The sequence below is a fragment of the Marinobacter mobilis genome, from assembly GCF_900106945.1.
Taxonomy (GTDB): Bacteria; Pseudomonadota; Gammaproteobacteria; order Pseudomonadales; family Oleiphilaceae; genus Marinobacter; species Marinobacter mobilis.
In genome coordinates, this window is the sequence record NZ_FNNE01000008.1 from 1 (window position 1) to 109,238 (window position 109,238).

General features: G+C 58.8%; 124 protein-coding genes and 1 other RNA gene (1 of these 125 running past the window's edge). 73 read left to right on the forward strand and 52 right to left on the reverse strand.

Annotation, left to right across the window (positions count from 1 at the left end; translation table 11 throughout):
• The 29 genes from BLV11_RS12835 to rplQ form a co-directional block, all read left to right on the forward strand.
• Nucleotides 1–411 (forward strand): EF-Tu C-terminal domain-related protein (locus tag BLV11_RS12835; RefSeq protein WP_342707447.1); only part of this gene is annotated, 411 nt, incomplete at its 5' end.
• 190 nt (nt 412–601) lie between these two features.
• Nucleotides 602–913 carry a 30S ribosomal protein S10 gene (rpsJ, locus tag BLV11_RS12840; protein WP_004580743.1) on the forward strand — a complete coding sequence of 104 codons (312 nt, stop codon included), beginning with the start codon at nt 602–604 and terminating at the stop codon, nt 911–913.
• A 75-nt stretch (nt 914–988) separates the two neighbouring features.
• Nucleotides 989–1,627 carry a 50S ribosomal protein L3 gene (gene rplC, locus BLV11_RS12845; protein WP_091814931.1) on the forward strand — a complete coding sequence of 213 codons (639 nt, stop codon included), beginning with the start codon at nt 989–991 and terminating at the stop codon, nt 1,625–1,627.
• A gap of 11 nt (nt 1,628–1,638) precedes the next feature.
• On the forward strand, nt 1,639–2,244 hold the full coding sequence (gene rplD, locus BLV11_RS12850) for a 50S ribosomal protein L4 (protein WP_091814934.1): 606 nt from the start codon (nt 1,639–1,641) through the stop codon (nt 2,242–2,244).
• Nucleotides 2,241–2,534, forward strand: a complete 294-nt coding sequence (gene rplW / locus BLV11_RS12855) for a 50S ribosomal protein L23 (RefSeq protein ID WP_091814937.1) — start codon at nt 2,241–2,243, stop codon at nt 2,532–2,534. The genes rplD and rplW overlap by 4 nt, the downstream gene beginning before the upstream one ends.
• A gap of 17 nt (nt 2,535–2,551) precedes the next feature.
• A complete protein-coding gene (gene rplB, locus BLV11_RS12860) occupies nt 2,552–3,379 on the forward strand; it encodes a 50S ribosomal protein L2 (protein WP_091814939.1) in 828 nt (275 codons plus the stop codon).
• A gap of 23 nt (nt 3,380–3,402) precedes the next feature.
• Entirely contained in the window at nt 3,403–3,678 is a 276-nt protein-coding gene (gene rpsS, locus BLV11_RS12865) for a 30S ribosomal protein S19 (protein ID WP_058089997.1), read from the forward strand.
• A gap of 17 nt (nt 3,679–3,695) precedes the next feature.
• Nucleotides 3,696–4,028 (forward strand): 50S ribosomal protein L22, encoded by a 333-nt coding sequence (rplV, locus tag BLV11_RS12870; protein WP_091814941.1) that lies wholly within the window; start codon nt 3,696–3,698, stop codon nt 4,026–4,028.
• 11 nt (nt 4,029–4,039) lie between these two features.
• Nucleotides 4,040–4,723 carry a 30S ribosomal protein S3 gene (rpsC, locus tag BLV11_RS12875; RefSeq protein WP_091814944.1) on the forward strand — a complete coding sequence of 228 codons (684 nt, stop codon included), beginning with the start codon at nt 4,040–4,042 and terminating at the stop codon, nt 4,721–4,723.
• A gap of 12 nt (nt 4,724–4,735) precedes the next feature.
• Nucleotides 4,736–5,149 (forward strand): 50S ribosomal protein L16, encoded by a 414-nt coding sequence (gene rplP / locus BLV11_RS12880; RefSeq protein WP_091814947.1) that lies wholly within the window; start codon nt 4,736–4,738, stop codon nt 5,147–5,149.
• Nucleotides 5,149–5,340 carry a 50S ribosomal protein L29 gene (gene rpmC / locus BLV11_RS12885; RefSeq protein ID WP_091814950.1) on the forward strand — a complete coding sequence of 64 codons (192 nt, stop codon included), beginning with the start codon at nt 5,149–5,151 and terminating at the stop codon, nt 5,338–5,340. Before rplP ends, rpmC begins: the two co-directional genes overlap by 1 nt.
• 1 nt (nt 5,341) lies before the next feature.
• On the forward strand, nt 5,342–5,608 hold the full coding sequence (gene rpsQ, locus BLV11_RS12890) for a 30S ribosomal protein S17 (protein ID WP_091814955.1): 267 nt from the start codon (nt 5,342–5,344) through the stop codon (nt 5,606–5,608).
• Nucleotides 5,609–5,626: 18 nt separating this feature from the next.
• Nucleotides 5,627–5,995, forward strand: coding sequence for a 50S ribosomal protein L14 (gene rplN, locus BLV11_RS12895; RefSeq protein ID WP_091814959.1), 369 nt, complete (start codon nt 5,627–5,629; stop codon nt 5,993–5,995).
• Nucleotides 5,996–6,011: 16 nt separating this feature from the next.
• The gene (gene rplX, locus BLV11_RS12900) at nt 6,012–6,332 is read left to right on the forward strand and encodes a 50S ribosomal protein L24 (RefSeq protein ID WP_091814963.1); all 321 of its coding nucleotides are present in this window, start codon (nt 6,012–6,014) and stop codon (nt 6,330–6,332) included.
• A 15-nt stretch (nt 6,333–6,347) separates the two neighbouring features.
• Entirely contained in the window at nt 6,348–6,887 is a 540-nt protein-coding gene (rplE, locus tag BLV11_RS12905) for a 50S ribosomal protein L5 (RefSeq protein WP_091814968.1), read from the forward strand.
• A gap of 12 nt (nt 6,888–6,899) precedes the next feature.
• Nucleotides 6,900–7,205, forward strand: coding sequence for a 30S ribosomal protein S14 (gene rpsN / locus BLV11_RS12910; RefSeq protein WP_091814971.1), 306 nt, complete (start codon nt 6,900–6,902; stop codon nt 7,203–7,205).
• A 90-nt stretch (nt 7,206–7,295) separates the two neighbouring features.
• A complete protein-coding gene (gene rpsH / locus BLV11_RS12915; protein WP_091814975.1) occupies nt 7,296–7,688 on the forward strand; it encodes a 30S ribosomal protein S8 in 393 nt (130 codons plus the stop codon).
• 12 nt (nt 7,689–7,700) lie between these two features.
• Nucleotides 7,701–8,234 carry a 50S ribosomal protein L6 gene (gene rplF, locus BLV11_RS12920; RefSeq protein WP_091814979.1) on the forward strand — a complete coding sequence of 178 codons (534 nt, stop codon included), beginning with the start codon at nt 7,701–7,703 and terminating at the stop codon, nt 8,232–8,234.
• Between the two features lie 9 nt (nt 8,235–8,243).
• The gene (rplR, locus tag BLV11_RS12925) at nt 8,244–8,591 is read left to right on the forward strand and encodes a 50S ribosomal protein L18 (RefSeq protein WP_091814983.1); all 348 of its coding nucleotides are present in this window, start codon (nt 8,244–8,246) and stop codon (nt 8,589–8,591) included.
• Between the two features lie 12 nt (nt 8,592–8,603).
• Entirely contained in the window at nt 8,604–9,104 is a 501-nt protein-coding gene (gene rpsE / locus BLV11_RS12930) for a 30S ribosomal protein S5 (protein WP_091814987.1), read from the forward strand.
• A 4-nt stretch (nt 9,105–9,108) separates the two neighbouring features.
• Nucleotides 9,109–9,297: a 50S ribosomal protein L30 gene (rpmD, locus tag BLV11_RS12935; protein WP_091814991.1), complete on the forward strand. Its 189-nt coding sequence runs from the start codon at nt 9,109–9,111 to the stop codon at nt 9,295–9,297.
• A 1-nt stretch (nt 9,298) separates the two neighbouring features.
• Nucleotides 9,299–9,733, forward strand: coding sequence for a 50S ribosomal protein L15 (gene rplO, locus BLV11_RS12940; RefSeq protein WP_091814995.1), 435 nt, complete (start codon nt 9,299–9,301; stop codon nt 9,731–9,733).
• A 17-nt stretch (nt 9,734–9,750) separates the two neighbouring features.
• Nucleotides 9,751–11,073, forward strand: a complete 1,323-nt coding sequence (secY, locus tag BLV11_RS12945; RefSeq protein ID WP_091814999.1) for a preprotein translocase subunit SecY — start codon at nt 9,751–9,753, stop codon at nt 11,071–11,073.
• 30 nt (nt 11,074–11,103) lie between these two features.
• A complete protein-coding gene (gene rpmJ, locus BLV11_RS12950; RefSeq protein WP_008174902.1) occupies nt 11,104–11,217 on the forward strand; it encodes a 50S ribosomal protein L36 in 114 nt (37 codons plus the stop codon).
• A gap of 139 nt (nt 11,218–11,356) precedes the next feature.
• Nucleotides 11,357–11,713 (forward strand): 30S ribosomal protein S13, encoded by a 357-nt coding sequence (gene rpsM / locus BLV11_RS12955; protein WP_091815005.1) that lies wholly within the window; start codon nt 11,357–11,359, stop codon nt 11,711–11,713.
• A 13-nt stretch (nt 11,714–11,726) separates the two neighbouring features.
• Complete coding sequence (rpsK, locus tag BLV11_RS12960; RefSeq protein WP_007153992.1) at nt 11,727–12,116, forward strand: 30S ribosomal protein S11; 390 nt, start codon at nt 11,727–11,729, stop codon at nt 12,114–12,116.
• 18 nt (nt 12,117–12,134) lie between these two features.
• Nucleotides 12,135–12,755, forward strand: coding sequence for a 30S ribosomal protein S4 (gene rpsD, locus BLV11_RS12965; RefSeq protein ID WP_091815008.1), 621 nt, complete (start codon nt 12,135–12,137; stop codon nt 12,753–12,755).
• A 35-nt stretch (nt 12,756–12,790) separates the two neighbouring features.
• Nucleotides 12,791–13,795 (forward strand): DNA-directed RNA polymerase subunit alpha, encoded by a 1,005-nt coding sequence (locus BLV11_RS12970; RefSeq protein WP_091815012.1) that lies wholly within the window; start codon nt 12,791–12,793, stop codon nt 13,793–13,795.
• Between the two features lie 37 nt (nt 13,796–13,832).
• Complete coding sequence (gene rplQ / locus BLV11_RS12975) at nt 13,833–14,231, forward strand: 50S ribosomal protein L17 (RefSeq protein WP_091815015.1); 399 nt, start codon at nt 13,833–13,835, stop codon at nt 14,229–14,231.
• 105 nt (nt 14,232–14,336) lie between these two features.
• On the opposite strand, the gene ppa is transcribed toward rplQ, so the two are convergent.
• The 3 genes from ppa to rpiA form a co-directional block, all read right to left on the reverse strand.
• Entirely contained in the window at nt 14,337–14,864 is a 528-nt protein-coding gene (gene ppa / locus BLV11_RS12980) for an inorganic diphosphatase (protein WP_091815019.1), read from the reverse strand.
• 121 nt (nt 14,865–14,985) lie between these two features.
• Nucleotides 14,986–16,125, reverse strand: a complete 1,140-nt coding sequence (locus BLV11_RS12985) for an acyl-CoA dehydrogenase family protein (protein WP_091815022.1) — start codon at nt 16,123–16,125, stop codon at nt 14,986–14,988.
• An 84-nt stretch (nt 16,126–16,209) separates the two neighbouring features.
• Nucleotides 16,210–16,890, reverse strand: a complete 681-nt coding sequence (gene rpiA, locus BLV11_RS12990; RefSeq protein WP_091815025.1) for a ribose-5-phosphate isomerase RpiA — start codon at nt 16,888–16,890, stop codon at nt 16,210–16,212.
• A gap of 160 nt (nt 16,891–17,050) precedes the next feature.
• On the opposite strand from rpiA, the gene ilvA reads away from it, so the two are divergent.
• Nucleotides 17,051–18,598, forward strand: a complete 1,548-nt coding sequence (gene ilvA / locus BLV11_RS12995; protein ID WP_281242781.1) for a threonine ammonia-lyase, biosynthetic — start codon at nt 17,051–17,053, stop codon at nt 18,596–18,598.
• Between the two features lie 158 nt (nt 18,599–18,756).
• On the forward strand, nt 18,757–18,900 hold the full coding sequence (locus tag BLV11_RS18335; RefSeq protein WP_175528352.1) for a hypothetical protein: 144 nt from the start codon (nt 18,757–18,759) through the stop codon (nt 18,898–18,900).
• Nucleotides 18,901–18,945: 45 nt separating this feature from the next.
• Here BLV11_RS18335 and BLV11_RS13000 read toward each other — a convergent pair whose 3' ends face one another.
• From BLV11_RS13000 to BLV11_RS13025, 6 genes are all read right to left on the reverse strand, one after another.
• A complete protein-coding gene (locus BLV11_RS13000; RefSeq protein WP_091815031.1) occupies nt 18,946–19,575 on the reverse strand; it encodes a 5-formyltetrahydrofolate cyclo-ligase in 630 nt (209 codons plus the stop codon).
• Nucleotides 19,576–19,583: 8 nt separating this feature from the next.
• A non-coding RNA gene (ssrS, locus tag BLV11_RS13005) (6S RNA) lies at nt 19,584–19,763 on the reverse strand.
• Nucleotides 19,764–19,819: 56 nt separating this feature from the next.
• Nucleotides 19,820–20,110, reverse strand: coding sequence for a cell division protein ZapA (locus BLV11_RS13010; protein ID WP_091815035.1), 291 nt, complete (start codon nt 20,108–20,110; stop codon nt 19,820–19,822).
• Nucleotides 20,110–20,316, reverse strand: a complete 207-nt coding sequence (locus BLV11_RS13015; RefSeq protein WP_091815038.1) for a TIGR02449 family protein — start codon at nt 20,314–20,316, stop codon at nt 20,110–20,112. The genes BLV11_RS13010 and BLV11_RS13015 overlap by 1 nt, the downstream gene beginning before the upstream one ends.
• Before the next feature lie 102 nt (nt 20,317–20,418).
• Nucleotides 20,419–21,693: an ABC transporter permease gene (locus BLV11_RS13020; protein WP_091815040.1), complete on the reverse strand. Its 1,275-nt coding sequence runs from the start codon at nt 21,691–21,693 to the stop codon at nt 20,419–20,421.
• Complete coding sequence (locus BLV11_RS13025) at nt 21,690–22,385, reverse strand: ABC transporter ATP-binding protein (RefSeq protein WP_245726028.1); 696 nt, start codon at nt 22,383–22,385, stop codon at nt 21,690–21,692. The genes BLV11_RS13020 and BLV11_RS13025 overlap by 4 nt, the downstream gene beginning before the upstream one ends.
• Before the next feature lie 134 nt (nt 22,386–22,519).
• On the opposite strand from BLV11_RS13025, the gene BLV11_RS13030 reads away from it, so the two are divergent.
• Nucleotides 22,520–22,999, forward strand: a complete 480-nt coding sequence (locus BLV11_RS13030) for a DUF3299 domain-containing protein (protein WP_245726038.1) — start codon at nt 22,520–22,522, stop codon at nt 22,997–22,999.
• 2 nt (nt 23,000–23,001) lie between these two features.
• Here BLV11_RS13030 and BLV11_RS13035 read toward each other — a convergent pair whose 3' ends face one another.
• Nucleotides 23,002–23,559 (reverse strand): ZrgA family zinc uptake protein, encoded by a 558-nt coding sequence (locus BLV11_RS13035; RefSeq protein WP_091815047.1) that lies wholly within the window; start codon nt 23,557–23,559, stop codon nt 23,002–23,004.
• Between the two features lie 135 nt (nt 23,560–23,694).
• Here BLV11_RS13035 and BLV11_RS13040 point away from each other — a divergent pair, with 135 nt between their 5' ends.
• From BLV11_RS13040 to BLV11_RS13055, 4 genes are read left to right on the forward strand one after another with little or no spacing between them, the layout of a single operon-like run.
• Nucleotides 23,695–24,288, forward strand: a complete 594-nt coding sequence (locus BLV11_RS13040) for a UPF0149 family protein (protein WP_091815050.1) — start codon at nt 23,695–23,697, stop codon at nt 24,286–24,288.
• 29 nt (nt 24,289–24,317) lie between these two features.
• Nucleotides 24,318–25,637 (forward strand): Xaa-Pro aminopeptidase, encoded by a 1,320-nt coding sequence (gene pepP, locus BLV11_RS13045; protein ID WP_091815053.1) that lies wholly within the window; start codon nt 24,318–24,320, stop codon nt 25,635–25,637.
• The gene (ubiH, locus tag BLV11_RS13050; protein WP_091815059.1) at nt 25,637–26,917 is read left to right on the forward strand and encodes a 2-octaprenyl-6-methoxyphenyl hydroxylase; all 1,281 of its coding nucleotides are present in this window, start codon (nt 25,637–25,639) and stop codon (nt 26,915–26,917) included. The genes pepP and ubiH overlap by 1 nt, the downstream gene beginning before the upstream one ends.
• Nucleotides 26,910–28,142: a UbiH/UbiF/VisC/COQ6 family ubiquinone biosynthesis hydroxylase gene (locus BLV11_RS13055; protein ID WP_091815062.1), complete on the forward strand. Its 1,233-nt coding sequence runs from the start codon at nt 26,910–26,912 to the stop codon at nt 28,140–28,142. The genes ubiH and BLV11_RS13055 overlap by 8 nt, the downstream gene beginning before the upstream one ends.
• 12 nt (nt 28,143–28,154) lie before the next feature.
• On the opposite strand, the gene BLV11_RS13060 is transcribed toward BLV11_RS13055, so the two are convergent.
• The 4 genes from BLV11_RS13060 to BLV11_RS13075 form a co-directional block, all read right to left on the reverse strand.
• The gene (locus tag BLV11_RS13060; RefSeq protein ID WP_091815065.1) at nt 28,155–29,108 is read right to left on the reverse strand and encodes an FAD:protein FMN transferase; all 954 of its coding nucleotides are present in this window, start codon (nt 29,106–29,108) and stop codon (nt 28,155–28,157) included.
• Between the two features lie 62 nt (nt 29,109–29,170).
• Nucleotides 29,171–30,514 (reverse strand): DUF3570 domain-containing protein, encoded by a 1,344-nt coding sequence (locus tag BLV11_RS13065; RefSeq protein WP_091815068.1) that lies wholly within the window; start codon nt 30,512–30,514, stop codon nt 29,171–29,173.
• Complete coding sequence (locus BLV11_RS13070) at nt 30,505–30,759, reverse strand: DUF4266 domain-containing protein (protein WP_091815072.1); 255 nt, start codon at nt 30,757–30,759, stop codon at nt 30,505–30,507. The genes BLV11_RS13065 and BLV11_RS13070 overlap by 10 nt, the downstream gene beginning before the upstream one ends.
• Nucleotides 30,760–30,805: 46 nt before the next feature.
• Complete coding sequence (locus BLV11_RS13075) at nt 30,806–31,333, reverse strand: TlpA family protein disulfide reductase (protein ID WP_245726029.1); 528 nt, start codon at nt 31,331–31,333, stop codon at nt 30,806–30,808.
• A gap of 118 nt (nt 31,334–31,451) precedes the next feature.
• Here BLV11_RS13075 and dsbD point away from each other — a divergent pair, with 118 nt between their 5' ends.
• Together dsbD and BLV11_RS13085 are read left to right on the forward strand one after the other, a co-directional pair.
• Nucleotides 31,452–33,308, forward strand: a complete 1,857-nt coding sequence (gene dsbD, locus BLV11_RS13080) for a protein-disulfide reductase DsbD (protein WP_091815075.1) — start codon at nt 31,452–31,454, stop codon at nt 33,306–33,308.
• Between the two features lie 58 nt (nt 33,309–33,366).
• Nucleotides 33,367–34,296, forward strand: a complete 930-nt coding sequence (locus BLV11_RS13085; RefSeq protein WP_091815078.1) for a DUF808 domain-containing protein — start codon at nt 33,367–33,369, stop codon at nt 34,294–34,296.
• 12 nt (nt 34,297–34,308) lie between these two features.
• On the opposite strand, the gene BLV11_RS13090 is transcribed toward BLV11_RS13085, so the two are convergent.
• From BLV11_RS13090 to ubiE, 9 genes are all read right to left on the reverse strand, one after another.
• Nucleotides 34,309–35,031 (reverse strand): 16S rRNA (uracil(1498)-N(3))-methyltransferase, encoded by a 723-nt coding sequence (locus BLV11_RS13090; protein ID WP_091815081.1) that lies wholly within the window; start codon nt 35,029–35,031, stop codon nt 34,309–34,311.
• Entirely contained in the window at nt 35,028–35,831 is an 804-nt protein-coding gene (gene tatC / locus BLV11_RS13095; RefSeq protein WP_091815084.1) for a twin-arginine translocase subunit TatC, read from the reverse strand. Before tatC ends, BLV11_RS13090 begins: the two co-directional genes overlap by 4 nt.
• A complete protein-coding gene (gene tatB / locus BLV11_RS13100) occupies nt 35,828–36,271 on the reverse strand; it encodes a Sec-independent protein translocase protein TatB (protein ID WP_091815087.1) in 444 nt (147 codons plus the stop codon). The genes tatC and tatB overlap by 4 nt, the downstream gene beginning before the upstream one ends.
• Nucleotides 36,272–36,282: 11 nt before the next feature.
• Entirely contained in the window at nt 36,283–36,519 is a 237-nt protein-coding gene (tatA, locus tag BLV11_RS13105) for a Sec-independent protein translocase subunit TatA (protein WP_091815090.1), read from the reverse strand.
• A gap of 87 nt (nt 36,520–36,606) precedes the next feature.
• Entirely contained in the window at nt 36,607–36,936 is a 330-nt protein-coding gene (locus tag BLV11_RS13110; protein ID WP_091815093.1) for a phosphoribosyl-ATP diphosphatase, read from the reverse strand.
• Entirely contained in the window at nt 36,937–37,365 is a 429-nt protein-coding gene (hisI, locus tag BLV11_RS13115) for a phosphoribosyl-AMP cyclohydrolase (protein ID WP_091815096.1), read from the reverse strand.
• A 30-nt stretch (nt 37,366–37,395) separates the two neighbouring features.
• Nucleotides 37,396–39,039, reverse strand: a complete 1,644-nt coding sequence (ubiB, locus tag BLV11_RS13120; protein ID WP_091815100.1) for a ubiquinone biosynthesis regulatory protein kinase UbiB — start codon at nt 39,037–39,039, stop codon at nt 37,396–37,398.
• Entirely contained in the window at nt 39,036–39,686 is a 651-nt protein-coding gene (locus tag BLV11_RS13125) for a ubiquinone biosynthesis accessory factor UbiJ (RefSeq protein ID WP_091815103.1), read from the reverse strand. Before BLV11_RS13125 ends, ubiB begins: the two co-directional genes overlap by 4 nt.
• Complete coding sequence (gene ubiE / locus BLV11_RS13130; protein ID WP_091815106.1) at nt 39,686–40,477, reverse strand: bifunctional demethylmenaquinone methyltransferase/2-methoxy-6-polyprenyl-1,4-benzoquinol methylase UbiE; 792 nt, start codon at nt 40,475–40,477, stop codon at nt 39,686–39,688. Before ubiE ends, BLV11_RS13125 begins: the two co-directional genes overlap by 1 nt.
• 113 nt (nt 40,478–40,590) lie before the next feature.
• Between ubiE and BLV11_RS13135 the strand changes: the two genes are divergently transcribed.
• Nucleotides 40,591–40,872 carry a polyhydroxyalkanoic acid system family protein gene (locus tag BLV11_RS13135; protein WP_091815109.1) on the forward strand — a complete coding sequence of 94 codons (282 nt, stop codon included), beginning with the start codon at nt 40,591–40,593 and terminating at the stop codon, nt 40,870–40,872.
• Here the strand turns inward: BLV11_RS13135 and BLV11_RS13140 are convergent.
• Nucleotides 40,851–41,678 carry a DUF8198 family protein gene (locus BLV11_RS13140; protein ID WP_342707449.1) on the reverse strand — a complete coding sequence of 276 codons (828 nt, stop codon included), beginning with the start codon at nt 41,676–41,678 and terminating at the stop codon, nt 40,851–40,853. The two genes, BLV11_RS13135 and BLV11_RS13140, sit on opposite strands and share 22 nt — an antisense overlap.
• A 15-nt stretch (nt 41,679–41,693) precedes the next feature.
• Entirely contained in the window at nt 41,694–42,617 is a 924-nt protein-coding gene (locus tag BLV11_RS13145) for an alpha/beta hydrolase (RefSeq protein WP_091815117.1), read from the reverse strand.
• A gap of 222 nt (nt 42,618–42,839) precedes the next feature.
• Here BLV11_RS13145 and BLV11_RS13150 point away from each other — a divergent pair, with 222 nt between their 5' ends.
• The 4 genes from BLV11_RS13150 (at nt 42,840) to BLV11_RS13165 (ending at nt 49,630) form a co-directional block, all read left to right on the forward strand.
• Nucleotides 42,840–44,288, forward strand: a complete 1,449-nt coding sequence (locus BLV11_RS13150) for a wax ester/triacylglycerol synthase family O-acyltransferase (protein WP_425433833.1) — start codon at nt 42,840–42,842, stop codon at nt 44,286–44,288.
• Between the two features lie 232 nt (nt 44,289–44,520).
• A complete protein-coding gene (locus tag BLV11_RS13155) occupies nt 44,521–45,621 on the forward strand; it encodes a porin (RefSeq protein WP_091815120.1) in 1,101 nt (366 codons plus the stop codon).
• A 258-nt stretch (nt 45,622–45,879) separates the two neighbouring features.
• Complete coding sequence (nosP, locus tag BLV11_RS13160) at nt 45,880–47,049, forward strand: nitric oxide-sensing protein NosP (RefSeq protein ID WP_425433834.1); 1,170 nt, start codon at nt 45,880–45,882, stop codon at nt 47,047–47,049.
• Complete coding sequence (locus BLV11_RS13165; RefSeq protein WP_091815714.1) at nt 47,033–49,630, forward strand: hybrid sensor histidine kinase/response regulator; 2,598 nt, start codon at nt 47,033–47,035, stop codon at nt 49,628–49,630. Before nosP ends, BLV11_RS13165 begins: the two co-directional genes overlap by 17 nt.
• Before the next feature lie 102 nt (nt 49,631–49,732).
• On the opposite strand, the gene BLV11_RS13170 is transcribed toward BLV11_RS13165, so the two are convergent.
• Together BLV11_RS13170 and BLV11_RS13175 are read right to left on the reverse strand one after the other, a co-directional pair.
• Nucleotides 49,733–50,407 carry a response regulator gene (locus BLV11_RS13170; RefSeq protein ID WP_091815718.1) on the reverse strand — a complete coding sequence of 225 codons (675 nt, stop codon included), beginning with the start codon at nt 50,405–50,407 and terminating at the stop codon, nt 49,733–49,735.
• Between the two features lie 105 nt (nt 50,408–50,512).
• On the reverse strand, nt 50,513–51,106 hold the full coding sequence (locus BLV11_RS13175; protein WP_091815126.1) for a rhodanese-like domain-containing protein: 594 nt from the start codon (nt 51,104–51,106) through the stop codon (nt 50,513–50,515).
• Nucleotides 51,107–51,246: 140 nt separating this feature from the next.
• On the opposite strand from BLV11_RS13175, the gene BLV11_RS13180 reads away from it, so the two are divergent.
• From BLV11_RS13180 to BLV11_RS13190, 3 genes are all read left to right on the forward strand, one after another.
• Nucleotides 51,247–52,242, forward strand: coding sequence for an ABC transporter substrate-binding protein (locus BLV11_RS13180; RefSeq protein ID WP_091815129.1), 996 nt, complete (start codon nt 51,247–51,249; stop codon nt 52,240–52,242).
• 65 nt (nt 52,243–52,307) lie between these two features.
• Nucleotides 52,308–53,012 (forward strand): ABC transporter permease, encoded by a 705-nt coding sequence (locus tag BLV11_RS13185; protein WP_091815723.1) that lies wholly within the window; start codon nt 52,308–52,310, stop codon nt 53,010–53,012.
• The gene (locus tag BLV11_RS13190; protein ID WP_091815132.1) at nt 53,005–53,673 is read left to right on the forward strand and encodes an ABC transporter ATP-binding protein; all 669 of its coding nucleotides are present in this window, start codon (nt 53,005–53,007) and stop codon (nt 53,671–53,673) included. The genes BLV11_RS13185 and BLV11_RS13190 overlap by 8 nt, the downstream gene beginning before the upstream one ends.
• Nucleotides 53,674–53,690: 17 nt before the next feature.
• Here the strand turns inward: BLV11_RS13190 and BLV11_RS13195 are convergent, their stop codons facing one another.
• The 4 genes from BLV11_RS13195 to BLV11_RS13210 are packed head-to-tail and all read right to left on the reverse strand — an operon-like array spanning nt 53,691 to nt 57,428.
• Nucleotides 53,691–54,494 (reverse strand): ABC transporter permease, encoded by an 804-nt coding sequence (locus BLV11_RS13195; RefSeq protein WP_425433836.1) that lies wholly within the window; start codon nt 54,492–54,494, stop codon nt 53,691–53,693.
• Nucleotides 54,495–54,496: 2 nt separating this feature from the next.
• A complete protein-coding gene (locus BLV11_RS13200) occupies nt 54,497–55,225 on the reverse strand; it encodes an ABC transporter ATP-binding protein (protein ID WP_091815139.1) in 729 nt (242 codons plus the stop codon).
• A complete protein-coding gene (locus BLV11_RS13205) occupies nt 55,222–56,196 on the reverse strand; it encodes a YVTN family beta-propeller repeat protein (protein ID WP_091815142.1) in 975 nt (324 codons plus the stop codon). The genes BLV11_RS13200 and BLV11_RS13205 overlap by 4 nt, the downstream gene beginning before the upstream one ends.
• A 44-nt stretch (nt 56,197–56,240) precedes the next feature.
• Nucleotides 56,241–57,428, reverse strand: coding sequence for an ABC transporter substrate-binding protein (locus BLV11_RS13210; RefSeq protein ID WP_091815146.1), 1,188 nt, complete (start codon nt 57,426–57,428; stop codon nt 56,241–56,243).
• A gap of 425 nt (nt 57,429–57,853) precedes the next feature.
• On the opposite strand from BLV11_RS13210, the gene pedF reads away from it, so the two are divergent.
• The 6 genes from pedF (at nt 57,854) to exaC (ending at nt 64,656) form a co-directional block, all read left to right on the forward strand.
• Nucleotides 57,854–58,282 carry a cytochrome c-550 PedF gene (gene pedF, locus BLV11_RS13215; protein ID WP_091815149.1) on the forward strand — a complete coding sequence of 143 codons (429 nt, stop codon included), beginning with the start codon at nt 57,854–57,856 and terminating at the stop codon, nt 58,280–58,282.
• 45 nt (nt 58,283–58,327) lie between these two features.
• Entirely contained in the window at nt 58,328–59,254 is a 927-nt protein-coding gene (locus BLV11_RS13220; protein ID WP_091815152.1) for a substrate-binding periplasmic protein, read from the forward strand.
• A gap of 6 nt (nt 59,255–59,260) precedes the next feature.
• Nucleotides 59,261–60,028 (forward strand): quinoprotein dehydrogenase-associated SoxYZ-like carrier, encoded by a 768-nt coding sequence (locus BLV11_RS13225; RefSeq protein ID WP_091815157.1) that lies wholly within the window; start codon nt 59,261–59,263, stop codon nt 60,026–60,028.
• Nucleotides 60,025–60,966 carry a quinoprotein relay system zinc metallohydrolase 1 gene (locus BLV11_RS13230; protein WP_091815160.1) on the forward strand — a complete coding sequence of 314 codons (942 nt, stop codon included), beginning with the start codon at nt 60,025–60,027 and terminating at the stop codon, nt 60,964–60,966. Before BLV11_RS13225 ends, BLV11_RS13230 begins: the two co-directional genes overlap by 4 nt.
• A 195-nt stretch (nt 60,967–61,161) precedes the next feature.
• A complete protein-coding gene (locus BLV11_RS13235) occupies nt 61,162–62,934 on the forward strand; it encodes a PQQ-dependent methanol/ethanol family dehydrogenase (RefSeq protein WP_091815163.1) in 1,773 nt (590 codons plus the stop codon).
• A 204-nt stretch (nt 62,935–63,138) separates the two neighbouring features.
• Complete coding sequence (gene exaC / locus BLV11_RS13240) at nt 63,139–64,656, forward strand: acetaldehyde dehydrogenase ExaC (RefSeq protein ID WP_091815166.1); 1,518 nt, start codon at nt 63,139–63,141, stop codon at nt 64,654–64,656.
• Nucleotides 64,657–64,857: 201 nt separating this feature from the next.
• On the opposite strand, the gene BLV11_RS13245 is transcribed toward exaC, so the two are convergent.
• The 10 genes from BLV11_RS13245 to BLV11_RS13290 are packed head-to-tail and all read right to left on the reverse strand — an operon-like array spanning nt 64,858 to nt 74,676.
• Nucleotides 64,858–66,960, reverse strand: a complete 2,103-nt coding sequence (locus BLV11_RS13245) for a serine/threonine protein kinase (protein ID WP_175528353.1) — start codon at nt 66,958–66,960, stop codon at nt 64,858–64,860.
• Between the two features lie 22 nt (nt 66,961–66,982).
• A complete protein-coding gene (locus tag BLV11_RS13250) occupies nt 66,983–67,924 on the reverse strand; it encodes a PP2C family protein-serine/threonine phosphatase (RefSeq protein ID WP_139173238.1) in 942 nt (313 codons plus the stop codon).
• Nucleotides 67,921–69,687, reverse strand: coding sequence for a M4 family metallopeptidase (locus tag BLV11_RS13255; RefSeq protein WP_091815176.1), 1,767 nt, complete (start codon nt 69,685–69,687; stop codon nt 67,921–67,923). Before BLV11_RS13255 ends, BLV11_RS13250 begins: the two co-directional genes overlap by 4 nt.
• Nucleotides 69,684–70,430, reverse strand: a complete 747-nt coding sequence (locus BLV11_RS13260; RefSeq protein ID WP_091815180.1) for a hypothetical protein — start codon at nt 70,428–70,430, stop codon at nt 69,684–69,686. Before BLV11_RS13260 ends, BLV11_RS13255 begins: the two co-directional genes overlap by 4 nt.
• Before the next feature lie 5 nt (nt 70,431–70,435).
• Nucleotides 70,436–71,314, reverse strand: a complete 879-nt coding sequence (locus tag BLV11_RS13265) for a PP2C family protein-serine/threonine phosphatase (protein ID WP_091815183.1) — start codon at nt 71,312–71,314, stop codon at nt 70,436–70,438.
• A 12-nt stretch (nt 71,315–71,326) separates the two neighbouring features.
• Nucleotides 71,327–71,926 (reverse strand): FHA domain-containing protein, encoded by a 600-nt coding sequence (locus BLV11_RS18415; RefSeq protein WP_217634574.1) that lies wholly within the window; start codon nt 71,924–71,926, stop codon nt 71,327–71,329.
• Between the two features lie 24 nt (nt 71,927–71,950).
• Nucleotides 71,951–72,799, reverse strand: a complete 849-nt coding sequence (locus BLV11_RS13275) for a MotA/TolQ/ExbB proton channel family protein (RefSeq protein ID WP_091815186.1) — start codon at nt 72,797–72,799, stop codon at nt 71,951–71,953.
• Nucleotides 72,796–73,164, reverse strand: a complete 369-nt coding sequence (locus BLV11_RS13280) for an FHA domain-containing protein (RefSeq protein WP_091815190.1) — start codon at nt 73,162–73,164, stop codon at nt 72,796–72,798. Before BLV11_RS13280 ends, BLV11_RS13275 begins: the two co-directional genes overlap by 4 nt.
• A gap of 43 nt (nt 73,165–73,207) precedes the next feature.
• The gene (locus BLV11_RS13285) at nt 73,208–74,011 is read right to left on the reverse strand and encodes an FHA domain-containing protein (protein WP_091815194.1); all 804 of its coding nucleotides are present in this window, start codon (nt 74,009–74,011) and stop codon (nt 73,208–73,210) included.
• A 20-nt stretch (nt 74,012–74,031) separates the two neighbouring features.
• Nucleotides 74,032–74,676, reverse strand: coding sequence for a hypothetical protein (locus BLV11_RS13290; RefSeq protein WP_091815198.1), 645 nt, complete (start codon nt 74,674–74,676; stop codon nt 74,032–74,034).
• Nucleotides 74,677–75,009: 333 nt separating this feature from the next.
• Here BLV11_RS13290 and pqqA point away from each other — a divergent pair, with 333 nt between their 5' ends.
• From pqqA to BLV11_RS13345, 11 genes are all read left to right on the forward strand, one after another.
• Nucleotides 75,010–75,081, forward strand: a complete 72-nt coding sequence (gene pqqA / locus BLV11_RS13295; protein WP_004580352.1) for a pyrroloquinoline quinone precursor peptide PqqA — start codon at nt 75,010–75,012, stop codon at nt 75,079–75,081.
• Between the two features lie 53 nt (nt 75,082–75,134).
• The gene (gene pqqB / locus BLV11_RS13300) at nt 75,135–76,061 is read left to right on the forward strand and encodes a pyrroloquinoline quinone biosynthesis protein PqqB (protein ID WP_091815202.1); all 927 of its coding nucleotides are present in this window, start codon (nt 75,135–75,137) and stop codon (nt 76,059–76,061) included.
• Nucleotides 76,061–76,822: a pyrroloquinoline-quinone synthase PqqC gene (pqqC, locus tag BLV11_RS13305; RefSeq protein ID WP_091815205.1), complete on the forward strand. Its 762-nt coding sequence runs from the start codon at nt 76,061–76,063 to the stop codon at nt 76,820–76,822. The genes pqqB and pqqC overlap by 1 nt, the downstream gene beginning before the upstream one ends.
• Nucleotides 76,819–77,085 (forward strand): pyrroloquinoline quinone biosynthesis peptide chaperone PqqD, encoded by a 267-nt coding sequence (pqqD, locus tag BLV11_RS13310; RefSeq protein WP_245726031.1) that lies wholly within the window; start codon nt 76,819–76,821, stop codon nt 77,083–77,085. Before pqqC ends, pqqD begins: the two co-directional genes overlap by 4 nt.
• The gene (pqqE, locus tag BLV11_RS13315) at nt 77,082–78,233 is read left to right on the forward strand and encodes a pyrroloquinoline quinone biosynthesis protein PqqE (protein WP_091815213.1); all 1,152 of its coding nucleotides are present in this window, start codon (nt 77,082–77,084) and stop codon (nt 78,231–78,233) included. The genes pqqD and pqqE overlap by 4 nt, the downstream gene beginning before the upstream one ends.
• Before the next feature lie 52 nt (nt 78,234–78,285).
• The gene (locus tag BLV11_RS13320; RefSeq protein ID WP_091815216.1) at nt 78,286–80,130 is read left to right on the forward strand and encodes a S9 family peptidase; all 1,845 of its coding nucleotides are present in this window, start codon (nt 78,286–78,288) and stop codon (nt 80,128–80,130) included.
• Nucleotides 80,131–80,206: 76 nt separating this feature from the next.
• A complete protein-coding gene (ercA, locus tag BLV11_RS13325; RefSeq protein WP_091815219.1) occupies nt 80,207–81,370 on the forward strand; it encodes an alcohol dehydrogenase-like regulatory protein ErcA in 1,164 nt (387 codons plus the stop codon).
• The gene (locus tag BLV11_RS13330; protein ID WP_091815222.1) at nt 81,354–83,117 is read left to right on the forward strand and encodes a hybrid sensor histidine kinase/response regulator; all 1,764 of its coding nucleotides are present in this window, start codon (nt 81,354–81,356) and stop codon (nt 83,115–83,117) included. The genes ercA and BLV11_RS13330 overlap by 17 nt, the downstream gene beginning before the upstream one ends.
• Before the next feature lie 155 nt (nt 83,118–83,272).
• A complete protein-coding gene (locus BLV11_RS13335) occupies nt 83,273–83,554 on the forward strand; it encodes a hypothetical protein (protein WP_091815226.1) in 282 nt (93 codons plus the stop codon).
• A gap of 68 nt (nt 83,555–83,622) precedes the next feature.
• Nucleotides 83,623–85,005, forward strand: a complete 1,383-nt coding sequence (locus BLV11_RS13340; RefSeq protein WP_091815229.1) for a class II fumarate hydratase — start codon at nt 83,623–83,625, stop codon at nt 85,003–85,005.
• A gap of 34 nt (nt 85,006–85,039) precedes the next feature.
• Complete coding sequence (locus tag BLV11_RS13345) at nt 85,040–85,519, forward strand: CDP-archaeol synthase (protein ID WP_245726032.1); 480 nt, start codon at nt 85,040–85,042, stop codon at nt 85,517–85,519.
• Nucleotides 85,520–85,585: 66 nt separating this feature from the next.
• Here the strand turns inward: BLV11_RS13345 and BLV11_RS13350 are convergent, their stop codons facing one another.
• Nucleotides 85,586–86,560: a metallophosphoesterase gene (locus BLV11_RS13350; protein ID WP_091815236.1), complete on the reverse strand. Its 975-nt coding sequence runs from the start codon at nt 86,558–86,560 to the stop codon at nt 85,586–85,588.
• 189 nt (nt 86,561–86,749) lie between these two features.
• On the opposite strand from BLV11_RS13350, the gene msrA reads away from it, so the two are divergent.
• Together msrA and msrB are read left to right on the forward strand one after the other, a co-directional pair.
• Nucleotides 86,750–87,385: a peptide-methionine (S)-S-oxide reductase MsrA gene (gene msrA, locus BLV11_RS13355; RefSeq protein ID WP_091815242.1), complete on the forward strand. Its 636-nt coding sequence runs from the start codon at nt 86,750–86,752 to the stop codon at nt 87,383–87,385.
• Nucleotides 87,386–87,428: 43 nt separating this feature from the next.
• Entirely contained in the window at nt 87,429–87,860 is a 432-nt protein-coding gene (gene msrB / locus BLV11_RS13360) for a peptide-methionine (R)-S-oxide reductase MsrB (RefSeq protein ID WP_091815247.1), read from the forward strand.
• Nucleotides 87,861–88,032: 172 nt separating this feature from the next.
• On the opposite strand, the gene sorU is transcribed toward msrB, so the two are convergent.
• Complete coding sequence (gene sorU / locus BLV11_RS13365) at nt 88,033–88,353, reverse strand: SorU family sulfite dehydrogenase c-type cytochrome subunit (protein WP_091815254.1); 321 nt, start codon at nt 88,351–88,353, stop codon at nt 88,033–88,035.
• A gap of 9 nt (nt 88,354–88,362) precedes the next feature.
• Complete coding sequence (sorT, locus tag BLV11_RS13370; protein ID WP_091815260.1) at nt 88,363–89,589, reverse strand: SorT family sulfite dehydrogenase catalytic subunit; 1,227 nt, start codon at nt 89,587–89,589, stop codon at nt 88,363–88,365.
• Between the two features lie 229 nt (nt 89,590–89,818).
• Here sorT and BLV11_RS13375 point away from each other — a divergent pair, with 229 nt between their 5' ends.
• Entirely contained in the window at nt 89,819–90,583 is a 765-nt protein-coding gene (locus tag BLV11_RS13375; protein ID WP_091815266.1) for a lysophospholipid acyltransferase family protein, read from the forward strand.
• A gap of 16 nt (nt 90,584–90,599) precedes the next feature.
• On the opposite strand, the gene BLV11_RS13380 is transcribed toward BLV11_RS13375, so the two are convergent.
• A complete protein-coding gene (locus BLV11_RS13380) occupies nt 90,600–91,571 on the reverse strand; it encodes a calcium/sodium antiporter (RefSeq protein WP_091815273.1) in 972 nt (323 codons plus the stop codon).
• 12 nt (nt 91,572–91,583) lie between these two features.
• On the reverse strand, nt 91,584–92,846 hold the full coding sequence (gene nhaD / locus BLV11_RS13385; RefSeq protein ID WP_091815277.1) for a sodium:proton antiporter NhaD: 1,263 nt from the start codon (nt 92,844–92,846) through the stop codon (nt 91,584–91,586).
• 282 nt (nt 92,847–93,128) lie between these two features.
• Between nhaD and mqo the strand changes: the two genes are divergently transcribed.
• A complete protein-coding gene (gene mqo, locus BLV11_RS13390) occupies nt 93,129–94,619 on the forward strand; it encodes a malate dehydrogenase (quinone) (protein WP_091815281.1) in 1,491 nt (496 codons plus the stop codon).
• A gap of 65 nt (nt 94,620–94,684) precedes the next feature.
• Here mqo and uvrA read toward each other — a convergent pair whose 3' ends face one another.
• Nucleotides 94,685–97,504 carry an excinuclease ABC subunit UvrA gene (uvrA, locus tag BLV11_RS13395; protein ID WP_091815284.1) on the reverse strand — a complete coding sequence of 940 codons (2,820 nt, stop codon included), beginning with the start codon at nt 97,502–97,504 and terminating at the stop codon, nt 94,685–94,687.
• A gap of 219 nt (nt 97,505–97,723) precedes the next feature.
• Here uvrA and BLV11_RS13400 point away from each other — a divergent pair, with 219 nt between their 5' ends.
• A complete protein-coding gene (locus tag BLV11_RS13400; protein ID WP_091815287.1) occupies nt 97,724–99,091 on the forward strand; it encodes an MFS transporter in 1,368 nt (455 codons plus the stop codon).
• Between the two features lie 82 nt (nt 99,092–99,173).
• Nucleotides 99,174–99,716: a single-stranded DNA-binding protein gene (gene ssb / locus BLV11_RS13405; RefSeq protein WP_091815733.1), complete on the forward strand. Its 543-nt coding sequence runs from the start codon at nt 99,174–99,176 to the stop codon at nt 99,714–99,716.
• A gap of 82 nt (nt 99,717–99,798) precedes the next feature.
• On the opposite strand, the gene BLV11_RS13410 is transcribed toward ssb, so the two are convergent.
• Nucleotides 99,799–100,797 (reverse strand): AraC family transcriptional regulator, encoded by a 999-nt coding sequence (locus tag BLV11_RS13410; protein ID WP_091815291.1) that lies wholly within the window; start codon nt 100,795–100,797, stop codon nt 99,799–99,801.
• Between the two features lie 125 nt (nt 100,798–100,922).
• Between BLV11_RS13410 and BLV11_RS13415 the strand changes: the two genes are divergently transcribed.
• Together BLV11_RS13415 and BLV11_RS13420 are read left to right on the forward strand one after the other, a co-directional pair.
• The gene (locus BLV11_RS13415; RefSeq protein ID WP_091815295.1) at nt 100,923–101,945 is read left to right on the forward strand and encodes an NAD-dependent epimerase/dehydratase family protein; all 1,023 of its coding nucleotides are present in this window, start codon (nt 100,923–100,925) and stop codon (nt 101,943–101,945) included.
• A 33-nt stretch (nt 101,946–101,978) separates the two neighbouring features.
• Complete coding sequence (locus BLV11_RS13420; RefSeq protein WP_091815298.1) at nt 101,979–103,061, forward strand: MBL fold metallo-hydrolase; 1,083 nt, start codon at nt 101,979–101,981, stop codon at nt 103,059–103,061.
• A gap of 135 nt (nt 103,062–103,196) precedes the next feature.
• Here BLV11_RS13420 and ntrC read toward each other — a convergent pair whose 3' ends face one another.
• From ntrC to glnA, 4 genes are all read right to left on the reverse strand, one after another.
• The gene (gene ntrC, locus BLV11_RS13425; protein ID WP_091815301.1) at nt 103,197–104,624 is read right to left on the reverse strand and encodes a nitrogen regulation protein NR(I); all 1,428 of its coding nucleotides are present in this window, start codon (nt 104,622–104,624) and stop codon (nt 103,197–103,199) included.
• Complete coding sequence (glnL, locus tag BLV11_RS13430) at nt 104,621–105,703, reverse strand: nitrogen regulation protein NR(II) (RefSeq protein WP_091815305.1); 1,083 nt, start codon at nt 105,701–105,703, stop codon at nt 104,621–104,623. The genes ntrC and glnL overlap by 4 nt, the downstream gene beginning before the upstream one ends.
• A 253-nt stretch (nt 105,704–105,956) precedes the next feature.
• Nucleotides 105,957–106,481, reverse strand: a complete 525-nt coding sequence (locus BLV11_RS13435; RefSeq protein WP_091815309.1) for a DUF4124 domain-containing protein — start codon at nt 106,479–106,481, stop codon at nt 105,957–105,959.
• 162 nt (nt 106,482–106,643) lie between these two features.
• Nucleotides 106,644–108,047 (reverse strand): glutamate--ammonia ligase, encoded by a 1,404-nt coding sequence (gene glnA, locus BLV11_RS13440; RefSeq protein WP_091815314.1) that lies wholly within the window; start codon nt 108,045–108,047, stop codon nt 106,644–106,646.
• A gap of 41 nt (nt 108,048–108,088) precedes the next feature.
• Here glnA and BLV11_RS18230 point away from each other — a divergent pair, with 41 nt between their 5' ends.
• Together BLV11_RS18230 and typA are read left to right on the forward strand one after the other, a co-directional pair.
• Complete coding sequence (locus BLV11_RS18230) at nt 108,089–108,544, forward strand: hypothetical protein (protein WP_139173239.1); 456 nt, start codon at nt 108,089–108,091, stop codon at nt 108,542–108,544.
• Nucleotides 108,545–108,606: 62 nt separating this feature from the next.
• Nucleotides 108,607–109,238 carry the 5' portion of a translational GTPase TypA gene (gene typA / locus BLV11_RS13445; protein WP_091815317.1) on the forward strand. The gene runs 1,180 nt beyond the window's last position, so 632 of the gene's 1,812 nt are visible here — the first part of the coding sequence; the start codon lies at nt 108,607–108,609; its stop codon lies beyond the right edge, outside the window.

Genomic DNA, 109,238 nt, shown 5'->3' on the forward strand with positions numbered 1-109,238 from the left:
GTTGAGATGTTCCGCAAGCTGCTGGACGAAGGTCGTGCCGGTGAGAACGTTGGTGTTCTGCTGCGTGGTACCAAGCGTGACGACGTTGAGCGTGGTCAGGTTCTGTGTGTACCGGGCTCCATCAAGCCGCACACCCGCTTCGAATGTGAAGTGTACGTTCTGAGCAAGGAAGAAGGCGGTCGTCATACTCCGTTCTTCAAAGGCTACCGTCCCCAGTTCTACTTCCGGACCACTGACGTGACCGGTTCTTGCGAACTGCCGGAAGGTGTTGAAATGGTAATGCCTGGTGATAACGTCAAGATGGACGTTACCCTGATCGCTCCGATCGCGATGGAAGAAGGTCTGCGCTTCGCCATCCGTGAAGGTGGTCGTACTGTGGGTGCCGGCGTTGTCGCCAAGATCGTAGAGTAATTTACTGCTCTTTCGATTTTCGAAGAGGGGGCTGCTCGGCAGCCCCCTTTTTCTATTCCGAGGAAAGCCTGAGCTGTGTTGGGTGCGCATTTGTGCGTAGCTTGACATGGTTGGGTATTCTGCATACAATGCGGCTCCTTTTTTTGAAGGTCGGCTAAAAGTAGCTGCTACGAGTGGAGTTTGGTGCATCATGCAAAGCCAAAAGATTCGAATCCGGTTGAAGGCGTTTGATTATCGCCTTATCGACCAGTCCACGCAGGAGATCGTCGATACCGCTAAGCGTACCGGCGCCCAAGTGCGTGGTCCCATCCCTCTGCCGACGCGGAAGGAAAAGTACACCGTTCTGATTTCACCGCACGTCAACAAAGATGCGCGCGATCAGTACGAGATTCGTACGCATAAGCGTCTGCTCGACATTGTTGAGCCGACGGAGAAGACAGTAGATGCTCTGATGAAGTTGGACCTGGCAGCAGGTGTAGACGTTCAGATCAGCCTCGGCTAATACCGCCCGGTATTAGTCTGTGTAACTGTCATAGGCCATAGAGGGTGCAAGCCCCGTACACTATAGAGGTGAAACATGGCAATTGGTGTTGTCGGTCGTAAGGCCGGTATGACCCGTATTTTTACGGAAGATGGGCAGTCTCTGCCTGTTACGGTAATTGAGGTTGAGCCCAACCGCATTACCCAGCTGAAGACTCTCGAAACTGACGGCTACCGTGCGGTTCAGGTAACTGTGGGTCAGCGTCGTTCCTCTCGCGTAACCAAGGCTGAAGCCGGTCACTTTGCCAAGGCAGGTGTCGAGGCGGGCCGTGGTGTGTGGGAATTCCGCCTGGCGGAAGGTGAGGGCGAAGATCTGGTTGCAGGTGGTGAAATCACTGCGTCCATCTTTGAAGATGGTCAGGTGATTGACGCGACTGGTCAGTCCAAGGGTAAAGGCTTCCAGGGTGGCGTTAAGCGCTGGAACTTTACTATGCAGGACGCCACTCACGGTAACTCCCTGTCTCACCGTGCTCCTGGTTCTATTGGTCAGAACCAGACTCCGGGTCGGGTTTTCAAAGGCAAGAAGATGGCGGGCCAGATGGGTAATGCTCAGGTAACTGTGCAAAACCTGCAGGTCGTCCGTGTCGATGCCGAGCGCAACTTGCTGTTGATCCGTGGTGCCGTTCCAGGTGCTACTGGCGGCAACGTTGTCATCAAGCCTGCAGTTAAAGCCTGAGGAGCGGTGCGATGGAATTGACTATTACAGGTAGCGGCAAGGGAATCTCGGTTTCCGATACCGCATTCGCCAAAGATTTTAACGAGTCGCTGGTTCACCAGGTTGTAACTGCCTACATGGCAGCTGGTCGTCAGGGTACTCGTGCTCAGAAGACTCGTTCAGAAGTAAATGGTGGCGGCAAGAAGCCGTGGCGTCAGAAAGGCACCGGTCGTGCCCGTGCTGGCACCATTCGCAGCCCGCTGTGGCGTTCCGGTGGCGTGACTTTTGCTGCCAAGCCCCAGAACTTCGAGCAGAAAGTTAACCGTAAGATGTATCGTGCGGCTATGTGCTCCATCTTGTCTGAGCTGGTTCGTCAGGAGCGTCTGGTTGTTGTGGATGATCTCTCCATTGAGTCTCCCAAGACCAAAGCCTTCAATGCAAAGCTCAAGGATCTGGGTGTTACCAATGCCCTGATTCTCGCTGAGAACGTTGAGCAGAACCTTCACCTGGCTTCTCGCAACATTCCGCACGTAGACGTGCGTGACGTTGCTGGCCTGGATCCCGTTAGCCTGGTGGCTTTCGATAAGGTTGTGGTTACCGTTCCGGCTCTGAAGAAGATCGAGGAGATGCTGGGATGAATCAGGAACGCATTTACAAGGTCCTGCTTGGGCCGCACGTATCAGAGAAAGCGTCTCTGGCAGCAGAGCGCGGCCAGGTTGTTTTTCGTGTAGCTCCTGATGCTACCAAGCCTGAGATCAAGAAAGCCGTTGAGCAGCTGTTCAACGTAACTGTCGAAGGTGTTCAGGTTCTGAACCGTAAGGGTAAGGTCAAGCGTACTATCCGCGGTTTCGGCAAGCGTAATGACATTCGTAAGGCTTATGTAAAGCTTGCGGAAGGTCAGGACATCGATTTTCTGGATGTGGAATAAGGTAAAGGGGTCGTAATATGCCGATCGTCAAAACCAAACCAACATCTGCTGGCCGCCGTCACGTTGTAAAGATCTACAACCCTGACCTGTACAAAGGGCGCCCTTACGAACCGTTGGTCGAATCTCAGAGCAAATCGGGTGGTCGTAACCATTTTGGTCGCATCACTACCCGTCACATCGGTGGTGGTCATAAGAAGCACTACCGTGTTATCGATTTCAAGCGGACCAAAGATGGTATCCCGGCGACTGTTGAGCGCCTGGAATACGATCCTAACCGCTCTGCGCACATCGCACTCCTCAAGTATGCCGATGGCGAGCGTCGTTACATTATCGCTCCCAAAGGTGTGAGTGTAGGGGATCAAGTGCGTTCCGGCGTCGACGCGCCGATTAAGGTGGGTAGCACTCTGCCAATCCGGAATATTCCGGTTGGTTCCGTGATCCACTGCGTCGAACTCAAGCCTGGCAAAGGTGCTCAGCTGGCTCGCTCTGCGGGCGCATCCGTACAGCTGGTGGCGCGCGAAGGCGCGTACGCGACTCTGCGTCTCCGGTCAGGTGAAATGCGTAAGGTGCTTGTTGACTGTCGTGCAACGTTGGGTGAAGTGTCCAACAGCGAACACAGCCTCAAGCAGCTTGGTAAAGCGGGTGCATCACGTTGGCGCGGCAAACGGCCAACAGTGCGTGGTGTTGCTATGAACCCAGTTGACCATCCGCATGGTGGTGGTGAAGGGCGTACCTCTGGTGGACGTCACCCTGTTACTCCTTGGGGTGTTCCGACCAAAGGGCATAAGACTCGTAAGAACAAGCGTACTGACAGAATGATAGTACGTCGTCGTTCGGCCAAGTAAACGACTACATAGAGGTAAATGCTGTGCCACGTTCTTTAAAGAAAGGTCCTTTTATAGACCTGCATCTGTTGAAGAAGGTCGAGGCAGCTCTGGAAGCTAATGACAAGCGGCCGATCAAAACCTGGTCCCGCCGGTCAACAATCTTCCCGGAGATGGTAGGCCTGACCATTGCAGTCCACAACGGCAAGCAACACGTACCGGTTTATGTCACCGAAGATATGGTTGGTCATAAGCTGGGTGAGTTCGCGGCAACGCGAACCTACCGTGGTCATGCAGCCGACAAGAAAGCTAAACGCTGATTGCGAGGGGAATAGAAATGGAAGTAGCCGCTAAGTACAAGGGCGCTCGCCTCTCTGCTCAGAAAGCTCGTCTTGTCGCTGACCAAGTACGAGGCAAGGCTGTTGAGGACGCCCTGAATATTCTGACTTTCAGCCCGAAGAAGGCTGCCGCGATCATCAAGAAAGCTCTTGAGTCCGCGATTGCCAACGCTGAGCACAATGAAGGTCTGGACGTAGATGATTTGCGGGTTTCCACCATCATGGTGGATGAGGGTCCGACGCTCAAGCGAATCAAGGCTCGAGCTAAGGGGCGCGCTGACCGTATTTTCAAGCGCACCTGTCATATCACCGTCAAGGTCGCCGACAAGTAGGAGATGCTCAGATGGGTCATAAAGTAAATCCAAACGGCATTCGCCTGGGTGTGATCAAAGAGCACAACTCAGTGTGGTATGCCGAGAAGAAGGACTACGCGAAAAACCTGCTGAACGACATCCAGGTTCGCGAATTCCTTGACAAGCGTCTTGAAAAGGCGTCTGTCAGCAAGATTGTGATCGAGCGCCCTGCTCAGAACGCCCGTATCACGATCCATACTGCCCGTCCCGGTATTGTTATCGGTAAGAAGGGTGAAGATGTTGACCGTCTGCGTCGCGAAGTAAGCGACATGATGGGTGTGCCTGTGCACATCAACATCGAAGAGGTCCGCAAGCCGGATCTGGATGCCCGCCTGGTTGCCCAGAATGTCGCTGGTCAGCTCGAGCGTCGCGTAATGTTCCGTCGTGCTATGAAGCGCGCGGTTCAGAACGCTATGCGTCAAGGCGCTAAAGGTATCAAGATCCAGGTTGGTGGTCGTCTTGGGGGTGCTGAAATCGCACGTTCCGAGTGGTATCGCGAAGGTCGCGTTCCTCTGCACACACTGCGTGCAGACATTGATTACGCAACCTATGAAGCGCACACCACTTACGGCGTTATCGGCGTAAAGGTATGGATCTTCAAGGGCGAGATTCTTGGTGGTATGGAGCAAGTCCGTGCTGACAAGAATGCCTCTCGCAAGAAAGGTTCTAAGTAAAGGGGCACTCGTATGCTGCAACCAAAACGAACCAAATTTCGTAAGGTAATGAAAGGCCGTAACACCGGTCTGGCTCAGCGCGGTAACAAGGTGAGCTTCGGTGAATACGGATTGAAAGCGACCAGCCGTGGCCGTATAACTGCACGCCAGATTGAGGCGGCACGTCGGACCATGAACCGTCGCATCAAGCGGGGTGGTAAGATCTGGATCCGTGTTTTCCCGGACAAGCCGATCACTGGCAAGCCGCTTGAAGTACGTATGGGTAAAGGTAAGGGTTCTGTCGAGTACTGGGTGGCTGAGATTCAGCCCGGCAAGATGCTGTACGAGATGGAGGGTGTTGCCGAGGAAGTCGCGCGTGAGGCCTTTGCATTGGCCGCCGCCAAGCTGCCTGTGTCGACCACCTTTGTAACGAGGACGGTGATGTGATGAAAGCTACAGAGCTGCGTGAAAAAACAGTCGAGGAGCTGAACAGCTCGCTGATCGACCTGCTGAAAGAGCAGTTCAACCTTCGCATGCGCAAGGCTACAGGTCAGCTGAATCAGTCTCACCTGCTCCGCAATGTGAAGCGTGACATTGCTCGCGTCAAAACAGTTTTGAACGAAAAGGCAGGACAGTGACATGACCGAAGCTACCAATACTGCCAAAACCCTGACCGGCAAGGTCGTGAGCAACAAGATGGAGAAGTCCATCGTTGTGTTGGTTGAGCGTCGGGTTAAGCACCCGCTGTACGGTAAGTACGTCAAGCGCTCTACCAAGATTCATGCTCACGATGAGAGCAATCAGTGCAATATCGGTGACACCGTTACCATCCAGGAAACCCGTCCGGTCTCCAAGACCAAGAGCTGGGCCCTGGTGGAAGTCACCGAGAAAGCATCCAAGGTGTAAGGCGCCGGGAGATCAACCATGATTCAGACTCAAACAATGCTTGAAGTCGCGGACAACAGCGGTGCACGTCAAGTGCAGTGCATCAAAGTCCTGGGCGGTTCGCACCGGCGTTACGCCAGCGTTGGGGATATCATCAAGGTAACCGTCAAGGAAGCCATCCCCCGCGGTAAAGTGAAGAAAGGCCAGGTCCTGAATGCTGTCGTTGTACGTACCCGTAAAGGTGTACGTCGTCCCGACGGTTCGCTGATCCGTTTTGACGGTAATGCAGCTGTACTTCTGAACAATCAGGACGCGCCCATTGGTACCCGTATCTTCGGACCGGTTACCCGTGAACTGCGTAATGAGAAGTTCATGAAAATTATTTCACTGGCACCCGAAGTACTGTAAGGACTAGAGGCCGGTTATGAAAAAGATCAAACGAGATGACGAAGTAATCGTCACCACGGGCAAAGACAAGGGCAAACGTGGTAAAGTCCTGAAAGTTCAGGACGATGGCCGTCTGGTGGTTTCTGGGATCAATATGATCAAGAAGCACACCAAGCCTAACCCGATGCTTGGCACCCCAGGTGGCATCGTCGAAAAAGAAGCGCCTATCCAGGCTTCCAACGTGGCAATTTTTAATCCGCAGACCGGCAAAGCCGATCGCGTAGGCTTCCAGATCAAGGAAGACGGCGCTAAAGTGCGGATCTTCAAGTCCACGCAAGAAGCTGTCGATAACCAGTAAGCGGTGGTGGTTACGATGCTTAACATGAAAGAGCAGTACACTAAGGAAGTGGTACCCGCCCTGCAGAACGAGTTCGGTTACAAGAACGTCATGCAGGTGCCGCGTATCGAGAAAATCACCCTGAACATGGGTGTTGGCGAAGCGGTAGGTGACAAGAAGCTGATCGAAAACGCAGTGGCGGATCTCGAAGCCCTGACTGGTCAGAAAGTTGTTGTCACCAAGGCTCGCAAATCTGTTGCGGGCTTCAAGATCCGTGAAGGTTGGCCTATCGGTTGTAAAGTGACGCTGCGCGGTGAGCGTATGTGGGACTTCTTTGATCGCCTGGTGCACATCGCGATTCCTCGCGTACGTGATTTCCGCGGTCTGAACCCCAAGTCATTTGACGGTCGCGGTAACTACAGCATGGGTGTGCGTGAGCAGATCATCTTCCCTGAGATCGAGTACGACAAAGTCGACAAGATCCGCGGGCTGGATATCACCATCACCACCACTGCGGGTACCGATGATGAAGGTCGTGAACTGCTGAAAGCCTTTGGCTTTCCGTTCAAGAAATAAGGAATCCGTGTAATGGCTAAGGTTTCCATGAAAAACCGTGAGCTCAAGCGCGAAAAGACCGTAGCGAAATACGCGGTCAAGCGCGCTGAACTCAAGGCGATTATCAAGAACCCGAACACCAGCGATGAAGACCGTTGGAATGCGCAAATGAAGCTGCAACAGCTGCCTCGTGATGCCAGTCCTGCTCGTCTCCGTAACCGCTGCCAGGTTACAGGTCGTCCCCACGGCGTTCTGCGCAAGTTCCAGCTTTCACGCATCAAGCTGCGTGAAGCCGGTATGCGCGGTGACGTACCGGGTCTGACCAAGTCAAGCTGGTAAGGTAGGCGCCTTCCCGCAAGGTGAAGGTGCCCGTTGGTAAGCGGTGCGGCAAGCCGCTGCACAACTAAAAAGATCAGGAGCCTCATACCAATGAGTATGCAAGACACGCTTGCGGATATGATCACTCGTATCCGCAACGCACAGATGGCACAGAAGGCCGACGTGGCCATGCCATCTTCCAAAATCAAGGTCTCCGTAGCCCAGGTCCTCAAGGACGAAGGTTACGTAGAAGACTTTTCCGTCTCAGCTGACGCCAAGCCTGAGCTGACCATCACTCTGAAGTACTTCGGCGGCAAGCCCGTTATCGAAGAAATTCAGCGGGTCAGCCGTCCGAGTCTGCGCCAGTACAAGGGCGCTGGGGAACTGCCGAAAGTAGCCGGCGGTTTGGGAGTCGCCATCGTGTCTACGTCCAAGGGCGTAATGACCGACCGCGCTGCACGTGCTGCTGGCGTGGGTGGCGAAGTCATCTGCACCGTATTCTAAGGGGAGATAACGATGTCCAGGGTTGCCAATAATCCTGTCGTGCTGCCTTCCGGTGTTGAGGTTAAGCTGAACGGACAGGAAATCAATGTGAAGGGCTCCAAGGGAGCGCTTCAATTCACCGTACATCAGGCTGTTGAAGTTTCTCAGGAAGAAAACGTCCTGCGCTTCGCTGCCCGTGATGGCGCCAAGCAGTCCCGCGCTCTCGCAGGAACCACCCGTGCACTCATCAACAACATGGTGACCGGTGTTTCTGCGGGCTTCGAGCGTAAACTCCAGCTTGTGGGCGTTGGTTATCGTGCCCAGGCGCAGGGCAAAAAGCTCAATCTGACACTGGGTTTCTCTCACCCGGTTGAGTACGAGCTGCCCGAGGGGATCACCGCAGAAACTCCGTCCCAGACGGAAGTTGTTATCCGCGGGATCGATAAGCAACAGGTTGGCCAGGTCGCTGCTGAAATTCGCGCTTACCGTCCGCCCGAGCCTTACAAAGGCAAAGGTGTACGTTATGCCGATGAGCATGTACGACGCAAAGAAGCCAAGAAGAAATAAGGCGGGACTATGAGCGCGAATATCGAAAGACTGCGTCGCGCACGTAAAGTGCGCATGAAAATTCGTGAGCTGGGTGCAAACCGTCTGAGTGTACATCGTACACCCCGTCATATGTATGCCCAGGTCACTACCGCGGACGGCAGCAAGGTTCTGGCCTCTGCCTCCACTCTCGACAAGGAACTGCGTCAAGGCGCAACCGGTAACGTCGATGCTGCCAAGAAGGTCGGTCAGCTGATTGCTGAGCGTGCCAAGGCTGCTGGCGTTGAAGCTGTTGCCTTCGATCGTTCCGGTTACCGCTATCACGGACGTGTCCAGGCTCTGGCCGACGCGGCTCGCGAAGCTGGCTTGAAATTCTAAGAGGTGGAGAAGATGAGCGTTAACGAACAGAAGGCGCCTGAGCTCCAGGAGAAGCTGGTCCAGGTAAACCGCGTTGCCAAAGTGGTCAAAGGCGGTCGAATCTTTGCTTTCACTGCTCTGACTGTAGTTGGTGATGGTAAAGGTCGTGTAGGTTTCGGTCGTGGCAAGGCGCGTGAAGTGCCGGTTGCGATCCAGAAAGCCATGGAAGCTGCGCGTAAGAACATGGTTGACGTCGCTCTGGACGGCACCACGCTGCAGTACCCTGTGAAGGCCGTTCACGGCGGTTCCAAGGTATACATGCAGCCGGCCTCTGAAGGTACCGGTATCATTGCCGGCGGTGCTATGCGCGCCGTACTGGAAGTGGCAGGTGTTCAGAACGTACTGTCCAAGTGTTACGGATCGACCAACCCGGTCAACGTGGTCCGTTCCACAATCAAGGGTCTCCAGGCTATGCAAGCGCCTGAAGATATCGCAGCCAAGCGCGGCAAGACCGTGGAAGATATTCTGGGTTGAAGTCATGGCGAATGCTAAAAAGATCAAGGTTACACTGACCCGCAGCCCAATCGGCTGCCAGCCCAAGCACAAGCTGTGCGTTAAGGGCCTGGGTCTGCGCAAAATCGGTCACACCGTAGAAGTGGAAGACACTCCTTCCGTTCGCGGTATGGTCAACAAGGTGAACTACCTGGTTCGGGTGGAGGAGAACTAAGATGCGTTTGAACGAACTTAGTCCAGAACCCGGTTCACGCCCGAACGCCAAGCGCGTCGGTCGCGGTATCGGTAGCGGTCTCGGTAAGACCGCTGGTCGTGGTCACAAAGGTCTGAAAGCCCGTTCCGGTGGCAGTGTTGCCCCTGGTTTCGAGGGTGGCCAGCAGCCTTTGGCTCGTCGTCTGCCGAAATTCGGTTTCACTTCTCGTCAGCAGCGTTACGTTGCTGAGATTCGCCTGAACGAACTGGCGAAGGTAGAAGGTGACATCGTTGACCTGGCGGCGCTGAAAAAGGCCGACATCATTCGTGAAGAAATTCGCGAAGCGAAGGTTATCCTGTCTGGCGAACTCAGCCGTCCGGTGACCGTCAAGGGTCTGAAAGTGACCAAAGGCGCTCGCGAGGCTATTGCTGCCGCGGGCGGTAAAGTCGAAGACTAAGGCGAGTCGAGGACTAAATGGCCAAGACAGCATCATTGCCTGCCGGCGCGGGAAAAGGACTTGCAGAGCTGCGTTCGCGGCTCTGGTTCGTATTTCTGGCACTTCTGGTGTACCGGATCGGTGCCCATATCCCGGTGCCGGGAATCAACCCAGATCGGCTGGCGGCACTGTTTGATCAGAATCAGGGAACCATCCTGAGTCTGTTCAACATGTTTTCCGGTGGTGCGCTTGAGCGAATGAGTATCTTCGCGCTGGGGATCATGCCGTACATCTCCGCCTCGATCATCATGCAGCTCATGACTGCGGTTAGTCCGCAGCTTGAGCAGCTGAAGAAAGAAGGCGAAGCAGGGCGGCGCAAGATCAGCCAATACACCCGTTATGGAACAGTGCTTCTGGCGCTGGTTCAGGGGCTGGGTATTTCTGTCGGTCTGGCATCCCAGGGTGTCACCTTCAACGATAGTTTCAGCTTCCACTTCGTGGCCGTCATCTCCTTTGTGTGTGGTGCGGTGTTCATGATGTGGCTGGGTGAGCAGATCACTGAGCGGGGCGTAGGCAACGGAATTTCCTTGCTGATCTTCGCGGGTATCGTGGCGGGTCTTCCCGGTGCTGTTGGGCAAACGCTTGAGCAGGCCCGGAACGGTGAAATGAGTTTGCTGGTGGTCCTGGCAATCGGTGTGTTTGCGATTGCTGTAGTGGGCTTCGTGGTGTTCATGGAGCGTGGTCAGCGTCGATTGACCATTAACTATGCCAAGCGTCAGCAAGGCCGCCGGGTGTTCGCCCAGCAGTCCAGTCACCTGCCTCTGAAAGTGAACATGGCCGGGGTTATCCCTCCCATCTTCGCGTCCTCTATCCTGCTGTTCCCGGCGTCAATCGGGCAATGGTTTGGCCAGGGTGAAGGCATGGAATGGCTCAGTGATATGTCGCAGGCCTTGGCACCAAGCCAGCCGCTCTATATCATCCTGTTCGCTGCCGCTGTTGTGTTCTTCTGTTTCTTCTACACGGCGTTGATGTATAACCCGAAAGAAGTGGCCGATAACCTCAAGCGTTCCGGCGCCTTTATTCCCGGGATTCGTCCAGGGGACCAGACCGCCAAATATATCGACGGTGTGCTGACTCGTCTCACACTGTTCGGTGCAATGTACATCACAGCGGTGTCGCTGTTCCCTCAGTTCCTGATGGTTTGGGGCAATATTCCCTTCTATCTGGGCGGGACTTCGCTGTTGATTGTTGTAGTCGTTGTGATGGATTTCATGGCTCAGGTTCAGTCGCACCTGATGTCGCATCAGTACGAATCGCTGATGAAGAAGTCCAATCTCAAGGGCTATGGTCGGAACGGCTAACGCCGTTCCCGTTGATATCTGGAGTCGACAATGAAAGTACGCGCTTCGGTAAAGAAAATTTGCCGTAACTGCAAAGTAATTCGTCGCAATGGCTCGGTACGAGTCATTTGCTCGGAGCCTCGCCACAAGCAGCGCCAGGGCTGATTCAAAAGAATCGAAACTGACGACGCAAAGGGTACCGGAATGATAGCGCTTGATCTTTTTATGGTCAGGCGCTATTATTTCGCGCCCTTTTTGTGGCGGATAATTCACACAGCAAAGCTTTGAACGCGGAGTAATTTGGATGGCACGTATAGCCGGTGTCAATATACCCGACAACAAACATGCTGTTATCTCACTGACTTACATTTTTGGAGTCGGTCGGACAGCAGCTCAAAAGCTTTGCGACGCAGCCGGCGTTCAGCCGGACGCCAAGGTCAAAGACCTTAGCGACGATCAGATTGAGTCACTTCGTACCGAAGTGGGCAAACTGACTGTCGAAGGCGATCTGCGTCGTGAAGTTCAGATGAACATTAAGCGTTTGAAGGATCTCGGCTGCTTCCGTGGTCTGCGCCATCGTCATGGACTTCCTGTCCGTGGTCAGCGCACGAAGACCAACGCTCGCACCCGTAAAGGTCCTCGCAAACCGATTCGCAAGTAACAGGTAGGCAATCATGGCAAAGCCAGGTACACGTACCCGTAAAAAGGTGAAAAAGACGGTTGTTGATGGCGTCGCGCACATCCACGCTTCCTTCAACAACACCATCGTGACCATTTCTGATCGTCAGGGCAATGTCCTGTCCTGGGCTACCTCTGGTGGCTCTGGTTTCCGCGGGTCACGTAAGAGTACACCTTTTGCTGCGCAGGTAGCAGCTGAAAGAGCCGGTAACGCGGCTGCTGAATACGGCCTTAAAAACCTGGATGTAGAGGTTAAGGGTCCTGGGCCCGGACGTGAATCTGCAGTTCGTGCGCTGAATGCGTGCGGCTACAAGATCACAAACATCACTGATGTGACGCCGATTCCTCATAACGGCTGTCGTCCGCCCAAGAAGCGCCGCGTCTAAGACAGGAGACAGTGAAATATGGCACGTTACATAGGTCCAAAATGTAAACTGTCTCGTCGTGAAGGGACAGATCTTTTTCTGAAGAGCGGAGCCCGCGCACTTGATTCCAAGTGCAACCTCGAGACTCCTCCAGGCATGCACGGTGCTCGTCGTGGCCGTCTGTCTGAATACGGAGTGCAGCTTCGTGAGAAGCAGAAAGTTCGTCGTATCTACGGCGTTCTGGAAAAGCAGTTCCGTAACTATTACGCCGAGGCAGCTCGCCTGAAAGGTGCAACGGGTGAAAACCTGCTGCAGCTTCTGGAAGCTCGTCTGGATAACGTAGTTTACCGCATGGGTTTTGGTTCTACCCGTGCTGAATCCCGTCAGCTCGTTTCTCACAAAGCGATTCTGGTGAACGACAAGGTAGTGAATATTCCTTCCTACCAGGTCAAGCCGGGTGATGTTGTGAGTGTTCGTGAGAAGGCCAAAAACCAGTTGCGCGTTAAAGGTGCTCTGGATCTGGCTTCTGGACGTGCACCGGTGGGCTGGGTAGAGGTCGACGCCAGCAAGATGTCAGGCGTTTACAAGTCAGTGCCTGAGCGTACTGAGTTGCCGGCCGACATCAATGAGAACCTCATCGTCGAGCTTTACTCTAAGTAAGGCCCAGTTAGCAACGAGAGCAGATAGGGGCGTCTATGCAGCGTTCAGTACATGAGTTATTGACACCTCGTACCATCGACGTAAAGGAATCGAGCAGCACTCGTGCCAAAGTGACTCTGGAGCCGCTGGAAAGGGGTTTTGGTCACACTTTGGGTAGTGCTCTGCGCCGGATACTTTTGTCCTCAATGCCGGGCTGCGCGATCACTGAAGCGCAGATTGACGGTGTTCTGCATGAGTACAGCGCAATCGAAGGTGTCCAGGAAGATGTCATTGAGATTCTTCTGAATCTCAAAGGCGTCGCAGTTAAGATGAGTGACCGTGATGAAGTTGAGCTTACGCTCAGCAAGAAGGGTCCCGGAGTCGTGACTGCTGGCGATATCAAGCTGGATCATAATGTTGAGATCGCGAACCCTGAGCATGTCATTTGCCACCTGAGTGATAACGGCGAAATGAACATGCGTCTCAAGATCGTTCGCGGTCGTGGTTACGAGGCTGCTGATCAGCGCGGTCTGGACGAAGACGAGACACGTGCTATCGGGCGCCTGCAGTTGGATGCTACGTACAGCCCGGTTCGTCGTGTTGCTTACGCGGTCGAAAGTGCCCGTGTTGAGCAGCGTACTGACCTGGACAAGTTGGTTATTGATCTGGAGACCAATGGTACGATCGATCCGGAAGAAGCAATTCGCCGGGCCGCGACCATCCTCCAGCAGCAACTGGCGGTATTCGTTGATTTCGATCACGAAAAAGAGCCGGAGCGCGTAGAGGAAGAGGAAGAAATTGATCCGATTCTGCTGCGTCCGGTGGATGATCTGGAATTGACCGTGCGTTCAGCTAACTGCTTGAAGGCAGAGAACATTTACTACATCGGCGATCTCATTCAGCGGACCGAAGTCGAGCTGCTGAAGACGCCTAACCTGGGTAAAAAGTCGCTGACCGAAATCAAGGACGTGCTCGCTTCGCGCGGTCTGTCCCTGGGGATGCGTCTTGATAACTGGCCGCCGGCGAGCCTTCGTGGCGACGACCGGGTTCTGGGCGGTTAATCGCCGAATTGGTAGTTTAAGGTAAGGAATCAGAGCAATGCGTCATCGTAAGAGTGGTCGTAAGTTCAACAGGACCAGTGCGCATCGCAAAGCCATGTTCCGTAACATGGCCGCGTCACTGGTTGAGCACGAGCTGATCAAAACGACTCTCCCGAAAGCGAAGGAACTTCGCCGGGTGGCTGAGCCGTTGATCACGCTTTCTAAGAATGATTCGGTAGCAAATCGTCGTCTGGCGTTCTCTCGCCTGCGCAACGATGCTGCGGTAGCCAAGCTCTTTGAAGAGCTGGGTCCCCGTTACTCCGAGCGTCCAGGTGGTTACCTGCGCATCCTGAAGTGCGGCTTCCGCGCTGGCGATAATGCCCCTATGGCATTCGTTGAGCTGGTCGGTCGTCCTCTGGATATCGAAGCAGAAGAAGTGGGCGGTGACGAGGAGTAATTTCCTCAACGCAGCCCGAAAAAAAGCCGGTAACGAAAGTTACCGGCTTTTTTTGTGTTTTGATTTTGCCTGGCGCAGAGGGTCTGCGCCAGGCAATCAAGGGCATCAGCCCTTGTAGGCGGCCACGGAGTCTTCGATCGCCTTGCGAGCGGCGGCGGCGTTGTCCCAGCCCTGGACCTTGACCCACTTGCCTGACTCGAGCGTCTTGTAGTTCTCGAAGAAGTGCTGGATCTGGTCGCGCAGCAACTGAGGCAGGTCTTCGATGTCTTTGACGTCAACGTAGGACTTGGTCACCTTCTCGTGAGGTACAGCAACCAGCTTGGCGTCGCCACCGGCCTCGTCTTCCATGTTGAGTACGCCAACTGGGCGGCAGCGGATGACAGAGCCCGCCTGAACCGGATATGGGGTTACAACAAGCACGTCCAGCGGGTCGCCATCGTCGGCCAGGGTATGGGGGATGAAACCATAGTTGGCCGGGTAGAACATCGGGGTGGCCATGAAGCGGTCTACCAGCAGAGCGCCCATTTCTTTGTCCAGCTCGTACTTGACCGGGGAGCTGTTCGCCGGGATCTCAATCGCGACGTAGATGTCTTCGGGGGGGTTCTTGCCAGCGGGAATGTTATCGAAGTTCATAATCGATCCTTGGTTGGATGGCCGTTTAACTGCTATTGAAAAGTGGCGCAATTATACGTGTATCCGGCATATATCGAAACTAAACCATGGTAGGTTGCTGATGCCCGGGACCAACGGGCCCTCACAGCTTCATTTGCTTGGCAATCAGTTCCTTCATGATCTCATCCGTGCCACCGCCGATCGAGAGGATCTTGGCGTCCCGGTACAGGCGTTCAACCACGGACTCCCGCATATAGCCCATGCCTCCGTGCAGCTGGACGGCTTCCCGTGTAACGTATTCACAGACCTCGACGGCAAAGTTCTTGGCCATCGCGACTTCCTTGATAGGATTCTTGCCCGCCTGCATCAGCGCTGCACAGCGGTAAGCATATTCACGGGCCACATCGATCCTTGTGGCCATATCCACCAATTTGTGGCGTGTGACTTGAAAGCGCTCGATCGGTCGGCCAAAGGCTTCCCTTTGATGGGTATAAGCGAGGCTTTCTTCGAGTGCAATTTGCGCCGTCATGTAAGCCATGATGGTCAGCATGAGTCTTTCCTGCAGGAAGTTGCTCATGATGGCGATAAAGCCGGCATTTTCGGCGCCGATCAGGTTTTCGGCGGGGACCCGGCAGTCCTCAAAGAACAGCTCTGCGGTATCGCTGGCCCACCAGCCCATTTTCTTGAGCTTGTTGCCACGGCTGAACCCGGGCGTTTCGCGGGGAATGAGTAGCAGGCTTATGCCGCCATGGCCTTCGCCGCCGGTGCGAACGGCGACGGTGTAATAGTCGGCGCGGCAACCGCTGGTAATGAAGGTCTTGCTGCCGTTCACGATGTAGTGGTCACCGTCGCGAACGGCGCGGGTTTTCAGGTTGGCAACGTCGGAGCCGCCATTCGGCTCGGTAATGGCCAGGGCGGAGATCTTTTCGCCGCGCAGTACCCGTGGAACGACCTGCTCGCGTACCGACGGCTGAGCCCATTTGGCAACCGGGGGAAGGCCGATATCGAGGGAACCGAGGCTCGCGACCAGGCCACCGGAGGTCGAGCGCATCAGTTCTTCGGATACCGCGACCTTGAGAAAGGTGTCACCGGCGCCGGTGCCGCCGAGAGCTTCGTCAAATCCGATGCCAAGAAGGCCTGCTTCACCCGCGAGGCGGTATAGGTCGCGGGGAAACTCACCTGCCTCCTCCCAGTCATCGATATGGGGGCGAACGTGGGTGTTGATGAACTTCCGAACGGTCTGGCGAACCTGTTCGTGGGTTTCGTTAAAATACTGAGTCACGACAAACTGGCCTCTGCTGATGGTCGAGAGGACAGTTTGGCGAATTATCGACGACCAAGCAAGCGCTTGGTACGGTTTGTCGGGTCAGATGCCTGGTCGTGGGATACTCTGCACGCCGTTTGCGGTACCTAGCAGGAGCAGATCGGCGGGGCGGCGGGCGAACAGGCCATTGGTGACAACACCGACAATCTGGTTGAGGCGTTCTTCGGCCTGAATCGGGCGGGACAGGTCCATATTGTGGACGTCGATGATGATGTTGCCGTTGTCCGTCACCACCCCCTCCCGATATACCGGGTCGCCGCCGAGTTTGACGATTTCCCGGCCAACGTGGCTGCGGGCCATCGGAATCACTTCCACCGGAAGCGGAAACTGGCCGAGTACACCGACCATTTTTGACTCGTCCGCGATGCAGATGAAGGTCTTGGCCACGGCGGCCACGATCTTTTCCCGGGTGAGGGCCGCGCCGCCGCCCTTGATCAGCTCGAGGCGTTCGTTGCTTTCGTCGGCGCCATCGATATAGAACTCCAGAGTGCCGGCGCTGTTGAGTTCATACACCGGAATGCCGTGGCCTTTCAGTCGCTCAGCGGTGGCTTCAGAACTGGCGACGGCGCCGTCAAACTCGGTGCGGATCTCGGCGAGCATGTCAATGAAGTGGTTGGCGGTGCTGCCTGTGCCAACGCCAATGATGCTGTCGCTGCTTAGGCGCGGAGTGATGTAGTCCAGCGCTGCGCGAGCGACAGCCTGTTTCAGTTGATCCTGGTTCATGTCTGGCTCCGGATGTGGGCTTGGTCGGCAAAGTGGGAAAGAAAAGTGGCTTTATTATATCCCTCCCGCCTACTGGGTTATAGACGGCACCCCGGCAAACTTTCTACACTGTCCGTTTTTCTCTGCCCGGGCGGTTGCGACTGCTGCGGGGCACTTCGTGATGGAACCCGAGATTATGTTGCAACGCTACATCAAGAAAATCCTGGATGCCCGTGTTTACGACGTGGCTATCGAAACGCCGCTGACCGAAGCCCGCAATCTGTCCAAGCGTTTCGAAAACCAGATTATGCTGAAGCGCGAAGACCTGCAGCCGGTGTTTTCATTCAAGTTACGAGGTGCCTATAACCGCATTGCCCAGCTTTCCGAGGAACAGAAGTCCCGTGGCGTTATCTGTGCGTCAGCTGGAAATCATGCCCAGGGGGTCGCGCTAGCCGCCAAGAAACTCGGGATCAAGGCGGTGATCGTCATGCCCCAGACCACCCCGGAGATCAAGGTGCGCTCGGTGCGCAGTCATGGTGCGAAGGTGGTGCTCAAGGGCGATGCCTACGACGAAGCGGCCGCCCATGCCGCTGAACTGGTTGAAAAACAGGGCCTGACCTACATCCACCCTTTCGATGATCCCGATGTCATCGCCGGTCAGGGGACGGTCGCGATGGAACTGATGTGGCAGTTTACCCAGCCGCTGCACGCCGTGTTTATCCCCGTCGGGGGCGGAGGTCTGATTGCCGGGATGGCGGCGTATATCAAGTACCTGCGGCCGGAGATTCGTGTCATAGGGGTGGAGCCTGCTGACTCCAACTGTCTGCAGGCCGCGATGGAATCCCGTGACCGGGTCGTGCTGGATGAAGTCGGGATATTTGCTGACGGTGTGGCCGTCAAACAGATCGGTCAGCATACCTGGGATCTGTGCAAGGATCTGGTGGACGAAGTCATTACGGTGTCTACCGACGAAATCTGCGCCGCCATCAAGGATGTCTTCGATGACACCCGTTCCATTGCGGAGCCTGCGGGCGCTCTGTCCGTTGCCGGCATAAAGAAATACATTCGGCGGGAAGACCTGCAGGGGGAGAATCTGGTTGGCGTGCTAAGTGGGGCCAACATGAACTTTGATCGGCTGCGTTATATCTCTGAACGGACGGAAATCGGTGAAAAGCGCGAGGCGATACTGGCAGTGACGATTCCTGAGCAGCCGGGGGCCTTCAAGTCATTCATCAATGCCCTGCATAAACGCAGCATCACCGAGTTCAACTATCGCTACGCAGATGAGGCTGAAGCCCGTATCTTTGTGGGCATCCAGATCCAGCAGGGCGGGTTGGGGCGTGATGAGCTGGTGCAGGAGCTGAGGGAAAACGGCTACGGGGTGGTTGATCTCACCGACAGTGACCTGGCGAAGCAGCATATTCGCCATATGGTTGGGGGGCATGCCCCGGCGGTTAGCAATGAGCGGGTGTTCCAGTTCCAGTTCCCCGAGCGTCCAGGGGCGTTGCTCAAGTTCCTGATGTCTCTCGGCACCCGTTGGAATATCTCCATGTTCCACTATCGTAATCACGGAGCCGCCTATAGCCGGGTGCTGATGGGGGCGCAAGTCGATGAGGGGGACCTTAAGGCTTTCCAGGCCATGCTCGACAAGGTGGGGTTCCGTTACAAGGATGTGACTGACAATGAAGCCTATCGTCTGTTCTTGGGGGCGGGGAACGGCACGGAGTAAGGGGTGCTGGGTGAGATTGGCGAAGATGAACAAATCGTAATCTGTTATGAATTGTAAATCGGGAGATGCGTGATAGTCTTCCAGCTAATTGTTCACTAAGCTAACTAGCCAATTGATTTCCAATGCATTGACTAGTCTTTCAACCGGAGAGTTTTGTCATGAATCGCAAGCCTGACACCATTCGGGCCATAGTTCTGGTCTTCGCGATCGGGCTTGCGGTTACCGCGTTTACCTCGTTGCAGGCATCGGAGAGCGATCGTCGAGTCAGTGAGGATGTGGTTACCGTTCCCGGTTTCCGTTAATACCCTCCTTATATAAGTCCCAGGCCCCGGTTTCCTTGCTGCGGGCTATTGCAGATCGTAGCGCCGTTGCTCAGTGACAATGCCCTGCAGGGGGATATCCCACGGTTCGATCGGTAGTCGCGCTACTCGCTGAATCTCATGGGCCAGACCAATCAGCTTGGGGGCCAGTCTTGGGGTTCGGCGCACGAATGCAAAGGTGCGATCATAAAAACCACCCCCCATGCCCAGACGCCCGCCGTCCAGATCGAATCCGACCAGGGGTAGCAGGACCGCATCCAGCGCCCAGGCGGGGCGGTTTTCGGGGCCGTCAAATACCGGTTCGGGTATGCCAAAGCGGTTCGGGCGCAGGATGGTTGACTCGGTAAATGGGGTGAAGACCATGTGGCCGTCGCGAAATGGATGCAACACGGGAAGGTAGAACTGAATTCCCCGGGAGCGAGCGGCACGCAAGTAAGGCGCTGGATCGATTTCGCCATCGTTGGCCAGATAGACCGCAATGTGGCGGGCGCGGTACAGCGACGGACTGGCCAGAAGGTGCTGGGCCATCTGTGCTGCGGACTTTTTTTGCTGGGCCTGACTGAGTGAGCGGCGGCGGTGTCTCAGTGCCTTGCGAATAGCGCTGCGAGAGGATTGTTCGGGATGGGGATCGAAAGGGGCAGTGAGCGGCGTACGCATCTAAAAATAAGCTTCCCGGGTTGCCGTTATCGGATGTAGCCCTTGAACCCAAGGTTCAAGGTTGGTGGCCGCTGTGGCAGATTAGGCTTTCCCCCGCGGGGGACATGCTCACAATGCCCTGAAGTGGCCACCTGGGTATTGCGCATCGGCTCGAGGACGTCTCCGACCGGCGAACAACCCAGGAAGTTGGCTTATTATAGAGCGACCACCGGGGGGCAATGCAAACGCGATTCTGTGTAATTTTTTAGTCAGCCTCACCGAGGGCGGCACCCAGTTTGTCATCCATGGACTTGAGCAGGGCAGCGGCGGCATCAGACATGGTGTCCTGCTGGAGCAGGTCGTGGGTAATGTTGAGGGCGGCCATCACGGCAATACGCTCGGTGCCGAAGACCTTGCCGCTGGTTCGTATTTCCCGCATCTTGCTGTCCAGGTGGCTGGCGGCATCAATCAACGCCCTTTGCTGATCCGGAGGGCAGGCAACCAGGTATTCCTTGTCGAGGATCTTGACCTCAAGGGTCTTGGCTTGTTCGGACATTAGTGTTGCTCCAGCGCCCTTAGGCGCCCAATCATGGCTTCAATCTTGTTCTTGGCAAGATCGTTCTTCTGGATCAACTGAGCCCGTTCCCGCTGCCAGTCATCCTGCAGCTCGCGCATGGCCACATTATCCTGTTCCAGTTTTTTGCAGCGTTCAATCAGTCTGTCCAGTTTGTCCGCCAATGCCTGCAGTTCGGACTGTTCCATGGTGCGTCCAGTTACGTTAGAGGTGAATGGAACTAACTATAAGTGTGGACTGTAAGCTGGTCAATTTACAGGGTTGTCATGGCCTGCTTGGCGTGACAGCGCTCACTTCTCCCCGGTGTCTCCAAACCCCAAAGAGCGGCTCTGCCGCCAGGTGCTAAAGGCTGGCGCCAGTGCCACCAGAAGCGCGGTGGCAGGTACGGATGTGAGCAGTACCCACTCATTCAAGTTCAGCGGGCGCAGTGGGATATGTAAGCCGTAGTGGGCCAGTATCCAGGGGCTCAGAGCCAAAATTGCCAGCGTGCCCAGTGCCACCGCCAGGACGCAGGCCAACAGGGCCAGAACGACACATTCGATCACATAGAGTGCGGCCATCAGGGAAGGCGAAGCACCAATGGCGCGCAGCACGGCAATTTCATGGGCGCGCTGGGCCTGTAGGGTCAGCAGAACCGCGATCAGACCGATCAGGCTGGTGACAACCACAAAACCGGTGATGCCGATCAGGGCCCGCTCAAACTGGCCCATCAGGCGCCAGAGGTCGCTGAGGGCAACCCCTGGCAAAATGGCTGAAAGCGGCTCGGCGGCAGATTCGTTGATGGCCCGTTGAACCCGAAAGGTCAGGATTTTTTGCTCCAGCCCGGCAAATGCGGCGGTAATGGCGTGTGGAGTGAAGTCCCGGCCCTCGGCTTTGTCGGGGGTGAGCGTTCGCCCGGGAATGGCGACGCCGGACGACCAGCCGACGTGCATGGCTTCCATACCATCAAGGCTGATGTAAACAGCCTGGTCCACTGGTGTGCCTGTCGGGGCGAGTATGCCCGTCACCGTAAACGGTGTCTGCTCATGATTGGAAAAGCTGGTCTGCCCTCCGCCATGGGACAGCACGATGCTGTCGCCTACCTGATGGCCCAGTGCCCGGGCGACGCCGGCACCGGCTACGACATCGAAGATGCCATCAAACCACTGGCCTTTAGCCACCGTGAGTGGTTGCCCCTGGCCGTACCGAAAATGGGTCAGCATGCGGCTGTCGGTAGCGACCACGCGATAGCCCTTGTAACTGTCGCCCAGGGAGATGGGGATCAGCCAACGGATGTGTTCATCCTGTTCCAGTTTCTTGAAGGTGGACCAGCGGATATTGTTGGTGGCATTGCCGATATGGAACACCGTATACAGCAGCAGGTTGAGCTGGCCGCTTCGGGCTCCGATGATCAGGTCCGTGTCGGAGATGGTACTGGTAAAGGACTGCTTGACCTCGGTCCGCAAGTACTGGATGCCCAGCAGCAGGGTCACGCTGAGGGTAAGGGTCAGGCAGACCAGCGCCAGCACTTTGCGGCGATGCCAGAGGCTGGAGCTGGCCAGCGATAGTGCCAGGGCGGCTTTCATGATGACGTTCCCTGAAGTGCGATCTGGTGATGGAAGTGAGGGGCAAGAGTTCGGTCATGGCTGACAAACAATACCGAGCTGTTGCGTTCCTCGGCCAGAGTCAGCAGGAGGTCGAGGAATCGATCCCGGTTATCGCTGTCCAGGGCCGAGGTCGGTTCGTCGGCAAGGATAAGTTCGGGCGAACCGATCAGAGCGCGCGCGGCGGCCACGCGCTGTTGCTGGCCAATACTGAGGCGAGTGACCTTGCGGTGCCAGTGGTCTGCCGGGATTGTCAGTGCTGCCAGCAGCCGGTGCGCCTCATCGGTCGGCGAGGTGACCGTGGCGGCGCGGCGACGGGCTGATAGCCGGCAGGGCAGGGTGACGTTTGCTTCCGCGGTCAGATAGGGCACCAGGTTGAATTGCTGGAAAATCACCCCGACATGGTCAGCCCGGAATCGGTCCCGCGCGCCGGCGCGGGCTTGGTGAATGTCATTGCCCAGCATCTGGATGGTTCCGCTGTCAGGCGACAGCATGCCGGCCAGCAGGCTCAGAAATGTACTCTTGCCAGTGCCGCTCGGGCCGTGGATGAAGAGGTGTTCGCCAGCGGCAAGCTGGATATCCGGAAAGCAAAGCAGCGGCTGCTCCGGGGTCCAGCGAAAGCGGAGATTGCGGACGTCCAGCGCCAGCGCAGAGGCTTGGGAACTGAGGGGCATGGATTCTGTCTCGGTGATCATGTCGGTTGTGGTCTGGCCCGTGTATGATGCTTTGGCGCCCAACCTTTGTCTTGTGTGGAGAACGCTGTCTGATGGGTCCTGTTATTCGTTTTTCTTCCAGGCAACTGGTGCTCATGGTTGCACTGGCAAGCCTGCTGATTGGCTCCCTGAGTGCCTTTGCCGACTCCAGGGAAATTGACTGGCTGGAGCTGATGCCGGCAGAGGATCTTGCCCTGCTGGAAAATATGCCAGAAGTGGAGCACGAGGGCGATGGCCCGCCGCTACTTCCGGATGAAATCATGACCGGCCGGGTGGTTCCGGAAATGGACAACGTCGCGGGGCGGATTCCGGGCTTTGTCGTGCCTCTGAAGACCACCGAGGATATGCGCATTCTCGAATTTTTCCTGGTGCCCTACTATGGCGCCTGCATTCACGTGCCGCCGCCACCACCGAACCAGATCATTCACGTCAAATACCCTGAGGGCTTCACGATTGAAGCTCTGTATACCCCTGTCTGGGTAGAGGGCACGGTGCTGATCCAGCGTACCGAGAATGCCATCGGTACTTCATCCTATGCCATCATGGCCGATACAGTCTTCCCGTATGAGGATTGAGTTTACCGCGCCAGGCTAAACCGGGTTTCACCGCTGGGCAGTCGGATTGACGCCTGGCCAGCGGAGTCGATCCAGTCAATGTCCAGTTGATCGATGCCGGGGAAGCGGTCGGGAAGGTCTGTGGTCAGCTCGGTAGCGGAGCCAACGCCCGGGCAATTGAGCACCTGCGTCACTTCCACGTCAGCATGGCGCTGCCGAGGCGGGGCATCATGGTGCTGGTGATTCTCCTCATGGTCATCGCCTTCTGCCATGGACGCAATATCTGCGGTCGCATCCTTGACGAGACAGCTGGCGTCGGCGGTATTGATCAGGGGGGTTGTGCTCAGCCAGTCCTGAACGTTGAGGAGTCGCTGTTTCTGCGCTTCCGTCCTGGCCTCGTGCTCAAAACCAAGGAGGTTGTGGGCGGGTGAGGTGAAGATCAGGTCAACACGGTCATGACTGATCGCGATTTGTACTTCGGCGTGGCCATGTTGATGGGCGCCAGGGTTGTCACTGGCAAATAACGGTGTGCTGGCGAACAGGACAAGGGTTGCCAGTGGTCGAATGTCGGCAAGTTTCATGTCGGGCCTTTCCACAAATTGATATGTTATAACATATTGTATATTCCTTGCCGGAAAAGCAACCGGTCAGTGCCTACAGAGAGTCCGGATGCTAGGATAGTCACTTCAATCAATCACACAGGAATGCTCCGCTACATGTCAGAAGTTGACACCTCTGGTGCTGCTCGCATCGCTGAATTTGAGCGCTGGGCTAACGTCTTCACAGAACATAAGGCCTTCAGCCATCCATCGGAACTCCATGGTGCGCTCTGCGGCCGTCTCGCGGCAGGGGCCCGTTTACAAGACCGCGATTGGCTAACACTGGTGTGTGAGCACATGGGGCTGGCCGACACCGCGGCGGAAGAGTCCACCTCATTGGCGGATTTCATGGCCAGGGCCTACTCCGACACTCTGGCCACGCTGGAGGCCGCAGACATGAGCTTCCAGCCGTTGCTGCCGGATGACGACTACTCTCTGGACCAGCGTCTGCAGGCGCTGTCTGCCTGGATTCGGGGCTTCCTCGAAGGCATGGCGCTGGTATCCGGTTCGGCACTGGGCTCGGCACCTGAGGAAATTCGCGAACTGATCGAAGATCTGGTGGCCATCAGCCAGGTGTCCGAAGCGGAAGACGACAGCGACGAAAGCGAACAGCAGTTGACCGAAATCACTGAATACGTACGTTTGGGCGCACTGGCGGTGTTTACCGAATACAATGCGCCGAAACCGACTGCACCGAAGACACTGCACTAATCCCTGCCCAACCGGTGGAAACTATCGATATGTCATCAATCATTCCCGTCAAAGAGTTTGCCGAACGCCGCAAAAGACTGATGGAGCGCATGGCACCAGACAGCATTGCAATTGTCCCTGCGGCGCCCGAACGGGTCCGTAACCGTGATGTGTTGCATCCGTTTCGCCAGGACAGTGATTTTCACTACCTCAGTGGGTTTGGCGAGCCCGATGCAGTGCTGGTGCTGATACCGGGGCGGGAACATGGTGAATCGGTGATGTTCTGCAAGGAACGGGATCCGCAGAAGGAGCTGTGGGACGGCTTCCTTGCCGGTCCGGAAGGTGCTATTGAGCGCTACGGCGTAGACGATGCGTTTCCGATCGCCGATATTGATGACATCCTGCCGGGCATGATTGAGGGCCGCAGTCGGGTCTACTATCCCCTCGGCAAGGATCACAGCTTTGATGCCCGCGTTATGGACTGGGTGAAAACCATTGGCAGCAAGGTGCGGACCGGTGCCCAGCCACCCGGGGAGTTCGTTTCTCTGGAACACCACCTGCATGATCTGCGGCTTTACAAGAGTGCCAATGAGATCAAGGTGATGGCCCGAGCCGGGGAGATCAGTGCTGAGGCCCACTGCCAGGCAATGAAACGGGCCCGCGAGGGAGGCTATGAATATAACCTCGAAGCCGAACTGCTCCACACCTTCATGGCAAACGGCGCCCGTTCGACAGCGTACCCTTCCATCGTTGGCGCGGGAGCCAACGGCTGCATCCTGCACTACATCGAGAACCGGGATCCCCTCAAGGAGGGCGATCTGGTACTGATCGACGCCGGTTGTGAACTGGAGTGCTATGCCTCCGATATCACCCGTACGTTCCCGGTAAGTGGTCGTTTCAGTGAGCCTCAGAAAGCCCTTTATGAGGTCGTGCTGGCGGCTCAGGATGCGGCCATTGATGCGGTTCGTCCCGGCAATCACTGGAACCATCCCCATGAAGCCGCACTTGAGGTGCTGTGCCGGGGACTGCTCGATCTGGGGCTGTTGCAGGGTACGCTTGAGGAAGTGCTTGAAAATGAGGCCTACAAGCCGTTCTTCATGCACCGGACGGGACATTGGCTGGGCATGGACGTGCACGATGTGGGTGACTATAAGGTAGGGGATGTCTGGCGTGAACTGGAGCCGGGGATGGTACTCACTGTTGAGCCGGGGCTCTATATTGCCCCGGGCAATACCGACGTCGAGGAACGTTGGCGGGGCATTGGCATCCGCATTGAAGACGATGTGGTCGTTACCCGGGACGGTTGCCGGGTACTGACCAATGGTGTGCCGAAAACCGTCGCTGATATCGAAGCGCTGATGGCAAGCTGATGGAGACTGATCGCCAACTGGATACCGATATTGTTGTCGCTGGGGGCGGGCTCGCTGGGGCCACTCTGGCGCTGGCGCTGGCGCGGGCGATTCCTTCGCTGCGAATTACCGTGGTGGAGGCGTTTCCGCTGTCGGCGGATGCCGGGACGGAAAGTTACCAGCCCAGCTACGATGCCCGTTCCACCGCTCTGGCCTGGGGCTCTCGCTTGATATTCGAGGAACTAGGCTTGTGGGGCGCACTGGCACGTCACGCGACTCCGATTCGACATATCCATGTCTCTGACCGGGGGCGTTTTGGCGCGACCCGGCTGAATGCCGCCGAACATAACCAGGATGCTCTTGGCTACGTGGTGGATAACCGCTGGTTGGGGCTGTCGCTGATGTCCGCCTTGCAGACCTGTGACCAGGTCACCTGGCGGGCCCCGGCCCATGTGCAGGGCGTTAGTAATGTCGCGGGTGGGGTCTCGGTTCAGGTCGCTGAGGGCGACACTGCGCGTGAATTACGCGCCCAGTGTGTGGTCATTGCCGATGGCGGCCGCTCCGGATTGAGGGAACAGCTGGGGTTTCGCGTTGACACCAGCCGTTACGGCCAGCAGGCCTTGATTGCCAATGTCTCCACGGCCTGCAGTCATGAATTTACCGCCTATGAACGATTCACAGACGCCGGGCCGATGGCGTTGCTGCCCCACGGTGGCAGTGACCGTCCCGGTTATGACAGTGCCCTGGTCTGGACCCTGGCCGACGAGGCTCTTGAACAGATCCTGGCGGCTTCTGACGACGAGCGTTGCCAGCGCCTGCAGCAGCGTTTTGGCTGGCGGCTGGGCCGGTTCACCCGAATAGGCCAGTGTCACCATTATCCGTTGACCCTGACCACGGTTGATGAGGTGGTTCGACCGGGCATTGTGCTGATCGGTAATGCGGCGCATACCCTGCACCCGGTTGCCGGGCAGGGTTTTAACCTGGCGCTGAGGGGCATCATGGCGTTGGTGGAGCAGCTGCAACAGGCTCGAGCACAGGGTGAGAATCTGGGCAGTCTCCAGGCATTGCGGGCCTACCAGGAGAATCACCGTCAGGACTGGCAAAACACCGTGCGTTTCTCGGATTCCCTGATTCAGGTTTTTGGCCTTGATTTCCCGGCCATGAAAGTGGCGCGGGATGCCGGGCTTGTCGGGCTGGACCTGCTGCCGGGTGCCAAACGCTGGTTCGCCCGCAGCGCAATGGGCCTTGGTGGCCGGCGGCCGCGGTTTGATACTCCATTAAAGGAGTCTGCCGATGACTGAGTCTTCCTGCTACGACGTTGTGGTTGTTGGCGGCGGTATGACCGGAAGTGCGTTGGCACTGGGTCTCTCCCGGCAGGGCTGGCGTGTGGCGCTGATTGAGGCAGCAGAGGTTGCGCCATTGCTGGATACGCCGCGGGCGTCCCATTCTGTCGATGATTTTGAACCCCGGGTCAGTGCCATTTCCGCCGCCAGTCAGCGCTTGCTGGCGGATCTTGGTGCCTGGGCGGAAGTCGCCAGACAGCGTCATTGTCCTTACTCGGGCATGTCCGTGTGGGATGCTGAAGGTACCGGTCGGATTGATTTCGACGCGGTCAGCATGGGGGTAAAGGAACTTGGGGCCATCGTTGAAAACCGGATGTTGGTGAGGGCCCTGTTCATGACGCTGGCCGATAGCCCGGTCACACTGTATTCCGGGGCCTCGGTTACTGCGATGAGTCCATCAGAGAATGGCCTGCGCTCACTATCTCTGGCAGACGGTGGTTCGCTGTCGGCCACGCTGGTGGTGGCCGCCGATGGCGCCCTGTCTCGGGTACGACAATGGGCGGGCCTGCCGACTCGCGAGTGGGATTACCAGCAGCAGGCGATTGTCTGTACTGTCGAGTCGACCAAGGCTCACCAATACACCGCCTGGCAACGGTTCTCGCAGACCGGCCCACTGGCGTTCCTGCCCTTGCGCAGCGATGATCCGGCGGATGAGGGACGGTTCTGTTCCATTGTCTGGTCCCAGGACAGCGATGAGGCTCGCCGCCTGATGGCATTACCGGAGCCGGACTTTCTGGCTGAACTGGAGGTCGCCATCGAATCGCGGCTGGGGCCCCTGGTGGCGGTATCGCGCCGATGGGCCTTCCCGTTACGCCAGCGCCATGCGAAGGAATACATTGCTGAGGGCCTGGCCCTGATTGGCGATGCTGCCCACACCATCCACCCGTTAGCCGGGCAAGGCGTAAATCTTGGTTATGCGGATGTTCGGGTACTGTTGGATGAGCTGGGGCGAGCCAGAAAAGCGGGGGTGCCTGCCAATGATCCATTGCTGCTGGCTCGTTATCAGCGTCGCCGCAAGGGCGACAACCTTGCCATGATGGCGGCGATGGAAGGCTTCAAGCAGTTGTTTGGCCGTGATGAACTGCCGTTGCGTTGGTTACGGAATACCGGCATGCGCTGGCTCGACCGGGCCCGGCCGTTAAAGCACCGCATTGCCGCCCAGGCTATGGGGCTCATACACTGAACGCGGGTTTATCTAGCCGGCAGCCAGCGTAGAGCGCTGAACCCAGTATTGCACGTCCTGTACGTCGAGGAAGGCCTCCGCACCGGAACCGTGAAGCATGGCGAAGGTGGCCAGCATGCCGGCGAGGGTGCAGCTCGGAGCTGCAACGGTGACGCTGTGGGGGGCATCGGGAACCGGCCAGCCGGTGCGGGGGTCGAGGATGTGGCCATAGCGGATCCCGTTCCTGAGCAGGAAACGACGGCTGTCGCCACTGGTGGCCAGGGCGCCGCCCCTTAATGACAGGGTCTGATGGCTCTCTTTGCTGCGGCGATGGTCTTCAATACCCACCGTCCATGGACTGCCATCGCAGCGTGGTCCGGTGCAGGCCAGGTCGCCGCCGAAGTTGACCAGTACGGCACTGGGGCGGGGAAGGCTCTGCTTCAGGTCGAGCAACACCCGGTCCACCGCGTATTCCTTTCCAATACCGCCAAAATCCAGCTCCATACCTTCTGGCAAGGTCAGTTGTGGCCGGTGCCAGCGTACCTTGTTCCAACCAATCAGTTTTAACAGAGCCGTGACCGTTGGTGCGTCCGGCAAGTTGTCGCTGCCGTCGAACCGCCAGGCCCGCCGCAGGATGCCCGAGGTAATATCAAAGCGACCGTCGCTGAGCTCATGGCACTGGTTGGCGTAATCCAGCATCAGGGCAATGTCGTCATCTACGGTGATGGTCTTGCCGTGGCTGTGGTTGATCTGGTCAACGGGGTTGCCGGGGACGTATCGGGACAGGGTGTATTCCAGTCGCCAGGTCTCCCGGGCGGCATGGAGCAGGGCCTGTTCAGCCTGGGCCCGGCTGACGCCATCCAGCAGGATTTCGCAGGGGCTGGCCATGGCCTCGAAGTGGCCCTGCCAGCGGTGATCTTCACCGTCCAGGGTGGGCAGCGGGTGGTTCGCCGGATTGGCGACGGGATCGACAGGTATGGTGATCATGACATCCTCAGGAGGCCTGCGACGACGATCGCCGCAGGCCTCTGATGGTGGCTCAGCAAATGTCAGAAACTATAGCTGAGTTGCACCCACATGGCATCGGTGTCCGGGTACAGGTCCTGGTTCGTCAGCTTGCCAAAGCCTTCGTCACCGTCATTGCTCTGGATCATGTACTCGGCGCGGATCGCCAGTTCACGGTCTTCGTCAAAACGGTAACCCCACTTGGCGCCGAAGGTCAGGCCAGTGAGCTCGCCAAGACGGTAGTCGGCACTGGCCTCGGTCAGCGTTGGCGCACCGTTGTTGTACTCCGTGGCCGTCAGGTAACGTTTGTAGAAATCCGCTTCTGACTGCAGGTAGTAGCGGAAATGGGGTTCCAGGTAGCTGTTTGCCATCCGCAAGCGGTACTTCAGGTCGAGGGTGTGGGAATTGATGCCCCAGTCATCGAGCATGAAGCGGTAGGAACCATCCACCACGTCGCCGTTGCCCAGCATGTACTTGGTCTGCCAGTACAGGGCGTGTTTCATGCGGGTGTCGGGGCGGTTCTCGTACAGGTAGACCGGATTGCCATCCGTTTCGATCAGGTTGCCACCGTAGTTGATCCCGCTGGCATCGTCGATAACGCTCAGCAACTTGTACGGGTCGGTGAGATAGCCGCTGGAGTAACTGATACCGTAGTTGAACTGCATCAGGGTCTGGCGGTTGATGACTTGGGTTACGCCAAACAGGGCGTCGACCAGGGTCTTGTTGTCGTTGCTGTCGCGGGTAGCCGCGAATTCCTGATTGAACTGTGCGTCGGTCTTGCCGTCACGCAGAGCCATTCGGGAGAGTCCAATGGGGGCGCTGCCAACAGGATCCACCACATCCACGCCCAGGGACAGGCCGCCGGTCAGGGTGGTGTTCTTGTTGTTGAGGTGGCGGGACAGACTGCCGGTCACCGCCGTGGACAGGTAGTCATACTCCCGCGAGGCGTAGCCGCCAACACGGTAGGTGTAGTCGCGGTTCAGCGGTGCAGTCCAGGATGCTGACAGGGCAACACGGGTGTCTTTGAAGGTGTCGTCAAGCGGGGCCTCGCCAGCGGCGATATCATAACTTCCACTGCCGGAGGGGCTAGTAAAGGTTTGCGGCAGGTCGCTCGGAGTGGCACCGGAAGGTGACGCTCCGGTAAGGGTATCGGCCACAAGCTTGAGGTTCAGCTGACGCTCGCCATCGAAATTGCGGGTAGCGCTGACGACCGGTTCTGCGGCGCTGACACGGCTGTCACTTTCCGCGTAGACCAGCAGGGCGGTTTCGACATCCCATTCACCCGGCTCACCTTTGGCGAGGGTGTCCGTTGCCTGTACGCCGAGCAGGGCGCAGGTGGCGGCAGCGAGCGCGCGGCCGACCGGTTTTCCGTGAGTGTTCAGTTGCATCCGCAGCCTCCTCCGCCGAACCCGCGTCCACCACTGGACGCCTCCTTACTGAAATAGATGTGATCGTCGAGGCCGGCATCAACGGCGGAGACGGTCAGTTGCATGTCGGGGTCAGCCAGCAGATCCCGCTCCCAGGGCTTGACGCCCAGGTTGCTGCAGCCGGCGGCTGCGAGGATTGAGGCTATCACCAATGCGGTTCCCGCCAGCCTTGACCGGCGGGCGGAACTCCTGGGGCTATTGGACATAACGTGTTCCTTCTTAATGGGAAGAAGCGCAGATGTGTGCGCCTGATCAGTTCGAAGTGGCTTCGGCCTGCAGCAGGCTTTGGATTTCCGCTTCGTAATTGTCTATGCGGTCGATGTGGAAGCCGATGTGCTGGCTGTGAATGCGCCCCTCCCGATCAATCAGGTAAGCGCTGGGCATACCCATGACGCCGTAGGCTTCGGGGGTTACTCCGTCCGGGTCGTAGGCGACGGTAAAGTCGGCTGGAATGGCACTCAGGAACGCCGCCGCCGCTTCCGCTTCCTGGTCGAGATTCACGGCCACCACTTCAAGTCCCTGATTCTGATATTTTTCCTGAAGGGTATTCATCCATGGGAACGATTGCCGGCAGGGGCCACACCAGGATGCCCAGAAATCCACCAGAACAACCTTGCCTCGGAGATCGGCAAGGCTTACGCGGCCCTCACTGGTAGGTAAATCCAGGGACGGGGCCAGTTCCGGCTCAGCCATGGTCTGGGTGCTGAACAGGGCGGAACAGGCAAACGTCATGGCGAGCAGCGTTTTTTGACCCGATAAGAGGGGGGCAGGATAAACCATGGGTACAGCTCCAGTTGAAATCTTGAACCAGTGTATGGAGGCAAACTTAAGGAAGTCTTAAGCCTCGCGATCGATACTCAGAATCATCGTGATGTCGTTGTGATTCTGGAGAAGTGAAATGGCGCGAATGACTGTAATGGACAAGCTGACGTCTGCAGCGAACCGCGGGTGGCTGGCTGTCGCTGTCCTGTGTGCGCTGCTTGCCGGGCTGCCTGGGCTCGCTGCAGCGGGGGCTGGCGATGTTGAAGAGACCTTTCTGCCAGTGGATGAGGCCTTCAGCCCCGCCGTCAGTTATAACGGCGGGATGCTGTCCATTGACTGGACGATTGCGCCGGGCTACTACCTCTATCAGTCACGGATATCGGTCGAGGTGGCTGGCGAAAAGGTTCTTGATGGCGCCTTTGTGACCGAGCCGGACATAAAACAGGATCCATGGTTTGGTGAGCAGGCGGTGTTTCATGACAACGCCGGCTGGCAGCGATCGTTGGCTTTCGCCGGGACTCGTGAGGTCAAGTTCCGCTATCAGGGCTGTGCCGAGGCTGGGCTGTGTTACCCGCCTCAGACCCGGACCGAGCAGGTGGCCCCTGCCGCTGCAACGGCCATCAACTCGGGCGCTGTGGCCAGTGTGGTGCCGGTTGCCCCGTTATCCGGCGGCAATGTGGCATTGGAGCCGAGTGAGGCTGAGGGGCTGGCCAGCCTGCTGCATGAGGCTGGACTGGCGATGATACTGGGTACGTTTTTCCTGCTGGGCCTGGGGCTGACGTTTACGCCGTGTGTGCTGCCGATGGTGCCGATCTTGTCCAGCATCATCGTGGGCCAGAACGAGCAGGCCTCGGCCGGTCGTGGTTTTTCGCTGTCTGTGGCTTACGTACTCGGCATGGCTTCAACGTATACCGCGCTGGGTGTCACGGTGGGCTATCTGGGTGCCCGCGCCAATCTTCAGGCGGCCATGCAGCAGCCACTGGTGATCGTCATTTTCGCCGTGCTGTTTGTGTCGCTTGCGCTGGCCATGTTCGGGCTTTATGAGCTGCAGCTGCCGGCAGCCCTGCGGGACCGGCTCGATCGTTTGGGGCAGAAGTCCCGTGGCGGTCAATGGCTCGGGGTCGCGCTGATGGGGCTGATATCGGCTCTGGTGGTGTCTCCCTGTGTGTCTGCGCCGCTGGCGGGTGCACTGTTGTATATATCAACTACCGGAGATGCGGTCATCGGCGGTGGGGCGTTGTTTGCCATGGCGCTCGGGATGGGGGTGCCGTTGATTATCATCGGCACCACCGGCGCCCGGATTCTGCCCAAAGCGGGGATGTGGATGGAGCGGGTGAAGCAGTTGTTCGGTGTTGGCCTGTTGGTTGTCGCCCTTGGTTTGCTGGAGCGGATTCTGCCGCCAGCGGCCATGCTGATTCTTTGGGGGGGCTTGCTGTTGTGGTGCGGGATTCAGATTGGTTCACTGGAAAGCACGTCGACCGGCTGGACCGGTTCCCGCAAGACCCTGGGCGTATTGCTGTCGGTGTGGGGGTTGTTGCTGGTACTTGGTGCCGCGCGGGGTGAGGGTTCCCTGTGGCAGCCTCTTGCGGGCTTTGGGGTTGCAGATGGGGCGCTGCAAAGGCCGGTTCCTGAAGCGGAATTGTTTGAGATTATTGACGATGTCGAGACCCTGAAGGTGGCGCTTGATTCCGGAGAGCCGGTGATGATCGATGTCTACGCGGATTGGTGTATCAGCTGCAAGATCATGGATGAGGAAGTGTTCAGGACTCCGGACGTGATGGCCTGGTCGCAACGGGTGCGTTTCATCAAGCTTGATGTCACCGACTTCTCAGACGCCCAGAAAGTGCAGCTGGAGCACTGGCAGGTGCCGGGGCCACCCGCTGTGCTGTTCTTCTCTGGTCAGGGGGTGAGTCCGGGTGAGCCTGCCCAGAAACTGCTGGGTGAGTCATCCTTAGGGGCGGTGGTCGGGGGCCTGAGCCGGCTGGGTTCCTGATCTCCGGGGTTTCGGATACACTCGCCCTCCGGAACCCTAATCTCAGGAATCAAGTAACATGGCAGGAAGCAGTCTTCTCGCGCTGATCGACGACATCGCAACCCTTCTCGACGATGTCGCGGTCATGACCAAAGTCGCCACCAAAAAAACGGCCGGAGTGCTTGGCGACGACCTGGCGTTGAATGCCCAACAGGTCACCGGCGTTAGTCCCGCCCGGGAAATCCCGGTGGTGTGGGCGGTGGCCAAGGGCTCTTTCCTCAATAAGGCCATTCTGGTGCCGGCGGCACTGGCCATCAGTTTCTTTGCGCCCTGGCTGGTGACCCCCCTGCTGATGCTGGGAGGCGCTTTCCTGTGCTTTGAGGGCTTTGAGAAGCTGGTGCACAAGTGGCTGCATGCCAAGGAAGATCAGGCCCACAAGGAAGAGTTGCATCAGGCGCTGCAGGACCCCAAGGTTGATCTCAAGGAGTTCGAACGGGACAAGATAAAGGGGGCCGTTCGTACCGACTTCATCCTGTCTGCGGAGATCATTGCCATCACACTGGGCACCGTGACGGAGCAACCGATTGGTATGCAGTTCCTGGTACTGACGGTTGTCGCGCTACTGATCACGGTGGGCGTTTATGGTCTGGTCGCGGGTATCGTCAAGCTCGACGATGGCGGGCTTTACCTGAGCCGGCGTCCCGGTGAAGGCCGCTGGGCTGAGGGTGTTCGGGCCAGCGGTCGTGGCATCCTATGGCTGGCTCCGTTTCTGATGAAGGGGCTGTCGATTCTGGGTACCGCGGCCATGTTTCTGGTGGGGGGCGGTATCGTCGCCCACGGCATTGCGCCGGTGCATCACTTCATTGAAGCGCTGGCTCAGGGGCTGACTGGTCCGCTGGCGGCCCTGACGCCGACACTGGCGAACGGTGCTTTCGGGATTGTGGTTGGCGCGCTGGTGCTGGCGGTGGTGTCTGTTGTCGCCCGGGGCTGGCAGGCGCTGCGGGGCTAAGAGCGGTGTTGGTCAGTGGTTGCAGCTGTCATACAGGCGGCCGACCAGGACCGGTACTGCGGTTTCCACTCTCAGAATCCGGTTGCCCAGGTGAACCGCCTGGCAGCCGGCTTCGATGAGCTTGTCGACTTCGTAGGGAATGAAGCCGCCTTCCGGGCCAATACACAGGGTAGCCGGAGCGTTGATGTGAGTGGGGCAGGGCCGGTCGGTACCCGGATGGGCAACCAGGCCAGGGCGTTCCTGCAGGATGCCCGGTAACTCGTCCTCGACAAAGGGTTTGAAGCGCTGGCGCAGGTGTACGGTGGGCATCCGGGTGTCCCGGGCCTGTTCCAGTCCCAGCGTCAGGTTCTCCGTCAGTGCCTCCGGCTCCAGCCACGGCGTTTGCCAGAAACTTTTCTCAACCTTGTAGGCGTTGATAATCCAGATGTCCTTGACCCCAAGGGCCGCAACCGTCTGCAGGACCCGGCGAAACATCTTCGGGCGCGGCATAGCCAATACCAGCGTCAACGGAAGGGGAAGCGGGGGCCGTTGGTCCAGCGCCACCGTCAGTTCCGCGAGGTCGTTGTTCAACCGGGTCAGCCGGCCGCTGCCGATGGCACCGTTGACTCGTCCTACCGTAATTTCATCGCCCACCGAGGCTTTCAGCACGTCCGTCAGATGCCGCAAGCGGCGACCGGTCAGGCGTACCTGGTTGTCACCAACAAAATCCTCGTCAGTCAAAAGCGCCAGGTTCATTCCGTGCGGCTACCCGGATGACCGGATTCGTCATCGGTCTGAGCCGGGCGCTGGGCCAGCCGGCCAAAGAGGATGCCTACCTCGAACAGCAGCCACATCGGCAACGCCAGCAACGTCTGGGAGATAACATCCGGGGGGGTCAGCAGCATGCCGACAATAAAACAGACCACCACAATGTAGGGCCGCTTGGCGGCAAGATCAGCGGGCGTTGTCATGCCCGAGAGGATCATCAGGATGGTGGCAATGGGAATCTCGAACGCGACTCCGAAGGCAAAGAACATCTTCAGCACAAAATTCAGATAGCTACTGATGTCGGGTAATTCGACGATGCCTTCCGGTCCAATCGAGGTAAAGAAACCGAATACCAGGGGAAACACCACAAAATAGGCAAACGCCGCACCCAGATAGAACAGCACGACCGACGATGCCAGCAGTGGAAAGGCCAGCCGTTTCTCGTGGGCATACAGCCCCGGGGCAATAAAGCTCCAGATCTGATAAAGGATGAAGGGGATGGCGGCAAATACCGCCAGCACCAGCGCGAGTTTGAGCGGGGCAAAGAACGGCGAGGTGATATCCGTTGCGATCATGGTCTGGCCAACGGGAAGCAGCTGTCGCAGCGGGTCGGACAGCAACAGGTAGAGGTCATTGGCAAACGGGTAGATCGCCGCAAAACAGATCACCACCGCCAGCACAATCTTGAGCAGGCGGTTACGCAGTTCCAGCAGATGCTCGATCAACGTCATTTCCTGGGGTGCTGCGGTGGGCTCCGGGGGTGTCTGTCCGGTGGGAATTGAACTCATGAACGGGTTTCCGGTGCGCTGTCCTGAGCCGGTGGCTGGGTTGGCGGTGAGCCGGGGTCAGCGGGAGTCTCAGCGGTGGGAGGTGTTGCCTGAGTGGCTGATTTACGGCGAACTCCTGGGGTTGCCGGTGCCGGCCGGGTTGCAGGCTTGCCCGGGTCTGAGACGACCAGGTGTTCGTACTTTTTGGCTTCATTCAGGGCGTCACGAACGGTCTTCTCGACATCGTCCAGACCAACATCGCCGGCCTTTCGGAGCTGCTCGCGCAGCTCCTCGGCTTTGAGCTGACGATCCAGTTCGGAGGAAAACTGATTCATCAGGCGACGGGCATTGCCCACCCAGCGGCCAGCGGTACGCGCGGCCGAAGGCAGGCGCTCAGGGCCGAGCACCAGCAGGGCGATGACACCACAGATCAGTAATTCGAGAAAACCGATATCGAACATTCAGACGCGACTCAGCTGTGGGGCTTCTGCTCGGTCTTGTCTTCCGCACGGGTCTGATAGGCCGTGGCGTCGGACTGCTCCTCAACGGACTTCTGTTCGTTGGCGGTGGTGTCGTCATCGTTCATGGATTTCTTGAAGCCGCGGATGGCGCCCCCGAGATCTGAACCGATGTTGCGCAGTTTCTTGGTTCCGAACAGCAACACGACAATGCCAAGTACGATGAGTAATTGCCAGATACTGATACCCATAGTGGGGTCCTCGTTATTAACCCTTGGTTCTGTACGATTGTACGCTAGTGGCGGTGGTAACCAAAAAAATACCTTGGTAAACCGCGCTTACTGATCCCGGTTGGCTTTCTCTTCCAGTCCCGACAGGTCGAAGCGGCGCGCCAGTTCATTGAGTACGTCCTCCGGACCCAGGCCCAGCCGCGACAACATGACCAGACTATGGAACCACAGATCGGCAGTTTCATAGATCACATCGCGGTTATCGCCGCTGGTTTCCGCGTCTTTGGCAGCCAGCAGGGTTTCGGTACACTCCTCGCCGACCTTTTCGAGGATCTTGTTCAGACCCTTGGCGTGCAGGCTGGCTACGTAGGAGCTGTCTGGATCCGCCTGTTTGCGGGCTTCGAGTACCTGAGCCAGTTGTGCCAGTACATCACTCATTCATGATTCTCCCTGAGGTTTGCCGTAAATGGCGTCGGGATCCTTGATCACCGGGTCGGTAGTGACCCATTCTCCGTCCACCAGCTTACGGTAAAAACAGCTGCGGCGACCGGTATGACAGGCGATGCCGCCTCGTTGTTCCACTTTCAGCAGGATGACGTCGGCATCACAGTCGAAACGGATCTCGACAACCTGCTGCTGGTGCCCGGAGGATTCGCCCTTGCGCCAGAGCTTGCCCCGGGAACGGGACCAGTAGATGGCAATGCCTTCCTTTGCAGTCAGGGCGAGAGACTCGGGATTCATCCAGGCCATCATCAGGATTTCGCCGTTTTCGGCATCCTGGGCAATGGCTGGAACCAGGCCGTCGTCGTTGAACTTGACGGCGCTCACCCAGTCCGGGCTTTCGACATTAGGTAAAGATTCTTTCATTTCGATGAATTCCTGTGCTTTGGTCGCAACTCAGCGACTGCCTCTGGCTACCAGCCAGGTCGCTGCCGCGAGCAGACCCCAGCCATAAAGCGGCACTTCCCGGGCCACATCAACCAGGTTGTGCTCGACGCCAATGGCCGCAATCGCAACCAGCACGCCGGCCATCAGGGTGTGGCGCCAGCGTCGGTTCTGGCGGCGCTGAGCGGCTTCGATCAGTGCCAATGTATCTTCATTGCCGCGTGGTGTCGGGTTGCCACTGCGAATCTGAAGCAGGGCGTCATGGACCAGTTGCGGCATTTCCGGGGACTGCTCAAGCCACGCCGGTAAATGGGTTTGCAGGCTTTTGACCAGACCACTGGGGCCGATGCGCTTGCGCATCCAGCTTTCGAGGAACGGCTGGGCGGTATTCCACAGGTCAAGGTCAGGGTAGAGCTGGCGGCCGAGACCTTCGACATTGAGCAGGGTCTTTTGTAACAGCACCAGCTGCGGCTGCACTTCCATGTTGAAACGGCGTGCGGTCTGGAACAGCCGGAGCAGGAAATGGCCGAAGGAAATCTCCTTCAGGGGGCGCTCGAAGATAGGCTCGCAAACGGTACGGATAGCCGCCTCGAATTCGTTGACCCGGGTGTCGAGCGGCACCCAGCCGGACTGAATGTGTAATTGTGCCACCTGGCGGTAGTCGCGGCGGAAGAACGCCAGCAGGTTGCGGGCCAGGTAGCTCTGGTCATCCGGCGCCAGGGTACCGACGATGCCGAAATCGATGGCGATGTATTTCGGATCTTCGGGGGTGCTGGCATCGACAAAAATGTTGCCCGGGTGCATATCCGCGTGGAAAAAACTGTCGCGGAACACCTGCGTAAAGAAGATCTCAACCCCTTTTTCCGCCAGCACCTGCAGGTTGACCCCGGCCGCCTGCAGTGCATCGACGTCCGCGACCGGGATGCCGTGGATACGTTCCATCACCAGCACATTCTTGCGGGTGAAGGCCCAGTCGATGGCGGGGATATAGATCAGGCTGGAGCCGTCAAAGTTGCGCCGCAGCTGGCTGGCGTTGGCAGCTTCCCGCTGCAGGTCGAGTTCATCGTGAATGGTGGTGTCGTAGTCAGCCACCACGTCCACCGGGTGCAGCCGCCGCCCTTCAGACCAGTATCGTTCAAGCAGCGTGGCCATCAGGTACATCAGCGCCAGATCCTGACGAATGACTTTCTCGATACCCGGGCGGATCACCTTGACCACCACGTGCTGTCCGTTGTGCAGAGTGGCGGCGTGGACCTGAGCCACCGAGGCTGAGGCCATGGGCTGCTGGCTGAATTCGGCAAAGCTGTCGCTGACAGAGGCGCCGAGGGCCCGCTCGATCAGTGCCTGAGCCTGCGCTCCCGGAAAGGGGGGGACCCGGTCCTGAAGCTGGCGCAGAGAATCGGCCATGTCATCCGGCAGCAGGTCGCGGCGGGTGGAGAGGATCTGGCCGAATTTGACGAACACCGGGCCGAGCTGCTCCAGAGCCAGCCGCAGGCGGTCGCCGCGGCTGAGCTTTGGCATCGGGAACAGATGCCAGGGGGCCAGCAGGAAAAACAGCCGCAGGGCGGGGGGAAGTTCCGCCAGGGGCAAAAAGGTATCCAGCCGATAACGGCAGAACACCCAGGCAATGCGAATCAGGCGTTGCAGGCGTGTCACTGTGACTCCGGTGTGGATGGGCCCGGGCCGGGGAGGCTGGCTTCCAGTTGTTGCAGTCGGGCGGCGAGGCGCTCGGAACGCAGGCTGAGGTCGTCGATCTCGGCAAAGGTGGCGTCGAGTTCCCGTCGGCCAGGCAGCGCGCCGCTTTCCTCGTGGATGTATTCCTCAATGTTGGCATTGAGGGAGGCGGATGCCTGGCGGCTCCATGCCACGGCCGCTCGCACCCTGCGGCCCAGAAAGTGAGCTGGGACATCACCAAGGTGCTGGGCGAGGGCGGCTTCCCAGTCAGGGTTGAGCTGGTCAATGGCTCGCTGGAACTGGTGCGCCAGCCCCATGTCGCCTTCCACCAGCAAGCGCTCCTGACGGAACACCTGGTCATCGCCCAGGGCCAGCGATGCGAACGCCAGTGGGCGACCGGCGATGTCGAGTGCCGGCTCTGCCACTGCCTCGCTGCCAACCTGGACCTGCTCGCCGGCGGCTTGCAGCGTCAGGGTGAGCGGCAGCGGCGCGGTGAGACGAAACTGGACCGTGCCACTCAGCGCTGCCAGCAGGGCCTGGCGTCCGGCAGGGTCCAGTGCCAGTGCCCGGTTAACGGCTGTTTCGATCACGCCGGTAACGGCCGCCCGAAGGGTGGGGCCTGGCAACATCAGGGCTTGATTCCCACGTGCAGGGCGACGATACCGCCGGTCATGTTGTGGTACTTGCAGTTGACCAGACCGGCGTTCTCCATCATGCCCTTGAGGGTTTCCTGGTCAGGGTGCATGCGGATGGACTCGGCCAGGTACTGGTAGCTGGAGGAGTCTCCGGCAATCAACTGGCCCATCAGCGGCAGGGCGTTGAAGGAATAGGTGTCGTACACCTTGCTCAGCAACGGATTGGTGGGCTTGGAGAATTCCAGCACCATCAGTTTGCCGCCGGGCTTGAGTACCCGGGCCATATCCCGCAGGGCCTGATCCTTGTCGGTCACGTTGCGTAAACCGAAGGCAATACTTACCGCGTTGAAGTGATTGTCCGGGAACGGCAGGTGTTCGGCATCCGCCTGGACGTATTCGATATTACCGGCGTAGCCGCGGTCGGTCAGGCGTCCGCGGCCGACCTGCAGCATGGACGCATTGATGTCCGCAAGGATAACCTGCCCGCTGGGGCCCACCAGGTCGGAGAACTTCATGGTCAGGTCGCCGGTGCCGCCAGCGATGTCCAGCACCCGGTGACCCGGGCGTACGCCACTCAGCTCGATGGTGAAGCGCTTCCACAGTCGGTGGATGCCCATGGACATAAGATCGTTCATCAGGTCGTACTTGCCGGCCACGGAGTGGAATACCTCCGCAACCTGGCCTGCCTTCTTGGACGCTTCGACGGTGCGAAAACCGAAGTGGGTGGTGTCGTCCTGGGGCTGGCCAGGGTTTTCCTGGCTGGGTGACGGCTGTTGTTGGCTCATGGCAAGGTCCTGTAAGAATCTGAACCCCGTATTCTAACGCTTGAGGGGGTGGCTACAAGGTTCTTGCCCCCTTAAACTATCAAAATCCCAAAAATTCAAGAGTAACTACGTCCATGTCTGTCATTGAAGTTCATCGCGCCCACTCCCTTGATCACGAACACGCCCGTCAGGCGGCGGAATCCCTTGCTCAGGATCTGGCTCGACAGTTTGATGTGCACTACCAGTGGGAGGCGGATGTCCTGCGGTTCAAACGCAGTGGCGTTAAGGGTTACCTTAACTTCAATCCGGGCGAGATCCATGTTCATCTGGAGCTTGGCCTGTTGCTGCGCCCCTTCAAATCAAGGATCGAGCAGGAAATTCACAGCCAGCTTGATCAGCTCACCAGGTCGGCCTGACCGCCCGTGGCCAGGTCGAAGGGAGCGGAGCTGGCCGCGACTATTTGCTCCAGCACGCGCGTTTCCCTGACCACCAGTTCGTCGATCAGCTGCTCAACGTTGTCCATGGCACGAAAGGCACTGTAGCCCCGGTGGAGGAAATCGTGCAGATCTGCGAGCCCGGCCAGGTCGGCAGCGGAACGGGTCATCGACAGTAGCCAGCCCAGGGTTCGGTTGCGGACATAGCGATCGAGCTGACTTCCCACCTCGGCGACCAGTTCGATCTGGCGCCGCCGCAGCACAAGTTGACCACTGGTCCGGTAGGCCTCGCAATATTGCCATTCCTGCAGTTCGCTGATGGGGTGGTTGAGTGAGACGAGGGTTTCTGCCAGACCGAGATCGAGGGTCTGGGTGGTCAGATTCAGCTCCACCAATCCGGCAAAGGTTGCCAGCAGGTGCTCCGGCACCCACTTCACCATCTTGGGAAAGACCCGGTCGATACTGTCATCTCGCTGGCTCAGGTCGGTGGGTGAGTACAAATCCGTGAGCAGGAAATTCAAGCCTTGGTGGTAGTTGGGCTGCCGGTACAGATCCTGATGGGTCTTCTTGAGGCGCTCGGCCTGCCAGTGGCCCAGAGCGGTCAGCATCGGGGCGAGGGAATGGCTGGCTTTATGCTGCCGGAAGTCGTGGTAGGCCAGAAGTTGTTGCTGGAGGCGTCGGGCTCCGTCGCTATGGACGGGCGTCTGGATCAGGCGATTGCGGTACATGGAGCAGGATGCCTCCGGTCGGGCAGCAGACTTGGGGCTGCCCAGTGTACCGGAGGTCATGGTTAGCTGTCAGGCTCAGCCCTGAGCGGCGGCCGACAGGGTCTCGAAGCCCGGCACCCACTGATCACTGTCGAGGGTGATGAAGTGGCTGGGCGCATCAGTCTCGATAATACGCATCGTGGTTGGGCTCTGGCGGGCGCTGTTCAGCATGGCCGAGCGGTCGAGGATGCGGTCGACCTGGGGAATCAGGAAGGTACCGTGCCGGACGTGATCATAGACGCCGGTATCCGTCCGATCCATCCACTCCATAATGTCCTCAATGTTGCGAACAATGGTCAGGTGATCTTTGGTGGCGGAGAACAGCTTGGCCAACAGCACTTTCTTGCGCGGGTTCATCTTGCCGAAGAACGTCTGCCCGTAGGCTGTGGATGGGGCCGTGTTGATCAGACGAATCAGCCAGGGCCACATGCCGTGACTGACCGGTTCCAGGAGGGTGGTAACCAGAGCGTGGAGTTTGCCTTGTGGCAAAACCGGGGCTTCCAGAACCACTTCGACCTGTTCAAACAGTTCCGGACGCTGGCGCACCGCCTCCAGAATGACGGCACCCCCGCGGGAGTGGCCATGAACTCGGATGTTGTCTGTGGATGGCAGATTGCTGAGCGCCTGGATCAGGATGCAGGCATCGTACTCGATGGTGGCTTCGAGGAACTTGATCGGCACTTCCCACTCCGGGGTTTCCGGGGTCACGCCATTCACCGGAATGTGGTAGTTGCTGCAGGTCAGCAGCACGAGTTCGGTGGTTGGTGCCTCGTAGGCCTGGGTGAAATAGCAGTGGTTCTCCAGGAATCCGTGAACACCAATGACCGTTTGCTCAGCCTTTCCACTGTGGTTTCGTACCGATACGGCGCCTTTGCCAACCCGATAGACGCGACCGGAAAACATTTCCGAGTAGGCACTTTCGATTGGCTTGATCAGTTTGCGAACGTCGCTCGCTTTCATAAGCGTTCCCCTACAGCAAGTATGTCTGCACGATTTTCATTGTGATCTTGTAAGCAGATACCGCTGTTTTATCGCTAAGTCACAGTGGGTGTATTGGCGCAGATTACAAATTTTTTGTTCGGTCAGAGTCAATCTGGCTATGTAGAACCTTTATACAGACCTGCTTTCGAGTATATAGGTGGACCGTCGGTCAAATGTAATTTTTTGTAACATGCCGCTGTAATGAGAGTGTTGGAGCGTTTTCAGGTTGTCTGGCACAATGTCCGGCTCACTAACAATAACAGATACCGGGGTTGCCAGTTCTTGAGTCACGAAGAAGCGCATCTTCTACTGCCTGCAGATTCGGCCTGGCTCGCACTGGAGCGTCCGGAGAACCCGATGACCATTACGGTCATGCTGCGGGTGGACGACCTGACGCCGGAACGGCTGCGGGATTTTCTGCAGCATTACTGGCTGGCCTGGGATCGGTTCCGCTTCATGCCGGTTCAACGCTCGCCTGGCTGGTGGTGGGAGCCGGATCCGACCTTCAACCTTGATCACCATCTGGAAACCGTGCCGGGAACCTTCAGCGAGGCGGAGCTGCGGGCCTGGGTCTCTGCGCGGCTCAATCAGGCATTGCCGGATTACCGGCCGAGGTGGAAGTTCTGGCTGGTACCGGGGGCCGAGGATGGTGCCGCGCTGCTGTTGCGTATCCACCACTGCTATGCCGATGGACTGTCGTTACTGGGTATCTTTGAGCAAACCTGTCCGCCGTCACCGCAGCAGGCGCCGGTTAGGTACGGCGCCCGAGAACAGGGTGACCTTGGGCGCTGGAAGCGTTCCGTGGGAATCTGGCTGGATACCTTCCTCAACAGTGGTCACGGTGAAGACCTCGAATCGATCGGGGGCGAACGTTCTTCGCTGGAGAGGTTAACTCATCACGGACTGCGTCTGGTGAATGAGCTGAGCCAGTTTCTGATCGAGTCCGAAGATACCCCGTCGCAGCTGAAGAGACCATTGCTGGGCCGTCGCAGCTGCAGCTGGTCGAGTCCATTGGCGCTGGAGCGCTTTCGCTCGGTGGCCGACCGGATGGGGTGTACGATCAACGACGTCTTGCTCAGTTGTGTGGCGGCGGCTGTGCGCGCCTGCCTCGAAGAGCACGGAGACTCGCTGGACGAGTCGATCATGCATGCCGCCATGCCGGTCAGTATCCGTGACCGTATGCCCGAGGGGATCTGCCCGCAAGACGGTGGGCTGGGTAATTTTTTCGGAACCGTCTTTGTGCCCTTGCCAGTCGATGGAGACAGTCCCCTGGAACGGCTGTTTCGGGTCAAGCACGAGACCCGGCGGCTGAAAAAGAGCTGGCAGCCAGGGATCTCCTGGGGGCTCGCGGGCACGGCTTCGTTGCTTCCCCAGGGGGTGCTCCAGTCTGTTGCCAACATGATGTATCGCAAGGCCAGCGCCGTAGTATCCAATGTGCCTGGCCTTAAGGAAGCTCGCTACATCGCCGGCTGCCGTATCCGCGAACAGATGTTCTGGGTACCTCAGGCTGGCAACATCGGTCTGGGGATCAGTGTCATCAGTTACGCCGGTCAGGTGCAGTTTGGCGTGGTGGCGGATGAGGCCGTTCTGCCTGAACCGGAGCTGTTCCTGGCTCATTGTCTCGCCGAGCTGGATCGTTTTCCCCTCTGATTCAGCGGCTCTTGTCAGAATGTTCCCCGGGCCCCGTCCTGGCCCGTTGAGCGAGTCTTAATCCCAAAGTCCTGATTTTTCTGCCTCCCAATTACCAATAAAACCAGCCCTCTTGGTGGATATTCCCGATTGTTGGGGTGTTCGATGATGGAGTTCGGCTCCTAAAGGCCCGGCGCACACCCGATCTGAATGGGTTGCGCTAAATCCCGGACAAAACCAATTTGGGGGAAGTATGAAAAATAACAACTTCAGAAAGTCAGGGCTGGCTGTTGCGTTGATCGCGGCGACTGGTCTGAGTGCTACCGCGAACGCTGCTGTTGAGGTCTACAGCAACGAAGACACGTCTTTTTCCGTCGATGGCTACTTCAACGCCTTTTACGTTAATCGTGATGACAAGCTGGCGGATACCCAGAGCTCCGATGTGAAAATGGGTTTCCTGCCGAACACCATCGGCTTCAACTTCAGCAAGAAAGTGGGTGACCTGACCATGGGTGGTCGCTCCTCCTTCTGGTCGACCATCAACGACAGCCTGCAGTCGCCAACTGACACCGCCATTGATGTGCGTCAGTTGTACGGCACCGTCGACGGGTCTTTTGGTCAGGTGCTGATCGGTAAGGACTTTGGTCTCTACTCCCGTTCAAATATCTTCCTTGACGAAATCCTGATGGGCTTCGGCTCACCCGGTGCTCCGACCGGCGTTTCCTTCGGTAATATCCGTACCGGCTATCCATACCCCAACCCTTCCGCTCAGATCACCTACCGGACTCCGGATATGGGTGGCCTGAAGGTGGCGGCGGGTATCTTTGAGCCTGCAAACACCACTCCGGGCGCACAGTCCGAGCAGTCAGCGCCGCGCTTTGAGGCGGAAGTAACCTACAACGCCAACCTGGGTGATGTGGCACTGACTGGCTGGGTGAACGGTCGTAGCCAGTCTTCCGAGAACGCGACAACGACGGTTGATTCCACCGGCGTGGGCTACGGTGTGCGTGCATCAGTGGCTGGCCTGTCTCTGACAGCCTCCGGTTTTACCTCCAAAGGTGACAACCCGGTCCTGATCGTTGATGGTGCGCTGACCGAAGACGACGCTGATGGTTACCTGGTTCAGGGCTCCTACACCTTTGGTGCCAATCGCCTGGTTCTGTCCTACGGCGAAACCGATGCAGAGATTCTGGATCTTGAAACTGAGAACACAACGGTTGGGTTCTTCCATGACGTAAACAGCAACCTGAAGCTGGTCGCTGAGTACAACATGTATGAGAGCACTGTGCGTTCCTCTGGTGCCGCTGCTGAAGAAGCAGACACTCTGGCGCTTGGTGCCGTCATACTGTTCTAAGTTCTGCAGATTTGCGCGCCAGGTCTCCTCTGGCGCTTGCTTTCCGGTCCAGGTCGGCCTCAGGCCGACTTGCGACTAAAGTGCTGCCCAATTCCTTTCGGTGGCACTGTGTATCATCGGCTTTGACTTTCGGGGGCTTTGTTTTCAATGGCTTACGATGGATTTGGAGCGCCCATAAAAAGTACTGAAGTCGAATTTCCGGCTTCGGCCGGTTCTGTACAATCAAAAGTTGCACAGTCAAAACCGGAAGCAGCTCCCATGAGGCCCGCGATTACCTTTCCCGCAGTACGTGTTGGCAGCTCCGGCGATCGTGATCCGGCGATAGCGGCGACAGCGCTGGCCAGTCAGCTTCAGCACGAGGGGCTGGGTTGCGTGTTGTTTTTCTGTTCCGCTGAGTATGACCTGGTCCGGCTCGGTCAGGCACTCGAGCGGGAATTTGCCGGCGTTCAGGTCAGCGGCTGCACTTCGGCCGGCGAAATTACCCCGGACGGCTATGGCCGCGGCTGCATTACCGCCATTGGTTTTGACCGCCGCTACTTTTCCATTGATGCCGCCCTGATCCAGCAGCTCGACCGATTTACCCTGCAGGATGCCCAGCAGTGCATTGACGGCCTGTTGGCGACCTGTCGCGATGCCAATCTGGCACCGATTCGTGATAACACCTTCGCCATTACTTTACTGGACGGCCTTTCCAGTCGAGAAGAGCTGGTTTTGTCGACGCTCAATGCTGCCCTGGGCACCATTCCTCAGTTTGGCGGTTCAGCCGGGGACGACGAGCGTCTCAGCAATACCCATGTTTACTACCGTGGCCGCTTTTACAGCAACGCTGCCATTGTGCTGCTGGTAAACACGCCACTGGATTTTCGGGTGTTCTCCACGCACCACATGACCGCCCGCAGTGAAAAGCTGATTGTCACCCGCTCCGACAGCGACAGCCGCACGGTCTATGAACTCAACGCGGAGCCTGCGGCGGAAGTCTATGCCCGTCTGGTGGGCGTCGCCGTCGCTGACCTCAACCGCGAGACCTTTGCTCTCCACCCCATGGCGGTGCGGATTGGCGGACACTACTTCATTCGTTCAGTACAGAGCGTCAATCCTGATGGCAGTCTGACCTTTTACTGCGCGGTAGAAACCGGAATCGTCATGACCGCCATGGAGCCTGGCTCACTGCAGGAAAGCCTGCGGCTGCAGCTGGAGAAGGCTGAGAAGGTGGTGGGCCCCCCTCTGGTGACCATTGGTTGTGACTGTTTTTTGCGCCGGCTTGAGGCTGAGCTGACCGGGGTTGATCAACAGGTATCGGACTTCCTGCGAGATCACCGTGTCATCGGGTTTAATACCTACGGCGAGCAGTTTGACGGTATGCACATTAACCAGACTTTCACGGGGGTGGTCATTGGCCAGCCTGAAATTGCTGCGGGACAACACTGACGGCTCCGCGCTGGCGTACCAGCAGCGAATCGCCGAGCTGGAGGCAGAGAATGAGCGCCTGCGGAAGATTCGTGATGCTCTGATTCAGCGCGTTGAGTCCGGTGATGATCATAAGCCTGATCCTTATGGGGCTTTCGAGCACTCCGTTATTCTGGCAGAACAGGTGCGTGAGCGTACCGACGCTCTCAATCAGGCCATGGATGAGCTCAAAGGTAGCAACAAGGCTCTGAGCCGCGCGCGGGAAGAGGCGGAAACTGCTCGCCAGCGCCTGGTGGATGCTATCGAGAGTATTGCTGATGGCTTTGTGCTGTTTGATCAGGATCAGCGGCTTATTCTGAGTAACAGCCGCTTCCGGAGTTACTGGCGGGGTACCGGGGAGAGCATCCTGCCCGGGGACAGCGTCGATGAGGTGCGCGCGAAGGGCGTGGCCTGTGGTCTTATCGTCGAAGAGCACAGTGGCCCGGCGGCGGAAGGTCGGGTGTATCAGTTGTCTAACGGGCGCTGGGTACAGATGACTGAGCGCACCACCCGTGAAGGCGGGCTGGTGGTGTTGTATTCCGATATTACTGACGTCAAGCACAGTGAAGCGGCCCGCCGGGAAAAGGCGCTGGCAGACAAGTCCCGTTTGCTGCAGGCCACCGTGGATAACCTTTCCCAGGGCGTGGTGCTGGTGAATCCCGACGGGCGCCCTGAAATCTGGAACGACCGATTTCTCAATCTCACCGGGCTGGCGGCCGATCAGGTTTCCACCGACCGTAACCTGCGGGCGCTGATGGCGTCTGCCACCGTGCCGCTGTTGCATCCGGGCAGTGCCAACCGTGGCCAGTCCCAGTACCTGGAACAGATTCACCGCCGCATCGATGGCACCGTGGTGGAGGTCAAGACCCACCCGATGCCGGATGGCGGGTTTGTAAATACCTACACCGACATCACCGAGCGTTATCAGTACGCTGAAACCCTGGAAGAGAGTGAGCGCTGGATCCGGGTGGTCACCGACCATGTGCCTGCGCTGATTGCCTATGTCGGGGCCGATCTCACTGTGCAGTTTTACAACAAGGTCTACGAGGCCTGGTATGGACAGGGGCGGGCATCGCTGCTGAATATGCCGCTGGACCAGGTGCATGATCCGGACCTTTACCAGCGTCTGATGCCGAAAGTCCGGCAGGCACTGGCCGGGGAAAGTGTCACCTTCGAATTTGAGGAAGACGACGCCCGCGGCTCCCGCCATTACATGCTGCGTTCCTATGTGCCCAACCGCGATGTTCGGGGCGAGGTGGTCGGCTTTTTCGTGCTGATCCGCGACATTACCGATCGCCGTCGTACGGCGCTGGCTCTGGAGCAGGCGTACGATAATCTGGAGCGACGGGTGAAGGAGCGCACCTCGGCTCTGACCGGGCTCAACAACCAGTTGCGCCAGGAAATCAATGAGCGGGCTGCGGTAGAAGCGCGTCTGCGCGACGCCAAGCTGGAGGCGGAGCGGGCCAACCTCTCCAAAACCAAATTTCTGGCGGCCGTCAGTCATGACCTGCTGCAGCCGCTCAATGCTGCGCGCCTGTTCACCAGCGCGCTGCTGGAACATTCGTTTGGTCCCAAGGCGGAAAATCTGGTGCGTTCGGTGAGTACGTCGCTGGATGACGTGGAAAACCTGCTTGGCACCCTGGTCGATATATCCAAGCTCGATGCCGGCGTCATCAAGGCTGATGTGACCGCATTCGACCTCCGGGATCTGCTCAACAATCTGGCCCGGGAATTTCGACAGATGGCGGATTCCGAAGGTCTGCAGCTGGATTTTGTGCCTTCATCGGCGGTCGTAAAGACCGATTCCCAGCTGCTGGCCCGTATTCTTCGTAATTTCCTCACCAATGCTATTCGCTATACCGTGCAGGGCCGAATTGTGCTCGGTTGCCGTCGTCAGCGGGACCATGTGCTCTTGCAGGTGTGGGATACCGGGCCCGGGATTCCCAGCGACAAGCTCAGTGAGATTTTCCAGGAATTCAAACGTATCCAGCCAGCAGGTGCAGCCGCTGATAAGGGGCTTGGGCTGGGGCTGGCCATCGTTGACAAAATTGCGCGCATCCTCGGTCATGAGATCACGGTGGACTCGGTAGAGGGTCGGGGCTCGGTGTTCAGCGTACGCGTGCCCCTGGGGCAGCTCGACCACCGTGCCGGTAAGGACGATGCTGAGTTCCCCGTACCCGCCCAGGACATCGAAGGGGCGCGGATCTGGGTCATTGATAACGATCTGGCGATCTGTCAGGGGATGCAGACCTTGTTGCAGGGCTGGGGGTGTGACGTGCTGACAGCGGTGTCCCTGGAGGATCTTGATACCAAGGTTCGCATCGCCACAGACCCGGTGGATGTGATTCTGGCTGACTATCACCTGGATAACGACGAGGTGGGCGTTGACGTAGTGGCGGCCATCAATGGTTGCCGACAGCAGCAGGTGCCAGTGGTGATGATCACTGCCAATTACACCAACGAACTGAAGCAGGATATTCGTGATCGCGGCTATCTGCTGATGAACAAGCCGGTAAAACCGCTGAAGCTGCGGATGACGCTGAACCACATTATGAAGCAGTAAGTGCGGTGTTGCTGGCGGTTGGGGGTGTTGTGAGCTCGGGAAGGGGGTGTAACGGCGTCCTTGCCGTGGCGATGGGCCTCTGGAAAGTGGCCCGGCGGAATGTCAGCGTTTCAGGTACTGGCTGAAGTCGACGTCGCCTGCGGACAGAATGGCCTGCACCCGGTTATGTACGCCAAGCTTGCGAAGAATGGCTGAGACATGGGCTTTGACCGTGGTTTCGGCGATGTTGAGGTTGTAGGCGATCTGCTTGTTGGATTCGCCCCGTGACATGCGCTCCAGTACCAACAGCTGGCGCCGGGTCAGCGAGTTCAGCAGTTCCGGGGAGATCGGGTTGTCGTCCCGGCGTTGACGGCGCGACGACTCACCACCGGTACGGATGATGTCCGACGGCAGGTAAACGTTGCCGTTGAGAATCTGGGTAATGGCCTCCGTCATCTGTTCGCGGGGCGATGACTTGGTAATGAAGCCGACGGCACCGTAGGTAATGGCCTGCAGAACGACCTGTTTGTCTTCCTCGGCGGACACGATCACCACCGGAATGGTAGGGGCTTCGTTGCGCAGTGAGATCAGACCGTTCAGGCCATGCATGCCGGGCATGTTCAGATCCAGCAAAATCAGGTCCAGATCGTCCTGCTCCTGAGTGATGGCCAAAGCGCTGTCGAGGTCTTCGGTTTCGATGATTTCAGTGCCAGCAAAGCCTGCGGCGATGACGTTACTGATGGCCTCGCGGAACAGCGGATGGTCATCGGCAATCAGAATCTTGTACGACGATTCCATGGTCTCGCTTTCCTGTTGAGCGTTCGTATCGGAGGTCGGGTCCCCCTCATCATAGCGCTTTTTCGATGTGCTGGCGTTTTGGGCTTCAGTCAACATGGTGTCACCTCAGGAATCGCTTGCAGGATCGGATGGGAACTCGGGCATGACCGGCGTCGCCGGTTGCATGGGCAGGCCGGCATTGGCCCAGCTGTCGACACCATCCTTGTACCAGTACAGATTCTGGAACCCTGCCTCAGAAAGTCGTTTGACCGCGTTCCACGACAGCCAGCAATCGGACTTGCAGAGGACCACCACCGGGTGATTGCGGTTGTGATGGGTCAATCTGAGGGTGTTGCTGATGAAGTAGTCATGCCAGTGACGGTCGATCTCGCCCTGCCCGGTATTGGGAAGCCAGGTGGCGGTCGGCAGCGACTGGTGGGGCTCGGTCTGCAAAAAGCGATTTGCCCGGTACTCCAGATTAATGACATCAATGACGACCAGGGTGGGGTCATTGCGCAACAGCTGTTGCATCTCATCGGTTGTAACAGTCTTTGCGCCTACGGCCTTGGCGGGCGTTGGGCTGCGGTAGCGATCTATACGGTAACCTTGCATTGAAAAAAGCTGCGCCTGTGGTTCGGTCTCGGGAAGCGTGTTCGCCGACTGGGCGAATCCGGTCATCCCGATGGAAAGGCAAGCGATGCCGACCAATTGTCTGATCATGTTGCCGGTACCTCTAATTATTGTTGTCCGATGTTGCCATTACACGCGAAGGATGTCGTTGGTTGAATGAGACCATCGCAGCAAAAAAGAAGCACTAAAGTACTATTCTTGCGGTGGGGGAGGCTTCGTATTGTGAGGTCATGTACTTACATTATGGGTTTCTTCACGTTTGGCGCTGGCTGCTGGCGGGTTTTAGTCTGCCGGGGCTGCTCTTTGTCGGGCTGTGGTCGTTGCCGCTGGCTGCCGAGACATTGCCGGCACTGCGGCTGAGTGTGCTCCAGTACGGAACCGCCCACTGGGAGCTGGATTACATCCAGCGTGAGGGCCTGGACCGTCAGCAGGGCTTTGCACTTGAACTGCACCCCGTGGCAAACCTGCCGGCTTCACGGTTGGCGCTGACCAGCAAAACCGTCGACGGCGCAGTGGCCGATCTGCTGTGGGTGCAATCCCGCTATGAGGCCGGTGCAGCATTGCTTTATGTGCCGTTCTCCTCCCGCATCGGCGAGGTGGTGGTGGCGCCGGATTCGTCTATTTCCCGGATTGCGGACCTGGCCGGCAAGCGTATCGGCGTCGCCGGGGGGCCGGACAGTAAAGGCTGGATCCTGCTGCAGCGGGTTGCCGCCGGGCAGGGGCTTGACCTGGCTGCCAGTAGCGAGATCCAGTATGCGGCGCCGCCACTGCTGAGCGAGGCACTTCGCCGCGGGCGCCTGGATGCCGTCGTCACCTATTGGCACTTTGCTGCCCGTTTGCAGGCAGAAGGCAGTGCCCGCACGCTGATGCCGCTATCGGACCTGCTGGTGGAGCTTTCGCTGGCGGATCAGTTGCCGGTGCTTGGTTATGTGTTCCGTGACGACTGGGGCCGGCAAAACCGCGAACTGGTAGACCGCTTTGCGGCGGCACTCCGGCAGGCCAAGCAGGCATTGACCAACAATCCGGACGCCTGGGCATCGGTGAGAGCACTGATGCGGGCCCGGGATGACCGTACCTTTGCGGCCCTTCAGTCCGGCTTTGTCGCCGGTACCCCGCCCGCCCTTGATGATGAGCGTATTGCCAGTCTTCAGCAGTTGCTGCTGCTGACCGGAACGGCGCCGGAGCGGGTCATGCCGTCGTCGCTGTTCTACCGGGAGCATCCGTGACCACCCAGTCCCGGCCGTCCGGCTGGACCAACTGGGTGGCCTTGCCGGTTCTGCTGGCGCTTTGGATGGCGCTTGCCTTTGCCCTTGACAGTGCCCTGCTGCCATCACCGCTGACGGTGCTGCAGACCCTTATGGAACAGGCCGCTTCCGGTCAGCTCTGGCATCACCTGGGGGTCACCCTTTACCGGGTGGCGGTCAGTTTCGCGCTTGCCATGCTGCTGGGTATTGCTCTGGGCTTCTGGATGGGGCGATCCGCCACGGTCAATGCCGTGCTGGATCCGGTGCTGGTGCTGATGTTGAACCTGCCAGCGTTGGTTACCATCATTCTGCTGTATGTCTGGATGGGGCTGGTGGAACCGGCCGCTATCCTGGCGGTGGTGATCAACAAGGTACCCAATGTTGCCGTCACCATCCGTGAAGGCGCGCGAAGCTTTGATTACAAGCTGGAGCAAATGGCGGAAGTCTATCGCTTCAGCGGGCGCCAGCGACTCTGGGATCTGTGGTTGCCGCAGCTGTTCCCCTACGTGATGGCGGCCACTCGCGGTGGTCTGGCGCTGATCTGGAAGATTGTCCTGGTGGTGGAGTTGCTGGGGCGCTCCGATGGGGTTGGCTTCCAGCTGCACATGGCATTTCAGGTGTTCGATGTATCCGCGATTCTTGCTTACAGTCTGGCGTTCATTGCGGTGGTGCAGCTGATTGAGCTGGCGGTGCTGCAACCGCTGGAGCGCCGGGCCCATCGTTGGCGCCATCCGGAGGCCCGCCATGCTTGAGCTGACGTTTGAAGGTAAGAGCTACCAGCAGTCAGTACTCGGGCCGATCAGTTTGCGCATCCACCGGGGTGATCGTATTTGCCTGTTGGGCCCGTCCGGCGTCGGCAAAACCACCTTGCTGAATATCCTGGCCGGTCTCGATACCGAGATCCGTGCCACAACGACCGGCCCGTCGCGGGAGCTGCGCATTGGCTATCTGTTTCAGGAGCCGCGACTGCTGCCTTGGCGCACGCTCTATCAGAATCTCGCCCTGGTCGGTGCCAACCGTGAACGGGCGGCTCACCTGCTGGGTCAGGTCGGGCTTGCCGGGTCGGGCCACCGCTATCCGGACCAGCTGTCCCTCGGTATGGCGCGGCGAGCGGCGTTGGCCCGCTGTCTGGCCGTGCAACCGGATCTGCTGCTTCTGGATGAACCGTTTGCCTCCCTTGATCCGGAACGGGCAAGTGAATTGCAGGGGCTGATTACACGCTTGTTGGATCAGAGCCCGAGTATGGCCATGGTCTGCGTCACCCATGATGAACGCGATGCGCAAGCCTTGGCCAGCCAGAGTTGGTGGCTGGAGGGTTCGCCGGCCCGGTTGCGGGTGGCGGGCGCGGGTAGGGGCGCAGCAGCGGAGGCGGACAGCCGGTCAGGCCTGACCCTATTGGGTCGTCGGGCCTGACCGGAGTGTGTGAGGGCTCAGTTACCGCCGGTACGGGTGCCCAGAATACGCGTGCGCTGGGGGCGGAAGCCTGCGGTGGCCAGGGCACACAGCACCACGGTAACCGCTGTGGTGGTGACGTAGGCCTCGGTATCCCACTGCAGGTAGAGTGCAAAGCGAATGGACTCCACGGCGTGAGTGAAGGGGTTGAACTGGCAGATCCAGTACAGCCAGGGGCTGGCTTCCTGCATTTTCCAGAGCGGATAGAGCGCCGATGACAGAAAGAACATCGGGAATATCACAAAGTTCATCACTCCGGCAAAGTTCTCCAACTGTTTGATCCAGGTGGCGATCAGCAGTCCCAGGGCCCCCAGCATGAGGGCGGTCATTGCCAGCGCGGGCAAAATTGCCAGATACCCCCAGGCCGGTGGCTCGACGTCGATCAGCCGGGCAATCAGCAGGAAGATGTAGACCTGCCCCACCGACACCACGCCCATGGCCAGCAACTTGGTGATCAACAGGAATGGTCGTGGCAATGGGCTCATCAGCAACACCCGCATACTGCCGAGTTCACGGTCGTAGACCATGGACAGGGCGCCCTGCATGCTGTTGAACAGGATGATCATCGCGCACAGGCCGGGGGCAATGTAGGTCTCATAGGTAATGTACGTCTGGTAGGGCGGAATAATGGAGACGCCAAGCACGGCACGGAAGCCGGCGGCAAACACCATCAGCCACAGCAGCGGGCGCACCAGTGCGCTGACAAAGCGGGTGCGCTGTTGCCAGAACCGTCGCCATTCCCGGGTCTGGATGGCAAGAAAGCAGAACCAGTAGTGTTGCAGGCTCAAGAGACCTCCTCTCCGGTCAACGTACGAAAGGTCTCGGCCAGCGATGACGTGCCTTTGTCGCGGCACAGGCTGTGACCGTCGCTGTCGGCGAGCAGTCGGCCCTGATGCAGGATCAGGATCTGGTCATCGGGCCTGACTTCCTCGATCAGGTGGGTGGCCCAGAGCACCGTCAGCCCGCTGTCGTCACACAGTTGCCGCACGTGCCTGTTGAGAGTCTCGCGGCTGGGCACGTCGAGGCCGACGCTGGGCTCGTCCAGCAGCAGTATGCTGGGTTGGTGGAGCAGCGCACGGGCGATCTCGACCCGGCGGCGGTGCCCCCCGTTGAGCTGACGCACCGGCGTGCCGGCCCGCTCGCTGAGTTCAAAACGCTCGAGTTCCCGGGCGCAGCGGAGGCGGGATTCTTTCAGTGACATGCCGTGCAGACCTGCGTGGTACATCAGGTTCTGCTGCACGGTAAGGTCGAGGTCGAGCGCGTTCTGCTGGAACACCACGCCGATCTGGTGCATCGCCGTGGCAGGCTGGCGTTTCAGTGAGACTCCGCCCAGCAGGATGTCACCCTGCTGCAGGGCGAGCAGGCGGGTCAGCAAGCCGAACAGGGTCGACTTGCCGGCGCCGTTGGGCCCCAGCAGGGCATGAAAGCGTCCATCCGCCAGGGTGAAGCTGACGTCGTTTAGAACGCGCTTCCGGCCGTAGTGGAAGCTGATGCCTCGAGCTTCCAGGGTCATGAGTTCGGATCGATTACGACGCCCCAGGGGTAGCGCCCAACCTTGATGGATTTGATCACGTTCAACGACTCGACATCGATCACTGACACGTCGCCAGACACCCCGTTGGTGGTGTACAGCTCGGTTTCATCGGCGTTGAGGTCGAGCTGCCAGACCCGACGGCCGACCAGCAGGTAATCGAGCACTTCATAGGTCTGGGCATCGACCACTGCAACATGGTTGGCGGGGCCGAGGGCAACAAAGGCGTACTTGCCATCCGAGGTCAGTTCAATGCCTACCGGCTGGACCTTGTCCTGGTTGACGCCACGGATGGAGAAGGTGAGCTGCTTGATCTCCTCCAGGCTGTCGACGTCAATCACGTGCACAGTGCCGCCGATCTCTGCTGAGGCCCAGGCAATGGAACTGTCATGGCTGAACTCCACGTGCCGTGGTCGCTGCCCGACAACGATGTTCTTCTTGATCTCGAAGTCGGTGGTGTCGATCCAGTGCAGCATGCTGGAGGTTTCACTGGTGTTGACTGCCCATCGGCCATCGGGGCTGACGGCCATGCCTTCGGGTTCGACGCCGACATCAATCTGCGCGAGCACTTCCTTGGTTTCGACATCCACCACGGTGACGATGGCATCGTCTTCATTGGAAATATAGAGATGGCGATTGTTGGGGTGCAGGGCGAACTGCTCGGGGTCTTCACCCGAAGGCAGGGTATCGATGATACGACGACTGGCCAGGTCCATGACCTGAACCGTATCGTCATCGCTGGCGCAAATATAGAGCTTGGTATGATCCTGCGAGAGCAGGATGCCTCGAGGGCGTTCGCCAACATCGATGGTCTCGACCACTTCCCGTGTGTCGGTGTCAATGATCGACAGGGTATTGTCCTTTTCGTTGGACACATAGGCCAGGCTTGCTGCCACCGGGGCAGACAGGGTGAACAGCGCCGCCAGGGCGGTGGTTCGCAGTGGCAGTTTCATGGTCGTACTCCTTGTTACCGTTGTGATACTAGTTCAAAAACCGGTTAGGGCTGAATGTTGCAGTCGCTTTCGGGCTCGTCGAGGCCGAGGGTGTCCATTTCGGTCTTCGGGTGAATAAAACCCTCGACAGGTGCTGTGGCAACCAGCCCTCGTGGGTGCACCAGCGGAATCGGCTGGCGCAGTTGGCCATTCCAGTTGCGGTAGCTGAGCTTGCGGCCCTTGAAGGCGGCAAGCTGGAAGTTATCGGAGAACAGGAAATCGCGTACCCCGGTGGCATCGCTGTTGCCCAGTCGGGTTACTGCCGTGCCAATGGAGCGCACCGCCGCCCAAGCGGCGTAGTCTTCACTGTTCATGGCTCGCCCTGCCTGCTCGTCGAAGCGGCTCTGCAACTGGGCGGCCCCCCAGCTTTCCACCACCCGGTGCCAGGTCAGCGGGGTCATGCCCTGGGTGCCCACCACCGGGCGTGGAAGCCAGGTGTTGAAAGGCACGTATTCGCCAAAATCACCGCGTACATCGGCCACCACCACGGCGTCATAGTCGTCGTCAGTCTGGGTGAACAGTGGCAGCTCCCGTGACGCGGTCCGGCGCAAATCAGCGTCGAAGGTCCACGGTTTTTCGTCGACAATCTCGATGCCGAAACGCTGGGCGGCACGGCGGAAGCTGGCGGCCCATTGCTGGTCGGCGTCGGTGGGTCCGGTAATCATCAGCACGTCGCGCCATCGCCGCAGGTTCAGCCACTGGGCGAGGGCGTCGGTCAACATGGCGTAGCTGGGAATGGTGTGCAGCAATTGTGTCGGGCACTCGCTCTGGCGCAGAGCGTTGTCGTGGGCGCCCGCATTGAACACCAGCGCCTGCTCCCCCGCCTTCTCGGTCAGTGCGAGGAGGGTGTCGGCCGGCGCCCTCACAACGAATAGGCGAATCCCTTTATTGAGCAGGCTATCCATTGCGGCCAGGGCGTCTGCTTCTGAATTCACAATCGCCGGTTGCAGATTGTAGTGCTGGTTCAGGAAGCGGCCGGTGGTGTTGTTGTCGCTGATGGCCAGTTCGGCACCCTGGAGTCCGGCGTCCTCCGGCTCAGGGATAACATTGGAAAGCACCGGGCCCTGGTCAGGCTGCCATTGCAGGTAGCCGATCGTCACGACCAGATCATCGTCGCCGGCGTTGGCGGGCAATGCCGGGATCAGCAACATTGCCGTAAGCAGGCTGGACAGCAGGGTGACAGGGTTTCGCATAAAACTCGGCCTTTTACGACAGTGGGTTTGGCGATTATTAATCCTGAGCTTAGATAGACGGGGGGAGGCAGAAAATATCCAAAAAGTAGCAATCGACCGCTACTAAAGAACTAATGAGGGCGATCAGGCTGGGAATGGGCAGGATTTGAGGGGGACGTTGGCAGGCTGGCATGACGCTGGACGTTAAAAGTCCGGCCGAATGTTGGGTGCCTACTCTTTAACTCGCTGTTAAAAAAGGATGAATCTGTATTTCCAGGCGTCAGGGCCATCCGTAGGGGCTGAAAAATTTACTACTAATGAACTAGGTCGAAGCCTCCAAAGTGGAATTCGATTGCGGTGGCGGGATTCTTAGACTGGGTTCAGGTCGCTGGTATGTCGTCTCTGGCAGCTTGCCGGCAGAAACAGTTTTAAGAGAGGTACTCGTTATGGCGCATTCAACTTCACTCAAAGCACTGGTTGTTGCCGCTTTGGTCAGCGGAGCTGGTCTCGCACTTGCCCATGGTAATGTCACTCCGCAGCCGGTTGATACGGGCAGCCTTCCTGATTTGGGGCGTGAAGCGCTGATGGAAAACCCGTTCCGTGAGGGCAATGACCACGGCAGTCTGAACAGCGATGCCGTTGAAGTCGGCAAGAGTGGGTATGCGGGGAACTGTGCCGGTTGTCATGGCATTGAAGCCATGTCCGGAGGTTTGACGCCTGATCTGCGCCTTCTGACCGAGTGGGACGACGAGTACTTCATCGGCCGTGTCATGAACGGCACCGAGCGTGGTATGCCATCCTTCAAAAACAGCCTGGATCAAACGGCGATCTGGTCCATTCGTACCTATCTTGAGTCGCTGCCGCAGCCAGAATGATCTGGCTGAGTCCGGGTGACAGGCTTTCGTCTAGGAGGCGGATTTATGTGGATTCCCCGTTACATCCTGATGCTGGTTATGGTGCTGTTCAGCAGCTCGCTGCTGGCACAGAGTCCGCAACTCGGACCGCCGGAGCGCACCTATGATGACGTCATTGAATCCGGCTACCTGAATGTCGGTGTTTACCAGAACTTCCCGCCTTACTCGTTTCTTCTGGATGGCGAGCCGGCGGGGGTCGATGTGGAGCTCGGGCGCCGGATTGCAGAAGCGCTGGGGGTTGAGTTCCGGGTGCACTGGATTGTGCCGGATGAGAACCTCCAGGACGATCTTCGCAATAACGTCTGGAAAGGACATTACCTGGACAAGACCCGGGTCGCCGATGTGATGATGCGGGTGCCCTACGATAAGCAATACGCTTACATGAGGGACTCAACCGGAGAGGTGATCAACGAGCAGGTCGTCATGTTCGGGCCCTACCAGCGTGAGCAGTGGCAGATTGGCTTTGACTCGGAAAAGCTGGAGTCTGTCCAGACCATGGCGCTGTTCCAGTACCATCCCATCGGTGTCCAGATCGATACCTTGCCTGACTTCTACCTGACCTCTGCGTTTCGGGGGCGTCTTCGTGAACAGACCCACCACTACCGCAACGTGGCTGAAGCATTTGACGCCATGGTGAACGGAGAAGTAACGGCCGTTATGGGGATGCGCTCGGAAATCGATTACGAGTTGGGCCTTCGTGAAGATGGCCGCTTTCAGGCGGCGATCAATGGGTTTCCCGGTATTGGCAAGCAGATGTGGGATGTCGGTATGGCGGTAAAGCATACCCATCGCCAGTTGGCCTATGCCATTGAGGGAGCCATGGACGATATGGTTCGCAGCGGCGATGTCGCGCAGGTTTTTGAGCAATATGGTTTGCGGTACAGCATTCCGGGTTTTTATGAGGAAATACTAAACGCGTCGAACGAGGAGTGACCGGGCATGACAAGGCTGACGATGACTTTGCTTCTGTTGGCCTGGGCACCTGCCTGGGCCGGAATTCCAGTAGATCCCTACAGTTCCCCGATGTGGCAATACAACATCGAGCGCTACCTCGGTAACGTGACGTCGGTGGTGCTTGATGAACAGATCCGGGTGGAAGTGCCGCCGTTTGCCGAAAACTCTTCCCAGGTCCCTCTGACCGTTGATCTGAAAGACTTTTCCGGCACCGCCCGGGAAATTGTTGCCTGGGTGGACCTTAACCCGATCCCCCATCTGTTTTCTCTGACCCCGGGCCCGACGCCGACAACGCTGCTATCCCTTAACTTCCGGGTACAACAGGCCACCACTGTCAGGGTTGCCGTGCTCACTGATGAAGGTGTCTGGCACCTGGGCAGCGCCTATGTGGATGCAGCCGGTGGTGGCTGTACCGCGCCGAGCATGACCATCGCCAATCCTGACTGGGAAAAGAATTTCGGCACCATCCGTGGCGGAGCCTTTTCACGCGTTGAAGGCGTGCGTTACAAATTCAACGTCATGCATCCCATGGATTCGGGCATGGTCTCCGGCGTGCCGGTGTTCCATATCGAAAATGTCATTATGCGGGATTCGGTCAGTGAAGAACCTTTGCTGACGATGACGTTGTCTGAGTCAGCCGCCGAGAACCCCATGCTGGTGTTTGAGCTTGAGCAGCAGGCGCCGGATGCCGTGCTTTGGATGCGTGACAATAACGGCAATGAATTTGAGCGTCGGCTTGGGGGGCAGTTATGATCGCCCGTGGGTTATTGGTGGCACTGTTCTCGCTGATCGCTGCGCCGGTGGTCAGTTCGCCGGAGTTGGCCTACAACCTGGAGGCACGTGAAGTCGCGCCTGATACCTGGGTAATCGAAGGCAGTACCGGCAACTTCAGCCGTGACAATGGCGGCAATATTGTCAACGTATCGTTCGTCATTACTGACGACGGTGTGGTGGTGATCGACACCGGTCCGTCAAGGCTCTACGGCGAGGCGCTGCGGCGTTTGGTCGAAAGCAAAACGTCGCAGCCAATCCGCTATGTGCTGAACACTCATCATCACCCGGATCACGTCTTTGGTAATCAGGCCTTCGAGCCAGAGACGCTCTATATGCTGGAGACCGGACGTCAGCGTCTGCGGGAGGACGGCGACGCCTTTTCGGACAACATGTATCGCATGGTCGGAGACTGGATGCGGGGTACTGACGTGGTGGTTCCCCCGAATACGCTGCAGCCAGGCATTCTTGATGTAGGCGACCACCGTTTCCAGATTCTCGAACTGACCGGCCATACCGGCTCCGATATGGTGTTGCTGGATGAGACAACCGGGGTGCTGTTCGCCTCAGACATGGTGTTCTATAACCGTGCTCTGACGACGCCCCAGAGTCCGGGCCTGATGATCTGGGCAGGAGAGATCGCGCGGCTGGAGGCTTTGCCCTACCGTATTGTGGTCCCGGGGCACGGGCCCGTGGTGAGCGATGACTCGGCGTTTCGGCAGATGTCTGATTACCTGGAGTGGCTCTACCAGACCATGTCGATGGCCGCCTCTCGCGGGCTGAGTGCCAGCGAAGTTATGCAGCAGTCGATCCCCCACCGTTTTGATGGCATCGAGGGCGCTCGCTATGAGTTGATCCGCACCACCAGTCATCTTTATCCGAAGTACGAGCAGGCAGCGCTGGAGCTGCTGCCGGAATAACCGGATGCCCTGTCTTTTTCTCTGGATCGCCGGCTTGCCGGCGATTTTTTTTGGGTCTTACTACCAAGTGATTAGAAAACCTGTGCTGCCGGTTAATTGTTGGTAAACGCTCCAGAAACAAGAATCAGGGGTAGAGGCGGGAAGAGTTCCCGGTTCGCTGCTGAAACTCAAAACAAAAGATTGGAGAGCGCAACCATGAGATCGAATCGGATCGCTATGAAATATTCTGTCAGCGCCCTGGCGCTGGCGGTGTCTCTCGGGGCTCACGCCGTCACCGACGAAGACATCATGAATGACCACACCACCACCGACGACGTGGTGAGCTATGGTATGGGCCTGCAGGGCCAACGCTACAGCCCGATGACTACCCTGAACTCCAGCAACGTTCAGAACCTGCAGCCGGTTTGGGCCTTTGCGTTTGGTGGCGAGAAAATGCGCGGCCAGGAATCCCAGCCGATGGTGAAGGACGGCGTCATGTACGTGTCCGCTTCCTATTCCCGGGTTTATGCCATCGATGCCATGACCGGCGAAGAAATCTGGCAGTACGATGCCCGTCTGCCTGACGGCATCATGCCTTGCTGTGACGTGATCAACCGCGGTGTTGCCCTGTACGACGACAAGGTGATCTTCGGTACCCTGGATGCCAAGCTGGTTGCCCTGAACAAGGACACCGGTAAGGTTGTTTGGATCAAGAAAGTCGCTGACTATCAGGCTGGCTACTCCATCACTGCCGCGCCGATCATCGTGAATGGCAAGTTGATCACCGGCGTATCCGGTGGTGAGTTCGGTATCGTCGGTAAGGTTGAAGCCTACGACCCCAACACCGGCGAAATCCTCTGGACCCGTCCGACCGTTGAAGGTCACATGGGCTATGTCTACCGCGACGGCGAAGCCGTTGAGAATGGTATTTCCGGTGGCGAAGCTGGCCGCACCTGGCCGGGCGACATGTGGAAGAGCGGTGGTGCAGCAACCTGGTTGGGCGGCACCTACGATGAGACGACCGATACCCTGTTCTTCGGTACCGGTAACCCGGCTCCCTGGAACTCTCACCTGCGTCCGGGTGACAACCTGTTCTCCTCCTCCCGTCTGGCGATTGACCCCAATGACGGCAGCATCAAGTGGCACTTCCAGACCACGCCTCACGATGGCTGGGATTACGATGGTGTTAACGAGCTGATTTCCTTCGACTATGAAGACGACGGTGATGTGGTTCACGCAGCGGCTACCGCTGACCGTAATGGTTTCTTCTACGTCCTGAACCGTGAGAACGGCGACTTCATCCGCGGCTTCCCGTTTGTTGATGAAATCAGCTGGGCTTCTGGTCTGGATGAGGACGGTCGTCCGATCTACACCGAAGGCGGTCGTCCGGGCAACCCCGCTGACGCATCTGGTGAGCAGGGCGAAACGGTTCTGGCTCGTCCGTCCTTCCTGGGCGGCAAGAACTGGATGCCGATGGCGTTCAGCCAGGACACCGGTCTGTTCTACGTTCCGTCCAACGAATGGTCCATGGACATCTGGAACGAGCCTGTTTCCTACAAGCAGGGTGCGGCTTACCTGGGTGCTGGCTTCACCATCAAGCCGGCTAACGAAGACTTCATCGGCGTTCTGCGTGCGATGGATCCCAAGACCGGTGAGGAAGTCTGGCGTTACGAGAACACCGCACCGCTGTGGGGTGGCGTAATGACCACGGCTGGTAACCTGGTGTTCACCGGTACTCCGGAAGGCTACCTGAAGGCATTTGATGCCCGCACGGGTGAAGAGCTGTACCGCTTCAATACAGGTTCCGGTGTTGTCGGCACGCCGATCACCTGGGAAATGAACGGTGAACAGTACGTGTCCATCTCCTCTGGCTGGGGTGGCGCGGTACCGCTGTGGGGTGGTGAAGTGGCCGCAGTGGTCAAGAACTTCAACCAGGGCGGTATGGTCTGGACGTTCAAACTGCCTAGCGACCGGGTTGCAGCTAACTGATCCTGAATCGCGACGTTATGAGAAAGGGCCGCTATGCGGCCCTTTTTTTATTGGCCGGGGCCGGGCAAAAGGCACGTAGTACTAACGGAGGAGTTTTTCTCGTCGAAGGGCGCATTGGCGCTTATGGGGTCGCGGTCTAAAGTGGTTCTGTATAGCGCGAAAGGCCGCGTTGCCAAGCGACACACACAACAAGAGGTCGATACCATGATCTACGCACAACCAGGACAGGAAGGCTCCGTCGTCTCCTTCAAATCCCGTTACGAAAACTACATTGGTGGCGAGTGGGTCGCCCCGACCAAAGGCCAGTACTTCGAGAACATCTCCCCGGTCAACGGCGAGGTCATCTGTGAGATTCCCCGTTCTACTGCCGAAGATGTCGATCTGGCTCTGGACGCTGCACACAAAGCCGCGAAAGCCTGGGGTGAGACCTCTGTTACTGTCCGCTCTAACATTCTGCTGAAGATTGCTGACCGCATCGAAGCGAACCTGGAAAAGCTGGCTGTTGCTGAAACCTGGGATAACGGTAAAGCGGTTCGTGAAACCCTGGCCGCTGATATCCCGCTTGCTGCTGATCATTTCCGTTACTTCGCCGGTTGTATCCGTGCGCAGGAAGGCAGCATCGGCGAAATCGACAACAAGACCGTTGCTTATCACTTCCACGAGCCGCTGGGTGTTGTTGGTCAGATCATTCCGTGGAACTTCCCGCTGCTGATGGCGGCCTGGAAGCTGGCGCCTTGTCTGGCCGCCGGTAACTGTACTGTGCTCAAGCCTGCCGAGCAGACTCCGGCCAGCATCCTGGTGCTGATGGAAGTTATCGGTGACCTGTTGCCGCCGGGCGTGCTCAACATTGTTAATGGCTACGGTAGCGAAGCTGGTCAGGCGCTGGCGACCAGCAAGCGCATTGCCAAGATTGCTTTCACCGGTTCCACCCCGGTTGGCTCCCACATTCTCAAGTGCGCGGCGGAAAACATCATCCCGTCCACCGTTGAGCTGGGTGGCAAGTCTCCGAACATCTATTTCTCTGACATCATGAACGCCGAGCCGGAGTTCCTTGATAAGTGTGTTGAGGGTGTGGTTCTGGCGTTCTTCAACCAGGGCGAAGTGTGCACCTGTCCGTCTCGTGCGCTGGTTCAGGAAGATATCTTCGATGAGTTTATGGCTCGCGTTGTTGAACGCACCAAGACCATCAAGCGTGGTAACCCGCTCGATACGGACGTTCAGGTCGGCGCCCAGGCCAGTAAGGAACAGTTCGACAAGATCATGTCCTATCTGGAAATCGGCAAGCAGGAAGGCGCTGAAGTGCTGACCGGTGGTGACTGTGAGCGTCTGGAAGGCTTCCAGAATGGCTTCTACATTCAGCCGACCCTGTTCAAGGGCGATAACAGCATGCGTGTGTTCCAGGAAGAAATCTTCGGACCTGTGGTTGGTGTCACCACCTTCAAGACCGAGGAAGAAGCGCTGGCCATGGCTAACGACACTGAGTTTGGTCTGGGTGCCGGTGTATGGACTCGCGATACCAACCTGGCTTACCGCATGGGTCGCGGAATTCAGGCTGGTCGGGTTTGGATGAACTGCTACCACGCGTACCCGGCGCACGCCGCGTTCGGTGGTTACAAGAAGTCCGGTGTCGGTCGTGAAACTCACAAGATGATGCTCGACCACTACCAGCAGACCAAGAACATGCTGGTCAGCTACGACACCAACCCGCTGGGCTTCTTCTAAGCCCCGCTCTGAAAAGTAGTATTGTTGTGCCCGGACTGGTCCCTGCGCCAGTCCGGTGGTGAGTCGGCGTATGGATGCGCCTTTTTTGCCCCGGCAGATTGCCGGGGCCCAGGGTTCATCAGAACCCTGGGGATATGGGTCTTCCTATCATCTCCAACTTCGGCCCTGCCCAGGGCCGTTTTTTTTTCTCCGCCCCCGACCTCAGAGATCGACCCGATAGCTGTGAAAGCGTTCGTCCGGGTAGTAGAAGCAAGCTTCACCGCTGTGTTCTCTGCCACCCTGGCTGATGGTAAAGCTGGCATTGCCAAAAGGTGCCGTGACGACATAGCAGTTTGACCCGGAACACAGTTCGCGCAAGGGGGACGATTCGGCAACCCGGCTGATCTGGCTGGCCTGCACGGTCGTGCGGCCAATCTGCATGCGGAAATTGCCACTTGCGACCCGGGGAATGTCGAACACTGCCTGGCCGTTGGCCGGGGTCGTCTTCCAGGGCATGTCCTCGCAGGCACGCCATGCCCGGTGGGCTTGCTTCTGGCGGTCCCCGGACTGCTCCTCGGCGACGTCAGTCTGTGCCGCGCGGGCCTCTTCCAGCCAGCTGCGAACCCGGTCGGCATAGCTTCCCAGCGGATACTGATCCAGATAGGCCTGCAGGTTCTCAACGGTGCGGGAGCGTTTGGCCTGGTCAAACAGGGCCTGCTCCTCCGGTGTGATTTCCCTCACCAGGGTGATTTCCCGCACCACATCTTCGCCATCAGACTCGATGGTGATCTCGACGGTACGAAAACCAGGCATGCTTATCTTGAGACGATAGCTACCGTTGGCGAGCTCGATGCCGGGGCTGTAGCGCCGTGGATCGCCATACAGCACGAAATGAGGGTTTTCCGGATCGGTGATGACGGTCAGGTGGAACGTCGTATCCTGCTCTGCTGGCACCTCGGGCTCGTCAGGCTCAGGCTCAGGCTCGAGTTCGGGAGCTGGTTCTGGCTCTGGCGTAGCAACCTCCGGGACAGCGTCGCTTTCATTGTTCTCTGTAAACCCGGGTTCCGGATCGTTCGGTTCCGGAACGGGGTCTGGTTCAGTCGCCACGGGCTGGTCGGCGCCTGTATCGTTGGCGCCATCGCCACCATTATTGCCGGTATCCGTGATGTCGCCGCCACCGCTGAAGTCGATGCTTGTCACCACTTGCTGAGCCATGATCCCGCCGAGTGCAATCAGCAGCAGGCCCAGCAGGATGACCAGCCCCCGCCGGTTCGATGACCGTTCGACGGCCGCAGGCTGGCCCTTCTGGGCTGAGGGTTTTGCTTTGGCGGGTTGCTCTTTCTTCGGCGCTGGCGTTTGTTCAACAGAACGGTTGCTATCAGCGACAGGCTCAGGCGTGGGCCGGATGAGGGTGGTGGCGCCTTCCATGCCGGTGTCCCTGGCTGGAGCGGGGGACTCGCCGCGCAGGGCGCGGACCCAGGCTTCGAGGGTTTGGGGGCGCTTCTGGGGTGCCACCATCAGGCCGTGGTCGATGGCGTCCAGGAAAGAGGCCCGGGCGAGGCCGTTGGCGGCATCCCTGGCCGGTAGCAGGTCATCGTGGACGGCGCGATCCGAGGCGTCCTCCGGTCGTTTCCGGGTCAGGCAGAAGTAGGCCACCGCGGCCAGGGAGTAGATGTCGGACCAGGGGCCAACGTGGCCCTTGCTGCTGTATTGTTCAATGGGAACGTAGCCCGGCGTGATCACGGTGGTGATGGAGCGGCTTTTGGTCCCCAAGGCCTGCCGCGCGGCGCCAAAATCAATCAGTACCGGCTTGCCATTGTCGCGAATCAGGATGTTTTCCGGCTTGATGTCCCTGTGCAGGATGCCCGCGTCATGAACATCCATCAGCCCGTCCATGACCGGCAGCAAAACGGCCATGATTTCAGCTTCCTGCAGCTCACCCAGTTCATTCACGGTCTCGCGCAGGGTGCGACCTTCGACGTACTCCATCACTATGTAGGCGGTTCCGTTGGCCTCAAAATAACGGAAAACCTGCACAATATAGGGGTTGTGGAACTTGGCGAGAATGCGCGCCTCATTGATAAACGCGTCCAGCCCCCAGGTAAAGTCATTGCGGTTGGACTCGGTGCGGGGCTGCACCATGGCGTTATTTCCGCGCATGGCAAAGTCCACTGGCAGGTACTCTTTGATCGCCACCTGTTTGTGCAGGTTCTCATCGACGGCCAGGTAGGTCAGGCCGAAGCCGCCTTCTCCGAGCAAGCGTTCAATCCGGTATTCAGCGATCCGGCTACCGTTGGCCAGTGCCAGAGTTATCGGCTGGGTCACTGCAGATCTCCCATTGCCTGAGTCACAATAAAATCCAAAGAAAAACAAGGATCAGAACCAGTGCCAAGGCACCGGCCAGAACGCTGTTCACGGTGGGGAACCCGGTGCCCGGCGCGTTAACGGCAGGGGCATTCGCAGGGGTATCGACCCGGACGCTGTCCGCTGCGCTGGTTGTTGCGGGCATTGATATCAGGATCACGCTGGTATTGTCCTGTTGTGGGGCATTCAGTTCCCCAAGGTGGGTGAACAGCCGGTCCAGAGTGTGTTGCGGGGACTCGGTGTCGTCATCCAGAATCCCCAGCAGGGAGTCCCGGTCGAGGCTGTCGAGGCCATCGCTGGCCACCAGCAGGCAGTCGCCGGGAAGCAGGCGGTCTGGTGTGGCCGGCCCGTCAATCTTGTGGATCGGCTTGCGGGTGATGGCCGATCGCAGGGCATGGCGCTTTCCATCCTCGCGGGCCGCCACCGGCGTCAGCTCGCCCATCTCGACCATGCTGTCGAACACCGGGGCCATGGAGTGGTCATCGTTCAGCCGTTCCATCTGATGGTCGCGTAATCGCCATAACTGGGAGTCACCAACACTGATCCGGTACAACTGGTCGCCGACAATACAGGCCGCCACCAGGGTGGTCCCCATGCCGTCAAGTTGTGGGTCCCGGGTAGTGGCCTCGATCAGCGCATCATGGCTTGCGCTCAGCGCACCGCGCAGTCGGTCCGGCGCTGATCCATCCATCGCCAGGAACGATGCCACGAAGCGTTCAGCCACCAGTGCGCTGGCCATATCGCCGTGAACATGCCCCCCCATGCCATCACAGATAACCGCAAGCAAGCCAGGGCCTGCGGGACCGCCATCGAAGCGGGTCAGCCGCAGGGTGTCTTCCTGACGCTGGCGCTGCCCGGTAACCTGCGCGCTGGCGCAGGGCAGGGGCAGACTCTGGTTGGGTGATGGCGCGTCCGGAGCCGTCACGGCCACAGCCCCTTCCGGGTCAGGGTGAGGGTGGTGTGACCTGCGCGGAGGGTGACTGGCGAGGAAAAGTCGGTTTTGACTTTGTCCCCTTTAGCGACATTCTGCCCGTTCATTTGCACGCCGTTCTCTGACAGACAGCGGAGGTACAGGTGGTTGCTGTCTGGCTGATACCACAGTTCACAGTGCGCCCGGGCCAGGAACGGGTCCTCGCTCAGACATTGACGCAGGGGTGTCGGCAGCGGTAGCTCGCTGCCACGGCCCAGCACCAATGGTCGGTCATCGAGCATCAGGGTGACCCTGGTGGTGCCGGCGATGACCTCGGTCACGCAGCCGCCCGCGCTGATTCGCCGGGTCGGCTCAGGGGGGGCTTCTGCACTGCCCACTCGGGCCGGGCCAGGCTGCCCGACAAATGGTCGGGCGGGCTGGTCAAGCTGGTAAGCACGACGAATCTGGTTGCGGCGGAAAGCCTTGAGCACCGTTCCCGCGATCAGCAGGGCCAGCAGGAAAACACCCAGCAGTACCACAAAGATCTGTCCCGGCCCCAGCCAGGGCGCCGGTTGTTCTGGTTCAGGGGGCATGTCAGTCTGCGGTGCTGGATCTGCGGCAGGAGGCTCTTGATCGGCTTCGGGCGCAGGGTCTGGGTCACTCGGGGTGGGGGCAGGGTTGCTCGCGGATGGCGCAGCGCCGTCCAGCAGCCCGACGGTGGCGAAGGCGTCGTGTACGGTCTGTACTTCGGGGCTGCCATCGCCGTGAATCCGCGCGGCGGCCCGGCTCACAGCTGCCGCAAATTCGGGCATGGTGTTGTATGGCAGGCGATGCTTCAGGGTGTAGAAGATGATGCGTATGGCCTTGTCGAAGCCGATACCCTGTACCTCTATCCCCTGGTCGAGGCGCGGATGACGGCCGCCTTTGACCATCAGCGCGAACGGCAGGCTTACCACGCCGCTCAGTGCGTGTACTTCCTGAAACTCACGCTGGTTGCCCAAATCATAGTGATCGGCGGTGTCCCAGGGGAACGGGTTGCTCAGGTCCCGCATGGCACCCTGATACATTGGGGCGTCGTAATAGCGATCAGCCACTAAGGCAAAGGTGCGGCCGACCCGGAAGCTGTCCTCCCGAACCCGGGTGTTGGCGAGGTCACGGCCGGATTCATGCCAGGCGCGGACGGTGACACCGAACATGTCGGCCACCCCTTCGTTGATGGCTCCCTTTTCCAGGGTCTGATCTTCGCCCTGAGTGCTCTTGAAGAAGCCATGGGTAAACTCATGGCCGACCACATCAATGTCGTGGGCGAGATCCTCGCTGGCTTGGCGGTGGCCCTGGAGTATTGCGATGACGTGGGCGGTGTCGGGGCCGATGTTCATGTAGAAGGCATTCATGCTGTCACAACTGCCGTCCATTTTGGCGGACAGATTGGCCAGCAGAACCATTGGAGCGGATTCACCATCGACCGAGCTCCAGCCCAGTTCGTCGGCAAAGAAGGTTTCGATCAGCTGCAGGCTCTCGATGGCGTTGGCTGCTTTGCCCTCGGCATTCTGGTCATTGACCTGGGTCGACCGCAGGCGCGATGGCAGGTGGTTGCTGCTGTAGTCCCTGGGCATGGTGGCCAGGGCTTCCTGCAGCCGGTCGGACAGGCACTTGGTGTTGTAGTCAAAGGCATCAATCCTTGGCGCCGCCGGAGCTGACTGCGGCAGCGCAAGCCAGATCAGCAACGGCAGAAGCTGGCGCCACTGCCGCGTCGGTAAAGAGCGAGCCTCGGTCATCGTTGAAATACCGCTTCCTGAAGGTAGATGACCGGATCGTGGGCATCCACCAGGTATCGTTGGGGGGCTGAGTCGGGGTTGTTCAGGCTGGCGGTTACGCGCCAGCTCAGAGTCGGCCCCAGGTCCGTGACAAACACCAGTAACGTGGGGGTTCCCAGTTCCGCAACCGTACGCTCCGCCGGTACACCGCGCCGGTCCAGAGCCAGCCGTAAGGCTTCATTAGCACTATGGGTGGGTTCGATGTCCAGTTCGATCTGCTCGATCCAGGCGCCGTTAAGGACCTGAGCCTGGCCATGCGCCACTTCCAGCAGTGCCTGGGCACCAAACACCGGCAGGCCCTTATAGCGCTGTTCCAGCTGATAGTAGCTGTTTCCATAGTCGTCTGACGTCGCGTCGCCGACCACCAGCTCTGAGTCGGGCCCGAGCCCCAGGTCCAGCTCATCGACCACGTCCTGAGCCTGTTCCGGATTGCTGACCGCTGGCGCGTCGTCTATGGGCACTTCGCGCACCGTGGGTGGCTGAGCCTGTGGCACGGTTGTCACCGGTTTGTCTTCATCCGGGGCAGGCAGGTCTGGAGCCTTGTTCTCGCTGCCATCAGCCGTCGGCTCCGTCGACTCCTGTGGCGGGCTCTGCGGATCCTGGTTGCTGCTGTCGTCATCAGGCGCAGGCGACAGCCACCACCACAGACCCAAGGTCAGGATGCCTGCAAGAACAATAAGCTGTACTTTCCGTGTGTTACGCATGGCGGTTAACTCCGCTGCCGTTCGGCTAATGGTGTGGGGGTATCCTGCCAGCCGATCAGTATCACGGTGCAGTTGTCCTGATGGGGAGCCCGAGCCTCGCGAAGCTGATCGAAGAGGGCATCGCGGCAGCTCGCAAGGGCACGGCTGCCGGACTCTCCGTCCGCGGCCTTGAGCCAGTCTGGCGCGTGGTCCGTCAAGGTGTTGGTGATCTGTTGCTCGCTGAGGGTTTCCAGTCCGTCACTGGCAAGGATCACCAGGTCGCTATGGGCAACGGCCAGAGGCTGCGGTGGCTGATCCACTTCGGGAATGGGGCGGCCATCCACGGCGCTGGAGAGTGTGCCGCCATGAACCATCAGTTCGGCGGCTTTCTCGTCATTACCCTGTGCCGCGTAGCGTTTGGCAAGATTGTCGAACGTATGCTTCTCGTTCAGGGGCTCCAGCAGCTGGTTGCGGAAATGCTGCAACAACGAGTCGCCCACCGAAAGCCATTGCACGGTGCCCGCCTGGCTGTCCCACAGCAGTGCCACAAGGGTGGCGCCCATGCCGCGTTTGTGGGGTTCCCGGGATACGATGTCGGCAATGGCCTGGTTGGCCTGTTCCAGGGCGGATCGCAGCCGTTCTGCGGGGGCTAAGCCATCATTGCCGAGATTAATGAAGGTCTCGATAAAGACCTCAACCACAGTGCTGGCAGCCTGCTCCCCATGACCCATCCCGCCCATGCCATCGGCCAGCACGTAGAGTGAATAGTGGGCCGGGAACAGACCGGCGGCAAACGGATAGCGTTTACCGCGGTAGAGGATGGTGTTGTTCTCAACCACGCCGAAGCGATCTTCCTGGTAATCCCGGCTGCCCTGGATCTGGGCTGCGCTCCAAACCGCGATCATGGTATTTGCCCGTCAGTCATTCCAGTCGAAGTCTGGCCCACAAAAGGCAACAAACTGCAGTATGGTGTCGCCAAGTTCGATCTTGTCGCCACTGTTGAGCGCGTGTTCCTGGCCGCTGCCGACCCTGTCGCCATTGAGGTAGACCAGGTTCTCGCCTTTGCTGAGGTAAAATGCCCGCAGTTTCGGGTCGTACTCAATGGCTGCGTGATGGCTGCGGGAAATCTTGGTGTCGCCGAAGTCCAGGCTGACCGCCTGATCCGGGTTTCGGCCGATTTTGTTCAGGCCGTAAGACATGCTGACAGCGCGGCCCCGTCCGGGCCCGTCCTTGACCACCAGCCAGGCCACTATGGGCTGGGTCGCGTCACCCGCGGGTGGCGCATCCTGCTCTTCCGAGGGCCGGAACAGTACGGTCTTCGGGCTGTCCTGAGCGGCACTTGCGGCCGGATCAGCCGTCGCACCACGGTTGACGCCCGTCATGGTGCTTTCGGTCTGGTAGTCGAGCTTGCGGGTAGGGTCGTCACGATTGGCGTTGTTCCCCCCACTGCTTGCGCCATCGCGGCGTATCAGTCGGGTCGGTGCGGTGTCGTCACCGGAATTGTCGAATCTGCTCATATAGCCTGCCCTCCAGCAAATGGCTTAATCGTGACCGGATGACCGGGGTTTGAGGTTGGTGACAATGGCGTCAAGACACAGACTGCCAGCATTGTTGACGGTTTCCTCGTCTTTGGCTTGCACCCATTGGATCGCAATCATCACCACAGCCGAAAGCAGCAACGCCAGCAGGGTGGTGTAGAACGCCGTTGCCAACAGGGGGATAACCGCCTGCAGCAACTCCGGGTCGTCCGAGCCCATCACGCCGGCCTGCCCCAGTGCCACCGCGATGCCGATCACCGTGCCGATAAAGCCCAGCGTGGGGATCAGCCAGGCCAGATAGCGGATAACCGTGTAGCGCAGATCGACCTCGTGCAGCTTCAGCTCGATCATTGAGTTCACCGCGCTGTAGACATCGCCCACGTCGTTAGTGCTCTGGAACTGGTGGTTGATCTTCTTGAAAAAACCGCCAATCAGCGAATGCTCCGGTACCAGTTTGCGTTTGGCGTAATAGATGGCCGCCAGCAACTCCGGTTTCAGGGCTTCGTCGCGGTCCAGGGGAATGGCGACTTCACCCTGGGCGCTCTTCATCAGCACATGGTCGGGGTTACGGTACAGGTCAAACAGCTCCAGCTGCAGGTTTTCTTCCGACAGGTTGATCCACTTGATGATCAGTTCCGCCAGACAGTAGAAGAAAGCGATCCACATCATCACCTGAATGTTGAAGGGGTACATCGGGTCTTCGGTGGCAATCAGGAAAGCGTGCCAGGAAAAACTCACGGCTTCGCCATTGGCGCCGGAATCGACCGGCAGCACGAAGCTCAGTACCACAATCCAGAGCAGGGCCAGCACAAAACCGATCAGGCGGATGAGCATGGCGTTGGAGATGTTCATTTGGGCTTCCTTACGTAGCGTCCGTCTTCGCTGCGGATGTAGCGGCTGAAGGGGTCTCGGGTATTGCTGTCTGCATCGGGTGTGGGTCGTGCGGGTTGGGCGCTCTGCTGATAGGCGTCCAGCAATTGGGCCAGTTCAATCGAGTAGTCGCCCAGCAGCAGTAGATCGCGGGCGCCAAGGCGCTCGGCCGTGAGTGGGAAGCGGCGTTCGTCGCGCAGGAGCCAGGTACCGTTGGCGGACCCCAGGTCCTCCACCAGGTAGGCGCCAGGGGAAACCAGGGTTACCCGCAGATGCAGGCGTGAAATGGTGTCGTGGTTGAGCCGGACATCGGCCTGTTCACCACGACCAACGGTGAACGATGTCATAGGTCGCACCTCTCTCTGGTGATGTGTCTGCTCATGTGTCGGTTCAGCCTGCCTGGCGCGTCATGTCCGCGGCACTTGCCGGAGCGCGGGTTTCAAAACGGATCATCACTTCGCCCAGTTCCAGCTCATCTCCAGGTACCAGCTTGGCCTGCGACACGTCCTCGCCATTGATCCGGGTGCCGTTACTGGAGTTCAGGTCTGTCACCAGCACGCACCCGTTTCGTTCCCGTTTGACGACCAGGTGGCTGGACGAGACGGTGTCGTTGGAGAGTACCAGGTCGTTGTTGGCACTGCGGCCAACATTGATGACATCGGCGGACAGATTGTAGATGCGTTGTTGGCCAGCCCCACTGATATGAAAGTAGCCGAAGGGTGCCGGGCTGGCCTCCTCCACCTGCGGTAGGGGGGCTCTGGACTGCTTGCGGTTGCGGCCGACCAACCGGATCAGGACGGCGAGAATAATCAACAGGACCGCAATGCCGGCAAACAGGTAATAGCGGTTGCCATCGCTTATGGCCTCGGTGGCCGAAGGATCGGCGTCGGTCTCGCTGGCCGCCGGTGCCGGTTCCTCGGCAGGGGCGTCCGGCTCGGCTGGCTGCTCGGTTTCAGCGGTTTCTTCGGATTCACTTGTCTCGGGGTTTTCTTCGCTGACAGCGTCACCGGCTTCGTTCTCCGGTGTGGCATCTGACGGGGCGTCGGCCGGCTGCTCAAGCGCAGGCGTCGCAGGCTCTGCAGGCACTTCGGCTTGAGTCTCGGTGCCGTAGCTCTGGCTGGCGGTGGTCAGGGCCAGCAGAAACACGCTGTTGCGGAGCCACTGTTGTCGTTGTTCTTGTGCGCGGTTTGTCATGTGCACCGGTCCTTTTGGCCTTATCTGGGCGTGATCTGCGTGTAGTTGAATTCGCTATCGATGGAAAACTTCAGTACGCAGTACTGGCGGTCCGTCTGGCGTATTTCGGTGGGCGGCAACACCACTGGGCCGTGGGGCTTGTCGAGGCGGCCACCCACTCTGACCGGCAGGCGCGCCTGCCCGGTACTGTAGAGGTTGTAGCAGATTTCGTAGGTGCCTGGCGTCGGGTTGTAGGCCATCCAGATTTCCAGCGCCGGGCGTTCTGCCGTGCCACCGGAGCGGTTGTCCAGGGTGAAGCGGCCGGGGGCGCCGGGAATGCTGACCCGCTGGTAGTTGTACTCGCCATCAGGGGTCTTCACGTGCATGTCGACGTCGGCCCGCTGCGACCAGGACATCTGCATGATCAGCAGGTTGTCGGCGATGCGAACCTCGGCTGGTGTCGGCGGCGGGCATTCCGGAATCGGCGTGGGGGGCGGGCACACCGGGCACTCGGGAGCCGGTTCGGGAATCGGGCACTCCAGGGGGACGGGTTCTTCCTGAGGGCCCTGCTTGAGGTAGTAGGGGATCAGGATCAGGGTGATCAGGATGAATGCGCCAAGGGCGGATGCGAACAGATCCAGCGCTGACATGGAGAAGATATTAAGCTCGCGATCCTTGCGTCTCATCGGGTGTTAACCATCCTGTCGCATCCGTTCCGGAAATTGCGGTAAGTGCCGTCAGTTTTTCGCTGCCCTTGTCGCTGCCAGGGCGCGGGAACAGCCTGAGGCGCCAGCGTGTGTCGCCTTTGACGATAAAATATAGGCTTATGTTTGCAAGATCAACAAAGTAGGTTTGCGCCGGCAACTGACGAGGATGCCGAAGCCGGGTCGTTGGTACTGCCAAATTTGCTCCCAAAGTACCATGTTGGGGGCCGGACTCCGGGGTTAGCATCAGGGGTGATGAAGGCAATAACCTTGCCGTCACGTCCTGACTAGCACAATAACCAAGAGGATCGATCTATGTGGACCAAACCAGCTTATGAAGATATGCGAATTGGCTTCGAAGTCACCATGTACTTCGCCAACCGCTGATCGCTTTAAATGGCCAGCCTGAGGCTGGCCAGCCCCTTTAGTGGAGTCCCGCCATGCTTATTCATGTTCTAGGTTCTGCCGCTGGCGGTGGATTTCCCCAGTGGAACTGCAATTGCCGCAACTGTACCGGTGTCCGGAACGGTACCCTGAATGCCCAGCCCCGTACGCAATCGTCCATTGCCATCAGTGAAGATGGCGAACACTGGATCCTGTGCAACGCATCACCGGATATCCGTGCGCAGCTGGCCGCGTTTGAACCCATGCAACCGGCCCGGGCCGTGCGTGATACCGGAATCGATGCCATCCTGTTGATGGACAGCCAGGTGGATCACACCACGGGTTTGCTGTCGCTGCGGGAAGGTTGTCCGTTTGATGTCTGGTGCACCGAGCAGGTCCACGATGACCTCAGCTCCGGCTTTCCGCTGTTTCGCATGCTGAGCCACTGGAACGGTGGCCTGAACTGGAAGCCGATGCCGGCGGCGGATGATCAGAGCTTTACCATTGATTGCGCACCTTCGCTGCGACTGACGGCGATTCCCCTGCTCAGCAATGCTCCCCCTTATTCTCCCCGTCGGGACAATCCTCACCCCGGCGATAATGTAGGCCTGTTTATCGAAGATACCCGCAGTGGTTCGACCGTGCTCTATGCCCCTGGCCTGGGGCAGCCGGATGAGCGGATTCTGGGCTGGATGAAACGGGCCGATGTGCTCTTGGTCGATGGTACCGTCTGGCGCGATGATGAAATGCAGCGCTGTGAAGTGGGAACCAAGACCGGACAAGAAATGGGGCACCTGGCCCAGAGTGGTGCTGGTGGCATGATCGAAGTACTCGACAGCATGCCGGCAGACAGGAAGATACTGATTCATATCAATAACACCAACCCCATCCTTGATGAAGACTCGCCGGAGCGGGCTGAGCTGGCGCGTCACGGCATAGAAGTCGCGTGGGATGGCATGCACCTGGATCTCGGAGCTCTGTGATGAACGCGATTGCCAAGCCAGCGATGACCCGTGACGATTTTGAGCAGGCACTGCGTGACAAGGGCACGCTCTACCACATTCATCACCCCTACCACCGGGCTATGTACGGCGGTCAGTGTACCCCGGAACAGATTCGTGGCTGGGTGGCCAATCGCTACTATTATCAGGTCAACATCCCCCGCAAGGATGCTGCGATCATGGCCAACTGCCCGGATGCGAATGTGCGCCGACAGTGGCTTCAGCGGGTGCTGGATCACGATGGCCATGAGAATGATCAGGGCGGGATCGAGGCGTGGTTGCAGCTGGCGGAAGCGGTCGGCCTGAGTCGGGAAGAAGTGATCGATCAGCGTCATGTGTTGCCCGGCGTACGCTTCGCGGTGGATGCCTATCTCAATTTTGCCCGCCGTGCGACCTGGCAGGAAGCCGCGTGTTCGTCGCTGACCGAGCTGTTCGCACCGGAAATTCACCAGTCCCGACTGGACTCATGGCCTGAGCACTATCCCTGGATCGAAGGCAACGGTTACACCTATTTCCGTAAACGCCTGTCGGAAGCCCGCCGGGATGTACAGCACGGCCTGACCATTACCCTGGATCACTTCACCACGTATGCTGAGCAGCAGCGTGCGCTGGACATTCTGCAATTCAAACTGGATATCCTATGGTCTATGTTGGATGCCCTGACTATGGCTTATGTGCACCAGACGCCGCCTTACCACACCGTGACCGACGCCCAGGTGTGGCATCGGGGGCTGGGGCTGTGAGCGTCCAGGTTCCGCGCCTGCGTCCGGGTTTCCGCTTTCAGTGGGAGCCAGCACAGAATGCACACGTGTTGCTGTACCCTGAGGGTATGGTTCGGCTCAACGACAGTGCCGGGGCCATCCTCGCCGAGGTTGATGGGCAGCGCACGGTGGAGGCCATTGTGGCGACACTGGAGCAACGCTTCCCCGACGCCGGTCCGCTGGCGGACGACGTGATGCACTTCCTGCAGGATGCCGAACAACAGCACTGGATTACCTTGTCATGACCGGTAGCACGGACACCTCTGCTCAGGCCCCGGAGATCGGGCCGCCGTTGTGGTTGCTGGCGGAGCTGACTTACCGTTGCCCGCTGCAATGTCCATACTGTTCCAACCCGCTGGACTATGCCCAGAACGAGCAGGAACTCAGCACCGAGCAATGGGTGTCGGTGTTGCGCCAGGGCCGTGAAATGGGGGCTGCCCAACTCGGCTTTTCCGGCGGTGAACCGCTGGTGCGTCAGGATTTGCCCGATCTGATTGCTGAGGCCCGTCAATTGGGTTACTACAGCAACCTGATCACTTCAGGGCTGGGCCTGAACGAACACAAGGTCCGCGCTTTCCGGGATGCCGGGCTCGATCACATCCAGGTCAGCTTCCAGGCTTCAGACCCGGAACTGAACAACGCTGTGGCCGGCTCCCGCAAAGCCTTCGAGCAAAAACTGGCGATGGCCCGTGCGGTCAAGGAAGCGGGTTATCCGATGGTGCTGAACTTCGTTATCCATCGCCATAACATTCATCAGATGACCGATATCATCGACCTGTGTGAGCGTCTCGGCGCCGACTATGTGGAACTGGCGACCTGCCAGTACTATGGCTGGGCGTTCAAGAACCGGGAAGGGTTGATGCCATCGAAGGCGCAGCTGGTGAAGGCCGAGGCCGAGGTCAACCAGCGTCGTCAGCAGCTGGCTGATGCCGGATCGGCGATGAAACTGATCTTTGTCACTCCGGACTATTATGAAGAAAGGCCCAAGGCCTGTATGAACGGCTGGGGCAGCCTGTTTCTGACCGTGGCTCCGGACGGCACGGCCTTGCCCTGCCACAGTGCGCGGCTGTTGCCTATAGAATTTCCCAATGTCCGGGAGCAGTCGTTGCAGTCCATCTGGTACGACAGCCCGGGCTTCAACCATTACCGGGGGGACAGCTGGATGCCGGAGCCCTGCCGCTCCTGCGATGAGAAAGGCAAGGATTTTGGCGGCTGTCGCTGCCAGGCCTACCTGCTCACCGGCAATGCCGATAATGCCGACCCGGTCTGCAGCAAATCCCCCAGCCATGACCGTATCCTGGCAGCGAGACGGGCGGCGGACCATGCCACCGCTGGCCTGGAGGATTTGAGCTATCGCAACCCCGCCAACTCCCGCCTGTTCTTCCGCAGCTGACCTGAGCGCTGACCAGGCTGCGGCTGCCCTCCGTCAGCGGGAGTCGCTGCAGGTGTCTGCTGCCGGTGTATTCTGGCTGGAGCTGGATCCGGCCAGTGGTGACTCCGCCCTTGTTACCCTGCACGACGGTCAGCCTCGCCGGCTAACGGCGTCGGGCTACAGCCTTCGCAGCCGGGTCAACGGCTACGGCGGCGGTGCCCTGTGCCTGCTGGGGCGTTGGGGCTATGGCGTCAATGCCGGCAGTGGGCAGATCGATTGCATTGATCTTGGCAGCGGCCGTGCACGTCCGCTGACCCGAACGCCCGGATTCCGTTACGGCGGCCTGGTCGCGGACACGGCCAATCAGCGTCTGCTGGCGGTCAGGGAGCGGGTGGCAAGCCCGGATCCTCATGCCCATTCACCGGGGGGCATTCCCTCACACTCTGAGGTCCAGTCTCTGGTTGCTGTTGAACTTTCCGGAAAGGTTACGGTGCTCCACCAGGGCGAGGATTTCTATGGTGCGGCGGCGTTCTCCGTGGACGGTCGCCAGCTCGCCTGGGTGTGCTGGCAGTGGCCACAGATGCCCTGGCAGACCTCGACCCTGTGGCTGGCGGATGTTGAGCCTGAGGGCGCGTTGGTTCAGCCCCGTCCCCTGTCGACACCGGAGCCTGCGGCGGTGCAGCAGCCCCGGTTCTGTGGTCAGCAGTTGGTGGCGCTTTCCGATCATGGTGGCTGGTGGCGACCCTATGCTCTGGATGCCAGCCCGGAGAGTACCCGCTGGCGCCCGCTGCCAGCGGTGGACGCTGATCATGCCAACGCGCCCTGGCAACTGGGTGAGAGTCATTACCAGCCCCTGCCCGGCGGTGGTTGGGTGGGGGTGCGCTACCGCGATGGCTTTGGCGAGCTGTGGTGGTATCCCGGTGAGGACCTGGCCCCCCGTCGACTGGCGCCGGACCGTACGGATTTTCGCAGCCTGTGTCATGCCGAGGGCACCCTGTACTGCCTGGCCAGTCGTTGGGATGCCCTGACCGAAGTGCTGGCCATTGAGCTGGCGACGGGCCGTGCGTCCATCCTGGCGGGCGGCGAGCAACTTTGGCCGGCAAGCCGTCTCAGCCGGCCTGAGCCCTTTACGCTCACCCATACCGATACTGCGGATGCGGTCCCCGCGGCTGGTTTCTATTACCCGCCTGCGGGGGGCGGAGGCGCAGACGCACCGCCACTGTTGGTGTTGATCCATGGTGGCCCCACTTCGTCGAGCTACCCGGTGTTGCGACCAGACATCCAGTTCTGGTGCCAGCAGGGCTTTGCAGTGGCGGACCTCAACTATCGTGGCAGCACGGGGCTGGGGCGGGCGTTCCGGCTCAATCTTGAGGGGCGCTGGGGGCAGGTGGATGTTGACGATGCCTGTGCGCTGGTTGGCCAGCTGACGCGGGAGGGGCGTGCGGACCCAAGACGGGCTTTTATTCAGGGGCGCAGTTCCGGAGGCTACACGGCTTTGATGGCGATGACCCGTTCATCGGTGTTCCGTGGGGCCACCAGTCTGTTCGGCGTAACGGATCCCTGGCATCTGCGAAGCTGCACGCACCGCTTTGAGTCCGGTTACCTCGACTGGTTACTGGGGCCCGCGTCCGGGGCCGATGACTGGCGCGACCGTACGCCGGCGCTGCTGGCTGACCAGATGACCGGGCCGGTGCTGTTTTTTCAGGGCGGGCAGGATACCGTGGTGGTGCCGGCGCAGACCGAAGCCATGGCGACGGCCATGGCGGCGGCCGGCCTGCACGCGGAGGTGCATCTGTTTCCTGACGAGGGCCATGGTTTTCGCCATCAGGCCAATCAGGTCAGGGTGCTGGAGGAAACGCTGGCCTTCTACCAACGGCTGTGTCGACAGGTCGGTGAAGGCGAGGGGAACATGCGTTAAACTGTGGGGCATTGCCATCCCAAGGGAACGGGTCGTAATTCAACCGATCAGAATAATAATATGTGCGAGAACACCCATGAGTCACGACGTCTCCTCATTACGTAAATTTGTATCACCGGAAATTGTCTTCGGAGCCGGCTCCCGCAAAGCGGTTGTCAATTTCGCCAGCAATTTTGGTGCGCGCCACGTTTTTCTGGTGTCTGACCCTGGAGTGGTTGATGCCGGCTGGGTGGCTGAAATTGAAGCCATGTTGCGGGGTGCAGGGCTGAACTGCACGGTATTCACCGGTGTCTCCGCCAACCCCCGGGCGGAGGAGGTCATGAACGGCGCCGAGCTCTACCGGGCCAATCAGTGCGATGTCATCGTTGCCGTGGGCGGTGGCAGTCCTATGGATTGTGCCAAGGGTATCGGCATCGTTATTGCCCACGACCGCAATATCCTGGAGTTCGAGGGTGTTGATACCATCCGCATGCCGTCGCCGCCGCTGATTCTGATTCCAACCACGGCAGGTACCTCGGCGGATGTGTCCCAGTTTGCGATCATTTCCGACCCGGCCCGGCGTTTCAAGTTTTCCATCATCAGTAAGGCCGTGGTGCCGGATGTGTCACTGATTGATCCCGAAGTGACCGCCACCATGGATCACTTTCTCACGGCCTGCACCGGGGTTGATGCCCTGGTCCACGCTATTGAGGCTTATGTCTCCACGGGCAGTGGGCCACTGACTGACAGTCATGCACTGGAAGCCATCCGGCTGATTGGCACCTATCTTGAGCCTTTGTTGAAAAATACCGAAGACGCCCAGCTGCGCGAGCACATCATGCTGGCGTCTATGCAAGCAGGGTTGGCCTTTTCCAATGCGATCCTGGGCGCGGTTCACGCCATGTCCCACAGTTTGGGGGGCTACCTGGACCTGCCTCACGGACTCTGCAATTCGCTGCTGCTGGAGCATGTCATTGCCTACAACTTCCCCGCAGCGCCTGAGCGCTTCCGTCGCATCGCCGAAGCCCTTGGGGTGGATACCCGGGGCATGAAAGATGCCGAGGTCAGGAAGAGGCTGATGGAGCGGGTGATCCTGCTCAAAAAGGCGGTGGGGCTGGAAAGCAAGTTGGCCGAGCTGGGGGTCACGGTTTCCGATATTCCTCACCTGTCCCACTTTGCCATGCAGGATCCCTGCATTGTTACCAATCCCCGCCAGTCCTCAAAACGAGACGTAGAAGTGGTCTATGAAGAAGCGCTCTGAGTCCGACCCGGGTCGCTATGATGTGGGTGATCTGCTCGGACTGGGCAGTCACTCGGTTCGTAAGAGTTATTATCCGGAGCTGGTTGAGCGGATTGAGCAACTTGAAGTGGAAAAGAACCGCTACAAGTGGCTGTTCGAGCATGCTCTGCACGGTATCTTCCGGGGGGATCTGAAGGGCGGCTTTCTGGCCTCGAACCCGGCAATGGCTGAAATCTGTGGGTACCCCAGTCCGGAGAGTCTGGTCGGGTCGATACGGCGATTGCGGGAGCAGGTGTTCTACACCATCGACGAGTTTGATCGTCTGCGTCAGGAGCTCCTGGATTATGGCAAGGTGGTGGCTCGTGAGACCCGCCTGAGACGGGCGGGCGGTGAACCGGTTGATGTTGCCATTACCCTGCTGCGGCGCCCGGATCTGGGTGCGGAAGTCGTGGAGGCCTTTGTGCTCGACATCACCGAACGGGTGCAGGCACGGCGCAAGCTGGAGCAGCTCAATATTGACCTTGAACGGCGGGTCGATGAGCGAACCGAGGCGTTGCAGAATGCGAACGTCGGGCTCCGTTACCAGATCGAGGAACGGCAACGGATTGAACAGGATCTGGTGGTGGCGGTAAACGCCGCCAAGGAAGCCAACCTCAGTAAAGACAAGTATCTGGCTGCTGCCAGCCACGATTTACTCCAGCCCCTGAATGCAGCCCGCTTGCTGGTGTCTACCCTGCAGGACAGCCCGCTTCCGAAGCGGGAAAACCACCTGGTGCAACGGATTCACCGGGCCCTGGAAAGTGCTGAGGACCTGCTGGCAGACCTGCTGGATATTTCGAAACTTGACCAGCAAGCCATGAAACCCGATCTGGTGTACGCCGATCTTGAAGATCTGGTGGGCGTGCTGGCGGAAGAGTTTGAACCGGTTGCCCGCAATGCCAGTCTGGCGTTCCGGGTTCGCTCTCGTTCAGCCATCGCGCGGACTGACCCCCGTATGCTCAGCCGGGTGCTGCGTAACCTGCTCAGTAATGCCTTCCGTTACACCTCGAAAGGCGGCGTGCTGCTGGCGATGCGCCGACGTGCCGATCTGCTGGATATCGAGGTCTGGGACACTGGCGTTGGGATTGAACCGGACAAGCTCGGGGATATCTTTACCGAGTTTCACCAGCTGCTACCCCAGGGCAGCGGTGGTCGAGAAGGGGTGGGTCTCGGTCTCGCCATCGTCGAGCGGATGGTGAGGGTACTGGGCTGTACCATCACGGTTCAGTCGCGGCCGGGGAAGGGCTCCCGATTCCGCCTGTCGGTCCCGGTGGAGACGGGGCGTAGCGTATCGCGGCGACAGGAACGGGACGTCGCAGCGCCTGCGGTGGATACCCTGAGTGGAGCGTTGGTGCTGGTGATTGACAATGAACCGGACATACTGCTTAGCATGGGCGCACTGCTGGAGCGTTGGGGGTGCCGGGTTCTGCTGGCGGCCAGTGCGGAGGCGGCGGTGGAGCAATGCCCGCCAGGCGGGGAGCTGCCGGACGCGATTCTCGCGGACTTCCATCTTGACCATGACCGTACCGGTTGTGAGGCGATCCTGGCGGTGCGTAGCCATTGCAATGTTGATATTCCCGCGGCCATCATCACCGCGGACCGCAGTGACCAGTGTCGCCGCCTGTTGCAGGCGTTATACCTGCCGGTTCTGAACAAGCCTGTGAAGCCCAATCGCCTGCGGGCGCTTCTGACCAGCCTTGTTGCCAGGCCGCTCAGCCAGGACCTGTAAGCGGAGACAGGCTTGCCAGGCCAGCTTTCGCCGGCCGACGCCCAATTGCCAAATCTGACCTACACTTAGGAAACCATGGGTGATCCGGAAGCCGGTCCGAACTGCCGGTATGGATTGGCCCCATCTCAGCTGAGTGAAAGTGTGGAGGGTGTGCAATGCACAGTTCAGATAATGCGCTGACCAATCATGAAGTAACCGTCTGCCTGTCTGGAGGCGCTGTCCTTGGGCCGTTCAACGCAACCTGGAGCCAGGATTCCGGGGGGGATGTACGGGAGCTGGTCAAGGAATACGATGCCTTTCTTCAGGGCGAGAAGCAGAAACGCTTCAAGTTCCACCTTCACGACACCTATACCAATACCGTTCATACCCTGATCCTGAATTTTGAGGCGGTGACCGGTATCTGCGATCACGTTCGGCTGAAGGCCAACGGCGGCTAGCCGGGAACTGGAGAAGCTTCCGGCCGTCACAGGAAATATGCAGGAGCCAGATTCTCCAAGGAGCGACCGTGGCCGAATTCCGAACCGAGTACGACAGTCTGGGGGAAGTTCAGGTACCCGCCGATGCCCTCTGGGGGGCACAAACCCAGCGGGCAGTGGATAACTTTCCGGTCAGCGGCTTGCCTATGCCCGCGCCGTTCATTGCCGCAGTGGTGGAAATCAAGCGCGCGGCTGCTGAAGCCAATACCTGCCTTGGTCTGCTGGATGTGGCGGTGCGTGACGCCATCCTGGACGCCTGTGCTGAAGTGCTGGATGGCCAGCATTCCCAGCAGTTCCCGGTTGATCGTTATCAGACCGGTTCTGGCACCAGCACCAACATGAACGTCAATGAGGTGCTGGCTCATCTCGCCTCGTCCCGGGGAGTCCGGGTTCACCCCAACGACCACGTCAACATGAGCCAGAGCTCCAATGATGTGATCCCCACCGCCATTCATGTCAGCGCAGTGATCGAGTCCCAGCGTCGTTTGTTGCCGGCATTGTCCCACTTGTGTGGCGTGATCTATGAGCGGGAAAGTGAGCTGGCCGAGCAGGTCAAGACTGGCCGCACCCATTTGATGGACGCCATGCCAGTGACGATGGCCCAGGAGCTGCGCACGTGGCGGGAACAGCTGATTGCGGCTGAGGCGCGTCTGGATCACACGCTGGAGGACTTGCTGGCGGTACCTCAGGGCGGCACGGCGGTAGGCACGGGCATTAATGCTCTGGAAGAGTTTTCGGGGCAGTTCGTGCGTTTTCTTCGGGAAAGCACTGGTTTTGCCTTCCGCTCTCTTGAGCACAAGTTTGTCGGCCAAAGTGCCATCGATGCGCCGGTACAGTTGTCTGCCCAGCTTCGGGGTGTTGCGATTGTGCTAGCCAAGATTGCCAACGACCTGCGCTGGATGAACAGCGGCCCCATTCATGGCCTGGGTGAAATCAGCCTGCCGGCACTACAGCCCGGTAGCAGCATCATGCCGGGCAAGGTCAACCCGGTGATTCCGGAATCGGTCGCCATGGTAGCGGCTCAGGTTATGGGGCTGGATGCAACGGTTGCGCTGGCGGGCCAGTCGGGGAACTTCCAGCTCAATGTGATGCTGCCGCTGGTGGGGGCGAATCTGATCGATATGATATCGCTGCTGAGCAATACCACCCGCTTGTTGGCCGACAGTGCCATTGCCGGCTTTTCCGTCAATGTTGACACCCTTGAGGCCGCGGTTGGCCGCAACCCGGTGCTGGTCACCGCCCTGAACCCCGAGATCGGTTACGAGAAAGCGGCGGCCATAGCCAAAGAAGCCTACCGGAGCGGGCGTCCGATCATTGATGTGGCGGAGGAACAGTCAGGCCTGTCCCGTCAGCGGCTGATCAAGCTGCTGGACCCGTTGAAACTGACACGGGGCGGCGTCGCCGGCGACTGAGAGACGTGGTCGTGATGTCTGCGGAGGTTCCAGGGTGCTCCCGTTAATCCTGTTTATCATGCTGGTGCTGGCCAACGGAGCGCCGGTGATTGCCTGCAAGCTGGCGCCAGGGCTGTGGCCGCAGCCGGTGGATGGTGGCCGCCTTTGGCGAGACCAGCGCCCTCTGTTCGGCAACAGTAAGACTTGGCGAGGCATGGTCAGCGGTACCCTCAGCTGCGCGCTGTTCTCTGTTCTGGTCGGACTGGGCGTGTGGTTCGGATTCTGGTTCGGACTGCTGGCGTTGGGGGGAGACCTGCTCAGCAGTTTCATCAAGCGGCGGCTGGGCATGGCGGCCAGCAGCCGGGCTCTCGGTCTTGACCAGATTCCTGAAGCCCTGATCCCGATGGTGTTCGCGGTGGTGTGGTTGAAACTGCCATTGTGGCTGGCGCTGCTGGTCGTTGTGATGTTTGTAGCGGCAAATATCGGCTTCTCGCCGGTGCTGTATCGCCTGGGGATCCGTCGCCATCCGCACTAGTGGTCTGACACGGGACTGTGAGGTCGACAGGGGGTCTACATTCGCCGAGCGAGAGCCTGCGCTGGCTTAGCGGGGGCCTCTGGTCAGGGTGTGGATAATGATCTCCGGAGGGCAATTGAGGCGGACGTTAAGCACTGAGGTGCCACAGCCTGGTGAGGTATAGCCCTGCATGCCGTTGAAACGCCAGTAGCCGCGGCCGAGGGAGCGTGGGCAGCTGGAGTCCAGGGTGACGGGAATGCCTCCGGGTAGACAGATCTGGCCGCCGTGGGTGTGTCCGCACAGGAACAGGTCGTAGCCGGCATGCCCTGCTTCCCGCCAGATTTCAGGGGTGTGACTGAGCAGCAGGCTAATGGCGCCGGAGGGAATATCGTCACCCGCTTTCTGCAGGTTGTGGGCTTTGAAGAAATGGGCGTCATCCACCCCGGCCACGTAGATAGAGGCTCCGTCCCGCTCGATCTCAGCGTTCTCATTGAGCAGCATCTGGTAGCCCATGTCCTCCAACGGGGGCAGCATACGGATGCTGTCATGGTTCCCCAGCACGGCCATTGGCGTACCATGAATGGCCTGGCGCAGCCGTTCCATGCCGTGCAGCGCTGGCTCGATTGGTCCCCAGGTAAGTTTGCGGTAGTCGCCAGTCAACACGCAGAGGTGATAGTCCAGTTCTCCGATAATGTTGATGACCGTTTTCAGATTCAGTTCGTCCATGTCGACATGAAGGTCACTGAGGTGGAGGATGCGGTAGCCCTCGAAGGCCTCGGGCAGGTCCGGCAGGTGGACGCGGTGTTCCACCACCTGAATGTCGCGGCTGTTGTCCCGGGCGCGGTTGAGCAGGCCACACAGGCGGAGGCCGACGCGGATCAGCCTCGGAGCCGAGGTCCAGTTCTCCAGGTGGAACGAATGGTGATCCTGGCCGAAGACCCGGGATTCGTATTCACGCTCTATCCCCAGCCGCTGGCGGGCGTGAATCGGACCCAGCCGGAGGCTAAGCCGGTAATCCAGCAGTTCATTTGTCGACACGGGCGAAGGGGCGCGGGCAGTCATCCTTGGTCCTGACATCTTGAGGGCCTGTAGTTAAGTATGGTTTGCTATTCCCCGACTGCAACCAACGTGGGCTAAAGTTCATCTTGGTCTGGCGCGGGCGTGATGGAACTTTGCCGAGGAGTGCCGGTCACCGCCTTCAGGCATGGGCCGCTCTGATGCCGGCACCGAGGTAACGTGAGGAGAAATGACATGACGGATTCCTGTTCGATACCGGGCATGAATGTCCCTAAAAGCCGATTCCCTGATCCGCAGCGGGGGCTGGAAATCCCCGGCGAGGGGGAGCAGCGGGTGGTTCTGGCGGGAGGTTGCTTCTGGTGCGTGGAGGCGGTGTTCCTGGCCGTCGATGGCGTGGTTCAGGTCGCGTCCGGCTATACCGGTGGTGAATCCTCTACGGCCAACTATGAGTCGGTGTGCTCCGGTACCACCGGGCATGCCGAAGCGGTGGATATTCGCTATGACCCTTTGCGGGTCAGCTTCGGCGAATTGCTTAAACTGTTTTTCTCGGTGGCCCATGATCCTACCCAGTTGAACCGGCAGGGTAACGATCGGGGGACCCAGTATCGCTCAGCGATTTTCTATGAAACCGGGGAGCAGAAAGCCGTGGCGGAAGCCTATATTGCCCAGCTGGATGCGGCTGGGATCTATCCGCAGCCCATTGCGACCACGTTGGAGCCCCTGCAGGCGTTCTACCCGGCAGAGACTTACCACCAGAACTATGCCGCCCGGAACCCCTATCAGCCTTATGTGATGGCCGTTGCGGCACCGAAAGTCGAGAAGTTACGCCAGACCTATGGCGACCGGATGAAACCGGAATACCGGGACTGAGCATTGGCCCGGTTCCATTCAGCTGAACAGGAGACAACAACAAATGACAACGTCCGCTGCAGGCTACGACCTGACCCGATTGAACGACGCTGAAGTTGCCGAGCGGGCATCGGCGCTGACCCCGGAAGAGCGCAATGTGCTGCTGGATCACGGCACCGAACGGCCGTTTTGCGGAACGTTACTTGATAACAAGAGTGACGGTGTCTATCACTGCCGTTTGTGTGACCTGCCGCTGTTCAGTTCAGGCGCCAAGTTTGATTCGGGGACGGGGTGGCCGAGTTTTTTTCAGCCGTTTGATCCGGACCATATCCGCTATATCGAGGATTGCTCTCACGGCATGGTGCGTACGGAAATTCGCTGCCCCCGTTGCGACAGCCATCTTGGTCACGTGTTCCCCGATGGCCCGCCACCTACCGGGCAGCGATATTGCCTCAATTCTGTCGCCATGGCGTTTCGTGCCGGGGGGGTGGATTAGTCCTCCCCCCTCAGGCCTTCACACAACTGTCACAGGGTGTTGCTAGTCTTAGCCATAACGTCACTGCATTGTTGTCGTGCTCAGTCCCTGAAGGGACTCACTTTGATCAGGCTGGATGCCCACTGACCACCAGGGATTGGTGGTTTTTTTATGCCTGCTGAGTGGCCTCCTGTTATTTTGCGGCAGTCACCGTGGATACATAGTGGGCGACGGCGGCGATCTGGTCTTCTGACAGCGACTCTCCAAATGGCGGCATGATGCCAACTCCTGACGTGACCGCTCTTTGAACCTGTTCCACCGATGGTGCCAATTCATCCAGGTTGGGGCCGACGACGCCGGTTGCGCCGGCGTCACTGAGGGTATGGCATACCGCGCAGGACGGTTGAGCCTGTTCCATGAAGACCTTGCGTCCCGCCTCCAGCTGGGCGTCGCCAAATCCCGGTAATGGAATCAGCAGGCCCGCTACCAATATCCCGATCCGATCGTTTGTCATAGGCTTTCCTCAGGTGACCTTCAGGGTAATGCCGTGGTCTTTCCAGCCGTTGTGGCCGTAACCCCGTTCATTGTCTATGCGGTTTTCCGGCTGGCTGTTGCCCTGGCTGTCAGTGGCGCGACTGACTACCCGATATTCCCCGGGGGCCAGATCGGCCGCCAGCACAAAGGGCCGCCAAGCAAACTGACCCAGATCGGGGCCCAGGAAGCGGGCTGCCTGCCAGTTCTGGCCACCGTCGAGGGAGACGTCGATACTGGCCACAGCCTGACTACCGCCAAAAGCGACACCGTAGATCATGGTGCGGCCACGGCTGGCGGTCTCCAGCGGTGAGGTGACCCAGGACTTGACGTTCATCTCCCACATTGAGGGCTGGTCGGCGGAGCCTTTGACCCCAATATCCCGAACCCGGTAGCTGGATACCTGGATTTTGGTGTCGGTTTGGGCCGGGGTGAAGGCCACGTTGTTGACGTATTTGACGTTGTTGACGCCGTAGTATCCGGGAATGACCATGCGCAGGGGGCCACCATGGGTCACCGGGAGGGGATTGTCATTGAGTTCCCAGACCAGCATGGCCCGGTCCAGGGCGGCCAGGGGAATGGAACGTTCCACCTGGATGGTCTTGGGATCCAGGCCGGCAGGGAGCTCTTCGCCCCCGGTACTGGTGATGTAGTTCATGCCATCGGCAACCCCGCCTAAGGCATTCACCACCGTTTTCAGGGGGACGCCGGTCCACAGCACGCAGCCCGCCGCGCCCACGGACCACTGGGTACCGCCAGCACCATGAGGGAAGAATGCACGGCCGTTACCTGAGCACTGTAATACCGAAGCGACGGTTTCTACGCCCATGGTTTTCAGTTCGGCGATGGTCAGCGCCCGGGGGTTGTTTACACCGTCGATGTTGACCGACCAGGCATCCCGGTCTGCCGCGATGGATGCGTCAGGGGCGGGCAGGTTGTTACGCACGAATAATTTGTCGGAGGGCGTTAATACGCCGCTGCCAATGGCGTCCCGGCGGGTTTCCATGGTGTTGGCGCTGTGCACGATCAGGTCGTTGAGGCTTTTCCAGGCTGCGAACTCCGGCAGTGTGGCGGGGGCCTGACCGCGTGCGAGGGGGCTGAAGCCCAGCAGACTCACTGAGGCCAGGGCGCCGGCACTACCCATCAGCAGGTGACGGCGGGAGATTGCAGGCAGGTCGAGTGGACGGTCGTCGACCGGTGTTGGTTCGTTGTCGAGCATGGTGCGTCTCCTTGATTCGAATTGGGGTTTGGACGCCGGGCTTGGTGAGTCAGTTTCAGGTTGGCCACTGTAATTAATAGTCGCTGACTAAAAAATGATCAAGAAGGCGCGGAGCGCCGGTTTGTGCCAGCAACCCGGCAAACGGTTATAATTTGTCACCTTTAAGTGCCGCCGCCGGTCGATAGCGGTGAAAGGGTGTGACCGTTGTTATCAGGGGAGAAGTGAAAGCATGAAGCGATTGATATTCAGTCCGATGGCGGAGTCGGCCACCCTGTTGCGACGGGCCGCCGTGGTACTGGGGTCGGTCGGGCTGACGGCGTTGTATAGCCTGCTTATCCTGATTCGGGCGCCACTTGGCCTGTTGAACCGAACGATTGTTGACCGGTATACCCGGGGCTGGTCCGCCACCTTGTTACGCCTGGTCCGGGCCCACCTGACCGTGCGTGGAGCGGTGCCGGATTTCAACGATGGTCGTCGTTACATCATCATGTGTACGCACGCCAGCCACTACGACATCCCGGTCAGTTTCGTATCCCTGCCGGGCTCCATCCGCATGCTGGCCAAGAAGGAGTTGTTTCGGATCCCGTTGCTGGGACCGGCGATGCGTGCTGCGGAGTTTCCTTCGGTGGACCGGCGTAACCGGACCCAGGCCCTGGCAGACCTGGCCAAGGCGCGGGAAATGATGGAGAGCGGAATCGTGCTGTGGGCGGCGCCAGAAGGTACCCGATCCTCAGATGGTCAGCTGCTGCCGTTTAAGAAGGGCTGTTTCCACCTTGCCATGGATACCGGCGCAGTGATTGTGCCGGTAGCGATACGGGGCATTCATCGCGTATTGCCGGCACGAACCTGGCAGATCAATCTGGGACAGCCGGTGGAGGTACGGGTCGGTGAGCCTATCGACACGGAAGATATGTCGAAGGAAGACCTGGGCCGATTGATGGCCCAGGTACGTCAAAGCATGGAGGAATTGCTGGGGGACGGCGAGGCAGAGTAATCGAGCTAGAGCCCGATCAGCGCACCACGGTGGACACCAGGTAACTGGTGTAACCCACATAAGTGGCCAGCAGAATCGCACCTTCAACGCGGCTGATGCTGCGCTCGGCACTGAATATTCTGAGCCCCATGACCAGCAAAGCGGCGGTCAGGGTGGTCATCACCACCCAGTCCCGGTACAGCACTTCCATGGGTACCGACAGCGGATGAATCGTGGCCGCTAGACCGACCACCGCCAGGGTGTTGAAAATACCGGAACCGAGGATATTGCCCAGGATCAGGTCATGCTCGTTTTTCCGGACCGCGGCGATCGATGAGGCCAGTTCGGGCAGGGAGGTCCCGATGGCGACGATGGTCAATCCGATGATCAGGTCACTGACCCCCAGGGACTGAGCCACATACACCGAGCCCCAGACCAGTAGACGGGAACTCAGGATCAACAGCACCAGCCCCGCGACCAGCCAGAGCAGGGCGGCTTTCAGGGGCATTGGGTGGGCGTCGAGTTCGGCCTCGGTATCACCACCCAGGGCATCGCCCTTGCCGCGAATGCCCTGGATGATCGACCAGCCCATAACCGCGGCGAAGACGGCCAGCAGCACCCAGCCATCGATTCGGGAAAGTTCTCCATCGATCAGCTGGCCACCCGCGATGGCACACAGCAACAGCAGCAGAGGCAGCTCCTTGCGCAGGACCTGGGAGTGAACCATGATCGGGCTGACGATGGCGACCAGGCCAACGATCAGTGCAATATTGGTGATATTGGACCCATAGGCGTTACCCAGCGCCAGTCCGGGGTTGCCATCGCTCGCGGCCATGGCTGACACCGCCAGTTCCGGCGCTGACGTCCCGAAACCGATAATCACCATACCGATCAGCAACGTCGGCATCCCCAGGTGCCGGGCGGTCGCTGCCGCGCCGTCGACAAATCGATCTGCACTCCAGACCAGCAGGATCAGACCCGCAATGATTGCTGCAATTGCCAGTAACATCTGTTTAACGCCTCAATATAGAAATTGACCGAGCAGGTAAACGCCCGCGTAACCCAGGGTGTATGCCACAAAAAGGTGGACAACATACCGCAGATAGGAGGCGAAGGTCAGCCCCGGAATTTTGCTCATGGCGACGATGCCGGCAGCAGAGCCAATCACCAGCAGTGATCCGCCGACGCCGACGGCGTAAGTCAGTCCCATCCATTCGGCAGCCGTCATGTCGATACCTGACTTCAGCAACGCGGCGGTCAGGGGGACATTGTCGATGATCGCCGAGAATACCCCCATCACATAGTTGGCAGCCAGGGGGGGCATGACCTGATAGATGTTGACCAGGCTGTCCAGCGCCTGGATCTCCTTGAGGCTGCCCACCAGCAGCAGGATGCCAAGGAAGAACAGCAGGGTTTCAAACTCGATGGAGCGGACGTATTCCAGGATCGGGTCGAGGTCGCTGTCATCGCTCATGAAACGTGAGACCAGGAACATGACCGACAGACCGAACAGAAACATCAGTACCGGCGGAACCGAGAACAGGGAGTTGAACGTGATGGTGGCGATGATCGTGGCCAGAAACAGGACGCTGATAACCGCATCCACCGGGCGCACTGAATTCAGCCGAGGCTCCAGAACCACGGTGCCACTGAGGCCGCGGCAAAGGAACACGGCGAGGACGAACACGGTGATCGCCGAGGGCAGTGCCAGAGTGAGGAGAGTAAGGATCTCAACCTTGCCCGCCAGGAAAATCATCAGTGTGGTGACGTCGCCGGTAATCAGTGCCACGCCGCCCGAGTTGACCGCAAAGACCACCAGGGTGACAAACTGGATGCGTTTTTTCAGTTCCAGATTAAGGGTCAGAATCAGCGAGCAGGACACCAGGGTGGCGGTAATGTTGTCCGCCAGGGATGAAAACACGAAGCAGAACAGGCCAGTCAGGAACAGTAGTTTGCGCTCTGTGACCTTGCCGGGCATGATCAGGTAGACCACATTCTCGATCATGCCCTTCTTGTTGAGGTAAGCAACAAAGGTCATGGCGGCCACGAGGAACAGCCACAAACCGGCAATTTCGGCGATGCTTTCTGACAAACCGCGTGAGATGGCGAGCGTTTCTTCCTCGTTGCCACTGGCAACAAACATCAGCAACCAGGACAGGGTGCCGAAAAACAGCGTGATCTTGGCCTTGTTGATATGGGTGACTTCTTCAAAAATCACGCCAAGCAGGGCCAGAACCGCCAGTCCGATCAGGACCGGGGGCAGGGATAAGAGAGAGGATTCCATACTAAGCCGCCGTTGGATTCAGATGGAGATGGATAGAAGGTTCAGGGCGCGGATTCTAGCCCTTTAGGGGACCCGCAACCACCATCCATCGTCCCGGGTCTTTAATCCAATGGAGAATCCCGGGGGAAAACCGGATACTCATCCGATTGAAAAAGCATACACAGAGGTATACGTATTTTGTTATCTGGCCAAAAACCCGGATAATTGAGTCCCCAAATCTATCAACTCCTATATGCCCAACGGTGGGTGACAGGCTCAGTAACTTGTTAAGGTGAATGCCCAATGGCCGCAATACAGGCAGATGTAGTGCTGGTTGGCGGTGGCGTCATGAGCGCCACCCTCGGCATGATGCTCAGGCAGCTTGATCCGTCCCTGAACATCATCATGGTTGAACGTCTTGATCACGTAGCCCATGAGAGCACAGACGGTTGGAACAACGCCGGTACCGGACACGCCGGATACTGTGAATTAAACTACACCCCTGAAACCGACGGCGGTGATGTCGAGATTGAACGGGCGTTGGCAATCAATGCCCAGTTTGAGGTGTCACTGCAATTCTGGTCTTACCTGGTGGAAAAGGGCATGTTGCCCGAGCCTTCCACCTTTATTAACCGTACGCCGCACCAGAGTTTTGTCTGGGGCGAAAAGGATGTCGCGTTCCTGCGCCGGCGTTTCGAGAAGCTCAAGGCGCACCACCTGTTCCGTGAAATGGAATACACCGAATCCCCCAAGGAACTTGGTGAATGGATGCCGCTGATCGTACAGAACCGGGATCCCATGCAGGCCGTGGCCGCAACCCGTGTTCGTCATGGATCTGACGTTGACTTCGGCTCCCTCACCCGCAGCATGGTGAAATATCTGGAGAGCAAGCCCAATTTCACCCTGATGCTGAACAGCCCGGTGCATTATCTGGCCCAGCGTGACAACGGTCGCTGGAAGGTAAGGGTGCGGGATCAAAAAACCGGTGAAACCACCAAGCTCGAAACTGACTTTGTATTCCTCGGTGCCGGTGGTGGCGCACTGCCCCTGCTGCAGAAATCCGGAATCGAAGAAGCCCGGGGTTACGGTGGCTTCCCGGTCAGTGGCCAGTGGCTGGTTTGTCAGAATCCGGATGTTGTCGCGAAGCACCACTCGAAAGTCTACGGCAAGGCCGCGATTGGCGCGCCACCGATGTCGGTCCCGCATCTGGACACTCGTATCATCAATGGTGAGCCGGCCCTGTTGTTTGGTCCCTTTGCCGGTTTCACTACCCGGTTCCTGAAGCAGGGGTCGAAGTTTGATCTGTTTGGTTCGGTCAAGCCCAACAACCTCAAGCCGATGCTGTCGGTCAGCAAGAACAACATGGATCTGACCCGCTACCTGATCAAGGAAGTGTTCCAGTCCCACAGTGAACGTGTCGCCTCATTGCGTAATTTCTTCCCGGAAGCCGAGGAGAAAAACTGGAAACTGCAGGATGCCGGTCAGCGGGTGCAGATCATCAAGAAAGATGAGCATGGCCGTGGCAAGCTGGAGTTTGGTACCGAGATCGTCGCCTCCAGTGACGGCAAACTGTCGGCCTTGTTGGGGGCTTCCCCGGGTGCCTCCACCGCCGCCAACGCGATGATCAATGTGTTGGAACGTTGCTTTGCGGATCGCATGTCCTCGCCTGAGTGGCAGGAGCGGATGCGGGATATGGTGCCGTCTTACGGGCAATCGTTGGTAAACGATGAGCAGTTGCTCAATACCGTGCGGGAACGGACGCTGCGGACATTGAAACTGAACCCTGAGAGCTGAGTCTTTCTCAGAGGCTTCAAAAACGGCGGCCACCCCAGGTGGTCGCCGTTTTTTTCTGGGCCGGATTATTTCAGCATTGGTTTGAGATAACGTCCGGTGTGTGAGACAGGGCTTTCTGCCACCTGTTCCGGGGTTCCTTCAGCAATGATCTGCCCCCCGCCGGAGCCGCCCTCAGGGCCCAGATCGACGATCCAGTCAGCGGTCTTGATGACATCCAGGTTGTGCTCAATCACGACAATGGTGTTGCCGTGATCCCGCAGGCGCTGCAGTACATTCAGCAGCTGCTGGATGTCGTAGAAGTGCAGGCCCGTGGTGGGTTCATCAAGAATGTACAGGGTCTTGCCGGTATCGCGCTTGGACAGCTCCTTGGCCAGCTTCACCCGTTGGGCCTCGCCGCCGGACAATGTCACCGCGCTCTGGCCCAAACGGATGTAGGACAGGCCGACATCCATCAGGGTCTGCAGCTTGCGGGCGATAAATGGCACCGCATCGAAGAATTCCCGGCCTTCCTCCACCGTCATTTCAAGCACTTCGTGGATATTTTTGCCCTTGTAACGGACTTCCAGGGTTTCCCGGTTGTAGCGCTTGCCCTTACACACGTCACAGGGCACGTACACGTCCGGAAGGAAGTGCATTTCCACCTTGATGACGCCGTCGCCCTGGCAGGCCTCGCAGCGGCCACCCTTGACGTTGAAGCTGAAACGTCCGGGTTTGTAGCCTCGGGAGCGGGCTTCCTGGGTGCCGGAAAACAGCTCGCGGATCGGGGTGAACAGCCCAGTGTAGGTAGCGGGATTGGAGCGCGGAGTGCGACCAATGGGGCTCTGGTCAATGTCGATGACCTTGTCCAGCTGATCCAGCCCCTGGAGCTTGTCGTAGGGAGCGTGGTTCAGGCTGGTCGCCTTGTTCAGCCGGGCCGCCGCGACCGGGTAAAGGGTACCGTTGATCAGAGTTGATTTGCCGGAACCGGACACGCCGGTAATGCAGGTCATGATCCCCAGGGGAATGTTGAGGGTGACATTCTGCAGGTTGTTGCCAGTGGCCCCGCTGAGGATGAGGGTCTTGCCATTGCCCGGATTTCGGTTGGCGGGCACCTCGATCTGTTTTACACCGGAAAGATATTGCCCGGTCAGGGATTCGGAAGACTCGATGATCTGTTGGGGGGTGCCCTGGGCAATGACCTGGCCGCCGTGGACACCGGCCCCGGGACCGATGTCGATCACATGGTCGGCCGCACGGATGGCGTCTTCATCGTGTTCCACCACAATCACGGTATTGCCGAGATCCCGCAGATGGGTGAGGGTCGCCAGCAGTCGGTCATTGTCGCGCTGATGAAGACCGATGGACGGTTCATCAAGAATGTACATGACACCCACCAGGCCGGCACCAATCTGGCTGGCCAGACGGATGCGCTGGGCTTCGCCACCAGAGAGGGTATCGGCACTGCGCTCAAGGGTCAGGTACTCAAGACCGACATTGACCAGGAACTGCAGGCGCTCACGCACTTCCTTGAGGATTTTTTCAGCAATCTCGCCCTTGCGGCCCGGCAGCGTCAGGGTCTCAAAATAATCATGTGCCTCGCCGACGGGCAGGTGGGTGATGGACGGAAGGTTGTTTTTCTCGATGAACACATGGCGGGCGCTGCGGCGCAGACGAGAACCGTTACACTCCTTGCAAGGCTGCTGGCTGAGGTGTCGGGCCAGTTCCTCGCGCATACTCTGGGAGTCGGTTTCCCGGTAGCGGCGCTCCAGGTTGGGAAGAATACCCTCGAAGGGGTGAGCCTTCTCCATGACATGGCCGCGTGAATTGACGTAGCGGAACGAAATATCCTCGTTGCCGGAGCCATACAGGATGGTCTGGCGGAAGTCGTCCGGCAGGTCAACAAAGGCGGTGTCCATGTCGACGCCGTAGTGCTCGGCAACACTGCTCAGCAGCTGGAAATAATAGACCGCCCGGCGGTCCCAGCCCTTGATAGCGCCTTCAGCGAGGGTCGCCTCCGGATGCTGGATGATTTTCTCGGGATCAAAGAACTGTTTCACCCCAAGGCCGTCACAAGTCGGGCAGGCGCCAGCCGGGTTGTTGAAGGAGAAAATCTTCGGTTCCAGCTCGCTCAGGGCATAGCCACACTGGGTGCAGGCGTAACGGGCAGAGAATGTGTGTTCCTCGCCATCGCCGGTCATTGGTGCGACCAGGGCAATGCCGTCGGCCAGTTCCAGGGCGGTTTCAAAACTTTCAGCCAGCCGCAGCTCCAGCCCGGGCTTGACCTTGAACCGGTCCACCACCACATCAATTTGGTGCTTGCGCTTCTTGTCCAGTGCCGGCACATCATCAATATCGTAGACGGTGCCGTCGATGCGCAGGCGAATGAAGCCCTGGCTTTTCATGGTCTCGATGACCTGCAGGTGCTCGCCCTTGCGGTCGCGGATGACTGGCGCCAGGATCATCAGTTTGCTGTCCTGGGGCATGGCCAGTACCTGGTCGACCATCTGACTGACCGTCTGTGCTTCCAGTGGCAGGTCATGATCGGGGCAACGGGGTTCGCCGGCGCGGGCAAAGAGCAGGCGCAGGTAATCGTAGATCTCGGTAATGGTACCGACGGTGGAGCGGGGGTTGTGGGAGGTGGACTTCTGCTCAATGGAAATCGCCGGTGACAGGCCTTCGATGTGATCGACGTCGGGCTTTTCCATCATCGACAGGAACTGGCGTGCGTAGGTGGAGAGAGATTCTACATAGCGCCGTTGGCCTTCAGCGTAGAGGGTGTCGAAGGCGAGAGAGGACTTGCCAGAACCAGACAGACCCGTGATCACGATCAGTTTGTCCCGTGGCATGTCCAGGTCGATGTTCTTCAGGTTGTGGGTTCTCGCCCCTTTGACTTGAATACGGTCCATAGTGCCCCCGGGCAGACAAAAGCGGAAGTATACCGTGTTCCCTATACGCCCGCTAAGTGAGTTGTCAGCCGGATCGGTCACGCTCGGGTCATTGGCTGTTTCGGTGAACTGCCTCGGTTGCCAGGCTTCTGATACAATGCGCGCTTTCCGGTCTGGCGGGATACTGGTGCAGTGTCCGGGTTCGTCTTTGACCGACTTTCACCAAGGAATCGTTGTTGTATGAATGCTCTTGAAAAGCGCTCAGTGGCGGCGCTGGCTTCGGTTTATGCCATGCGTATGCTGGGGCTGTTCATGGTCATGCCGGTGTTTGTCCTGCTGGGGGACGAGCTTGAGTCAGCCACCCCCGCTTTGATCGGGTTGGCCATTGGTGCCTACGGCCTGAGTCAGGCCCTGTTGCAGGTACCGTTCGGTCTGTTGTCGGACCGGGTTGGCCGCAAGCGAATGATCTACATCGGGCTGGTGCTGTTTGCGGCCGGGAGCCTGCTGGCGGCGGTGTCCGATTCCATCTACGGCGTCATTGCCGGACGGGTGCTGCAGGGCAGTGGTGCCATTGCCAGCGTGCTGATGGCGTTGCTCAGTGACCTCACCCGTGAGGAACAGCGCACCAAGGCCATGGCAACGGTGGGCATGTCCATCGGTGTATCGTTCTCGGTGTCGCTGGTGTTGGGGCCGTTGCTGGCGGCCTCCTTCGGTTTGTCCGGGCTGTTTTTGGTCACCGCGGTGCTGGCTCTGGTCGCTCTGCTTATTGTTAACCGGGTAGTACCGACGCCGCACCAGCATCAAGCCAATGCGGACACCCGGCCGGTCAAGGCTATGTTGTCCCAGGTCCTCAGTGACCGCCGCCTGTTACGCCTCGATTTCGGTATCTTTGCCTTACACCTGGTGCTGACGGCCCTGTTCCTGGTGGTGCCGCTGGTGCTGAAAGATCAGCTGGGGCTGGCCACCCAATCCCATTGGTGGTTTTACCTGACCGTTATGGTGACCTCGTTTTTCGCCATGGTGCCGTTCATCATCATTGGCGAGAAAAAACGCAAGATGAAGCAGGTACTGTCGGGGGCGATCCTGTTGCTGACAGTCGCCACCGCCGGGCTGGAAGTGGTGGCGACGGGCCTTGGGGTGGCCTGGGGTGTCCTGTTCCTGTTCTTTATGGCGTTTAACCTGCTGGAAGCCAGCCTGCCCTCGCTGATCAGCAAGGAGGCCCCGGCGGCCAGCAAGGGCACTGCGATGGGCGTGTATTCTACCTCGCAGTTTCTCGGTGCCTTTGTCGGCGGTGCCATCGGCGGGCTGCTGTTGCAGCAGGGTGGTGTATCCGGTGTGGTCTGGCCGATGGTGGCCGTCTTGTTATGCTGGCTGGCGTTGGCGTTGACCATGCCGAGCCCAAGCTATACCTCCAGTTTCGTGGTAAAATTGCGCGATATTTCGGGACGGGATGCCGACGCCGTGGATGCCGCTTTGCGGGGACATCCCGGTGTTCGGGATGTGGTGGTGCTGGAAGGCACGGACACCGCCTATCTCAAGGTGGATCGTGAACAGTTTGAGGAAGAGTCTCTTGCGGTCTATGACTTTGTCCGGCAAGGTTCATCCTGAAGCAATTTCAACTAGTGAATAGAACACTGATTGCTGGCCAGGGATGGCTGGTGAAAGTATCTGGCAGATTCGGGAGCTGATCATGGCACGAGGCGTTAACAAGGTAATTCTCATCGGTAACCTGGGGCAGGACCCGGAAACCCGTTACACACCGAACGGCAATGCGGTCGTTAACCTGACTCTGGCAACAGACGAGAGTTACAAGGATCGCCAGACCGGCCAGATGGTCCCGAAGACCGAATGGCACCGGATCGTGATGTTCGGCAAGATTGCCGAAGTCGCTGGCCAGTACCTGCGCAAGGGCTCCAAGATTTACATCGAGGGCAAGCTGCAGACCCGCAAGTGGCAGGGCCAGGATGGTCAGGACCGTTACACCACTGAAATCGTGGTCGACATCAATGGCCAGATGCAGATGCTGGACAGCCGCGGCGGTGAAGGCGGTGGCATGGGTATGAACCAGGGCGGTGCGCCGGCCGGTCGTCCCCAGCAGCAGTCCTACAATCAGCCCGCCCCGCAACAGCAAGGCGGTGCTCCTCAGGGTGGTCAGGGCGGTGGTTACAGCCAGCCGGCCCCGCAGAACATGCCTGAGCCGGTTGACGATTTTGATGACGATATCCCTTTCTGATCGGGACGTTATCGGACTCTGTCGATGATGACGAAAAGGCCTCAGTTTCTGAGGCCTTTTTTTGTGGTTACGATTTGCGGGGCTAGGAGGCGGCCTTGCGCCAGGCCCGGGGTGAACTTCCGGTCCATTGCTTGAAGGCCCGGCTGAAGACGGCGAGCTCTGAGAACCCAAGATTCAGCGCCAGGGTGGTGAGGCTGATGTCGCTCTGTTCCAGATGCTGACAGGCCAGGCGCAGACGGCTGGCCTTCAGGATTTCGCCGAAACTGCTGCTTTCCTCTTTCAACTGGTGCTGCAGGCTGCGCGGATGCATGCTGACCAGTCGGGCTACCATGTCCAGGTTGCATTCACCGGTGGGAAGCAAGGCGGTGATGGCTCTTTCAACCTGCTGGATCAGCGTCACCTCCCGGCTTTGCTGCCAGTTTTTTCGCCATTGGTTGCCCAGCCGCTGCCCCAGCGCCGGATCGACATTGACCGGCACGACAAGCCCCGCTGTAGGGTAGCGCACCCGGTTCTCATTCTGACCGAACATTACTTTGCAGCCGAAGCCCTGCTCAAACGCCGCTACGTTTTCGGGTTCAGGGCTGACAAGACAAACCAGGGCCGGTCGGTCGGGGCGCCCATGCAACTGCTCGATGCCCCGGGTCAGCAGCACCATGCTGAGCTGGGTGAGTTGGTCGCAGGCAATCTCCCGGGCAAAGGCAAAGTGCATGCTGAGCTCGATCCACTCGGGGTCGAGGTGGGTGTCGATGCGGACACCACGGGCGTGAAAGTCCACGCTCTTCAGCATCAGTGTCATGGCATCCGCAACGGTGCGCTGCAGACACAGGGCGGAGCCGAGGGCGCCGACGGCCTCCAGTCCCTGTCGCACGCCAAGCTGCAAGCCAAAGTCGGGGGCCTGGCAGGTCGCAGCGGTGATCTCCAGCAGTTCAGCTAAGTGCTCATAGGGGATGTACAGGTCCGGGTCATGCAGCACGGATGGCCTGAAGCCAACCCGTTGCAACAGTTCGGTCGGATTGTGGCCATAGCGGCGAACCTGCTCAGGGTAACCCAGCAGGGAGCCGGCCCGGACAAAGTGCTTCATAAGGGGCTCTTCAGGGGGCTTTCGCAAATTATCAAATTGGTGCTCGCAAAATATCAAGTAAAGCCTGCATTCTCAATCTAAACTGTTTCCCTTGATTGCAATATGAACAATAAAGGAGACGGGATATGGGGAAGCCAAGGCCACCAGTCGGCACTGACGGGCAGCAACCGGTGTTGCCTGCACGGGTATTTATTACCGGAGCTGGCGGATTTATCGGGCGCAAGCTCACGGAGCGTTATCGTGCGCTGGGCTGTGAAGTTCGTGGCATGGATCTGTTTGCCGACGAGGCGAACGCGATTGTTGCGGGCGATCTGGCGGAACCGGCGACTTGGGCCCGGCATGCCGACGGTTGCGATCTGTTCATCAATACCGCTGCGGTGGTGTCACTGTCAGCGAACTGGCAGACATACCGCGAGGGCTCGCTGGCCGGGGTTCGTAATGCCCTGGATGTGGCCATTGCTGCTGGCGCCAAACGCTTTGTACATTTCTCGTCTATTGCCGCGCTGGGCTGGGATTACCCTGACGGTGCCGATGAAACCACCCCGGTGCTGATTGGCGATCACTATCGCTATGGCGTTGCCAAAGGCGCCAGCGAGCATGTGGTGCTGGCTGCCCATGCTGCCGGCGAGATCGAATGCACCATCATTCGCCCGGGCGACGTGTATGGTCCGGGTTCCCGTGCCTGGCTGCTGGAACCGCTCAAGATGGCGCGTTCCGGGTTGCTGATTTTGCCAGACGGCGGACGCCATACCTTTACTCCGGTGTATATCGATGACCTGGTTGACGGCACCCTGCTGGCGGCAGGGCTGCCCGAAGGTGTCGGCCAGATCTTTATTCTGTGGGGCGATGAGCCGGTTACCTGCCGCGACTTTTTTGGTCACCACTGGCGTTGGTCTGGCCGCAAGGGTTACCCGCGTAGCATGCCGCTGAAAGCGGCCCTGGCGGTCACCACGGCGCTTTGGAAACTCAATCAGAAGCTGGGCCGCGACGATGAAGCCTCCCCGGATGCCATGCGGATGTTTGCCCGTCCGGGCGGCTACTCCATCGCCAAAGCCCGCTCCCGACTCGGTTTTGATCCCCGGGTCACGCTGGCTGAGGGCATGCGCCGGTCGGAAGACTGGCTCCGTGAAATCGGAGAGATCGCGTAAAACAAGATACCGAAGGTGATAGAGAGCGGAAATATGAAAGCAACAAACACCCAATTCAAGCAGATCACCCATTTCGATGGTTGCCGCAAGGCGCCGGGGCAGCAGGCCCGAGTCGAGGACACCCGGGCGGCTGCCCGGGAATTTCGTAAGGACATGCTTGCCGGGAAAAAGGTTCGTTACTTTGAAAGTTTTGACCTCGTTACCGTGCCATACCCCAGCCGCTATGGCTTGCGGAATGCCTTCTCACGGGAGCGTTATGTGGAGTATCTGCATATCCGCAACCGTATGTTTGTGGTGCAGTTTGATACCGACGACGGGCTCAAGACCCTACTGGTCAGTCCTTCGGATCACGAACACAACGTCGAAACGCCGTTTTTTCGCCGTCTGGCTGACAAGTCGCCGGAAATGCTGGAGCGGCTGGTGGTGAAACGCCACTCCACGGTTCCGGAAATTCTGGCCCGTATCGGCCTGGCGCCGGAAGACGTGGATTACATCACCTACGATCACCTTCACACGCAGGAAGTTCGTCGGTGGTTGGGAAGTGACGAACACGAAGCATTCTTCCCCAATGCCAAACTGTTGGTTCATTGGCGGGAGTGGGAGTCAGTCCGGGACCTCAACCCTTATCAGGCGGACTGGTACTGCCCTAACGGAGTGCGGGGTATTCCTGAGCATAAGGTGCACTGCTTCGATGGTTCGATCGAGCTGGGTGACGGCATTGCACTGGTGCATACCCCGGGGCATACCGAAGGTAATCATTCCATTGTCACGCATACGGATGAAGGACTGTGGGTGACGAGCGAAAACGGTGTCTCAGTCGATGCTTACGCACCTGAGCTTTCCGCCGCCGCCGGTGTGGCTGAATACGCCAAGACCATCGGGACGGAAGTCATCATTAATGGCAACACCCTGGAAAATGCCATTGATCAGTACATTTCGATGGTGCAGGAGAAGACCATTGCCGGGCCGTCGGCTCGGGATTCCCGCTTTCCAAACGTGTTCCCGTCTTCTGAAATGACGCCGTTCTGGGCGTTTCCCGGTGCCAAACCGGCGTTTTATGTCGGTCATGCCAGGCATGGCGCGCTGACGAAAAAGCGCCGGGCTGAAACGGCGTAACGTTGCCACGTCGAGAACGTTGGCAAATGAGATGCCCCGGACCTGGTCCGGGGCAGGGTTGTCCCCGCCTACTGAGCCCGAATCCGGTCGTTGTGAGGAATTCCGCCACGGCGGGTTCTGATGGCCAGGGCTGGGTTACTCATCGGAATGCCCTTCGCTGTCCATGCCCAGCTCATTGATCTTTCGGGTCAGGGTATTACGACCCCAGCCGAGCAGGATGGATGCATCGCGGCGGCGACCACCGGTGTGTTTCAGGGCGGTCTCGATCATGATGCGCTCGAATTCGGGCACGGCGGTGTCGAGGATTCCCTTGTGCCCCCGCTTCAGTTCCTGCTCGGACCAGCTGCGCAGCCCTTCCTGCCAGGTCTGGCCAGTCGGTGGAGCATCGGCCTGTTCAAGCAGTTCCGGAGGCAGGTCATCGATATGGATTTCGCGACCACTGGCCATCACGGTCAGCCAACGACAGGTGTTCTCCAGCTGCCGCACGTTACCCGGCCAGGGCAGGGTGGTGAGGTATTCTTCCGCTTCCTGGCGCAGCAGCTTGGGCTCCACGGCCAGCTCCTTGGCGGCCCGCTTGAGGAAGTGCTGCATCAGGCGGGGAATGTCTTCCCGCCGTTCGGCCAGTTTTGGCAGGTGTACCCGGATGACATTCAGGCGATGAAAAAGGTCTTCCCGGAACGAGCCGTCGTTGACCAGTCTTTCCAGATCCTGGTGGGTAGCCGCAATGATGCGGACGTCGACTTTGATTGGCGTTGTTCCGCCAACCCGGTAAAACTCGCCATCAGCCAGGACCCGTAGCAGGCGAGTCTGGGTGTCGGCGGGCATATCACCGATTTCATCCAGGAACAGGGTGCCGCCATTGGCCTGTTCAAAGCGGCCCTGACGGGCGGCACCGGCGCCGGTAAACGCACCTTTTTCATGGCCGAACAGTTCCGATTCGATCAGATCTTTGGGAATAGCCGCCATGTTCAGCGCAATAAACGGATGGCTGGCGCGGGGGCTGTGGTTATGCAGCGCCTGGGCGACCAGCTCCTTGCCGGTACCGCTCTCGCCGTTGATCAGTACGGTGATATTGGAGTGGGACAGGCGGCCAATGGCGCGAAACACTTCCTGCATGGCCGGGGCTTCACCGATGATTTCGGTGTTGCGCTGGCTGTTATCGACCACCGGTTCGGTCGTTGCCCGACGCTCATGGCTGTGGGCCACCGCGCGCTTGACCAGCGCCACAGCGTCATCAACATCGAACGGCTTTGGCAGGTATTCAAAGGCGCCGGTCTGGTAGCTGGTGACGGCACTTTCCAGGTCGGAGTGGGCGGTCATGATGATAACCGGAAGATCCGGGTAGCGCTCGACGATGTTCGACAGCAGGGTAATGCCGTCGATGCCGGGCATGCGGATGTCGCTGATGATGGCATCCGGCTGCTCATGCTCCAGGCGCATGATGATGCTTTCGCCGTTGTCGAATACCCGGGGCTGCATGCCCTCCTGGGTCAGAGCGCGTTCGAGTACCCAGCGGATGCTTCGGTCATCGTCGATGATCCAGACGTTTGCCGGTTGGGTCATTTGAGGTCCTCCAGAGGCAGGAAGATTATAAAGTCAGTTTTGCCGGGTTCGCTTTCACATTCAACGAGCCCGCGGTGTTGTCCGATGATGCTTTGCGTAATCGAAAGTCCCAGGCCAGTGCCGCTGGCGCGGCCGCTGATCATTGGGTAGAAAATATTCTGCAACAGGTCTGGCGGGATGCCGGGGCCGTTGTCGATCACATCTGCCCGGCACACCAGTCGGTGGCGGGTATGGCCGATGGTGAACTGACGCAGCGCCCGGGTACGCAGAGTGATGGTCGGCATCTCCGCACCTTCCGCCTGCAGCTGGTGTTCAAAAGCCGCTTCCATGGCGTTGCGGGCGATGTTCAGAAAGGCCTGGATCAGTTGTTCCTTATCCCCCAGGAACTCTGGCAGGCTGGGGTCATAATCGCGTTGGAAGCGGATGCGGCCGCGGCCTTCGGCTTCAAGCAGGGATTTCACCCGTTCCAGTACCTCATGGATATTGGTGCTGGCAAGTTTGAGTGCACGGTTGGGGCCGAGCATGCGGTCGACCAGGCTGCGCAGGCGGTCGGCCTCGTCGATGATGATCTGGGTATACTCTTTCTGGCCTTCATCAACGAGTTCGCGGTCGAGAAGCTGTGCTGCGCCACGGATACCGCCGAGCGGATTCTTGATTTCGTGGGCCATGCCACGCACCAGAATGCGGCTGGTTTCCTGCTGCGAGATGATGTCCTCCTCGCGGCTGATACGGAGCAGCCGATCCCGGGGCTGAATCTCAAGCAGCAGTTCCAGCGGGTCGCTGTTGATGGGGGAAACGGAGTAATCGACGGTCAGCCGGTTACCACTGGTCAACAGGAACTCGGCCTCGCGTTTGGTGTAAGACTGGCCGTTCAGGGCTGCGGCGTGCAGGGTGTCCAGCGCCTCTTCTGATTCCACCAGCAGGTCAGCCACCGGTACGCCCTTCATGCGAGTGACGCTGGTTTCAAAAAGGCTTTCTGCCGACGGGTTCAGGTACTGCACGTTGAGTCTGGGATCAAGTACCAGTACCGCGGTCGTCAGATTGTCCAGTATTTGTTTGTATCCAGACGAAGTTGCCATGAAGTTCCCCTTACTGTGGGATGCAATGCTGCAAAAAGCGAACCACTTTGGACGCGAGGGATAATTCGGTGCAAAAAACAGCGGAGCGGGGCCCTAAAGTGGTTCTGGGTCGCCAGTTTGTTGCGACAGGCTGGCGCAACGCAGGGCTCGCCACTGGCTAGCGCCCTAGCCTTGATCAGAGTATTGCTTTTTTTCGGTGCGCATGCACCGAAAAAGTGCATGCGATTTTTGAGAGGGGGCGTTGAGCTGTTGTTTAGTTCAGGGTTGACGGGCGGTGAATGGTAAAGGAGATGCCTGCGCCGGTCTGGATGCGAGCGCCGTTGCGATCGATGATATAGACCATGGCCTGATGAGTGCCCCGATCGACATTGCGTACACTGATGTCGCTGGAGGTACTTTGGCCAACCGGCTGGCCATCCAGGGTGATCTCATACTTGTGCCCCTGCCTCAGGGCTGGGTTGCTGGTTACCCGGAAGGCGACGTCGCCGCTGCCGGACTGGAAGGCCTCATCGTTGGCAGGCGCGACAATGCGCAAGTCGCTGTATGTGTCGGCCGCGGGCTCATTACTCTGCGGGCGTGCTGCTGGAGCAGTGACATCTTCGAGCTTGGGCAGGGTGATGGTGGTGACCGGCTCCACTTCAATGGCTTCAGCGCCGGAACTGGGCTCATCGGAGTAGGTGACATTACCCTGAGCGTCCACATTTCGATAGATCTCTGCACTGGCCGGGGCGGCGGTCAGTACGAGCAGGCTGGCAATCAATCCGGTTATGAAGGTCATGGCGTTATTCCGTTCTCATTGTCAGATTGATTATCGGCAGCGATCGACAGCTTTGCAACGGCTGCGCTTTCCCTTTGCGTTACAAAGCGTTAACCGGTTTGCAAACCATAAAAAAGCCCCGCACAAGGCGGGGCTTTCGACATCTGTTGATTCCTTCAGGGATCAGCAGGAGTAGTACATGTCGAACTCGATCGGGTGAGTGGTCATGTTCAGACGCTCGATCTCGCCGCGCTTGAGGTCAACGAAGCCGCCGATCATGTCTTCGGTGAACACGCCGCCACGGGTCAGGAACTCGTGATCGGCTTCCAGAGCGTCCAGGGCTTCCTGGAAGGTTTCGGCAACGGTCGGGATCGCCATTGCTTCTTCCTTCGGCAGGTCGTACAGATCCTTGTCCATGGCATCGCCAGGGTGGATCTTGTTCTGGATACCGTCGAGGCCAGCCATCATCAGGGCAGCGAAGGCCAGGTACGGGTTGGCTGCAGGATCCGGGAAGCGAACTTCCACACGACGGGCCTTGGCGCTGTTTACGTACGGGATACGGATGGAGGCAGAGCGGTTACGGGCGGAGTAAGCCAGCATAACCGGTGCTTCAAAGCCCGGAACCAGACGCTTGTAGCTGTTGGTGGAAGAGTTGGTGAAGGCGTTGATGGCCTTGGCGTGCTTGATGATACCGCCGATGTAGTACAGGGCAGTTTCGCTCAGGCCAGCGTAGCCGTCACCGGCAAAGATGTTCTTGCCATCTTTGTTCAGGGACATGTGAACGTGCATGCCGGAACCGTTGTCGCCAACCAGGGGCTTGGGCATGAAGGTTGCGGTCTTGCCGTAGGCGTGAGCGACGTTGTGTACACAGTACTTGAGGATCTGTACTTCGTCGGCCTTCTTGACCAGAGTGTTGGCGCCAACGCCGATTTCGCACTGACCGGCAGTACCCACTTCGTGGTGGTGTACTTCGATTTCCAGTCCCATGGACTCCATGGCGGCACACATGGCGCCACGCAGGTCGTGCAGGCTGTCTACCGGCGGAACCGGGAAGTAGCCGCCTTTCACGCCCGGACGGTGACCGATGTTGTTACGGTCGAAATCTTCGCCGGATACCCAGGCGGCTTCTTCGGAGTGGATAGAGTACATCGCACCACTCATGTCGACATTCCACTTCACGGAATCGAAGACGAAGAACTCAGGCTCCGGGCCGAACAGGGCGCCGTCAGCGATGCCGGTGGACTTCAGGTACTCTTCAGCACGACGCGCAACAGAACGCGGGTCGCGCTCGTAACCTTGCATGGTGGTCGGCTCAACGATGTCACAAGTGATGTTGACGGTGGTTTCTTCGGTAAACGGATCCAGCACGGAGCTGCTGTCGTCCGGCATCAGGATCATGTCGGATTCGTTGATGCCTTTCCAGCCAGCAATTGAGGAGCCATCAAACATCTTGCCATCGGTGAAGAAGTCGTCGTTGACTTCCGACGCCGGCAGGGTAACGTGCTGCTCTTTACCGCGGCTGTCGGTGAAACGCAGGTCGATCCACTTCACTTCGTGTTCTTTGATCAGATCAATCGTCTTGGACATTATGCAAGCTCCGTTGGTTTACCCGCAGTGCGGGGTTTTCTATGTTCGTTGCGCCGGGGACACTTCTATCTGAGCCAATCCTGAGGTTGGGCCTGATCCCGGCCGATTTATCAGGTTTGCGCAGCTTAGCAGAAGCGGCGATAGCTTACCTTCAAAAATGGCTGCCGAACATTAAGCAAACTGCTTGCCACTTTTATTTTGATGCTCCAGAACGGCGCAAGATCAGCATTCTTGGGCGTTTTTGGCGCTACCGTGGGAAGTGCGGCCGACGCCCGCTGTGTTGGAGTGATGCAAAATGGTGCAAAAATGAAGGTGAAGCACCAATATGGTGCAAATGTGCTGCAAGGGACTGTACGCACTATTTCTTCATATTCTCACCACCGAGTTTCAGCTATAATTCGCGCCGCTTTATTTGCTTCGTCATTAATGGTGGCGAAGAGGTCTGTAACACTGACAGACCAAACCCACTTATTTTGGATTTGAGACGGCATGCGTGAGGCTGGCTTCGCCACCTCCATGGGACCCTCTCAGGTCGTTACGCTTGCCGCAGGATACAGTTGTGATAGAAAAACTTCGTAATATCGCCATTATTGCCCACGTTGACCATGGCAAAACCACCCTGGTGGACAAGCTGTTGCGTCTTTCCGGTACGCTGGATCGCAAAGAGCTCGAAAACGAGCGCGTTATGGATTCCAACGACCAGGAAAAAGAGCGTGGCATTACCATTCTGGCGAAAAACACCGCGCTGAAATGGAACGGCTACGATATCAACATCGTTGATACCCCGGGACACGCCGACTTTGGCGGTGAAGTAGAGCGGGTGATGAGCATGGTGGACTGTGTGCTGTTGGTGGTTGATTCCATCGACGGTCCTATGCCGCAAACCCGTTTTGTGACCCAGAAGGCGTTTGCAGCGGGTCTGCGCCCGATTGTGGTGGTGAACAAGATTGACCGTCCGGGCGCACGTCCGGACTGGGTGGTTGACCAGGTGTTCGATCTGTTCGACGCCCTGGGAGCCACTGACGAGCAGCTGGACTTCCCGATTGTCTACGCCAGTGCCCTGAACGGTATTGCCGGTCTGGATCATGAGAATCTGGACGACAATATGGACGCTGTGTTCCAGGCGATCGTTGACCATGTGCCGGCGCCTTCTGTCGATCTGGACGGTCCTTTCCAGATGCAGATCTCCCA

Coding starts and splice junctions, on each gene's coding strand:
- rplB (WP_091814939.1), top strand. CDS start 2,552: ATGCCGATCGTCAAAACCAAACCAACATCTGCTGGCCGCCGTCACGTT.
- BLV11_RS13275 (WP_091815186.1), bottom strand. CDS start 72,799: ATGAACATCTCCAACGCCATGCTCATCCGCCTGATCGGTTTTGTGCTG.
- ppa (WP_091815019.1), bottom strand. CDS start 14,864: ATGAACTTCGATAACATTCCCGCTGGCAAGAACCCCCCCGAAGACATC.
- sorT (WP_091815260.1), bottom strand. CDS start 89,589: ATGCTCGACAACGAACCAACACCGGTCGACGACCGTCCACTCGACCTG.
- BLV11_RS13265 (WP_091815183.1), bottom strand. CDS start 71,314: ATGATCGCGGTTTGGAGCGCAGCCCAGATCCAGGGCAGCCGGGATTAC.
- rplV (WP_091814941.1), top strand. CDS start 3,696: ATGGAAGTAGCCGCTAAGTACAAGGGCGCTCGCCTCTCTGCTCAGAAA.
- BLV11_RS13280 (WP_091815190.1), bottom strand. CDS start 73,164: ATGACATCGTTCACCGTTGGTCGTGGTGAACAGGCCGATGTCCGGCTC.
- pedF (WP_091815149.1), top strand. CDS start 57,854: ATGGCGCATTCAACTTCACTCAAAGCACTGGTTGTTGCCGCTTTGGTC.
- rplQ (WP_091815015.1), top strand. CDS start 13,833: ATGCGTCATCGTAAGAGTGGTCGTAAGTTCAACAGGACCAGTGCGCAT.
- BLV11_RS13000 (WP_091815031.1), bottom strand. CDS start 19,575: ATGCGTACGCCGCTCACTGCCCCTTTCGATCCCCATCCCGAACAATCC.
- BLV11_RS13075 (WP_245726029.1), bottom strand. CDS start 31,333: ATGGTTTATCCTGCCCCCCTCTTATCGGGTCAAAAAACGCTGCTCGCC.
- rpsD (WP_091815008.1), top strand. CDS start 12,135: ATGGCACGTTACATAGGTCCAAAATGTAAACTGTCTCGTCGTGAAGGG.
- BLV11_RS13015 (WP_091815038.1), bottom strand. CDS start 20,316: ATGGAACAGTCCGAACTGCAGGCATTGGCGGACAAACTGGACAGACTG.
- rplF (WP_091814979.1), top strand. CDS start 7,701: ATGTCCAGGGTTGCCAATAATCCTGTCGTGCTGCCTTCCGGTGTTGAG.
- nosP (WP_425433834.1), top strand. CDS start 45,880: ATGAGGCCCGCGATTACCTTTCCCGCAGTACGTGTTGGCAGCTCCGGC.
- sorU (WP_091815254.1), bottom strand. CDS start 88,353: ATGACAAACGATCGGATCGGGATATTGGTAGCGGGCCTGCTGATTCCA.
- BLV11_RS13085 (WP_091815078.1), top strand. CDS start 33,367: ATGGCAGGAAGCAGTCTTCTCGCGCTGATCGACGACATCGCAACCCTT.
- rpsN (WP_091814971.1), top strand. CDS start 6,900: ATGGCTAAGGTTTCCATGAAAAACCGTGAGCTCAAGCGCGAAAAGACC.
- BLV11_RS13210 (WP_091815146.1), bottom strand. CDS start 57,428: ATGCGAAACCCTGTCACCCTGCTGTCCAGCCTGCTTACGGCAATGTTG.
- pqqE (WP_091815213.1), top strand. CDS start 77,082: ATGACCGGTAGCACGGACACCTCTGCTCAGGCCCCGGAGATCGGGCCG.
- BLV11_RS13125 (WP_091815103.1), bottom strand. CDS start 39,686: ATGTTGCCAGGCCCCACCCTTCGGGCGGCCGTTACCGGCGTGATCGAA.
- BLV11_RS13025 (WP_245726028.1), bottom strand. CDS start 22,385: ATGCCCCTCAGTTCCCAAGCCTCTGCGCTGGCGCTGGACGTCCGCAAT.
- ntrC (WP_091815301.1), bottom strand. CDS start 104,624: ATGACCCAACCGGCAAACGTCTGGATCATCGACGATGACCGAAGCATC.
- rplX (WP_091814963.1), top strand. CDS start 6,012: ATGAAAAAGATCAAACGAGATGACGAAGTAATCGTCACCACGGGCAAA.
- BLV11_RS13255 (WP_091815176.1), bottom strand. CDS start 69,687: ATGACCGAGGCTCGCTCTTTACCGACGCGGCAGTGGCGCCAGCTTCTG.
- BLV11_RS13155 (WP_091815120.1), top strand. CDS start 44,521: ATGAAAAATAACAACTTCAGAAAGTCAGGGCTGGCTGTTGCGTTGATC.
- ercA (WP_091815219.1), top strand. CDS start 80,207: ATGAGTCACGACGTCTCCTCATTACGTAAATTTGTATCACCGGAAATT.
- BLV11_RS13060 (WP_091815065.1), bottom strand. CDS start 29,108: ATGATCACCATACCTGTCGATCCCGTCGCCAATCCGGCGAACCACCCG.
- BLV11_RS13330 (WP_091815222.1), top strand. CDS start 81,354: ATGAAGAAGCGCTCTGAGTCCGACCCGGGTCGCTATGATGTGGGTGAT.
- msrA (WP_091815242.1), top strand. CDS start 86,750: ATGACGGATTCCTGTTCGATACCGGGCATGAATGTCCCTAAAAGCCGA.
- BLV11_RS13185 (WP_091815723.1), top strand. CDS start 52,308: ATGGCGCTTGCCTTTGCCCTTGACAGTGCCCTGCTGCCATCACCGCTG.
- ubiE (WP_091815106.1), bottom strand. CDS start 40,477: ATGAGCCAACAACAGCCGTCACCCAGCCAGGAAAACCCTGGCCAGCCC.
- BLV11_RS13170 (WP_091815718.1), bottom strand. CDS start 50,407: ATGGAATCGTCGTACAAGATTCTGATTGCCGATGACCATCCGCTGTTC.
- rplC (WP_091814931.1), top strand. CDS start 989: ATGGCAATTGGTGTTGTCGGTCGTAAGGCCGGTATGACCCGTATTTTT.
- rpsK (WP_007153992.1), top strand. CDS start 11,727: ATGGCAAAGCCAGGTACACGTACCCGTAAAAAGGTGAAAAAGACGGTT.
- BLV11_RS13190 (WP_091815132.1), top strand. CDS start 53,005: ATGCTTGAGCTGACGTTTGAAGGTAAGAGCTACCAGCAGTCAGTACTC.
- mqo (WP_091815281.1), top strand. CDS start 93,129: ATGGCCGCAATACAGGCAGATGTAGTGCTGGTTGGCGGTGGCGTCATG.
- BLV11_RS13415 (WP_091815295.1), top strand. CDS start 100,923: ATGGGGAAGCCAAGGCCACCAGTCGGCACTGACGGGCAGCAACCGGTG.
- rpsH (WP_091814975.1), top strand. CDS start 7,296: ATGAGTATGCAAGACACGCTTGCGGATATGATCACTCGTATCCGCAAC.
- rpsQ (WP_091814955.1), top strand. CDS start 5,342: ATGACCGAAGCTACCAATACTGCCAAAACCCTGACCGGCAAGGTCGTG.
- BLV11_RS13145 (WP_091815117.1), bottom strand. CDS start 42,617: ATGAAAGCGAGCGACGTTCGCAAACTGATCAAGCCAATCGAAAGTGCC.
- pqqB (WP_091815202.1), top strand. CDS start 75,135: ATGCTTATTCATGTTCTAGGTTCTGCCGCTGGCGGTGGATTTCCCCAG.
- BLV11_RS12970 (WP_091815012.1), top strand. CDS start 12,791: ATGCAGCGTTCAGTACATGAGTTATTGACACCTCGTACCATCGACGTA.
- BLV11_RS13040 (WP_091815050.1), top strand. CDS start 23,695: ATGTCAGAAGTTGACACCTCTGGTGCTGCTCGCATCGCTGAATTTGAG.
- BLV11_RS18415 (WP_217634574.1), bottom strand. CDS start 71,926: ATGAGCAGATTCGACAATTCCGGTGACGACACCGCACCGACCCGACTG.
- BLV11_RS13065 (WP_091815068.1), bottom strand. CDS start 30,514: ATGCAACTGAACACTCACGGAAAACCGGTCGGCCGCGCGCTCGCTGCC.
- BLV11_RS13225 (WP_091815157.1), top strand. CDS start 59,261: ATGACAAGGCTGACGATGACTTTGCTTCTGTTGGCCTGGGCACCTGCC.
- BLV11_RS13220 (WP_091815152.1), top strand. CDS start 58,328: ATGTGGATTCCCCGTTACATCCTGATGCTGGTTATGGTGCTGTTCAGC.
- rpsJ (WP_004580743.1), top strand. CDS start 602: ATGCAAAGCCAAAAGATTCGAATCCGGTTGAAGGCGTTTGATTATCGC.
- BLV11_RS13235 (WP_091815163.1), top strand. CDS start 61,162: ATGAGATCGAATCGGATCGCTATGAAATATTCTGTCAGCGCCCTGGCG.
- rpmD (WP_091814991.1), top strand. CDS start 9,109: ATGGCGAATGCTAAAAAGATCAAGGTTACACTGACCCGCAGCCCAATC.
- rplO (WP_091814995.1), top strand. CDS start 9,299: ATGCGTTTGAACGAACTTAGTCCAGAACCCGGTTCACGCCCGAACGCC.
- BLV11_RS13335 (WP_091815226.1), top strand. CDS start 83,273: ATGCACAGTTCAGATAATGCGCTGACCAATCATGAAGTAACCGTCTGC.
- BLV11_RS13400 (WP_091815287.1), top strand. CDS start 97,724: ATGAATGCTCTTGAAAAGCGCTCAGTGGCGGCGCTGGCTTCGGTTTAT.
- secY (WP_091814999.1), top strand. CDS start 9,751: ATGGCCAAGACAGCATCATTGCCTGCCGGCGCGGGAAAAGGACTTGCA.
- BLV11_RS18335 (WP_175528352.1), top strand. CDS start 18,757: ATGAATCGCAAGCCTGACACCATTCGGGCCATAGTTCTGGTCTTCGCG.
- pqqC (WP_091815205.1), top strand. CDS start 76,061: ATGAACGCGATTGCCAAGCCAGCGATGACCCGTGACGATTTTGAGCAG.
- rplP (WP_091814947.1), top strand. CDS start 4,736: ATGCTGCAACCAAAACGAACCAAATTTCGTAAGGTAATGAAAGGCCGT.
- BLV11_RS13010 (WP_091815035.1), bottom strand. CDS start 20,110: ATGTCCGAACAAGCCAAGACCCTTGAGGTCAAGATCCTCGACAAGGAA.
- BLV11_RS13150 (WP_425433833.1), top strand. CDS start 42,840: ATGAGAGTGTTGGAGCGTTTTCAGGTTGTCTGGCACAATGTCCGGCTC.
- nhaD (WP_091815277.1), bottom strand. CDS start 92,846: ATGGAATCCTCTCTCTTATCCCTGCCCCCGGTCCTGATCGGACTGGCG.
- pepP (WP_091815053.1), top strand. CDS start 24,318: ATGTCATCAATCATTCCCGTCAAAGAGTTTGCCGAACGCCGCAAAAGA.
- uvrA (WP_091815284.1), bottom strand. CDS start 97,504: ATGGACCGTATTCAAGTCAAAGGGGCGAGAACCCACAACCTGAAGAAC.
- BLV11_RS13285 (WP_091815194.1), bottom strand. CDS start 74,011: ATGACAAACCGCGCACAAGAACAACGACAACAGTGGCTCCGCAACAGC.
- tatC (WP_091815084.1), bottom strand. CDS start 35,831: ATGAGTTCAATTCCCACCGGACAGACACCCCCGGAGCCCACCGCAGCA.
- BLV11_RS13030 (WP_245726038.1), top strand. CDS start 22,520: ATGGTTGCACTGGCAAGCCTGCTGATTGGCTCCCTGAGTGCCTTTGCC.
- BLV11_RS13410 (WP_091815291.1), bottom strand. CDS start 100,797: ATGAAGCACTTTGTCCGGGCCGGCTCCCTGCTGGGTTACCCTGAGCAG.
- BLV11_RS13140 (WP_342707449.1), bottom strand. CDS start 41,678: ATGACCTCCGGTACACTGGGCAGCCCCAAGTCTGCTGCCCGACCGGAG.
- BLV11_RS13350 (WP_091815236.1), bottom strand. CDS start 86,560: ATGACTGCCCGCGCCCCTTCGCCCGTGTCGACAAATGAACTGCTGGAT.
- BLV11_RS13290 (WP_091815198.1), bottom strand. CDS start 74,676: ATGAGACGCAAGGATCGCGAGCTTAATATCTTCTCCATGTCAGCGCTG.
- rplE (WP_091814968.1), top strand. CDS start 6,348: ATGCTTAACATGAAAGAGCAGTACACTAAGGAAGTGGTACCCGCCCTG.
- BLV11_RS13180 (WP_091815129.1), top strand. CDS start 51,247: ATGTACTTACATTATGGGTTTCTTCACGTTTGGCGCTGGCTGCTGGCG.
- tatB (WP_091815087.1), bottom strand. CDS start 36,271: ATGTTCGATATCGGTTTTCTCGAATTACTGATCTGTGGTGTCATCGCC.
- rplD (WP_091814934.1), top strand. CDS start 1,639: ATGGAATTGACTATTACAGGTAGCGGCAAGGGAATCTCGGTTTCCGAT.
- BLV11_RS13375 (WP_091815266.1), top strand. CDS start 89,819: ATGAAGCGATTGATATTCAGTCCGATGGCGGAGTCGGCCACCCTGTTG.
- ubiH (WP_091815059.1), top strand. CDS start 25,637: ATGGAGACTGATCGCCAACTGGATACCGATATTGTTGTCGCTGGGGGC.
- BLV11_RS13135 (WP_091815109.1), top strand. CDS start 40,591: ATGTCTGTCATTGAAGTTCATCGCGCCCACTCCCTTGATCACGAACAC.
- BLV11_RS13035 (WP_091815047.1), bottom strand. CDS start 23,559: ATGAAACTTGCCGACATTCGACCACTGGCAACCCTTGTCCTGTTCGCC.
- BLV11_RS13090 (WP_091815081.1), bottom strand. CDS start 35,031: ATGAACCTGGCGCTTTTGACTGACGAGGATTTTGTTGGTGACAACCAG.
- BLV11_RS13435 (WP_091815309.1), bottom strand. CDS start 106,481: ATGACCTTCATAACCGGATTGATTGCCAGCCTGCTCGTACTGACCGCC.
- rpsM (WP_091815005.1), top strand. CDS start 11,357: ATGGCACGTATAGCCGGTGTCAATATACCCGACAACAAACATGCTGTT.
- glnA (WP_091815314.1), bottom strand. CDS start 108,047: ATGTCCAAGACGATTGATCTGATCAAAGAACACGAAGTGAAGTGGATC.
- BLV11_RS18230 (WP_139173239.1), top strand. CDS start 108,089: ATGTTCGTTGCGCCGGGGACACTTCTATCTGAGCCAATCCTGAGGTTG.
- BLV11_RS13175 (WP_091815126.1), bottom strand. CDS start 51,106: ATGATCAGACAATTGGTCGGCATCGCTTGCCTTTCCATCGGGATGACC.
- dsbD (WP_091815075.1), top strand. CDS start 31,452: ATGGCGCGAATGACTGTAATGGACAAGCTGACGTCTGCAGCGAACCGC.
- rplR (WP_091814983.1), top strand. CDS start 8,244: ATGAGCGCGAATATCGAAAGACTGCGTCGCGCACGTAAAGTGCGCATG.
- tatA (WP_091815090.1), bottom strand. CDS start 36,519: ATGGGTATCAGTATCTGGCAATTACTCATCGTACTTGGCATTGTCGTG.
- BLV11_RS13205 (WP_091815142.1), bottom strand. CDS start 56,196: ATGAAACTGCCACTGCGAACCACCGCCCTGGCGGCGCTGTTCACCCTG.
- rpsC (WP_091814944.1), top strand. CDS start 4,040: ATGGGTCATAAAGTAAATCCAAACGGCATTCGCCTGGGTGTGATCAAA.
- hisI (WP_091815096.1), bottom strand. CDS start 37,365: ATGAAAGAATCTTTACCTAATGTCGAAAGCCCGGACTGGGTGAGCGCC.
- BLV11_RS13420 (WP_091815298.1), top strand. CDS start 101,979: ATGAAAGCAACAAACACCCAATTCAAGCAGATCACCCATTTCGATGGT.
- BLV11_RS13020 (WP_091815040.1), bottom strand. CDS start 21,693: ATGAAAGCCGCCCTGGCACTATCGCTGGCCAGCTCCAGCCTCTGGCAT.
- rplW (WP_091814937.1), top strand. CDS start 2,241: ATGAATCAGGAACGCATTTACAAGGTCCTGCTTGGGCCGCACGTATCA.
- BLV11_RS13260 (WP_091815180.1), bottom strand. CDS start 70,430: ATGCGTAACACACGGAAAGTACAGCTTATTGTTCTTGCAGGCATCCTG.
- msrB (WP_091815247.1), top strand. CDS start 87,429: ATGACAACGTCCGCTGCAGGCTACGACCTGACCCGATTGAACGACGCT.
- rplN (WP_091814959.1), top strand. CDS start 5,627: ATGATTCAGACTCAAACAATGCTTGAAGTCGCGGACAACAGCGGTGCA.
- rpsE (WP_091814987.1), top strand. CDS start 8,604: ATGAGCGTTAACGAACAGAAGGCGCCTGAGCTCCAGGAGAAGCTGGTC.
- ilvA (WP_281242781.1), top strand. CDS start 17,051: ATGGAACCCGAGATTATGTTGCAACGCTACATCAAGAAAATCCTGGAT.
- BLV11_RS13055 (WP_091815062.1), top strand. CDS start 26,910: ATGACTGAGTCTTCCTGCTACGACGTTGTGGTTGTTGGCGGCGGTATG.
- BLV11_RS13230 (WP_091815160.1), top strand. CDS start 60,025: ATGATCGCCCGTGGGTTATTGGTGGCACTGTTCTCGCTGATCGCTGCG.
- rpiA (WP_091815025.1), bottom strand. CDS start 16,890: ATGAACCAGGATCAACTGAAACAGGCTGTCGCTCGCGCAGCGCTGGAC.
- BLV11_RS13110 (WP_091815093.1), bottom strand. CDS start 36,936: ATGAGTGATGTACTGGCACAACTGGCTCAGGTACTCGAAGCCCGCAAA.
- rpmC (WP_091814950.1), top strand. CDS start 5,149: ATGAAAGCTACAGAGCTGCGTGAAAAAACAGTCGAGGAGCTGAACAGC.
- BLV11_RS13200 (WP_091815139.1), bottom strand. CDS start 55,225: ATGACCCTGGAAGCTCGAGGCATCAGCTTCCACTACGGCCGGAAGCGC.
- rpmJ (WP_008174902.1), top strand. CDS start 11,104: ATGAAAGTACGCGCTTCGGTAAAGAAAATTTGCCGTAACTGCAAAGTA.
- glnL (WP_091815305.1), bottom strand. CDS start 105,703: ATGGCAACTTCGTCTGGATACAAACAAATACTGGACAATCTGACGACC.
- BLV11_RS13070 (WP_091815072.1), bottom strand. CDS start 30,759: ATGTCCAATAGCCCCAGGAGTTCCGCCCGCCGGTCAAGGCTGGCGGGA.
- ssb (WP_091815733.1), top strand. CDS start 99,174: ATGGCACGAGGCGTTAACAAGGTAATTCTCATCGGTAACCTGGGGCAG.
- BLV11_RS13380 (WP_091815273.1), bottom strand. CDS start 91,571: ATGTTACTGGCAATTGCAGCAATCATTGCGGGTCTGATCCTGCTGGTC.
- exaC (WP_091815166.1), top strand. CDS start 63,139: ATGATCTACGCACAACCAGGACAGGAAGGCTCCGTCGTCTCCTTCAAA.